The organism is Neisseria sp. P0018.S001 (genome assembly GCF_051957355.1).
Lineage (GTDB): Bacteria > Pseudomonadota > Gammaproteobacteria > Burkholderiales > Neisseriaceae > Neisseria > Neisseria subflava_A.
Genome location: NZ_JBQCWN010000001.1, coordinates 115,344 through 229,497 on the forward strand (window position 1 = coordinate 115,344; position 114,154 = coordinate 229,497).

Below are 114,154 nucleotides of genomic sequence, written 5' to 3' on the forward strand. Positions count from 1 at the left end.
GTTCAAAAACAAAATAATGCGGGAGGAAAAAACGCCGATACGGCTCAACAGCAAATCGGTTCGGGCAAAGAATCAGCCGAAGCGGTTTTGAAACAGGCGTTTGAAAACGAGCAAAGCGATATTCAGGTTGAGGGCGAGGGCACGGTATGGAAAACCCTGCCGGATGACAACAAAGGCACGCGCCACCAACGCTTTATCTTGAAGCTCTCCAGCGGCCAAACGCTTTTAGTGGCACACAATATCGACCTTGCCGACAAAATCAAAGGCTTGAAAAAAGGTGATAAAGTAGCGTTTTACGGCGAATATGAATGGTCGGAGCAGGGCGGTGTTATCCATTGGACGCATCATGATCCGGCAGGCCGTCATGAAGACGGTTGGCTGAAGCACGGCGGACAGGTTTATCAATAACCGTTCAGACGGCCTCCTGCTTGAAAGATGACAGGAATAAGCGCAAAATGTTAACAAATTAAACAGGCGTATTGTTTACTGCGCCCATCGCAACATACAGTAGATTGAAAAACAAATGAGCAAAAAACTTCATCCCCAAACGCTTGCCATCCGTAGTGGCAAAGAGCAAACCGAATATTATGAACACAATCAGGCTCTGTTTTTGACCAGCAGCTTCATGTGGGAAAACGCCCAACATGCTGCTGATTTGTTTTCTAAAAAAATCAAAGGTTTTACCTATACCCGTACGGCCAACCCTACCATTGCCGCCTTTGAGAAACGCATTGCTGCATTGGAAGGCGCAGAGCGCGCGGTAGCCACTTCGACCGGTATGTCCGCGATTCAGGCAGCGTTTTTCACCTTCTTGCAAGCCGGTGATCATGTGATTTCCAGCCGCAGCCTGTTTGGTACGACTGTCGGTTTTATCAATAACATCGTAACCAAGTTCGGCATCGAAGTCAGCCATGTGTCGCCGGTTGATGTAGATGAATGGAAAGCGGCCATCAAGCCCAATACTAAACTGTTTTTCTTGGAAACCCCATCCAACCCTTTGGGCGAAGTTGCCGATTTGGAAGCTTTAGCCGAACTGGCACACAGCATTGGCGCGCTTTTGGTGGTGGACAACAGCCTCTTGTCGCCAGCCGGTTCGCAGCCTTTGAAACACGGTGCGGATATTTCCGTGTCTTCCGCAACCAAAGCGATTGACGGTCACGGCCGCGTGATGGGCGGCGTGTTGGCCGGCTCGGAAGAATTGATGACGCAAGTAGCCATGTATTGCAACTCTTGCGGTTTGGCGATGTCTCCGTTTAACGCATGGCAGTTGTTGAGCGGCGTGGAAACCTTGTCGCTGCGTATGGAAAAACAATACGACAATGCGCTGAAAATCGCCCAATGGTTGAAAGAGCAGCCGCAAGTCCAAGCTGTGTACTACACCGGTTTGCCCGACCATCCGCAAGCCGAACTGATCCGCAAACAGCAAAATGGCGGCGGTATCGTCGTGGGTTTTGAAGTTGCAGACCAAGAAGAAGCATGGAAAATTGTGGACGGCGTAGAACTCTTTTCCCGTACTGCCAACCTCGGCGATGTGCGCTCGACCATCACCCATCCGTGGACAACCACGCACGGCCGGATGCAGCCTGAAGAAAAACTCGCCGCCAATATCCGCCCGGGCTTGATCCGCCTCTCTGTCGGTTTGGAATACATCGACGATTTGATTGATGATTTGCAACAAGTATTGAACAAATAATCTAAAAACAAATTTCAGACGGCCTTAAATTTTAATAGGCCGTCTGAAAGCAATTAAACACACATCTTAAGAATAAAAGGAAAAAAATAATGTCTGAAGCAGAATTCGCCTCATGGGCAATGAAAATCCTACTGAGCGGCCTGATTATCTTTTTGGGCTTTATTGTTTGGAACTTGGGTAAAGAATCCAAAGCCGGCAAATTCGGCATTGCCATGCTCTTCTTGGTTTTGGGCTTGGGTGTGTTTGGATTCGTATTTAAAGAATTGCTGATTAGCTTTTTGGTATTGCCGAAGTAGGCAGGAAGTTTATTGATAGAACAAGGCCGTCTGAAAAAATGTTCAGACGGCCTTTTGATTTAATGTTTTAAATTACGCCCAATTCTTGCAAGCCGCGCAATACGCCGTCTTCATCGACACTTGGGCAGACGAATTGTGCAGCAGCTTTAGCAGCTTCTTCGCCATTGCCCATGGCAACGCCAAAGCCGACGGTTGACAGCATTTCTAAGTCGTTGAAGCTGTCGCCGAATGCCATTACTTTGCTCATATCAATCCCCAGTTTTTCCACTGCGTGAGCAATGCCGCGTGCTTTTGAACCTTCTTTGCGTAGCAGGTCCACAGCATATTCATGCCAGCGGACGGATTTGAAGCCGTGTTGCTGGGTTAGCGGTTGCAGGATTTTTTCTTCTTCCTTATCCACAAAGACCAACATTTGATAAACAGGTTGTTTGCGGAAATATTCTTTGTCCGTCAGGAAGTTGGGCAGGATATGCGATAAGCCTTCGATAACGCGCGGCGAATGGGAGGAAACGGCAATTTCTTGATTGTTGACGAATGCGTAGTCTATTTTGTGTTGTTCAAGCAGGTTGATGGCGGTTTCTATGTCGGCAATGTCCAACGGGTAGCTTTGCAGGGGTTTGCCGCGAAAGGAAATATATTGGCCGTTGATGGTAACGAGCATGTCGATACCGCATTCTTGAATCAAGGCTTTGACTTTGGCGGGAATGGCGGCTTCCGGACGGCCGGTGGCAATGGCAGTCAAAATGCCTTTGGCTTTCAATGCGCGCATGGCTTGAGCAACCGAAGGACGCAGGGTATCCGTGTATTTTCGATAGAGGGTGTCGTCGATGTCAAAGAAGATGATTTCAGGATTATTCATGGTTTACTCGTTGGGCTGGGTATACACAGCTTTCATTGAAAATTGTGTGAACAGCTTGTGTATAAATTGGTTTAGTATTTGATTGCTATTATAAAAATAAGTTCTGATTAAAATTTAGGCAGATTTTTATTTTGAGAATAAAGCGGAAAATTATTCACAATAGGCCGTCTGAAAATTTGGTTTTCAGACGGCCTTGTTTTAAGCAATCAAACGGATATTTTCTTTGTCTTGCCTGAATTTGTTTTTAATCACGAGAGGCAGGCTGCTGTCGAAATACCAGCTTCCATCAGGCAATGCCAACGCGCCGCCGGCGCAGAGCAGGGTAATGCTGTTTCCGGTCAGGGGGTCGGTTTCGGTAATTTCAATTTCGTGCGCTTTGCCCCAATCGGTTACGGGGAGTAGGGCGGCAAGCTCGGTAATGCGTTGGTTTTGATGTTTGATGCCGTTTGGCTGGCGACAGTTGCCATTGCATTTTCCGACGGCCTCGACTGGGCAGGGTTCGCCCTTTGCGTAGCTGGTCGGCAAAATGTTGAGCGAATCTGGGCAGAGTCTGTGTTCTTGCGACCATTGCGTCAAAGCGCGTTTGGCTGCTTTTTTGTGGGCAAACAAACCGTAAGGGCGCCAGTTTCTTGTACCGCTGTTTAACAAGACAATGCGTGCTTGAAGGCTGCCGTGTTCGTCCGCGATAAAGCGGACGGTAGAAAACGATGTGGACTTTTCAGACGGCATCAGTTGGTATTCCTGCATGGTCTGGGCTTTGAGCCATAATGTATGGAGCTGCCCGACTGCCGGAATAAAACGGATGGAGGCTGCGGCTTTGATATGCGGCGGCAGTTTTTTGCTGTGCAGCAGAGTGGCGGTTTCGCTGTATGCGCGTTCATGTGCTTCAATGGCTTGGGCTTTGCCGAAATGGTCAAACCAAACCAATACGCCGTAACTGTCGGGCAGGGCATAGAGCTGTTGGGCGAGTGAATCAGGCAGCCAAGTGGGTAACATTTTCGGATTCATCAATACACGGACGTGTTCGTCCCATTGTTGATGATTTTTTTCTGCCAAACTTAATTCGAGATAATCACATAATGCGGCAACATCAGTCATGGCGCGGTGGCGGTTGGCCGTCTGAATGCCGGTGCGTTCGATAATGCTGTCGAGGCTATGTTTGTAAAACTCAGGATAGAGGCGGCGTGACAGTTGAACCGTACAGAGCGAGGGTGCGGCAAAGTCAGTATGGATACGCGCAAACTCGTGGCGCAGGAAGGTGTAGTCAAAGCGGCTGTTGTGGGCAACAACCACTGCACCTTGCAATAGCGGCAACAAATCGGCTGCAATATCGGCAAAGACAGGCGCGTTTTTCACTGTTTCATCATGAATCCCGGTCAGTCTGGCAACAAATTCGGGAATGCTGCGGCAAGGATTGACCAATTGCTCGTAATGTGTGGCGCGTCCTTGCTCAAAACGAACAAGGGCGACTTCCGTTATCCTGTCTTGATAGAAATTTCCACCGGTCGTCTCCAAATCCACCACGACCACAGGCCGTCCCAAACGGGAAAATGCTTCGGATAAGAGCGGCCAGTGTGCGAAATCTGACATTTTATTCTCTGTAAATTCAATAGCAAATGCGCATTTTACACGCTGTCTGCAAGTTTTCCAAATAAAACGCTTGACAGTAAATAGCCCTCTCTTTATAATTCAAATCTTTCTTGATGCACCCGTAGCTCAGTTGGATAGAGTATCTGGCTACGAACCAGAGGGTCGGGCGTTCGAATCGCTCCGGGTGCGCCACAAGATTTATCTGCGCCCATCGTCTAGCGGTTAGGACATCGCCCTTTCACGGCGGTAACCGGGGTTCGATTCCCCGTGGGCGTGCCAGTTTATAAAAAAGCGCAATCTGTTTCAGATTGCGCTTTTTTGCGTTTATCGGTTTTGAAATGATTTGAACCTCTTTTTTTATCTGCTAATGCTGGTTGGCATTTGTCATAATCTACTAAAAGCATTTATTATTATATATCTAATAATCATAATTTAAGGGAAAACGGTCATGGCGTGGCGGTTTGTGTTGCCTGCTTGGGTGGTGGGTGTAGTGCTTTCATTTGCGTTGCCGTTTTTGCCGCCATGGTGGGTTTGGTTGGCTGTAATTATTGGCGCGCTTGCGTTGTGTCGAAGATTTGCTGTGGCTTGGTTGGTGCTGGCCGTCTGTGTGGGCATGGCGTTTGGGGTGTGGCGGACCGGGCTGGTCTTGGCTGGTCAATGGCCTGTAGGGGAGGCATCGGCTAAAGTTTTGACGGTTGAAGTGGCGGATATGCCGCGTGATGATGGCCGGCGCGTGCAGTTTGCGGCAAGGGCTTGGGATGAACAGGGGCAGGCATTTGATTTGATGTTGTCTGATTATCAGCGGCGTGATTGGGCGGTAGGCAGTCGGTGGTCTGTATCGGCGCGGGTAAAGCCGGTGATCGGTGAAGTGAATGTGCGCGGTTTGAACCGTGAAACATGGGCTTTGGCCAATGGTATCGATGGCATGGGTACTTTGGGGCGCGACAGGAAACTCGTGCGGCAAGGCGGCGGTTTCGGTTTGGCTAATATGCGTGATGCGGTAAGCCGAAGTTGGCAGGGAACGGCGGACAAATATCCTGAGTTTTCAGACGGCATAGGGCTGATGCGTGCTTTGAGTATTGGCGAGCAATCGGCATTGCGACCGCCTTTGTGGCAGGCATTCCGTCCTTTGGGGCTGACACACTTGGTCAGTATTTCGGGCTTGCATGTGACGATGGTGGCGGTATTGTTTGCCTGGCTGATTAAGCGAATTTTCCGTTATTTGCCGTGGATTCCGGCAAAACCGCGTGTGTGGATATTGGCTGGCGGTGTTGCCGGTGCTTTGTTTTATGCGCTTTTGGCCGGTTTTTCTGTACCGACGCAACGCAGTGTGTTGATGTTGGCTGCGTTTGCGTGGGCATGGTGGCGCGGCAGTGGCGGCTCGGGCTGGACGGCGTGGTGGCAGGCCTTGGCCGTTGTTTTGCTGTTGGATCCGTTGTCTGTATTGGGCGTGGGAACATGGTTGTCATTCGGTTTGGTTGCTGCTTTGATTTGGGCTTCATCAGGCCGTCTGAAAGAGCTGGGTTGGCGTTTGGCTGTACGGGGGCAATGGGCGGCAACGGTGTTGTCGGTGGTATTGCTGGGCTATTTGTTTGCTTCGTTACCTTTGCTCAGTCCGTTGGTTAATGCGTTGGCTATTCCTTGGTTTTCTTGGGTGTTGACGCCGTTGGCTTTGCTGGGTTCGGTTTTCCCGTTTGAACTTGTCCAGTTGGTAGCGGCATTTTTGGCGGAATATACTTTACGCGGTTTGGTATGGCTGGCTACGGTATCGCCTGAATTTGCCGTCGCAGCGGCGCCTGTGCCTTTGCTGGTGTTGGCGATGATGGCGGCTTTGCTGTTATTGCTGCCTAAAGGAATGGGCTTGAAACCTTGGGCATGTTTGGTTTTATTGAGTTTTGTGTTTTACCGTCCTGCCAAGCTGGAGGAGGGGGTGGCAAGAGTTACGGTGATGGATGCGGGGCAAGGTTTGTCGGTGTTGATACAAACGCGCAACCGCAATCTTTTGTTTGATACGGGAACGGAGCAAGTGGCGCAAACAGGTATTGTGCCGAGTTTGAACGCGATGGGTGTGCGCCGTTTGGACAGCCTGATTTTGTCGCACCATGACATTGACCATGACGGCGGTTTTCACAGTGTGGCGGCTGTCGGTGCTGATAAATTGCTTGCCGGACAACCTGAGTTTTATCCGAATGCAGAGTTTTGCCAAGAAGACAAATGGCAATGGGACGGCGTAGATTTCGAGTTGCTCAGGCTGTCTGAAAATTCCGGCAAGGAAGATAACGATCAAAGCTGCGTATTGCGTGTCGTGGCAAACGGCAAAGCCTTGTTGATAACCGGTGATTTGGGCGTGAAGGGTGAGGCAGGTTTGATTGAGAAATACGGCAATGCGCTGTATAGCCAAGTGTTGGTATTGGGACATCACGGCAGCAGTACGGCTTCGTCAGGCAGCTTTCTGCATACGGTTTCGCCGCAATATGCCGTAGCATCCAGCGGCTATGCCAATGCCTACAAACATCCGACCGTTGCCGTACAAAATCGTGTCCGTGCGCACGGCATTACTTTGTTGAGAACGGATTTGTCAGGCGCGTTGGTATTTACTTTGGGACAGGGCGATGTGTTCCGAAGCCGCCTAAAAAAGGATAAGTTTTATTGGCAGAAGAAACCGTTTGAGTAAAAAGGCTAAAAGGCCGTCTGAAAGACTTTTTCAGACGGCCTTAATATTTTTTATTGACGGGCATTATCCAAATTTTGTGTGAATCCAATTGTGGATAGTTTGGTTTGATATTTGATAATAAAGAATAAATTAATCGTGATGAAAAAATAGGCAGTTTTAAGATAGGGTAATCATTACAAAGTTATTAGTAATTATCGGCTGATGGTTGTTTTAAAGTTCAAGGCCGTCTGAACTTGATATTTCATGTTCAGGCGGCCTTAAATTTTGTGTTTGTTAACTATATAATATCCGACCCATCTGTTTAAAAAGGCAATCCCCATGAACACCATACGCACCAAAATTTGCGGTATTACCCGACCTGAAGACGCGCTGGCAGCGGCCGAATTGGGTGCGGATGCCATCGGGCTGGTGTTTTACGCCAAGAGCAAACGGGCAGTGAGTATTGAGCAGGCGCAGGCGGTTGTGAAAAACCTGCCGCCGTTTGTATCGGTGGTGGCCTTGTTTGTGAATGAAAACGAGCAAACCATCCACGAGATTTTGCGTCAGGTGCCGATAGATGTGATTCAGTTTCACGGCGATGAAGACGATGATTTTTGTCGTCGGTTTGACCGTCCGTATTTGAAGGCCGTGCGTGTACAGTCCGCTGCCGATATTCAGACGGCCTGTGCCAAATTTCCGAATGCCCGCGCTTTGTTGTTTGATGCCTATCATCCGACTGAATACGGCGGTACGGGACAAAGTTTCGACTGGACCATGTTGCACGGCAATATCGGCAAACCGTGGATACTTGCCGGCGGATTGACTGCGGAAAACGTTGCCGAAGCGGTGAAAATCAGTGGCGCGGCGGCGGTGGATGTGTCCGGCGGCGTGGAAATCTCTGGTGGGGTTAAGAGCAGGGAGAAAATGGCGGCGTTTATTCAGGCAGTAAAGGCCGTCTGAAAATTTGTTTGAATGAAAAGCAACCGGAATACAGATATGCAAGAGCCAATCGTTGAGTCCCATCCCTTCGCAGCCTTGTTGCCACCGCAGGCAACGGTCATGATGATGGGGACGTTTCCGCCTAAAGAAGAAAAACACGCGATGCAGTTTCATTATCCGAATTTTCAAAACGATATGTGGCGTGTGTACGGGCTGGTGTTTTTCGGCAATGCGGCGCATTTTCAAAAGCAGGGCGAAAAGGCGTTTGATGCCGATAAAATCAAAGCGTTTTTAAGTGAGAAGGGGATTGCATCCTGTCCGACCGTATTGAAGGCAATACGCGAACATGGCAATGCTTCGGATAAGTTTTTAAAAGTGATAGAAACCGTCGATTTGGCAGCAGTATTGGAGCAAATGCCCGAGTGCCGCCACCTTTGTACCACCGGCGGCAAGGCAACTGAAATTTTGTTGGAGATTCAAGGCAGCGGCATGAAAATGCCGAAGACCGGCGAAACAGTGCCGTTTCCTTATGCTGGACGTGAGTTGACCCTGACGCGCCTGCCTTCGACTTCGCGTGCCTATCCTTTGAGTTTGGCGAAAAAAGCGGCGGCGTATCGGGCTTTTTTTGAAATGGCTGGATTGACTGTTTTTCAGGAGTAAGGCGATGGATCGTTATGAAATCTCTTTAATGACGTTTATGGCTTTGTGGTGGCTTTTTAATGTCGTCTCAGTGTGGCTGAAGGCCAAACAATGGCATATCAAGGTATTGTTGGGCGGAACGCTTTTGTATGTGATACAAATATCTGCAGTCATTATGTCTGTTAACGGCCTTAATTGGATATTTTTGAACATAAGCACTATAAATACCAATGAGTTGATTATTGCTTTGCTTGTGCTTAACTTTTTGGGTTGGTGGTTGCTGGCACTGTGGTTGGGGATGTTGGTATTAAAACTATGCCTGAGAAGTAAAAACGAAGAACAATATATCGCGCCTCCGTTGGGTACGGCATTAGTTGCAATATCGAGCTGTACGCTGTTATTCCTATTTTGTCTGCTGATATTATTATTCAATTAGTTGCCGACAAGATGAATGGAAAACGGCTATAATTGCTGACAATTTTACTTTCAGACGGCCTTGTACTGAATCAGGCCGTCTGAAACCATAAAACGAACAAGGAAAAATCCCATGAAAAATTATTACGCTCCCGACGAGAACGGCTTTTTCGGCGAACACGGCGGCCTGTACGTTTCCGAAACCCTGATTCCGGCTTTGCAAGAATTGGCAGAAGCCTATAAAGCAGCGAAAGAAGATCCTTCATTTTGGGAAGAGTTCCGCCATGATTTGAAACATTATGTCGGCCGTCCCAGCCCTGTTTACCATGCCGCGCGATTATCCGAGCATTTGGGCGGCGCACAAATCTGGCTGAAGCGTGAAGATTTGAACCACACCGGCGCACACAAAGTCAACAACACCATCGGTCAGGCATTGCTTGCCCGCCGCATGGGCAAAAAACGCGTGATTGCCGAAACCGGCGCGGGTCAGCACGGCGTGGCTTCTGCTACCGTCGCTGCACGCTTCGGCATGACTTGTGACGTGTACATGGGCGCGGACGATATCCAACGTCAAATGCCCAATGTTTTCCGCATGAAATTATTGGGTGCGAACGTGGTCAGCGTTGACAGCGGCAGCCGTACTTTGAAAGACGCAATGAACGAAGCCATGCGCGAATGGGTGGCGCGCGTGGACGACACGTTCTACATCATCGGCACTGCCGCAGGCCCTGCGCCGTATCCTGAAATGGTACGCGATTTCCAATGCGTGATCGGAAATGAAGCCAAAGAGCAAATGTTGGAAGCCATCGGCCGCCAACCTGATGTTGCCGTTGCCTGCGTAGGCGGCGGCTCGAACGCCATCGGTTTGTTCCATCCCTATATCGAAGAAGAAAACGTACGTCTGGTCGGCGTAGAAGCCGGCGGTTTGGGTGTAGATACGCCTGACCACGCCGCGCCGATTACCAGCAAAGCCCCCATCGGCGTATTGCACGGTTTCCGCAGCTATTTGATGCAGGACGAAAACGGTCAAGTCTTGGGTACACACTCCGTTTCAGCAGGCTTGGACTACCCAGGCATCGGCCCGGAACACAGCCATTTGAACGACATCAACCGCGTGGAATACACCGTTGCCAAAGATGACGAAGCACTCGAAGCCTTTGACTTGCTCTGCCGTTTCGAGGGTATTATTCCTGCGCTGGAATCCAGCCATGCCGTTGCTTGGGCGGTGAAAAATGCGCCGAAAATGGGCAAAGACCAAGTGATTTTGGTTAACCTCTCCGGCCGCGGCGATAAAGACATTAATACCGTGGCGAAACTCAAAGGCATTGAGTTGTAAGTCTTATTGATTGAGCAGTAAAGGCCGTCTGAAAAAGCTGGATTTCAGTCTTTCAGACGGCCTTTGTTTCCATAATGATTCAGCGTAGTATTTTATCCGCGCAAACTCTATCAAGTATCGGCGGCTAAGGAAATTTATCCTTCCAAACCGAGCTTGTACGCTTTCTAAACCAATTATTCAATTTATCCATCACCATGAAACATTTAGCAATCCATCTAAAACTATTGGGCATGGCGGCGTTTTGGGGCGCATCTTGGCCGATGGGGCGGATGCTGGGACAGGCGCTGCCGCCTTTAACGGGCGGTATGCTGCGCTTTTTGACGGCGGCAATCTTACTTTTGGGCTGGTTGTTTGCACGGTATCGGTTGCGTACTTTGGCGGTTTTGTCGCGAAAACAATGGCTTGGATTGGCACTGGCGGCGGCATTCGGCGTATTTGGTTTTACCGTATTGTCTATGCTGGGTTTGCAGCGGATTCCTGCTTCGAGGGCGACGGTGTTGGTTACGTTTAATCCTGTGTTGACGATGTTTTTTGCAGCTTTGCTGTTTGGTGAAAAACTCAATGGCAAGATTGTGTCGGGCATATTGTTGGCAGTGGCAGGCTCGATATGGGCGGTCACGCATGGCGAGATTGCGGCATTTTTGTCGGGCGGCGGCATAGGGTGGGGCGAAGTGCTGGTGTTTTGCAGCCTTTGCTGCTTGGTTACTTATACGATGATAGGCAGGGCGGTGTTGCAGGGGATTGATGCGCTGACGGTCACCGTGGCCACCGCTTGGCTGGGTGCAATGATGTTGCTGCCGCCTGCGCTGATTTCAGACGGCCTGCCGTTTGGTATGCTTGCCGAAATGGACGGCAGGGGTTGGTTTGCTTTGATTGGCCTGTCTGTCGGGGCAACGGTCTTGAGCTATGCGTGGTATTTTGAAGGCGTGAAGACTTTGGGCGCGGGCAGCGCTGCGGCGTACATCACTTTGGTGCCGGTATTCGGTATTCTGTGTTCCGCTTGGTTTTTGGGCGAGGCGTTGCATATTTCCTTGGTTGCCGGCTGTTTGGCGGCGGTGGGCGGATTGGCGTTGATGCAGTACGGAAGACGTGCCGTCTGAAAAGGTAAATATGTTATATAATAATGAAACTGATTAAACCATTGTTTTCAACATGTCTGAACATTCCTCCCTGCTCGATTTCGACCGCGCCCATCTGCTCCATCCCTATACGTCCATGACCGATCCGTTGCCTGTTTATCCGGTGCGCCGTGCGGAGGGCGTGCATATCGAATTGGCGGACGGCACGCGGCTGATTGACGGGATGTCGTCTTGGTGGTGTGCGATATACGGTTACAATCATCCTGTTTTGAATCAGGCAGTTGAGGCGCAGATTAAACAAATGTCGCATGTGATGTTTGGCGGTTTGACGCACGGGCCGGCGGTGGAGCTGGGTAAATTATTGGTCGGGATTTTGCCGCAGGGGCTGGATCGTATTTTTTATGCGGATTCGGGTTCGGTTTCGGTAGAAGTTGCGCTGAAGATGGCGGTGCAATACCAGCAGGCGCGGGGTTTGACCGCGAAGCAGAATATCGCGACGGTGCGGCGCGGGTATCACGGCGATACTTGGAACGCGATGTCCGTCTGCGATCCGGAAACGGGGATGCACCATATTTTCGGCAGCGCTCTGCCGCAGCGTTATTTTGTCGATAATCCGAAAAGCCGTTTCGACGATGAATGGGACGGGGCGGATTTGCAGCCTGTCCGCGCCTTGTTTGAAGCGCATCATGCGGATATTGCCGCCTTTATTTTGGAACCGGTCGTGCAGGGTGCGGGCGGCATGTATTTTTATCATCCGCAGTATCTTCGCGGTTTGCGCGATTTGTGTGATGAATTTGATATTGTGTTGATTTTTGACGAAATCGCCACCGGATTCGGGCGCACGGGCAAGATGTTTGCCTGCGAACATGCGGAGGTCGTGCCGGATATTATGTGTATCGGCAAGGGCTTGAGCGGCGGCTATATGACGCTGGCGGCGGCAATCACTTCGCAAAAAGTCACCGAAACGATTTCGCGCGGCGAAGCGGGCGTGTTTATGCACGGACCGACATTTATGGCGAACCCGCTGGCGTGTGCCGTTGCCTGCGCTTCGGTCAAGCTGCTTTTGTCCCAAGATTGGCAGGCAAATATCCGCCGCATCGAAAGCATCCTGAAAGGTCGTCTGAAAACCGCATGGGACATTCGCGGCGTGAAAGACGTGCGCATTTTGGGTGCCATCGGCGTGATCGAACTGGAAAAAGGCGTCGATATGGCGCGTTTTCAAGCAGACTGCGTGGCGCAGGGCATTTGGGTGCGCCCATTCGGCAGGCTGGTGTACCTCATGCCGCCTTACATCATTTCAGACGACCTCTTGACCGAACTTGCCGACAAAACCGTACAAATCTTGAAGGAACACAACACATGAAAGGCGTTTACTTCGTCAGCGGCATAGACACGGACATCGGCAAAACCGTTGCTACCGGCATGTTGGCAAAACAATTGTTGCAGCAGGGCAAAAGCGTGATCACGCAAAAGCCCGTGCAAACCGGTTGCCAAAACATCGCCGACGACATCGCCGTCCACCGCAAAATCATGGGCATACCCATGCAGGAAGCCGACAAACAAGGGCTGACCATGCCCGAAATCTTCAGCTATCCAGCCTCGCCCCATCTCGCCGCCCGTCTTGACGGCAGGGCTTTGGATTTGGACAAAATCCGTACCTCCACTCAAGAGTTGGCGACGCAATACGAAATCGTCTTGGTCGAAGGCGCGGGCGGATTGATGGTTCCGCTGACGGAAAATCTGTTGACCATTGATTATATCCGTCAGCAAGGCTATCCCGTCATCCTCGTTACCAGTGGACGGCTCGGTAGCATCAACCACACCCTGCTCAGCTTTTCCGCGCTCAAACAATACGGTATCAGCTTGTATAGCCTGATTTTCAACCATATTCACGACAGCAAAGATGAAACCATTGCAGGCGATACCTTGGAATATCTTAAAGGCCGTCTGAAAGATGAGTTTCCTGAAGCCAAATGGCAGGAGTTGGCCAAAACAGAGGTGGTAAATGGCGTTTGATATACCGCGTGGCACACTTTGTTCATATGCCGAAGCTTCAAGTCTTCTACCGTCTAAGGCCGAACCTTTGCTGACCGTTTCTTCGCTAACCGCTGCGTTGCGCGCTTCAGGTAAGGATTTTTCAGTCGAGCCAGTGTATTTGGGTTTGACGAAGGGAGCAGAAAACGGAGACGAAATCTTTGTGCGCGATGTTTTGCTCAAACTGGACGGCGAAACAGTGATACAAGCCAGAAGCGCGTGCCGGCCGGATAGCCGTCTATGGACAGAATTATTGGATTGCGGAACGCAGCCTTTGGGCGAGCGCCTGTTTGACGGTACATTGCCGTTGAAGCGTTCGGATTTTGAGTTTCTTCGTTTTGACGATTTAGACCATCCGTCTTTCAGACGGCCTATTACCGCGCGCCGTTCGTATTTCGATTGGAATGGCGAAACATTGGAATTAACAGAATATTTCTTATTGAAATTAATAGATTTATACCGCTAAGGCTGTCTGAAAATAAAACCAATTACCGATGTTTGTCATAATTCTGATATAATACAATAAATTAAATTGTTAAGATCTGTTTAATTTCAGACGGCAATACATTATAATAAGAGCTAAGGCTCTAAAAAACCGTTCCTTCCGAATCGACACATAAACAACGACACATTACATCAATGAACATAAGGCGATTTTTCCTACAATTTTTACCGCGTTACGCTGTCGGACGGATGGTGATATACGCCAAACTGATGCGTATCGACAAACCTATTGGCACACTGCTTTTGCTGTGGCCGACTTATTGGGCATTGTGGATTGCGTCTAAAGGTGTTCCCGACGCGGATATTTTTATTGCCTTTAGCGCAGGCACATTTTTGATGCGCAGCGCAGGTTGCGTGGTGAATGACTTTGCCGACCGCAATTTTGACGGTGCAGTAGAGCGCACCAAAAACCGCCCGTTTGCCAAAGGTTTGGTTTCTAAAATCGAAGCGCTGCTTTTGACCGTCATGCTGTGTCTGATGGCGGCTTTATGCTTGGTGCAGCTCAACCGCTTTACTTGGCTGATGAGCCTTCCAGCCTTGTTCCTTGCCATCACATATCCCTTTACCAAACGCTTTTTCCCGTTGCCGCAGTTTTATTTAGGACTGGCATTTTCGTTCGGCATTCCTATGGCCTTTGCCGCCGTGCAAGGCCGAGTGCCTCCCGAAGCGTGGCTGATGTTTACCGCCAATGCCTTATGGACGTTGGCTTACGACACAATTTATGCCATGGCGGACAAAGAAGACGATTTGAAAATCGGCATTAAAACTTCGGCAATCACATTTGGCCATCACGACATTACTGCCTCTATGCTTTGCCATTTTTGGTTTACGGTATTGATGGCGGTGTTGGGTATTAAAATCGGTGCAACTTGGCCGTATTGGTTGATATTGCCGATAACTGTTTATTGGCAGTATCAGCAATATGTTGTCATCCGTACGCGCAATCGCCAGTTGTGCTTCCAAACGTTTTTGGCCAACAACCGCATCGGTTTAGCGTGGTTTTGCGGATTGGTCTGCCATTATTTCTGGTTGTTTTTGGTTTCCAAATTGTTTTAAAAAACTAGGTTGAGGCCGTCTGAAAAGAAGGGAAAAGGGGTATGCCGGACATACCCCTTTTCATTTGAATCATAGTTTGGCTAATGATAGAATTTTTACTTTAAATCCAATATAAGCAAGCAGTTGGCTTATTTTTAGCTCGTTAAAAAATATCAAAAACAACATGGAAAATGTTAGCAGGGCGAGTGTAAATTACGCCTTCAGGATTGAGATTTGCACAGACAATCGGTACAATCCCATTGTTTTGCGACATTTAAAAGAGATACACATGAGCCTGATTGGCGAAATTTTACCTTTGTCCCATATCGTTTTGGATTTGGAAGTCAGCAGCAAAAAGCGTCTGTTTGAAGAGGCTGCACAGCTGCTGGAGAATGAAGCAGAATTACCGAATACCAACGTGTTCGACTGCCTGTTTGCCCGTGAAAAACTTGGTTCGACCGGTTTGGGGCAGGGGGTGGCGATTCCTCACGGCCGTCACGCATGCGTGAAAAAAGCTACCGGTGCGTTTATCCGCACCAAAGAGCCGGTTGCCTTTGATGCGCCTGACGGTAAACCCGTTTCCCTGATTTTTATCCTGCTTGTGCCTGAAAACGCTACCGGCGAACATTTGGAAGTCTTGTCCAAACTGGCCGGCAGATTCTCTCAAAAAGCCATCCGTGAAGCATTGATGGCCGCGACTTCTGCCGAAGAAGTACGCACACTCCTGACCGAAGAGTAATTCATGCCCAGCATATCCGTCCGCCGCCTGTTTTCCGACAATCAGCACAAACTCGAACTTGCTTGGGCTGCCGGCAATTCCGGCGCGGACAACCGTATCGGTGTCGAAGCCGATAAACCCGTCTTGGCCTTGGTCGGCCACTTAAACTTTATCCATCCCAACCAAATTCAAGTTGTCGGCGTAGCCGAAGCCGAATATTTGCGCCGCTTGGAATCGGGCGAGCTCAACTACGATTTCGGCGAGCTTTTCGACATCCCCATGTCTTTGGTCATTGTCGCCAACGGTTTGCCGGTTTCGCCCAAATTGCGCGATTATTGCCATACCAACAGTATCCCCTTGCTGACTTCCAAACAGGAAAGCCCGCACCTGATGGACGTTTTGCGGATTTATCTGCAACGTACATTGGCTACTTCCACCATCAAGCACGGCGTATTTTTGGATGTATTTGAAGTGGGCGTACTCATTACCGGACAATCCGGCTTGGGTAAGAGCGAATTGGCATTGGAGCTGATTTCGCGCGGTCACAGCCTGATCGCCGATGATGCGGTCGAACTTTTCCGTACCGGCCCGGAAATGCTGGAAGGCCGTTGCCCGCCTATGCTGCGTGATTTCCTCGAAGTACGCGGTTTGGGCATACTTAATATCCGCCATATTTTTGGTGAAACCTCTATCCGTCCGAAAAAAATCCTCCAGCTGATTATCAATTTGGTTCCGGCCGACGACGGATATATGAAACAACTTGATCGATTGAGCATCCGTACCGAAACAGAATCTATCCTCAACGTCAGCGTCCGTTCCGTTACCCTGCCTGTTGCAATCGGTCGAAACTTAGCAGTATTGGTTGAAGCTGCAGTACGCAATTACATCCTTCAATTGCGTGGTAAAGACAGCACCAAAGAATTTCTCGAACGTCACCAAACACAACTCAAAGAAAACGAACAAAATCATGAAAATCGTCCTGATTAGCGGCTTATCCGGCTCGGGAAAGTCCGTAGCTCTTAAGCAGCTCGAAGATTTGGGCTATTACTGTGTCGATAATCTTCCTTTGGAAATGCTTCCATCATTGGTTTCACTCCACATCGAACGGGCCGATGAAACCAAACTCGGTGTCAGCGTTGATATCCGTTCCCGTATTAATATCCAAGAAGCGCAAGAGCAAATCCAATATTTGCGTAATGAAGGGCATCAAGTCGAAGTCCTGTTTGTTGAAGCGGAAGAAGGCGTTTTGGTTCGCCGCTTCTCAGAAACCCGTCGTGGACATCCTTTGTCCGGCCAGAACCTGACTTTGTTGGAAAGCCTGCAAAAAGAACGCGAGTGGCTCTTCCCGCTTAGAGACATCGCATATTGCATCGATACGTCCAAAATGAACGCGCAGCAGCTTCGTTATGCCGTTCAACAATGGCTCAATATTGAACGTGTTGGCTTACTGGTTATTCTTGAATCCTTTGGTTTCAAATACGGCGCTCCCAATAATGCCGACTTTATGTTTGATATGCGCAGCCTGCCCAATCCGTATTATGATCCGGAATTGCGCCCCTTCACCGGTATGGACAAGCCTATTCAAGATTATTTGGGCCAGCAGCCGTTGGTTCAAGAAATGGTTGATGACATCGACCATTTTATTAGCCGTTGGCTGCCGCGCCTGCAACAAGAGAGCCGCAGTTATGTAACGATTGCCATCGGTTGTACCGGCGGTCAGCACCGCTCCGTTTATGTTGTGGAAAAACTGGCCGAGCGCCTCAAGGGCCGTTACGAACTCCTTGTCCGCCACCGTCAGGCTCAAAGCTTGGCAGGACGCTAACTTGCCGTTTCAGACGGCCTCAAAGGAAGAAACCATGAAAAAAATCAGTCTGACCGCACTATCCCTGCTTATCTTGACCGCCTGTGCAACAGAGCCTGTCACTGCTTACCGTTGGCACCGTACCGGTGCAAGCGAAGCCGAAGTTTCCCGCCAAATCAATACCTGCAAATCACAAGTTCAAAATGGAACCAAACGTGGCAATACATCCAAAACGTTTGAGCAATGTATGGATGAAGCAGGTTATTACAGCTACGAGCATGGCAATCTCTAAATCCTGATTAACCGATTATCCAAATACCGAGGCCGTCTGAAAAACAATGATTTTTCAGACGGCCTCAGATACGAATAGAAAGAATAAAAAGACATGGCTATCCAATGGTTTCCCGGCCACATGAACAAGGCAAAAAAAGCCATTGCCGAACGCATTAAAAGCGTTGATATGGTGATTGAGATGCTGGACGCGCGTATGCCTGCTTCCAGCGAAAACCCCTTGCTTGCCCAGTTGTCCAAAGGCAAGCCAAAACTCAAAATCTTAAACAAGCAAGACCTTGCCGATCCCGAGCGCACCAAAGTTTGGCTCGAACACTACAACAGCCGTCAAGATACCCGCGCCATTGCGCTTGATTCTTCCGAAACCGGCGCGCACGGCAAAATTACCCAAGCCTGCCGCGCTATGATTCCGCATCGCCAAGGTATTGAGAAGCCGCTGCGTGTCCTGATTTGCGGCATTCCCAACGTCGGTAAATCTACCTTGATTAACGGTATGATCGGCAAAAAATCTGCCAAAACCGGCAACGAACCCGGTATTACCAAAGCCGAACAACGCCTTTTCCTTGCTGACGATTTCTGGCTTTACGATACACCTGGTATGTTGTGGCCAAAAATTATCGTCGAAGAGGGTGGCTACAACCTTGCGGCCGGCGGTGCAGTCGGGCGTAACGCGCTGGACGAAGAAGAAGTGGCGCTTGAGCTTTTGGATTACCTCCGCCGCCATTATCTGGCTCTGTTGCAAGAGCGCTATCAAGCCGACAAAGATCCAAGCAGCCATTGGGACGATACTTCTTGGTTGGAGTGGATTGCCAAAAAACGCGGTGCGGTTTTGAGTGGCGGACGGGTCAACTACCAAAAGGCTGCTGAAAATATCCTGACCGATTTCCGCGAAGGCAAAATCGGCAGAATCACGCTGGAAACGCCAAACCAATGGGAGGCTTGGCTGAAAAAAGCCAGACAGAAAGAGGCCGAACTTAAAGCCATTCGCGAAGCCAGAAAGGCGGAAAGAAAAGGGCAGCAGCCTTCAGCCGATTAATCTAAAAGGCCGTCTGAAATCTATTTTCAGACGGCCTTTTGTTGGGATAGACAATTTAGAGGGCGGTACGGCTGAAGCTGTCTAGGGCTTTATCGGTTTGGATTTGGTTGAATTGCATGATGGTTTTGTCGCCTTGCTTTTCGTCCAATTCGATTTTACGTACCAGTGTATCGCCGTTGATTTCGATACGGTTGAAGATTTGACGGGTAATGGCGGTTTTCGGAGTTAAGGTCAACGTCCATTTTTTCTCGTTGCCGTTTAATTTCAAATCAAATTGTTTTTCCAAGCCTTGGGTATTGCCGCCCAAAAGGTCGAGGAAGAGTTTGATTTGGCGGCTTTGGCCGTTGAGTTTGCTGGCATTTGGGTTGACCCATTGGCTGCCGTTCCATTGCATGATGCCGTCTGAACGCACGCGCAGGGTGGTTTCAAATGGTTTTTGCATTTTCCAGAGCAGGCCTTTTTGTGGGACAAGGGTAAAGCTGCCGCTGGTGGTCATGGGTTTGCTGAGGGATTTAAGCTGGCGTTGTTGGACAAAATTGCCTTGCACGTTTTGCGGTTTTTGCAGGGTTTGTGCCAATTCGGCAGGGGAAAATGCCCACAAAGCCGGAGCGCTGATGAGGAGAGTAAGAGAAAGAATGTTTTTTTTCATTGTGCTTCCATAAGGTTTGAGGCCGTCTGAAAATTCAGACGGCCTTTTATTGCTTTAATTATAAGGCTGACAAGGCCTGATTAAAGGTTGCGCTTGGACGCATCGCTTGTGCCGCTTTTTCAGGATTGGCTGCGTAGTAGCCGCCGATGTCGACCGCTTTGCCTTGTACGGCAGAGAGTTCTTCAACGATTTTGGCTTCGTCGGCAGTCAAAGCGGCTGCCAATGGAGCAAATGCGGCTTTCAGTTCGGCATCTTTGTCTTGCGCCGCCAATTCTTGCGCCCAGTAGAGGGTGAGGTAGAAATGGCTGCCGCGGTTGTCGAGTTCGCCTGCTTTGCGTTTAGGCGATTTGTCGTTCAACAGCAGTTTTTCGGTGGCTGCATCCAAAGTGTCGGCGAGGACTTGGGCTTTGGCGTTGCCGGTTTTTTGCGCCAGATGTTCAAACGATACGGCGAGCGCGAGGAATTCGCCCAGCGAGTCCCAGCGTAGGTGGTTTTCTTCGAGGAACTGTTGAACGTGTTTCGGTGCGGAGCCGCCCGCGCCGGTTTCAAACATACCGCCGCCGTTCATGAGGGGAACGATAGACAGCATTTTCGCGCTGGTACCGAGTTCCAAAATCGGGAACAGGTCGGTCAGATAATCGCGCAAGACGTTGCCGGTTACGGAAATGGTGTCTTCGCCGTTTTTCAGACGACCCAGGCTGAACTTGGCGGCTTCTTCGGGCGCGAGGACGCGGATGTCGAGGCCGTTGGTATCCAGTTCGGCAAGGTAGGCTTTGACTTTGGCAAGCAGGCTCTTGTCGTGCGGACGGTTTTCGTCGAGCCAGAACACGGCAGGCGTGTTGCTCAGGCGGGCGCGGTTGACGGCGAGTTGTACCCAGTCTTTGACGGGCGCGTCTTTGGTTTGGCACATACGCCAGATGTCGCCTGCTTCAACGTCGTGCTGCATCAGGACTTTGCCCGCCGCATCAATGACTTGAACCTGACCGTCGGCTTCGATTTCGAAGGTTTTATTGTGCGAACCGTATTCTTCGGCTGCCTGCGCCATCAGACCGACGTTGGGCACGGTACCCATGGTCGTCGGATCGAACGCGCCGTGTTCGCGGCAGAAGTCGATGGTTGCTTGATAAACACCTGCGTAGCTACTGTCGGGAATCACGGCTTTGGTGTCTTGCGCTTTGCCGTCTTTGTCCCACATACGACCGGAGTTGCGAATCATCGCAGGCATGGAAGCATCAACGATGACATCGCTGGGGACGTGTAGGTTGGTGATGCCTTTGTCGGAATCGACCATCGCCAAATCAGGGTTGGCGGCGTAAACGGCGGCGATTTCGGCTTCGACGGCGGCGCGGGTGTCCGCATCCAGTTTGTCCAGATTGGCAAGCAGGTTGCCGAAGCCGTTGTTGACGTTGACGCCTGCGGTAGCCAGTTTGTCGCCGAATTTTTCAAAGACAGGCGCAAAGAATACTTTGACGGCGTGTCCGAAGATAATCGGGTCGGACACTTTCATCATGGTGGCTTTCATGTGCAGCGAGAACAAAACGCCTTTTGCTTTCGCGTCTTTTACTTGCTCGGCAAGGAAGGCGAGCAGGGCTTTTTTGCTCATCACGGTCGCGTCGATAATTTCGCCGGCTTTCAGGGCGACGGGCTCGCGCAACTCTTTCTTGTTGCCTTGTTTGTCGGTGAATACGATGGATACGGAAGTCGCTTCAGGTACGGTAACGGATTGTTCGTTATGGAAAAAGTCGCCGCTTTGCATGGTGGCAACATGGGTTTTGGAATCTTTGGTCCATGCGCCCATGCTGTGCGGATGTTTTTTGGCAAAGTTTTTCACTGCTTTAGGCGCACGACGGTCGGAGTTGCCTTCACGCAGGACAGGGTTTACCGCGCTGCCTTTGATGCGGTCGTAGCGTTCGCGTACGGCTTTTTCTTCATCGGTTTGAGGGTCGGCAGGATAGTCGGGAACGGCAAAGCCTTTAGACTGCAATTCTTTAATCGCGGCCGTCAGTTGAGGTACGGATGCGCTGATGTTCGGCAGTTTGATTACGTTTGCATCGGGTTGTTTCACCAGTTCGCCCAATTCGGCAAGCGCATCAGGTACGCGTTGCGCTTCGGTCAGGTATTCTGGAAAAGCCGCCAAAATACGGCCGGAGAGAGAAATGTCGCTGGTTTTGACATCAATATCGGCGTGGCGGGTAAACGCCTGCACGATTGGCAACAGGGATTGAGTGGCCAATGCAGGAGCTTCGTCGGTGTAGGTATAGATAATGGTGGATTTAGTCATGGGATTATTCTCTATGTAGGTTAAGTTTTTCTTTTCGGGCACATCGCGAGAAGAAACGTGCTGAGCCTATTATGGCATATTTCGGCGGATTTGGTTGTTGTTTTGATGTTATTGTTTTTTAAGTTGCGGAAAAGAAAAAGGCCGTCTGAAAAGACAGCCTAAATATAAGGACTTATCCGATAATCAAAACGGCATTGCTGCCGCCGAAGGCAAATGACGAGCTGGCGGCAATGCGTTTTTCAAACGGCCAGCGGCTGTTTTCGTCGGTCAAAGCGATGTTGGGCAGCTCGGAATCGGGTACGTTGTCCCATTGTTGGGGCGGCAGTTTACCTTCCGGATTGTATTGGCGGTTGGCCATCAACCAGGCAAACGCGGCTTCGATCGCACCGGCTGCACCCAAAGTATGACCGGTGGACGGCTTGGTTGACGTGCAAAGGGTGTGGCTGCCAAACACTTCGGCAACGGCTCGGCTTTCCATGCTGTCGTTGTGTTGCGTGCCGGTGCCGTGCAGATTGATCCAGCCGATGTCTTCCGCTTTCAAACCGACTTTATCTAAAGCGGCTTGAAAGGATTGGGCTGCACCCAAACCATCGGGGCGGGGAGAAGACATATGGTAGGCATCACTGCTTGCGCCGTAGCCGAGCAACTGCATTTCGCCGTCAAAATCTGCATCGCGCGTCATCACGAAAAATGCGGCCGCTTCGCCGATATTGATGCCGTTGCGGTTGGCAGAAAAAGGCTTGGCGATGCCGTCTGAAAGCACTTCCAAAGAGGCAAAACCATTAATCGTCAGCGGAGAAAGCGTATCCGCGCCGCCGCAAATCACGGCATCACACAATCCGGCACGAAGCAATCGGGCTGCGCTGATGAGGGCGCGTGCGCCGGAAGTGCAGGCGGTGGAGACGGTATAGCGCAAGCCGTCCAAACCGTAAACTTGGGCGATAAATTCGGAGGGCGAAGCCATGGTGTGTTGCAGCTGTTTGAATGGAACATCCGCCCATGCACCGCCTTCGACAACGTGTTGGAACAAAGGGATATTTTCGTCTGCGCCACTGGTGGACGTACCAGTCACGACAGCGACCCTTTCTTTGCCGTAACGGGCAATGGCCGTTTGAATCAGTCCGTCTATTTGCGAAAGCGCGTGCAGGATAAGCTGGTTGTTGCGGCTGCGATGCGCTTCGGGAATGCTGTCGGGCAGGGGCATCAGGGTTTCTTTGACCGCACCGAAAGCATGCGTTTTGCCTTTTACCCATTGGTCTGAAAAAGTTAGGGGCGTGTTTTCAGACGGCGTGAGTAAGGCATCGGCATGAACTTGCAAGCCGCTGCCCAATGCGCTGGTCAGTGCCGGACGGCTGAGATAAACAGGAGTATTCATGAATTAGTCTTCTGCAATCGGGCTGACCGTCCAGAAAGTTTGGTCGGGGAAGCCGATAAGGAATTGTTCGGAATGGTGGGCGACACACCACAAATCACGCTCGCGGTAGCTGAACACCGCGCCTTTTCCGTCAGGGCAGAAGCCTTGATGGGAGGCGTTTTGTTGGCGTGCTTCAGGGTAAAGCGTGGCGGCGTGTTCGGCGGCCAAAAGCGGCAACAGGGCGGCAAACAGTCGACGCGAATTGGCATTGGGCATCACAAAGCCGTCATTTTTCCAGCCTTTGGTGCTGACCGATTGACGCGATACCGGCGCACCCAGTGCATCGGTTTGGACAAAGCGGATGCCGTCTGAATGAGGCTCGACTGCCAAGAGATTGGTTTGAACGGTTTGCCCGGCCGCATTGGTCTGCTCAAGTTTGAACCATTGGCCTTCTTTGGAAAGCGGCGGCAGCGTTTGCGGATGGGGGAGCGAGGTCGCACATGCGGAAAGCAGCAGTGCGGCAAGCAAAGGGATAAATCGCATAAGGTTTTATCTATCGGTCAAAATATTTAATGGTGTGGATGAAGTTTCAGACGGCCTGTTCTGTTTTCAGGCTTGGCCGTCTGAAAGGCATTCGTCCTTATTCTACCTTCAAATCGCCCACCAATGCGGCAATAGGCTCTCGCTGATGACAAAGCGCGGGAAATGTTGTTTTTCCAATACGCAAACTTTAAAGCCTTGTTTGTTCAGCAAAGCGGAAGCAACCGAACCTGAAGGGCTGCGCCGATAACGGCAACGTCAAATTCTACGGGTATTTGAAAATACCTTTGATTTTAATGATAAAAAAATGTTTAAACTAGCGTCTGAAGTTTTTCAGACGGCCTCTTACAACGTGACGATAGAAGTTGAAACAAAATATCGCCTTAATTTCAATCGTCTTCATCTTTTGTCTAATTTTTCAACAATGTGCCTGCCAGCCAAATATTGAATGCCACGCCGATGGTAACCGTCATGCCGAACGCGGCAACGGCGGGCGTGCTGCTGATGGCGAGCAGGGCAAAGGAAATGGCTGTCGTCGCGGCGGCAAGCAGCATGCCGCCTAATTTTGCCGGCGCGCTGTGGTGTGCGGTGGCGGCATAGACGGCATAGTCCACGCCGATGGCGGACACTAAAAGCAGGCCGAACATGGCAAACAGGCTGACGGGAATGCCGGCCAAACCGAGTACGGCAACGGTGCAGATGGCGGCGGCCAGCGGCACGGCAAGGATTTTGCTGCCGCGTTTGAAACCGAACATTTTCCATAAAAGCAGCCATGCCAACGCATAGGAAGCCAGTTTTAACCATGCGGCCTGATTGCGCGTGTGGTGGAAAAGCTCGTTTAAGTGGGCGCGTTTGTCTGCCCAATGTATGCCGGAGACGTGTTGCACTGCGGCGTGTACGGCGGCTTCATCGGTCATGCCGTTCAAACGCACGACGGCAGCAAAACGGCCTGGTTCCACTTCACCCAAATACAAGGAACGCCAAGCTTCTGCCAAATCGGTATTCAGGCCGTCTGAAAGCGATAATGGTTGCGTATCGGCGGCTTGCAGCAGGGCATCGCGCACGGTTTTGCGCGGAATACCGATTTCTGTGAGCGGTTTCCAGCTATCAGGCAATTTGGTCAATTCGCGCAGGCGGTTTTGCAGTTTTTGCTGCTCCGTTGTCGGCAGGATGAATTGGTCGGGCGATTGGATGCCGGAAAGTTTGCCTTGCGCGATTAAGGGCTGCAGGGCGTGGCCGAGTTCGGCGGTTTTCTTCAACAGGGCATCTTCGCTTTGTGCTTCGGCCACCAAATATTTGCCGCCAAAATCCGTGCCACTCAACTGGCCGATTTGTTGTACTTCGGCCAACATCGCAGTCGGCATATTGACCCATTGACGGATGTCGTCACGCCAGTCGCTGCGCCACAGTCCGACTGCCAGCAAAATTCCGCCCACGATTAACCAGCCGCGTTTGTGCAGGCGGTTTTTCAGACGGCCTGACAAGGAATAGAGCTTTTCAGTTAATGCGGCAAAAGGCACGGTTTTGGCTCGATAGCGGCGAAACAGCGGTGGCAGCCATAAAACGGTGGCACCAAACGCACCAAATAAAGCAAATCCTGAAAATACCGCGGTTTGGCGCAATACAGGCAAAGGAGTGAACCACAGCAGCGCGTAGCCCAAGACGGTAATTGTCAGGCTAACGGCAAAGCTCGGCAAGACATGTTTCATTGCCGATTCGGCCTGCCAAACGGTCTTTTCAGACGGCCCGAATACCGACGGAGCAAGCCAGTGCAACGGGAAATCCACCAACATACCCACCAAGCTGGTGCCGATGACGATGGTCAGGATATGCACTTCGCCGAAGGTTAATAACGCAACCGCCAATCCGGTCAACATACCGGCTGCCAGTGGCAAGGAAAGCAAAAAGACGCGGCCGCTGCGGAAGACCCACAACAGCAGCGCAAAGGTCAGTCCAAGTCCGACCATACTCATCAGCCGACTTTCTTTTTCTGCGGCTGCTTTGGATACGGCGGCGAACAATGCGCCACCTGCGCTTAAGGTTTCCGCGCCGTTTTCCGAAGCGATTTGACGGCTTTGCGTCATCAGCGGCAAGAGGGCATCGTTGCCGGAAAATTGATCGCCGCCTGCGAGCCGTCCGCGCAAAAATACCCAAGTTTTGCCTTTGTCTTCGGCAAACAGCATGCCGTTGTCCATGTCCCACTGCAAACGGCTTTGCGGATTGGCTTTGTCGGCAACAAAGCGTCCAAAGCCCAGCCAGTCTTGTTCTAAAGACAAAGGCGAGGGGGCGGCAAACGGATTGGCTGCGGCTTCTGCACGCGCTTGAAAATAGGCTTGCGGCTGTTCAAACAGCAGGCGTATTTCATCTTGCGGCAAAACGGCCAAGCCCAGTTTCTGCATATCCGCCCGCACTTTGTTCAAATTCGGCGTCATGCTGCTGTCGACTTGTTCAAATACGCCGCTCTTGCGCCATGCGTCGGCCATTTGTGAGGCCGTCTGAAAAGCAGTTTCGGCATCGGTACTACCGGCAAGCAAAATAACTTGCGAATTGAGCTGCGCTTCTGCGGTTTTATCCGCGGCCGTCAGTAAGGCATCGGGTTGCTGCTCGCTTGGCAACAACGCGGTCAAATCGGTTTGGATGCGCGCTTGTGAAGCAAAGGCATAAACCAAAAACAGGGTAAGAAACAGGATAAGGGCAGTATAGAGGCGGTTTAGGAGGCGAAGATTCATCGTTCAGACGGCCTTTTGCAAATGCTGCTGTTGGTGTGTAGAATAAGTAAAGTGCAGTAAATTAAATCAGATTATTATTATTTTGTCAGTTGTTAGATAGTTTGCCGGTCGGTTAAATCATTGGGCTTGAGCGAACCGAAAAACTGCCATTGCAGAGCGACGGCTTTTCCCTTCCAAACGCAGGCAAGTGCCATCGTATCCGCCAAAATCGCGCTTGTGCCGTGCCAATCGGTTTGCTTTCCAGCGCGTAAACCGACGGGTTGCCCTGAATCGAAAACATAGCCGACCGATTTCATGTCTGACGGGAAATCCAAATTCGCCGCTTTAATCAATGCTTCTTTGAAACACCACAATCGGTAAAACGTTTCAGACGGCCAGTTTTCCGTTTCCAAAAAGTCTTGTTCTTCCTGAGTGCAGACCAAAGCCGACAACGCTTTGAAATCGCGCGGGCGGATAAATTCGATATCGACACCGGCTATTAAGGGATGAGGCGCACACAATAAAGCGGCAAAGCCTTTGCTGTGGCTCAGCGATACAGTCGGTAAATCGGTTTGCTGTTTTAATGCGCGGCTGACTTGCCAGTCTTGACGCTGCGCTAGTTGCGGCGTGGCAGCCAAACGTTGGGAATCGGCTGAGTTTAGAGACGCATGGTCGTAGCAGGCGGCAAAAGACGGATCGGCCAGCAGACAGTGAAGGGGTGTCGTATCCATAAAATAGAAAAATGCCAAACTTCATATAGAAGTCCGGCATTTTTGACATTGCTTAGTGGAAGCTGCCTTTCAAAACCACACGGCTGTTGAATGTAGCGATGTGGCATTCGTACTCGTTACCGCCTTTGGTTATTTTGTCAAAGTAGCTAACCAGATGAACGGATTTGGCTTTTTTGCGATGCGCAGTGCTTTGGAAGCGTTTAACCGCGCTCAGGAATGCGCGTTGGCAGGTTTCATCAGGGGTTTTGCCGACTGAGTTGGAGATTTGACGGGAAGTCAAAGTTGCGCCGGATGTGCTGCCGTAGTGAACGCGGATGCTAGGATCCAAAGCGGATTTGGCTTCGGCAGAGTTCAAAGCCACATCGACTTTACACATATAAATATCGTTTTGACCTTTGCCATTGACTTTATGGCCTTCACCCATGCTGCGGCAGGCAGAACCGGCGGCAGTTGTTTTTGGAGTAGAAGTTTGAGAGGAGGAAGTGGATGGTTGGGAATTGCCGGATTGTGAGCAAGCGGCAAGCATCAGGGAGGATACGGCAACCAAAGCAGAAAAACGTAACATACGAACTCCTTTGTAATAATGGGCGTAGAAAAAGTTTACAGAAAGCAGAATCATTTTAACATATATGAAAGAAGTATAAAAACAGAATGGTGCAAAAAATATTATATTTTTATTTAAATGATTTCATGGCGTTAAGAAAGTTTGAGGCGGTAATGCTTGACGAAGGAGGGCAGAAAGCGTATATTGCGGACTTCCTTAGGAGTAATGGCTGAGAGGCTGAAGGCACTTCCCTGCTAAGGAAGCATGTGGGGTCAACCTGCATCGAGGGTTCGAATCCCTCTTACTCCGCCAAATATGAAAGACACCGTTTATACGGTGTCTTTTTTATTATCCGGAATTGCTTGAAATCTGAGGCCGTCTGAAAGTGTGAAATGAACGATTTGATTATCCTAAACAAGCCTTATGGCGTGATTTGCCAGTTTTCTGCACATGAAAAACATCAGTGCCTTAAGGATTTTGTCGAGAAACCGGGATTTTATCCGGCCGGCCGTTTGGATACGGACAGCGAGGGTTTGCTGCTGCTGACCAATAATGGCCGTTTGCAGGCGCAGATTGCCGACCCGAAATTCAAGCAGGTCAAAACTTATTGGGCGCAGGTGGAGGGTTCTCCTGATGAAGCCAAATTGGATTTGTTGCGCCGTGGCGTAGATTTGGGCGATTTTGTCACCCGTCCGGCCGAGGTCAGGGTATTGGAAGAGGGTGAAGCGGATGTTTTATGGCCGCGCGTGCCGCCGATTCGCGTGCGCAAGTCCGTGCCTGATTTTTGGGTGGAAATCAAAATTTCGGAAGGGAAAAACCGCCAAGTGCGAAGGATGACGGCGAAAGCAGGCTTTCCGTGTTTACGCTTGGTTCGTGTGGCAATAGGCCGTCTGAATCTGTTTGATTTGAATTTGGAATTGGGACAATGGCAGTTTGCGCCGCATCGTCCTTAAATAGGATGAATAAAGGCCGTCTGAAATATTCAGACGGCCTTTTGTTATGGAAAAATCAATGATGTGAATGACCGATTTGGAAAGTCAAAGTAGTGTAGTTCGCCTGTTTTTGGCACACGCTTTGATCGGGGAAATCGGCTTTGTGTTCTACGCTGGCTTTCCAGAAGCCTTGGCGCAGGGGAATAATGCTGACTTCGCCTTTGTCGTCCGTTGTATCGGAGAAGGCTTGGGCTTCGGTTTTGTGGGTTTTGCTGCGGTCGCTGGTGTCGAAGCCGTCAAATGTGGCGGTAACGGTAGCGTTGGGCAGCGGCTCGCCATTGAAGAGGACGCGGACTTTGAAGCGTTCGCCGACGTGGACGTTGGCAGGGTTGTCCAAAGGAACGATTTCCAAATGTTGGCCGACTTGCTTGGTGATAATGGCGGTATCTGCGCTTTCGTGGCCGACATTGACGATGTTTTTACCGAACATACGGGTTTGTTCGCAATAGCTTGCATCAGGCATTTCTTTGATGCTTGCCTGCTTCCAGCCCGCGCTGTTTTTTGACCAGAAAGTCGGTTGGTATTCGGCGGTAACGAGGTAGCTACCGTCTTTGACCGGCAATTTGCTGCGGTATTGGTAATTGTATGTGCCTTTTTGAATCATGTTTTCTTTGCCTTTTTCTGTCACCAGTTGCATGGGTTTGCTGAAAATGTGCAGGCGGTCTTTGGCGATCGGCTCAAGCTCCGGGAATTCGCCATAGCCCAATTCGGCTTCAAGGTATTCGCCGCCATGTGTGTGGGCAGTTTCAACCCAAACGCGATGGGCGTGTGCGGCAGTGCTGAACAGGAAGGCGGATGCGATAAGCAAAGCAGTTTTTTTCATGATTTCTCTCCGATTTTTGATGTGTAGAAAAGATAGAATAAAATCGTTCGTTATAATATAACAAAATTATTTAAATTTAAAGAGAGGCCGTCTGAAAGTTTTCAGACGGCCTTTTAGCTGATTGTTTTTTGAGTCGGATTATCGAAACGGTTTAATCCCCATCACGACAAACGTCAATCGCTTCCTGCAAACTGCTGACGCCGTAGATTTTCAGGTTTGGAAACTCTTTGGCATTGCGTGGCATATTGGCTTTAGGAACGATGGCGCGTTTGAAACCGAGTTTTTCCGCTTCTTTGAGCCGCTCTTGCCCGCGTGCAACAGGGCGGACTTCGCCGCTTAAGCCGATTTCGCCGAATACGACGGTTTTTTCAGGCATGGGTCGGTTGCGGAAGCTGGAGAGCATGGCAAGGATGACAGCGAGGTCGGCAGCAGGTTCGCCGATTTTGACGCCGCCGACGGCGTTGAGGAACACGTCTTGGTCGAAGCAGGCAATGCCGCCGTGGCGGTTGAGGACGGCGAGCAGCATGGCGAGGCGGTTTTGTTCAAGGCCGACGGTGAGACGTTTGGGGGTGAAGCCGTGTGCGTCATCGACTAAAGCCTGAATTTCGACCAAAAGCGGGCGGCTGCCTTCCTGCGTGACTAAAACGCACGAGCCGGGTGTGTCGTCGCGGTAGCTGGCGAGGAAAATGGCGGACGGGTTGGATACGCCTTTCAAACCGTTTTCGGTCATGGCGAATACGCCCAGTTCGTTTGCTGCGCCGAAACGGTTTTTGATGGCGCGTATCATGCGGTAGTTGGAATGTTGGTCGCCCTCGAAATACAGTACGGTATCGACCATATGCTCCAGCACGCGCGGGCCGGCAATCGCGCCGTCTTTGGTAACGTGTCCGACCAGTATCATGGCGATGCCCATCTGTTTCGCCATGCGCGTCAGTTGGGCGGCACATTCGCGCACCTGCGACACGGAGCCGGGGGCGGAAGTGATTTGGTCGGAATACATGGTTTGGATGGAATCAATGACGACGACTTCGGGCTGATGCTGTTTTAAGGCCGTCTGAATCGCTTCCATGCGGATTTCGGCAAGCAGGTTTACGCCTTCGGTGGGCAGTTCCAAACGTTGCGCGCGCAGGGCGACTTGTTGGGCGGATTCTTCGCCGGAAACGTACAGCACTTTGCGGCTTTGCGCCATTTTGGCGATGGTTTGCAACAGTAATGTGGATTTGCCGATGCCGGGGTCGCCGCCGAGTAGGATGACTGCGCCATCTACCAAACCGCCGCCCAATACGCGGTCGAGTTCGCCCATGCCGGTCGGATTGCGCGGCACTTCGGTGGCGGTGACGGCGGAGAGGGATTGGACGGTCGAGGTATCCGCCGCCCAAGATTGGAAGCGGGCGTTTTTCGGTTCGGGCGCGGCAAGGCTTTCCTGAAGCGTGTTCCACTCGCCGCAATTCGGGCATTTGCCCTGCCATTTTGGGGAAGTGCCGCCACATTCGGAACATTGGTAGATGGTTTTTGGGGCTTTTGCCATGGTGTTTTCCCTGTGGAATATTTGATGTGTGAAAAGGTCGTCTGAAAACAATCATATCGTTTTCAGACGACCTTTTTTATTGAGAAATAACAGGTTTATTTTTTACTGTCTTTATCTGCATCTTTTTTCGGCGCAGGTTTTTTCGCTGCCAAGCCCAAAGATTTTTGCCATTCGGCTGGATTTTTCACCAAGTCCAAGGCTTTGCGAAGCTGATCATCTTTGGCCGGATTTGGAATGCGGCGGCTGGAGATGTCTTCGTCTTTGTCTTTTTTGGACTTGTCTTTATCGGCTTTGGTTTCTGTGTTGGCAGGTGTTTCAGTGCTGCTGTTGACGTCTTGGCCGCCCAACGGATTGCCGATATGGCCGACCAAATCGGCTTCGCGGCTTTCAAAGGTGCGGTCTTTGTCTTTGACTTCAACGTCAGGAACAATGCCTTGCGCCTGAATCGAGCGGTCGTTTGGCGTGTAGTAAAGGGCAGTGGTCAGTTTGACTGCGCTGCCGCCGGAAAGCGGAATCAGGGTTTGCACTGAGCCTTTGCCGAAACTTTGTGTGCCGACGACGACGGCGCGTTTGTGGTCTTGCAATGCGCCGGCAACGATTTCGGAAGCGGAGGCCGAGCCTGCGTTAATCAGGACGGTCATAGGAATGGTTTTCAGCTCGGCAGGCAATCCGGCCAATGGGTCTTTGCCGCTGGTGGTGATGTAGTCTTCGGCAGTTGCTTTGAGTACCATGCCTTCTTTTTTGTTGCGGCCTTTGGTGCTGACAACGGTGACGTCAGGCTGCAGGAAGGCTGCGGATACGCCGACTGCACCGTTGAGCAGGCCGCCCGGGTCGTCGCGCAAGTCGAGGATGATGCCTTTGAGCGGGCCTTTGTTTTCTTTGACGAGGGCTTGTGCGGCTTCGTTGAGTGCGGCAACGGTGCGCTCTTGGAATTGGGAGACGCGGATGTAGCCGTAGTCTTTTTCAAGCAGGTGATGGCGCACGCTTTTGACTTTGATGATGGCGCGGGTCAGGTTGACGACGATGGGTTTGTCGGCATTTTTGCGCGAAAGGGTTAGGGTGATTTTGGTACCCGGTTTGCCGCGCATTTTTTTGACGGCTTCGCTGACGGTCAGGCCGCGCGTAGAGGTATTGTCGATTTTGACGATGAAGTCGCCGCTTTTCACGCCGGCGCGTTCTGCCGGAGTGTCTTCAATCGGGGCAACGACTTTGACGAACCCGTCTTCTTGTCCGATTTCCATGCCCAAGCCGCCGAATTCGCCGCTGGTGGACTCTTTCATTTCGGCATAGCCTTTTTTGTCCATATACTCGGAATGCGGATCGAGATCGGACACCATGCCTTTCATTGCGCCTTCAAAGAGCTCGGCATCGGGTTTGTCTTGGTAATAGTTGGCTTTGATTTGGCCGTACACTTCTGCCATGGTGCGGATGGTTTGCACGGGAAGGGCCTCGTTGTCTTTTTTGTCTTTTTCGGCGGCAAAACTTTGTACACTCAGACTGAGGGCGATGCCGCTAAATGCGCCGAGAGTGTAGATTGCAACTTTTTTCAAAGTGGATTTTGTTGACATTCGTTTGACTTTCTTTTTGTGTACGGTAAGCAAAGTGGTTTTTGTTTTCTCTGAACCCGTTGACTTTATGTGATTTAAACGCTTGGAACAATAAGTTTAAGGTAAAAGTTTGTTGTTTAATGTGCTGAACAGGCGTGAAAATCGTGTTTTATTGTAGTTTATGATGAAAATTCAGACGGCCTGAAGGGGAAAATTCACTCAGGCCGTCTGAAACATCAGTTAATCCATGAAAGCGGATTCATGACTTGTCCGTTGTAGCGGACTTCAAGGTAAAGGCCGGTTTCGCCCGACGGCAAAGTGCCGCTGGTGCCAATCTTGCTGCCGGCATTGACGGCGTAGTTTTGGGCGATGTCGATTTCGTTCAGGCCGGAGTAAATGCTGACATAGCCGTCGCCGTGGTCGAGGACGACTACTTTGCCGTAGCCTTCAAGTTCGCCGGCAAAAGTAACCGTGCCTGAGGCAATGCTGCTGACCGGAGCAGGAACGGTATTGTAGAACACGCCTTTCCAAACTTCGCCATCGCCGCGGTCTTGACCAAACAGGCCTGCCAATGTGCCGTTGACCGGTTTTTTCAGACGGCCTTGCATACGGCTGAAGCTGTTGGCATTGCTGACGGTAAAGCCTTGGGTGTTGGGGGCTTGCAGTTTCATGTCTTCGTCAGTCAGCGTGGACATGGCGGCGCGTTCGGCTTCGGCTTTTTGTTGGGCGGCAGCCTGCTCTTTGCGTGCTTTTTCAGCGGCGGCCAAACGGGCTTCGGCGGCTTTTTTACGCGCTTCGGCTTCGGCTTTGCGTTGATCGGCTTTGCGTTTTTCCAAATCTTTCAAGAGATTGTTGAGGCGTTGCTCGTTTTCTTTGTGGTTGATTTTCTTTTGCGCTTCTTTGGCCATTTGCGCGTTTTGACGGCGGCTTTCGGCTTGTTCGGCGGTATTGGTTACGCCTTGTTGACGCAATGAAGCTTGAATATTGGCTTGCAGTTTTTTCAGGTAAGCCAATTCATTGTTGATTTTTTGCTCTTGCGCCGCCAGCTCTTTTTGTTGTTTTTCCAAGTCTCTCATAACTTGGTCGTTGGCGTTGTTGATATAACGTGTGTAACGCAGGAAGCGGGTTTTTTGACCGGCATCGGCGTTTTTCAGAAAGAGGGCGACCGCGTTGGGCTGACTGTTTTTATAGTTGCCGGACACAAAGCGCGAAATTTGGGCGCGCGTGTTGGAAACTTCGGCTTTTAACTGGTTGGCATCGGCATTGAGTTTTTGGAATTTTTCCCAAGCGTCGCGTTGTTTGCGGTTGATGCCGGAGAGGTTGTTGCGTGTTTGTTGCAGCTGTTTGAGCGTGGCATTAACATGGATAATGAAACCCTCGTTGCGTTTGGCAAAGGATTTCTTGCTTTCCATTTCGTTGGCAGCGGCAGCCACGGCTGCTTTGAAATCGTTGTCGGCTGAAGAGACGGCTTTAGGCTCAGCTTTAGTGTCGTCTTTTTTGTTTTGCTCTTTGGCTTTGGTGTCTTTTTTAGCGTCAACAGCTTTTTTGGCAGGCTCTTTGGCTTCTTTAGCGTCGGCCTTTTTGTCTTCGGCTGCTTTTTTTACTGGCTCTTTGGTTTTTTTGTCGTCTTTTTTATCCTCGGCTACTTTTTTAGCAGGCTCTTTGGCTTTGGTTTCCTTAGGGTCTGCTTTTTTTACGGGTTCTTTGGCTTTGCTGTCTTTTTTATCTTCAACAGGTTTCTTGTCTTGTTCTTTGGCCTTGCCGGATTTTGCGGCTGCGGCTTTTTTGTCTTTTGCCGTTTCTTTAGGCTCTTCGGCTTTGCGGCTGGACTTTTTATTGTCGGCAGCGGCTTCGGCGACTTTAGCCGTTTTGTTTTTGGCTGAAGCGCGTTCGTTTTTGTCGGCGGTTTCCTTCTCTTTGGCAGCTTTGGCTTTAACCGCTTTTTTGTCTTCCTCTTTTTCTTTTACCGCTTGTTTTTTTGAGGTTTCTTTTTTTACATCTGCCTTGGCGGCTTCTTTCTCTTTTTTCACGGGCGCAGCTTTTTTGACGGCGGTCGCTTTTTCTTTCGGCGCGTCTTTGGCAGCATAGGTTGGCAGGGAGAAACTGAGCAACAGGGCGAGAATGAGGGGTTTGTAACGCATGGTTCGATCTTGCTATCAAAGTAGGAACAATAGGACGGATTATACTGTCTGTCAGGCCGTCTGAAAATAATATCGGGTTGCAATATGGACGAACAGTCTTATATAGTAACGATAGAGTAGGCGGACGGGGTTTAGTCTGCCTGGAAACTGACAGTCTGCATCGACAGGATATTATGAAAAAATATTTATTAGTAGTGTTGGGTGCTATGGTTTTGGCGGCTTGCAGTGACAATACCGATAAAATCGGACGCGCCAGTACGGTGTTTCATATGCTGGGTAAAAACGACCGTATTGAAGTGGAAGGTTTTGACGATCCTGATGTGCAAGGGGTTGCCTGTTATATTTCGTACGCGAAAAAAGGCGGTTTGAAAGAAACGGTCAATCTGGAAGAAGATGCCAGCGACGCATCGGTTTCCTGCGTGCAAAGTGCGGAAGTCATCCGTTATAACGAGGCTGCGGTTTTGAAACCGCGACAAGTGTTCAAACGCAGTGCCAGCATAGCATTTAAGAGCCAGCAGATTATCCGCTACTACGATCCGAAACGTAAGTCTTTTGCTTATTTGGTATACAGCGATAAAATCGTTCAAGGTTCGCCGAAGAACTCTTTGAGCGCGGTATCGTGTTTTGCCCATGCGAAAACCGATACGCCGGTACCGGTAGGCGGCGCGGTTTACGGTGCGTGCGTGGTGGACGCGCCGGTTGCCGATGGACAAAAATAATAAAATCAGCTTAATAGATTAAAAGAATATGAATTTAGCCAACCATTTCCTGATTGCCATGCCTCATATGGATGATCCGTTTTTTACGGATACGGTCATTTATGTGTGCGAACACGATGAAGAAGGTGCGCTGGGCATCATCATCAACAAGCCTTCGCCGATTACCATGGACATGATTTTCGCTGCCGCCGATCGCAATATCCCGTTGCGCCTGCAACATGAAAACGTGATGATGGGCGGGCCGGTTCAGATTGAGCGCGGCTATGTCGTGCATACGCCGATCGGCCGTTGGCAAAACAGCATGGTGGTAACCGATAACGTCGCGCTGACTTCTTCGCGCGATGTGATTGAAAACCTGTCTAAAGAAGGTGCGGTGGATAAGGCTTTGATTAGTATCGGTTATTCGAAATGGGGCAAAGGGCAGTTGGAGCGCGAGCTGGCAGAAAATGTTTGGCTGACTGTCCCTGCGGACGAGCATATTCTGTTTGATGTGCCTTACGAACTCCGTTATGCCGCCGCTTTTGAAAAATTGGGCGTCAATCCGAACGCTTTGTTTTCAGGAGTCGGCCATGCCTGATGCACCAAAAGGCACGGTTTTGGCCTTTGATTTCGGCGAGGCGCGTATCGGCGTGGCGCAGGGGGATGCCGAGTTGGGCATGACCCATCCGCTGGCGACGGTAACCGGCAACAGCAATGATGAAAAATTTGAGGCTATTGCCAAGCTGGTCAAAGAATGGCAACCCAAATATTTTGTGGTCGGCCTGCCGACGTATACCGACGGAACGGAGCATGAGCTGACCCGTTTGAGCCGTAAGTTTGGCCGCCGTTTGCACGGACGTTTTAATTTGCCGGTTTATTGGGTGGACGAAAGGATGTCTTCCCTATACGCGGAAAGCCTGCTTGCTGAAGCCCAAGTATTTGGCCGAAAACAAAAATCCGTGCTTGACCAAGTAGCGGCGCAGGCGATTTTGCAAGGATTTTTTGAAGGTGGGGCGGCCGAGTATTTCAATGGCCGCGAAGAATAGCATTATTCATTATAAAGGCCGTCTGAAACTTGGTTTCAGACGGCCTTTGTTTTGTTACGGCTTTGGGATAAAAGAAGTTTAGTTTGGTTAAGCCTGATTTTTTTCAGTACAAATTTTGCTACACTCCGTTCTCTTTTTTAGACACAAATACAAGGAAAAAGTCATGGCACTCATGGACAATCTTTTGAATGCGGCTACCCAAATGTTGGGTGGCAACAGCGAAAACGGCGCACAAGGTTCTCTGACCGATATGGCGATGGATTTGGTGAAACAACAAGGCGGCGTGGGCAACCTGATCAACCAACTGCAACAAGGCGGTTTGGGCGATGCTCTGAGCAGCTGGGTTTCCAACCAATCCAGCAACCTGCCTGTGTCCGGCAGCGACCTGCAAAATGCTTTGGGCAGCGATACGGTAAACCAAATCGCGCAAAAATTCGGCGTGGATGCCGGTCAAGCAGGCGATTTGTTGGCAAAAGTGCTGCCTGACTTGGTCGATAAAGCGACGCCTAACGGCACGGCTCAAGATGCGGATGGCTTCGGCTTGGACGACATCGCTTCTATGCTGCTGAAAAACTTTATGAAATAATGAGTTGAATCATTTGATAAGGCCGTCTGAATCCGTTCAGATGGCCTTATAACTTTTGGTTCGCGGTAAATAACCAATAAGTCTTTTTCTGATGGAGGCGGATGGCTTATGATGGGCACTTCATTTCACCAGATAAGAAGGTTATACACATGTCCCGCTTGACCATACACACAGTTGAAACCGCTCCTGAAGCTGCTAAACCACGCATTGAAGCCGTACTGAAAAACAACGGCTTTATTCCTAACCTGATCGGCGTTTTGGCCAATGCGCCTGAAGCTTTGGCGTTTTATCAAGAAGTTGGCAAGCTGAATTCGGCCAACAGCCTGACTGACGGCGAAGTTGAAGTTGTTCAAATCATTGCCGCCCGTACCAACGAATGCGGTTTCTGTGTTGCCGGCCACACCAAACTGGCTACCTTGAAAAAACTGCTGTCCGAACAATCCATCAAAGCCGCACGCGCATTGGCTGCGGGTGAGTTTGACGATGCCAAACTGAGTGCTTTGGTGACATTCACCCAAGCCGTTATGGCGAAAAAAGGCGCGGTATCCGACGACGAGCTGAAAGCATTCTTCGATGCCGGTTACAACCAACAGCAAGCCGTTGAAGTAGTTATGGGCGTTGCTTTGGCAACCTTGTGCAACTACGTCAACAACCTTGCCAAAACCGAAATCAACCCTGAATTGCAGGCATTTGCCTAACCCCATCAAAGGCCGTCTGAAAATTCAGACGGCCTTTTAGTAACAAGCAAGGATATCCTTGTTGTCAAGAATAATTCATGAGTAGAACCATCTACGCTTCAAACCTTATTCAGAGGAAAAATCATGACACGCGAAGCTTTACTGAACAATGTTGCCGCACTCGTTAAAAGCAAGCTGAAACCATTGGTGGACGACATCGACCGCAAAGGCCTGTATCCGAAAGAATTTATGCTGGAATTGGGCAAAATCGGCGGCTTTGCCGCGACCGGTACGGTTGAAGAGGGCGGTAACGGTTTGGGTTTGGCAACGCAAATCGCCGTATTGCGCGAAATCGGTAAAGAATGCGGCGCGACTTCGTTCAGCGCATGGTGTCAGGCAGCTTGCGCGTGGTATCTGCATCAATCCCCCAACCAAGCGGTTAAAGACAAATATTTGGCCGATATTCTGCAGGGTAAAGTTTTGGCCGGTACGGGCATGTCCAATACCGTCAAACACCTTGCCGGTATCGAAAAACACAACCTGCAAGCCGAACGTGTCGAAGGCGGCTACAAAATCAACGGTGCTTTGCCTTGGGTATCCAATATCGGCGAAGACCACATTTGGGCAAATACCGCCCAAATCGGCGACAGCTATGTGATGTTTATCACCGGCGGTCAATGGGAAGGCGTTACCTTGCAAGATTGCCCTGAGTTCTGCGGTTTGGAAGGCACGCGCACTTACAGCCTGAATTTTAAAGACGTGTTTATTCCGGATGAAGATGTGATTGCTACGCCTGAGCAGTTCCAGTCTTATATCCCGACCATTAAAGCCGGTTTCATTCTGCTGCAAATGGGTATCGGCGCCGGTGTGATTGACGGTGCGCTCGGCATTATCCGCATGGCCAATGTGGTGAACGCAGAAGTGAACTCATATCTCGACCACAGCTACGATGAGTTGAAAGCCGCGTTGGACGGCGCATGGGCGGAAACCGAACGCCTTGCCGATGATGCGTGGAACAACAAACCTGATACGCTGGCAACCTTGAAACTGCGTGAAGCGGCTGCCGTATTGGCACTGAACGCCACTCAATCTGCCGCATTGCATGCAGGCGCGAAAGGCTATCTGATGCGCAGTCCGGCGCAACGCCGTGTCCGCGAGGCCATGTTCGTCGCCATCGTAACACCGGCGATCAAACACCTGCGTAAAGAAATCGCCGCTTTGGAAGCAGCTCAATAAATTCAAAATATCAACAATAAGACACACGAAAGGCCGTCTGAAAATACGGTTTCAGACGGCCTTTTAAAATAGAAGGAACACAAAATGGCTCAATATATGTGCGGCCCTTGCGGCTGGATTTACGACGAAGACCTCGGCGATCTCGAGCACGGCCTGCCTGCCGGAACTAAGTTTGAGGATATTCCCGACGACTGGAAATGCCCTGAGTGCGGCGTAGGCAAAGAAGATTTTTATCTGTTGGATTTTGTGATATAACTTGGTTGATTTAAAAAGGCCGTCTGAAATTTCAGACGGCCTTTGTTTTATCGGCGGTATAAAGCAACCATGGTTTCAGCCGCTTTGACGCAGCTTTCCACATCGGCAACCAAAGCGATGCGGACGTAGCCTTCGCCCGGATTGCCTTGTTCGGTATCGCGGGCGAGGAAGCGGCCGGGCAACACTTGGATAGCGGCTTTCTGCCACAGGTTGCGCGTAAATGCCAAGTCGTCGCCATCGGGAACTTTCAGCCAAATGTAGAACGACGCGTCAGGCAGTTTGACATCGAATGCCTGTTGCAAAATGGGGATAACGCGGTCGAATTTTTCTTGGTAGAGGCGGCGGTTGTCAATGACGTGTTCTTCATCGTTCCAAGCGGCAATGCTGGCGCGTTGGACGGGAATGCTCATCGCGCTACCGTGGTAGGTGCGGTAGAGTAGGAAGTTTTTGAGCAACTCGGCATCGCCTGCGACAAAGCCGGAACGCAAACCGGGGACATTGGAGCGTTTGGAAAGGCTGGTAAACATCACGATGTTGTGCGTGCCGCGACCTAATTGCGCCGCAGCCTGCAAGCCACCGATTGGTTTGTTGCCGTCAAAATAGATTTCGGAATAGCATTCGTCAGAGGCAATAACGAAGCCGTATTTGTCTTGCAAATCAAAAATTTCTTTCCAGTCTTCTAATTGCAGGACGCTGCCGCTCGGGTTGTTTGGCGAGCAGACAATCAGGACTTTGGTGCGCTGCCATACGTCTTCGGGCAGGCTGCTCCAATCGGGATTGAAGCTGGGTGCAGGACAGTTGGCAAAATGGATTTCGCCGCTGCCTAAAATAGTTGCGCCTTCGTAAATTTGATAGAAAGGATTGGGGCTGATAACGACCGGTTTGGGGCCGTCTGAAGCCGGATTTAAAACGGTTTGGATAAAAGAGAACAACGCTTCCCGGCTGCCCAATACAGGCAGGATTTCATTGTCGGGATTGAGGCTCAAACCATCATAACGGCGGGCCACCCATTCGGCGCAGGCTTGGCGCAGTTCGGGCAGGCCTGCGGTCAGCGGATATTTTTCCAGTTCGTGCAGGGAGGCGGTCAGCGCGTCGGTGATGACTTTTGGTGTCGGATGTTTCGGCTCGCCGATTTGTAGATGAATGGGCGTTACGCCTTCGGGTGCATCAATGCCTTGCATGGCTTCACGCAGGCGGGCGAAAGGATAGGGTTTGAGATGGTTCAATAATGGGTTCATGATATTTCTGCCGATAAATTAAGGCAATAATCTTAGCATTTTTTAGATGGATTGGGACAAAAAGGCCGTCTGAAAACAGGGTTTAAATGTTTTTCAGACGGCCTTTTGAGTGTTGATGCATTTATTTGGCAGGAACGACGGGCAGGGAACCGTTCAAGAGATAATGAATGGTTTCTTGAACCGTACGGATGGCGTTGCCAAACGGCAATGGGTCTTTACCGCGGAAAAACAGACCTTTATCGACTTCACCGCGGAATGCGGCTGAAAGTTGGATGTCGATACAGAATTGACCGGCTTTAGCCAAACCGTCACGCAAACCGCAGCTGGTCAGGCAGTTCAGGCCTTGTGTGCAACGGCGCGGATCGTTTTTGGCATTGGCTTGCAATTTGGCCTCGCGTTTGATGTAGTTGTCGAGGAATTTGGTGCGCACGCCGCGTGCAGGCAAACCGGCAACAGACATGAATTCAACCACTTTTTCGGTTTCCGCACCGGCCAGCGTTTTCTTGAAGTTGATGTGAGCATCGCCTTCTTCGGTCACGGCAAACGCGGTACCGATTTGAACGGCGGACGCGCCCCAGTTTTTCAAGGCTGTTTTGACTTTTTCAAAGTTTGCCATGCCGCCGGCGAGTACCAACGGGATTTTTTCGCTTTCCAAGCCCAAGTTTTTGAATACTTCAAACGTTTCTTCAATAACGCGTTTGAACTCGAATTTGGCATCATTTACGCCGTCAACGGTTGCCGCACCCAAGTGGCCGGCTGCGTGGGCTGGGTGTTCGATAACGATGGCATCGGGCAAGATGCCTTTTTTCATCCAACGTTTCAAAACGATATTGATACCGCGTGACTCGGACAAAATAGGGAAAAGGGCGACATCTTTGTGGTAACCCTCGGCCATTTCCGGCAGATCCAAAGGCAAACCTGCGCCCATTACAATCGCGTCTGCGCCGGATTCGCAGGCCTGACGGACGTAGGCGGCGTGGTCTTTTACGGCTTTCATGACGTTGACGGCAATCATGCCTTTGCCTTCTGAATCGGCTTTGGCTTTTTTGATTTCACGGTCAAGCGCGATGCAGTTGAGGCGGGTGTATTTTTCTTCGCTGGAATCGATTTTTGATTCGGCCAGCAAATCTTCGTGCAAGTGGCGCAAATCGACGCTGGCGATGGTACCTACGCCGTTTTCGCGCGCAACCGCGCTGGAGAGTTTTGATGCGGAAACGCCTACACCCATACCGCCTTGTACAACGGGAATCAGTGATTTGCCACGGATAATCAATGGGTCAAAGTTGTTTTGCATGGATGCTCCTTCATAGATTCTGGATGGTGCCGTCTGAAATCCTATGAAATGGATTGGATAACGGACTGATGTGTATATAAATAAGTGTGTTTTTCGCCGCCGTTTTTCAGACGGCATGAGGCGTGTTTTTAAAATTTTAGGAATTATACTCTAAGTTAATGTAAAAATTAGAGTATTAATACAGTTTTTTTGAAGGAAAAATTGAAAAGTCTTGTTAATAAAGGAATAAATTTTATGGTGGATTGGATTGAGGAGGAGAAATTGCAAACAAAATCTATAAAGAAAAAGGCCGTCTGAAATTTCAGACGGCCTTAAGTATGGGAATCAGACAGATGTCGGATTACATTTGTTTTTTAGCGGCATCAATGGCGCGTTGGTCAGGGTTGATCAAGATTTCAACGCGGCGGTTTTGTGCGCGGCCTTCAACAGTAGCGTTGGAGGCGATTGGTTGACGGGAGCCGTAACCGAAAGTGCTCAAACGGGTGCTGCTTACGCCACGGGATTGCAGGAAGGTGGCAACAGATTCGGCACGGTTGCGAGACAATGGCTCGTTGATGGCGTCGTTACCGGTGTTGTCGGTGTGGCCGTTGATGGTCAAAGTCGTGTCAGGATATTGAACCAAAGTTTGCGCGGCAGCAGACAAGGCGCTTTGAGCATGGCCGCTCAGGGCAGCGCTGCCGGTAGCGAAGGTTACGTTTTCAGGCATAACCAGTTTGATTTGGTTGCCTTGACGTTCAACTTCGATGTTGGTGTTGGCCAAGCTTTGACGCAGTTTTTTCTCTTGGTAGTCCATGTAACCGCCGATACCGGCACCTACTGCACCACAAGCCAATGCGGAGTTACGCGCACCTTTGCCGCCGTGGGTCAGCGCACCAACGATGCCGCAAACAGCCGCACCGCCCAAACCGTACATAGCGGTTTTGCTGGCAGATTGTTGGCCGGTAGCAGGATCGGTCACACAGCCGGTGAGCGCCAAAGGAATTACAGTAGCAATAACGGTCAGGGGTTTCAAGAATTTCATGTCGTATCCTCTTTTTAGATGACGGCCCGGGCCGTCTGAAAAAATGAATAAAAACCGCGTGGGTTATTACGGATTTATGATACCCAATATCTGAAACGCAAAAGAATGGGTTTAACCCGATATTACGAAAATATTTGCCAGTTAACATAATTCTGAAGCATTTCTGCATTTCTCCGACAGTTTGATCATTTTGCCGCGAAATAACAAGCAAAGTTTTTTACAGTTTCTTCCGTTTTTTCTGCTTGCGGCGATACCAGTTGACGAATGCCCATTTCAATCTGACCTTGACATCGTATCCCACTGAACCTGCACCCAGTATGAGCAAAACGGCGGAAACGGGCAGGGCGAAATGATGGCCGACCAGATGATAACCCCATGCGCCAACCACGCCACCCAGCAAAAACGACAGCATCAAGCCGCTTAAAAGCCACATTTTCGGTTTGTTGACGCGGATGTGCGGCAGGCGCGGATGATGCTGTTTGGAGTAATAAAGCGCGCGTGAAATTTCAATGCCCAAGTCGGTCGCCGTACCGGTCATGTGGGTGGAACGGATGGCGCCGCCGGAAAGAAGCGTGATAACCGTATTGTGCATGCCCATAATAAAACACAATAAAAACAATGCTAAAGACGGCATAATAAAATCAGAGCCGCCAAAATCCCATTCCATCGCGGCAATACCGAACCAACCGAATATCAACAGATAAACTGCTTCCAGCCACATGGAAAACCCAAAGCTGCCACGGAAACGCATTTGCTGCGTCCACAAAATCACCCAGCCCGAATGCGCGGCTCCGGCAACAAAACACAACACGCTGATTGTGGCAATAATGGCCACACTCCACTCTTGAAGATACAAAACATCTGCCAACAGCGACATTGAGCCGGTAACGTGGGAGGTATAACGTGAGAATGCGAAGAAGCCGCCGGCATTAATCGCGCCGGCAAGAAAGGCCATGATGTAACCAAGCCGTCTGAAACGGGCATCGGAAATATTGTGTTCGTGCAGGTACGGACGGTCTGCCTGCCAAAACGGCGGCGTGTGTTGCCTATGGTGGCGCGGTCGGTAAGAGTGGGGCCGTTTGTCGTCGTTCATTGATTTTGGGATAGGGGCGAGCATTTATACTGGGTGTATTTTATATGCAACTGCCTGCTGCCAAGAACAAATAATATAAAGTGTCCCCAAGTTGCCACACTTGCCCATTGCAGGATGAAGGCGTACATTAATAGCCATACATAAGTATAAGGAAACATCCGATGAATCCTATCCGCCTGACCTTATTGATTGGTGCTGCCGCATTGCTTGCCGCCTGCGCCACCACGCCTGAGCAAAAAGCCGCACGCGCCCAAGCGCAGAAACGCTATGAACAGGATCTTCAAGTATATCTTGCCGCCCAATGTGATCAGGAAACTGCCGCGCTGATCCGCCGCAAATTTGACGAAGAAGGCAAACCCGGTGCCGCAACTGCGGAACAAAAAGCCTTCCGCCTCAAATATATCGACAAAGTTTCCGATCCGATGTTCCAAGCCTGCTACAAAATGGCATGGCAAAACTATATTTCCCAAGAACAGCTGCGCGAAGCCCGCTACTATCGTTATTACGACGATTGGGGCTATCCGTTTGGTCGTTATCCTTGGTGGTGGTAAGGTATTAACAAACTTTAGGGCCGTCTGAAAGCATATATTTATTGGTTTCAGACGGCCTAAGGTTTATTGAAACGGCAATAACGTTTACAATAGCCGCCTATTCAAACACAATACCCACCACCCATGAACATCTGGCTTGGACAGCGACACGCGCCCAAATTTCCGCAAGGAGCCGCCGTGACCATCGGCAACTTCGACGGTGTACACCTCGGGCACAAACATATTCTACAAAAACTCAAACGAGAGGCAGGCCGGCGCGGTCTGCCTGTTGTCGTTGTTGTTTTTGAGCCTCAGCCCAAAGAATTTTTTGCGCGCAAAGCCGGGAAAAAGCTGCCTTACCGGATCAGCCCGCTGCGTACCAAATTGCGCCTTTTGCGTGAAACCGGCTGCGTGGATGCCGTTTGGGTCTTGCGTTTTAACCAAGCTTTCTCCGATATGAGCGCGCAAGCGTTTATCGACCAGCTCTTGCGCCAAACGCTCAACACGCGTTATTTGTTGATTGGCGACGATTTCCGTTTCGGTGCCGGCCGTGAAGGCTGCTTTGAACTCTTGGCTCAACAGCCCGATATGCAAACCGAGCGCACGCCGTCTGTTATCGTTGAAGACATCCGCACCAGCAGTACCGCCGTCCGCCAAGCCCTTTCAGACGGCAAGTTGGAATACGCCAAAAGATTGTTGGGCCATGATTACGTGTTAAGCGGAAAGGTCAAACACGGGCAAAAACTCGGCCGCACCATCAACGCGCCTACCGCCAATGTCCAGCTTCCTCCGTATCATTATGCTTTAAGCGGCGTATTTGTCGTTGAAGCAGACGGCACATTCGGCTCGCGCCGAGGCGTTGCCAGCTTTGGTTTTAATCCCACTGTCAGCAACAACCGCTCGCAAAAGCTGGAAGTCCATCTGTTCGATTTCAACGGCGATTTGTACGGACAACGCATCTTCGTCCGTTTCCTGCATAAACTGCGTGACGAGAAAAAATTTGAGAGTATCGAGGCATTGAAAACCCAAATTTTGCAAGATATGGAAGATGCAAAGGTTTGGAAGCCATAGAAACGCTTCTAGAAGCTTATAAAATCAAGACAATTGGGCTACAATAAGTCCTTTGAATTTTTTCAGACGGCCTGTTCCTTTTAAAATGAGCAATCAGGCCGTCTGAAACCGAAATACCGCAACAATAGAGATCAAAAAATGACCGATTACAGTAAAACCGTAAACCTGCTCGAGAGCCCGTTTCCAATGCGTGGCAATCTTGCCAAGCGCGAGCCTGCATGGCTGAAAAGCTGGTACGAGCAAAAACGCTACCAAAAACTGCACGAAATCGCCAAAGGCCGTCCGAAATTCATTCTGCACGACGGTCCTCCGTATGCCAACGGCGACATCCACATCGGTCATGCCGTCAATAAAATTCTCAAAGACATCATTATCCGCAGCAAAACCCAAGCCGGTTTTGATGCGCCTTATGTACCGGGTTGGGACTGCCACGGTTTGCCTATCGAAGTGATGGTAGAAAAACTGCACGGTAAAGACATGCCTAAAGCCCGTTTCCGCGAATTGTGCCGCGAATACGCTGCCGAACAGATTGCCCGTCAGAAAAAAGATTTTATCCGCTTGGGTGTGTTGGGCGACTGGGACAATCCTTACCTGACCATGGATTTCAAAACCGAAGCCGATACCGTGCGTATGCTCGGCGAAATCTACAAATCCGGCTATCTCTACCGCGGCGCGAAACCGGTTCAATTCTGCTTGGACTGCGGCTCTTCCTTGGCTGAAGCCGAAGTGGAATACAAAGACAAAGTATCGCCTGCGATTGACGTTGCCTATCCGTTTAAAGACACTGCCGCGCTTGCTGTCGCATTCGGTTTAGCAAGTATCGAAGGCAAAGCGTTTGCCGTCATCTGGACAACTACGCCTTGGACTTTGCCTGCGAGCCAAGCTGTTTCAGCTGGTGCAGACGTGGTGTATCAACTGATTGATACGCCTAAAGGCAAATTGGTATTGGCCAAAGATTTGGCAGAAGACGCGCTCAAACGTTACGGCTTTGCTTCAGACGACCTGAAAGTATTGGCAGAAACCACAGGCGACAAGCTGGAAAACCTGCATATGAATCATCCGTTCCTCGAACGCGATATTCCCATGCTCAACGGCGACCATGTGACCACCGATGCCGGTACCGGCTTGGTGCATACTGCGCCTGCCCATGGTCTGGAAGACTACGCCGTCTGCAACAAATACGGCATCGAGCTTTACAACCCTGTAAATGCCGAAGGTAAATACATCAGCGAAACGCCGCGTGTTGCCGGCATGAGCGTTTGGGAAGCGAATCCCGTTATCCTGCAATGGTTGGAAGAAACCGGCAACCTTTTGGCAAGCAGCAAAATCGAACACAGCTACGCACACTGCTGGCGCCACAAAACGCCGTTGATTTACCGTGCGACCGGCCAATGGTTTGTCGGTATGGACAAAGCTGGAAACGACGGTAAAACCTTGCGCGACAAAGCCATCAAAGCCGTTGATGACACCGAATTCTTCCCATCATGGGGTCGTGCGCGTTTGGAAGCCATGATAGAAGGCCGTCCTGACTGGGTGGTTTCACGCCAACGCTATTGGGGCACGCCGATGACTTTCTTTGTTCACAAAGAAACCGGTGAATTGCATCCAAACTCTGCCGAGTTGTTGGAAAAAGTTGCCCAAAAAATCGAAGAAAAAGGCATCGAAGCGTGGTTCTCTCTTGATAAGAGCGAACTCTTGAGCGCGGAAGATTGCGAAAATTACGACAAACTTTCCGATACCATGGACGTATGGTTCGACTCCGGCTCGACCCATTATTCCGTCTTGAAACAACGCGAAGAATTGGAATGGCCGGCTGACTTGTACCTCGAAGGCAGCGACCAACACCGCGGCTGGTTCCAATCGTCTATGTTGACCGGTTGCGCCTCATCCATGGGTCGTGCGCCATACAAACAGCTGCTGACCCACGGTTTTGTGGTTGACCAAAACGGCCGCAAAATGTCGAAATCCATCGGCAATGTCGTTGCACCACAAGAAGTTTACAACGAATTCGGCGCCGACATCCTGCGTTTGTGGGCAGCATCCACCGATTACAGCGGCGAATTGGCGATTTCCAAAGAAATCCTCAAACGCGTAACTGAAAGCTACCGCCGTATCCGCAATACCTTGAGCTTCCTGTTTGCCAACCTCAGCGACTTCAATCCTATTGAAGATGCTGTGCAACAGGCAGATATGGTGGAAATCGACCGCTACGCCGTGGTATTGGCACGCCAGCTGCAAGAGCGTCTGGCAGGCGATTACTATCCGCGTTATGCCTTCCACTTCGCCGTGAAAGACATTGTTTCTTTCTGCTCGGAAGACTTGGGCGCGTTCTACCTCGATATCCTGAAAGACCGCCTCTACACCACCAAAGCAGACAGCCATGCACGCCGCAGTGCGCAAACTGCCCTGTATCACATCACACGCAGTTTGGTTCTGCTGATTGCTCCGATTTTGTGCTTCACCGGCGAGGAAGCATGGGACATCATTGGTGGCGGCGAAGAAGACAGCGTCCTCTTCCACACATGGCATGAGTTCCCACCAATCAATGAAAAAGCCGAAGCCGAATTGGTGAAAAAATGGACGGCAATCCGAGAAGCCCGCGAAGCGGTAACTGCCGCCATCGAGCCTTTGCGTACGGATAAAACCGTCGGTTCTTCATTGCAAGCCGAAACCGAAATTACGGCTCCGGAAGAAATTGCCGACTATCTGAACACTTTGGGTGAAGAATTGCGTTTTGCTTTACTGGTGTCTAAAGCTGAAGTGAAAGTAGGTAATGAACTTGCTGTAACCGCTAAAGCCAGCGATGGTGAAAAATGCGAACGCTGCTGGCATTACACCCACGATGTGGGCGCAGTTGCAGGCCATGAAACCATCTGTAAACGTTGTGCCGACAACGTTGATGGCAAAGGTGAAGACAGATATTACGCTTAATTGTTTGTCTAAGATAAAGGCCGTCTGAAAACTTTGGAAATAGGTTTTCAGACGGCCTTTGTTTTCGTATAGCGAATAGATTTTGAAGGGTAATTGGGATTTGTAGTTTTGATAAATAGATATAGTCAGTATAGGTATAGTGGATTTGACGTATATTGAGAAATATATTCTCGTAGAAAGCACTTTTCAAAGGGCCTTACTTATCCGTGGGGTATGGATGTATTTTGAACCTTCAAATAGCCTCATATTTACATTTTCTCATTGAACGGAAACTATATTTCTCTTTCGTTTTATCCAATATAAAAGGCCGTCTGAAACAAGTTTTCAGACGGCCTTTAGTTATTCTATTGCTTAGTAGAAATTAGCGGGCAGAGCAAGAAGTTTCTACTTTGTTGCCGTATGGGTCAGTGAAGCCGAAGAATGCTTCGCTGCCTTTTTGATGCCATTCAGCGCCTTTGCCGAACAGGCCTTGGTTGGCAACATAGCGTTCGCCTGAACCTGCAACGGCAGAAGACAGGGTGGCAACTTTGTCATCCAGACGCAGTTCAACTTGGTTGGTGCTCAGGTTGCGGACTTGTACAGACAGGCCGTTTTCGCAGCTGAATGATTGAACACGGCCATGGCTGTGCATGTCATGATGTTGGTGACCATGTTCGTGTGCATGATTGTGCTCATGACGTTGACCATGGTCATGGCGATGGGCTTCAGGTGCGGCGCAGGCAGCGAGGCTCATGGCGGCGGCAATTGCAAGCAGGGCTTTTACTTTCATTTTTGACTCCTATGGTCAGTGTTTAAGGAAGAATGTAGCGGCATGTTATAAATATCTTTATGGCTTCACAATAGGGATAACCATTATTTACTTTTTCTTCCTGTTTTCGGGAGTATGGCAGGATTCTTTGTAGTTTTGATATGAATGATTAATGCCGTTTGAAAAAAAGCCACACTTGCGCTAGAGGTAAACGAAAGTGCGGAAAATTCAGAGAGTTACATTGAAAGAAGGATAGAACAGCTTAACGCTGGCGTGCTTTAAAACGGGGATTGCTCTTGCAAATGACGTACACTTTGCCTTTTCGGCGGACAATTTGGCAGTCACGGTGTCGTTTTTTTGCAGTTTTCAGGGATGAGAGGACTTGCATCATTTATCCTTTCTGAAAGAAGACATCATGGATTGGTAACGTTGGTTGAATTTGCTGGCGCGGCCTTCGACATTAACGTTGCGTTGTTTGCCTGTGTATACGGGGTGGGATGCGGAAGAGGTATCAAGAGAGAAGAGGGGATACTCTACTCCGTCTTTCCAAACCATGGTTTTTCCGTGGGTATTGGCACATGAACGGATGAGCCATCCTTGGTCTGCACCGCTGTCGTAAAACAGGACGGTACGATAGTTGTCTGGGTGGATATCGGGTTTCATTTCTTTCTCCAGTGAGAGTTATAGTATAACATTATACTCTTAGAAAAAGAGCAGGCAAGTGTTTTTTGGTTTTTCTTTATCACGGGGTTGCGGCATTTTGATAAAATATGCGGTTTCAGACGGCTTTTTTTTCATGAGGCCGTCTGAATATTTTGTTTTCTGATGATAGGGATATGATGTATTTGCATAAGGGTTTCAGATTGGGTGGTGCGGTAAGTAAGGTTGTGCCGATTATCCATGTATTGTCCAAGCTGGGGCTGTTGTTTTCACTGCTGTTGGCTGTGCCGACACTGATGTCGTATTTTTATCACGACAGCGCGTTTTTCGTGTTTGCCTACACGGCTTTAACGGTATTGCTGGTGTCGTGCGTTACTTGGATGCTGACTTTGCGTTTCAACCGTGAATTGCGGCCGCGTGACGGATTTACCCTGGTATTGATGCTATGGCTGGCTTTTGCCGTCGTGGCGGCGATGCCGATTTATTTCTATATGCCGTCCATGAGTTTCACCGATGCGTTTTTTGAAGCGATGTCGGGGCTGACGACAACGGGGGCAACAGTGATTTCCGGCTTGGATACGCTGGATCCATCGGTCAATTTTTGGCGGCACATGCTCAACTGGCTTGGCGGTATGGGTATTATCGTGCTGGCTGTGGCGATTTTGCCGATGTTGGGCGTGGGGGGGACGCAGCTCTTCAAAGCGGAAATTCCGGGTATGGATAAGGAAAGCAAGATGGCTCCCCGTATTTCGCAAGTGGCCAAACGGCTGTGGTTTGCCTATGCGCTGACAACTGCTGCGGCTTTTGTATCCTTGCATATTGCCGGTATGGGTTGGTTTGATGCCTTGTGCCATGCGATGTCGGCTGTGGCCTTGGGCGGTTTTTCGACACATGATGACAGCGTTGCATATTTCAATTCTGTAGCAGTCGAATGGACGTTGATGTTTTTTACTGTCTGGGGCGGTATCAATTTCGCCAGCCACTTTACTGCGTTGGGCAACCGCTCTTTGCAGGTGTATTGGAAAGATGAGGAATGCCGTTCCATGTTGCTGGTTTTGTCGGGCAGTATTTTGATTTCGGCATTGTATTTATGGCAGCAGGATGTTTATCAAAGCCTTGGCGAAGCTTTACGCTTTGTCAGCTTCAACTTTGTGTCCATCGGATTGGCCAGCGGTTTCTCCAATGCTGACTTTGCCCAATGGCCGCTGATTGTGTCGTTGTGGATGTTTTTCCTGTCGAACGTATTGGCAAGTTCAGGCTCTATGGGGGGCGGTATTAAAAACGTGCGTGCGTTGGTATTGTTCAAATTCAGCTTGCGCGAAATGCTGATTTTGTTGCACCCACGCGCGGTTCGTACGGTAAAGGTCAACAACCGTTCTATTCCGGATCGCATGGCGCTGACTGTCATGTCGTTCATCTTTATTTATTTTATGACGGTCATTGTATTCAGCTTTTTACTGATGGCGGCAGGCTTGGACTTTTTATCCGCCTTTACGGCAGTCATTGCCTGTATTACTAATGCAGGTCCGGGTTTGGGGGCAGTCGGTCCGTCGCATAATTACGCCGCGCTGAGCGATGTGCAGAAGTGGCTGTGTACGGCGGTGATGTTGTTGGGACGTTTGGAGATTTTTACCGTTTTAATTTTGTTTACTCCGGCATATTGGAAGAAATAAGTGTGAGAAAAAGGCCGTCTGAAATTTCAGACGGCCTTTTTTATAATGGTTGGGCTTAAGCGTATTGTTTGAGCAATTCTTTGAATTGTTCACCGGTTTCAGGGTGTTTCAAACCGTAAGCCACGGTTGCTTCAAGGTAACCCAATTTGCTGCCGCAGTCGTAGCGTTTGCCATCAAATGCATGAGCCAACACAAACTCATGGTCGAGCAGGCGCGCAATACCGTCTGTCAGTTGGATTTCGTTACCGGCACCGCGAGGCAGGTTGGTCAACAAGTCAAAAATACGCGGAGTCAGGATGTAGCGGCCGACAACAGCAAGGTTGGAAGGCGCTTCTTCCGGTTTGGGTTTTTCAACTATGTTGGTGATACGCTGATAGCTTTTCAGCTTTTCAACTTCAACGATACCGTAAGAGCCTGTTTGAGAAGGATCAACGGTTTCAACGCCTAAAATGCTGTTACCGCTTTGGTTGTACACATCAACCATCTGTTTCAACGCGCCTTTAGGCGTGTCAATCAAATCGTCTGCCAAAATAACGGCAAAAGGCTCGTTACCAACGGCAGCCTGCGCGCACAATACGGCATGACCCAAACCCAATGCTTCAGTTTGACGGATGTACATGCAGGTAATGTTGGGAGGCAGGATATCGCGAACGTGCTCCAACAGCTTGTCTTTTTGACGCAATTCCAATTCGGTTTCCAACTCGTATGCTTTGTCGAAGTGGTCTTCGATACTGCGTTTGTTACGGCCGGTGATGAACACCATTTCAGTACAGCCGGCTTCAACCGCTTCTTCAACTGCATATTGAATCAGAGGTTTGTCTACGATAGGCAGCATTTCTTTGGGACTGGCTTTGGTCGCAGGCAAGAAACGGGTGCCCATACCGGCAACGGGGAAGACGCATTTTTTAATGGGTTTCATATTATTATCCTATTTTAACTGTGGGTTTATACCCCAAAAAGTGTAAAGATGTAGTCGTATGTAATGATAATACCACATGATAAAGTATCAGACGGTCTGAAAAGGAGGATTGGTCATAGATACTGTCTTATCCCAGCAACGTCAGTAATTCTTCTTCGCTCAATACGGCCACGCCCAACGTTTGGGCTTTTTCCAATTTACTGCCTGCGGCTTCTCCGGCGACAACGTAGTCGGTTTTTTTGGATACGCTACCAGAAACTTTACCGCCGGCAGCCTCAATCATGGCTTGGGCTTGGTCGCGTTTGAGCGTGGGTAAAGTTCCTGTTAATACAAAGGTTTTTCCTGCTATGGTCTCATTGATGCCGTCTGAAATCGTTTCATCTTGAAGCTCAGGCAGCTTTTGATCAAAGAAAGTTTTCATATTTTCAAGCAGGGCTGAGTTTTGCGGTTTACTGCGCCATGTTTGCCAATCGGCAGGCAACGCTTTGTCAGTTTGCAAACCTTCTATGCTTTGTCCGGCAAGCTCCCATAAGGCCAGTGCTTTGGTTTCGCTGATTTTAAAATCAGGCAGGCGGGCAATCCAGCGTTGCGGCTCGGCATGGCGCAACGGCGGGATAGTGACAGCCTGGCTTTGCGGGGCAACACCTACAGCCAGTAGCTCGTCGATCATCGCCTGTTGCGCTTCTTGGGCAAAAAAGTGGGCGATGGAGTGGGCAACCACCGTGCCGATATCGGGCAGGCAGGCGAGGATGGGTTCGGGTGCATGGCGGACATGTTCGAGTGTGCCGAATGCCTGTGCCAGCGTTTTGGCTGTGCGTTCGCCAACGTGACGGATGCCGAGGGCAAAAAGGAAGCGCGCAAGTCCGGGCGTTTTGCTGGCTTCTATGCCTGCGAGGATGTTTTCTGCCCATTTGGTCGGCTGTTTTTTAATGGTTTTGCTAAGCAAGGCATTACTAGTTTCACTTTCAAAGTCTTCAATCTCACTGTTTGATGGTTCTTCTTCATTAGCTGACGCTTTATCCGCCGTTTCCTTCATTTTTTGCAGGGTTGGGATATCGAGGCGGTAGAGGTCGGCGAAATGACGAACCAAATCTTGTGCTACCAGTTGCTCGATTTGTTTTTGTCCAAGTCCGTCGATGTCCATGGCTTTGCGTGAGGCGAAGTGGATTAAACCTTGCGCACGTTGTGCTTGGCAAAGCATGCCACCGCTGCATCGGGCAACCGCTTCGCCTTCTTCGCGTTCGATTTCGCTGTGACAGATAGGGCAATGGGTGGGCAGGCGGTAAGGTTTGTGAAGCGGTTCGGAGCGGGTTTCAGAAGGTGTTTCTGCAAACAAATCGTCTTGCAGGCCGTCTGAAACAGCAATGTTGGTCTCCTGCATTGGGCGGCGTTCAAAAATCACGCGCACTACCTCGGGAATCACGTCTCCGGCGCGGCGTACGACAACTGTGTCGCCAACGCGTACGTCTTTTCGAGATACTTCGTCCTGATTGTGCAGGGTGGCGTTGGTAACGGTAACGCCACCGACGAATACAGGTTGTAGGCGGGCGACGGGGGTTACTGCGCCGGTGCGCCCGATTTGTACATCAATGGCTTCGACAATGGTCAATGCTTCTTCGGCAGGGAATTTGTGGGCAATGGCCCAGCGCGGCGCGCGTGAGATGAAACCGAGTTCGCGCTGTTGCGCCAAGCTGTTGACTTTGACGACCATACCGTCGATTTCATAAGGTAAAGTAGGGCGTTTTTGCTGCATTTGCTCGTAAAACGCCAATACTTCGTCGATATTTTTGAAACAGCAGAAATTACCGTCAGGCAGGCTGAAGCCGAGTTCTTTACAGTAGCTCAGCTCTTGCAGGTGTTCTTCCGCGACAAAACCGCCTTGTTGTCGGGCGATGGAATAGGGGAAGAAATGCAGTTTGCGCTGTGCCGTAATGCGCGAATCGAGTTGACGCAGACTGCCGGCGGCGGCATTGCGCGGATTGGCGAAAGGTTTTTGTCCGTTTTCAGCCTGTCGTTCGTTTAAAGCGGCAAAATCGGCTTTGAGCATCAGTACTTCGCCGCGTATTTCGATAAGCTCTGGGATATTTTCTCCATGCAGGCGCAGGGGGATGTTGGATACGGTTTTGACGTTTTGGGTAACGTCTTCGCCTGTTGTGCCGTCGCCACGGGTTGCCGCTTGAGTCAATACGCCGTCGCGGTACAGCAGGCTGATGGCCAGACCGTCAAATTTAGGCTCGATAACGTATTCCGGTTTTTCTCCGTTTAATCCGCCATGAACGCGCTCATCAAAAGCATACATTTCGGCATGGTCAAACACGCCGTTTTCATCTTGTGGCGAGAAGGCGTTGGTCAGTGACAGCATCGGTACTTCGTGGCGCACTTCGGCAAAGCCTGCCAAAGGCTCGCCACCGACACGCTGGGTCGGGCTGTCAGGCAGTTTGAACTCGGGGTAGTTCCGCTCCAATGCTTCAAGCTCGCGGAACAATTTGTCGTATTCGGCGTCGGGTATGCTGGGCGCGTCTAGGGTGTAGTATTCGTAGGCATAGCGGTTGAGGAGGTCGGTCAGGTATTTGATACGTTGTGCGGTCGGATTCATGAGCAATCGAAATAGAGTTTTCAGACGGCCTGATGATAGAGAGGCCGTCTGAAAATCGATGAATATTGAAGATGAAGGGATTTTACCTGAAAAAAGCGGATATGCCGTCATTGCATATCCGCTTTTTGATTGGGGAAGTTTAAGAGAACAGGCGCAGGGCTTGTTTGCTGCCGGGTTTGATGCCGACTTTAAGCATTTCTTCCTGACGGGCCAAAACGTAGTTGCGTACGTCTTTGAGCCATTGGGTGGAAACTTCTTCCATTTGGTCGTTAACCAAATCCAAGCTGAGTTGGCCGGAAAGTTTGACTGCCAAGTCCATGAATTTGTCGAAAGTTTTTTCGCCGGCAGGAACATGCGGAATATCCAGAAGCATGCTGAAACCGCGGTAGGCTTGGTTGTCCAACAGTGGATTGGTAAATGGTTTGTTGTCCAAAGTATGGATAGAGAACAGTTGAGGGTTGTTGTTGTCACCGAAATGGAACGCGCCGTCTTCGCCCAGTTTGAAGCCTGTATCTTCCACGGCGGCACGCAATTCTACGCCGCTGATATTGGAATGGGAAACCAAGTGAATGGCGATGGTTTGGTCAACACGCGCACAGAATTGGTCGAGGGCTTGCGCGACTTCGGTGAAAGCATCCAAGTCGGTATGCAAAACTTTGCCGTCCATCAGTTGGGCAAAAGCATCAACCTGTTGGTCGAAGTGTTGCAGCTCTTCACGCGCTGCCAAACCGTTACGGCTGACAGCTTGCAGGCCCATAACGAAGCCTTGGTAGTAAACGCCCGGAATCGGCTCGGCAACGCGGAAATGGTCGTCCATGGTGCAACCGATGATTTGGAAGCGGTGTGTGCTGGAAAGGCGCGGCAGTGCGTGCAATTCTTGGGCTTGTTTCAGGGAGATGTAGGCCATGTAGTCGAAGCGCGGGTCAAACCAAGGCAACTCGACTTGAGACAATTCGTCCAAGCTGATCAATGGTACTTGTGCCACAGGTTCGGCTTCGGTTTCAACCGGAGCAGAAGTGGTTTCGGAAGGATTTATGGTAATTTCGTTGTTCAAACCGATAACGGTGTGTTGGACTTTTTCTTCTGCGGAGAAATCGTCTTCCATGGTCAGCTCGACATCAGTTTTAAGTTGGGCAGGGTGTGCCAGTTTGGCTTTTGCCGCGTAGATTTCATCTTGCTCTTGCAGATTACGCAAAGCCTCTTCGGTTTTTTTGTTTTTCTTGATAAACAAACCTTGGCCGCCGGTTTCTTTGCTGTCGCGGACGTGTTTGGTTTTGCTGGTCAAAAGTGCATCCTTATCGGAATGGCCGAATTGTTCACGCACTTGTTTGCGGTATTGGTTTTCCTGGTACATGTTGTAACCGATAACCGCCAAAAGAGCGGCGAGGGCTAAGACGATGAAAATCATGGAGTAATCACTTTTTAAAAAGGCAGCATTCCGTCTTTTTACAGGGTGCGGAATCTTGCTGCGTGGGAAGTTAGTTGGAGCCGGACTTTATGCATCCGAATGAATAGCTGAATTATAACGAAAATAAACGGTTGTGACAGCATTATGTCTGCCAATCATTGTTCAGGCCGTCTGAAAGTTATCCGTGCCGGATGGGGAAACCTGCTTTTTGAAGGCGTGGCCAATCGAAGAAATGTCCGGGATCGGTTTTCCTGTCCGGCGCGATGTCCTGATGACCGGTAACGGCCTGAATCGGATAATGTTCGGAAATAGCGGTCAGCAAGGCTTGCAGGCTGGTGTATTGTGCTTCGGTAAAAGGCTCGAAATCGCAGCCTTCCAATTCGATACCGATGGAGAAGGCATTGCATTTTTCTCTGCCTTGAAACGACGATACACCGGCATGATAGGCCATGTCGTCGCAGGAAACGAATTGGACGGTTTCGCCTTTACGGTTGATGAAAAAATGGCTGGAGACGCGCAGGGTGTGGATGATGCTGAAAAAAGGATGCTCGTCAGGGTTGATTTGGTTGGTAAACAATTTTTCCACCGCCCCCGTGTTGTACTCAAAAGGAGGAAGGGAAATATTATGGAGGACAACCAAAGAGATGTCTTCATCCGGTTCTCGCGGGCTGAAATTGGGCGAATGAGTTTGGCGTGCATTCAGCCAACGGCCGTTTTGCCAAGTGTTTTTTGAAGGGGAATTCATGGTTTCAGACGGCCTTTCGGGATAGGAAAACATACGTTTGGGACGGTGGCAGGCTTAATATGCTTGTTTTCGGTTATACTGTCGCCCGACACGTTCACAAACCAAGAATCCTACCATGTTGAAAAAATTGTTGAAATGGCTGGCCGTATTTTTGACGGCATTTGCCGCCGTGGTTGCCGCATTGTTGTTTGTTCCGAAAGACAACGGCAAACCATATCGTATTACCATTACCAAAAATCAGGGTATTTCTTCCGTCAGCCGCAAACTGGCTCAAGACGGCATCGTTTATAACCGTTATGTGCTGGTAGCCGCCGCATATGTGATGGGCGTACACAACCAACTTAATGCCGGCTCTTACCGCCTATCTGCCAAAGTATCGGCTTGGGACATTTTAAAACGCATTAAAAAAGGCCGTCCTGACTCGGTCAGCGTGCAAATTTTGGAAGGCGCGCGTTTTGCACAAATGCGCCGTATTATCGATAACACTGCCGACATTGCCCACGATACGCGCGGTTGGAGTGATGAAAAACTGATGGCCGAAGTGGCACCCGATGCCTTGAGCAGCAATCCCGAAGGACAGTTTTTCCCGGATAGTTACGAAATTGATGCCGGCGGCAGCGATCTTCAAATTTACAAAATCGCCTACCGTAAGATGCGGGAAAACCTGCAAGAAGCATGGGATGACCGTCAAAGCGGCCTGCCTTATAAAAATCCGTACGAAATGCTGATTATGGCGAGTCTGATTGAAAAAGAAACCGCGCACGAAGACGACCGCGCCCATGTAGCCGCCGTATTCGTCAACCGCCTGAATATCGGCATGCGCCTGCAAACCGACCCGACCGTCATCTATGGCATGGGTGATGCGTATAAAGGCAGAATCCGCAAAGCCGACCTGCAACGCGATACGCCTTACAATACCTATACGCGCAGCGGTTTGACGCCGACGCCGATTGCGCTTCCCGGCAAGGCCGCGCTTGAAGCGGCGGGTCATCCGTCTGATGAAAAATATCTGTATTTCGTCTCAAAAATGGATGGTACGGGCTTGAGCGAGTTCAGCCACAACCTTTCTGAACACAACGCTGCCGTACGCAAATATATTTTGAAGAAATAAACCGAATAGGCCGTCTGAAACATTTATAATCCCAGTTTCAGACGGCCTTTAAATTGACGATATCCATATGAAACCCAGATTTATTACCCTTGACGGCATAGACGGCGCAGGCAAATCTACCAACCTTGCTGTAATGAAAGCATGGTTTGAGAAACACAAACTGCCCGTATTGTTTACGCGAGAACCGGGAGGTACTCCGGCCGGAGAAGCATTGCGTGAAATCCTGCTCAACCCTGCCACCCAAGTCAGCCTGCGTACCGAAACCCTGCTGATGTTTGCAGCCAGACAGCAACACTTGGAAACAGTCATTCTGCCTGCCCTGAAAAACGGCACGCATGTCGTTTCCGACCGCTTTACCGATGCAACGTTTGCCTATCAAGGAGGCGGACGAGGCGTTCCCTTGCAAGATATTGACACGCTTGAGCATTGGGTGCAGGGCGATTTCCGCCCAGATTTAACCTTGCTGTTGGATGTGCCTTTGGAAGTGTCAATGGCGCGTATCAACCAAACGCGTGAGAAAGACCGCTTTGAACAAGAAGAAGCCGAGTTTTTCAATCGGGTGCGCGAAGTATATCTGCAACGTGCTAACGAACAGCCGGAACGCTATGCCGTCATCGACAGCAGCCAAAGTCTGGACTCAGTAAAAAATCAGATTGAAACCGCGCTAGACAGTCATTTTAGATTGAATGTTTAAGTTTAAATAAAATGCCGTCTGAAAGAAGGGTAGTGTGGCGAAGAAATATTATTACAGAAGTTTTTAGGTATAAAACCAAATAAAACGAAACATCAAAACAAATGTAATAAATATCGGTATGCGCCACCAAAAGAACATGATAAAATTACGGCCTCTTACAAAGCCGGTCTGTTAACAACCCGACTTTAGAAATTTTAAACGTCTGAAGCAGCCTGTTTCAGACTTGTTCGCTGTAAAATCTCTCTCGCAAACAGGATCGATAAATGGAAAATTCATTAAAAGAAGCCGCCCTGCAGTTCCACGAATTCCCCGTGCCGGGCAAAATCTCCGTTACCCCAACCAAATCTTTGGCTACTTCTAAAGACTTGGCGTTGGCGTACTCTCCGGGCGTAGCCGCTCCTTGTATGGAAATCCATGCCGATCCGCAAACTGCCTACAAATACACTGCCAAAGGCAACTTGGTTGCCGTGATTTCCAACGGTACAGCAGTGTTGGGTTTGGGCAATATCGGCGCATTGGCCGGTAAACCTGTAATGGAAGGCAAAGGCGTATTGTTCAAAAAATTCGCCGGTGTTGACGTATTCGATATCGAAATCGATGAAAAAGACCCGCAAAAACTGGTAGACATCATCGCTTCTTTGGAACCGACTTTCGGCGGTATCAACCTCGAAGACATCAAAGCGCCTGAGTGCTTCTACATCGAACGCGAATTGCGCAAACGTTGCAAAATCCCTGTATTCCACGACGACCAACACGGTACCGCCATCATTACCGCTGCCGCTGTACTGAACGCTTTGCGTTATACCGGCCGCAAAATTGAAGAAGCGACTTTGGTGTGCTCCGGCGCAGGTGCTGCAGCGATTGCCTGCTTGAACCAATTGCTGGATTTGGGTCTGAAACGTGAAAACGTAACTGTCTGCGACTCCAAAGGCGTGATTTACAAAACACGCGAAGACAAAGACCGTATGGACGAGTCCAAACAGTTCTACGCCATCGAAGACAACGGCCAACGCGTATTGGCTGATGCCGTTAAAGGTAAAGACATCTTCTTGGGTCTGTCCGGTGCAAACCTGCTGACTCCTGAAATGCTGAATACCATGAACGAAAAACCAATCGTGTTCGCTATGGCAAACCCAAATCCGGAAATTCTGCCTCCATTGGCAAAAGAAACCCGTCCGGATGTGGTCATCGGTACCGGCCGCTCAGACTTCCCGAACCAAGTAAACAACGTATTGTGCTTCCCATTCATCTTCCGTGGCGCATTGGATGTCGGCGCGACCACCATCAACGAAGAAATGAAACGCGCTTGCGTATACGCTTTGGCTGACTTGGCAATGGAAGAAGTAACTGAAGAAGTGGTTGCCGCTTATGGTAAGAAATTTGAATTCGGCGCGGAATACCTAATTCCTACTCCATTCGACTCCCGCCTGTTACCTCGCGTTGCTTCTGCTACCGCTAAAGCAGCTATGGAAAGCGGCGTGGCTACCCGTCCAATCGCTGACTTGGATGCGTACGCTGCTAAATTGGCTGCATGGGAACTGTAATTCAGTAAATAGTGCTTGATTGAAAAGGCCGTCTGAAAGTTGTATTTCAGACGGCCCTTTTGTTTATTGGGTATTTTAGAAATGGCTTAATGCAGTAATTGTAATAAAGAATACGATAATCTGCTGGTTCAAAATCGACGTGGGAATATGGATTGTTTTCTAAGATAGGTTTCTTATTTTTGAGCGGCTTTGACTTTGCAGGGTTTGTACGGGATTAAATACAATATTTTTGCCAGCTTTTTTAAACAACTTATCGGCGACCCACGCTACGCTCGCTATGGTTTATACCTATTTAAAGCTGGTACCATTTCTTCGAAATCACAAGAAATAATTGTGATAATATTTGCATGGTTTAAATATTCTAAAAAATTATTAATTTTATTGATACATTCATCAATATCATATTGATTTAACATAATTATCTCTATGATAAATGGAAAATATAAAAAATTATCTTTAAAGTTAAAATTACGTTTTTCATCAAATTCATCATTATTAAAAAAATAAATATCTAACATTTCAGTTTCTATATATTTACCATTTATTAATGGTGATTTAAATAAATTTTCAATCGCTGCAGAGATTAGATTTTTATCTTGACTACTAATAAATAATTTACAAAAATCAGAAATCATAAATTTTCCTTACTGAACTTTAATATAAGGTGGATTGTCAAATTTTCCACCTTATCAGGCCGTCTGAAAACGGTTTCAGACGGCCTGAGTTAATGAAACGGTTTATTTTTGCCAATAGGTTTTGACGTTGACGAACTCGTACAGCCCGAATTCTGATAGCTCGCGTCCATAGCCGGAAGCTTTGACGCCGCCAAAGGGGAGGCGCAGGTCGCTGCTGGTATGACGGTTGATAAAGACAGAGCCTGCTTGGATTTTTTCGGCGTATTGCCATGCATTTGCTGTGTCCGCTGTGTAGATACAGGCGCCGAGGCCGAAAGGTGTGTCATTGGCAAGTGCGACGGCGTGATCCGGATTGTCGGCGCGTAAAATCATGGCAACTGGGCCGAAGACTTCTTCGTGCCAAACGCGGCAGTTTGGATTGACTTGATCCAATACCGTGGCAGGGTAAAACCAGCTTTCTCCCTCAGGAATATAGCCGCCGCTCAAGCATTGCGCACCGTGTGCAACCGCATCTTGAACCTGCTCGTGCACGTTTTGACGCAGGTCTTGGCGGTGAAGCGGGGCAAGGGTGGTATTCGGATCTTTGGGGTTGCCGGTTTGCAGTTTGGCGCACTCGGCAAGGAAAAGCGGGATAAACTGTTCGGCAATATCTTGGGTAACAATGATGCGTTTGGCGGCATTGCAGGATTGTCCGGCATCGCGGAAACGCGAATAGCAGGCATCGATGGCTGCACGTTGCAGATCGGCATCAGGCAGGATAATGAACGGATTGCTGCCGCCCAGTTCAAGGACGGTTTTTTTCAGATGTCTGCCCGCATGGGCGGCCAGCAAGCGACCGGTATGGGTCGAACCGGTAAATGCCATGGCATCGGTATCTTCAATGGCTTGAAGCGTGTCTTCATGGCTTAACCATGCGCCGATAAGCGGCAAACCTTCGGGGACAAGGCTGAATAGGGTTTCGCTGACGCGGGCGACACTGGGCGCAGGTTTGACCGCGCAGGCATTGCCTGCACAAAGGGCAGGGATGGCAAATCGTAAAATCTGCCAAATAGGATAATTCCACGGCATGACTGCCAAAACAACGCCCAAAGGCTCGAAGCGGACTTGGCTGAGGCTGGCTTGGGTGGCGATGGTTTTATGGGCAAGCAGTTCGGGGGCAAGGCGGACGTAGTAGCGGATAAGCTCGATGGATTTGCTGATTTCGGCACGACATTCGTGCAGGCAGCGTCCGACTTCTTCGCAAACCATTTCGGCAAGGCGTTCTTGGTTTTGGGTAAGGCTGTCGGCAAATTGCTGTAAGAGGGCGGTGCGCTCGGTAATGCTTGATTGGGCGAAGGTTTGCTGAAGGGTTTGGAGGCGGTTTAATTTGTCGGTAAATTCAGTGTAGCTTTGTGCTGGTCGGCGGCAAATGGTTTCACCGGTAAAGACATGGGTGCTGTGAAACATGGTTGGCTCCTTTGTTTTTATGTTTTTATGAGGCCGTCTGAAAACGTTTCAGACGGCCTTTTATTGTGATAATTGTACTTCAAGCGACCAGTTGGGGAAAAATAGATTTTAAGCCGGCAACAATAATCTCTACGGAAATGGCGGCAAGCATCATGCCCATGATGCGGTTGAGGATGGTCAGGCCGGTAGTGCCCAAGCGTTTGCTGATGCGTCCGGCCACGACCAGAATGAAATAGCAAATCAGGCTGACCAAAAAGCCGGAGATGATAATCAGGGCAATATCGCTGTAATTTTTGGCGGCAGAGGAATAAATGATGACAGTGGAGATACCGCCGGGACCGATGGTAATCGGAATGGCAATGGGTACGACGGCAATCGCTTTTTCATTGCGGCGGACTTGTTGCGCACTTTGATGTTCTCCTGAATGGGGATCAATTTTGGGTTTGGCAGGATTATCGTTGCCGTTCATTAAGGAGATGGCAATCAGTAAAACCAGAATACCGCCGCCGACTTGGAAAGAGCCGACGCTGATGCCTAGTACTTTCAATAAGATACCGCCGCTCAGTGCAAAGACGATGATTACGATGAAAACAGCCAATGCGGCAGTACGCGCGATTCTGCGCTTTTCTTTGGTGCTGTGGTTTTGTGTCAGATCAAGATAAATTGAGAGTGCGCTGAAAGGATTAATCAGCACGAGAAATGCCACAAGCAGCTTGCCGATTTCTACACCCAGTTCCATATTATTCCTCGCTTTCAGTTAGGTTATCGTTATCCGCATTACGGCGGCGGAGGTTTTTGTGTTCATTGGCAATACCCATCAACAGGGCGATCACCACCATGATGGAAAGCGTAGCCGTACCGCCGTAGCTGACCAAGGGGAGGGGGACGCCGACAACGGGCAAAATACCGCTGACCATGCCCATGTTTACAAAGGCATAGCAGAAAAAAGTCATGGTCAACGCGCCTGCCAAAGTACGACTGTAAAGGGATTGCGCTTGCGCGGCAATCCACAATCCGCGTGCCAAAATAATAAGGTAAACCAGCAGCAAAAGGATATTGCCGATCAGGCCGAACTCTTCGCCGAATACCGCAAAAATAAAGTCAGTCGTTGATTCGGGAATATAGTCCAAATGGGTTTGCGTGCCGTTGAGCCAGCCCTTACCCCATACGCCGCCCGAGCCGATGGCAATCATGGATTGGATAATGTGGTAGCCTGCACCTAACGGATCTTTGGTTGGGTCAAGCAGGGTGAGGACGCGGGTTTTCTGGTAGTCGTGCATGCCGTAATTCCACAAGAGCGGCAAAGCGGCCACAAAGGCAATAATGGCGGCAAAAATAGCCTTCCAAGGCAATCCGGCAAAGAAGATGACAAAAATACCCGAAGCCATAATCAGCGCGGCTGTACCGAGGTCGGGCTGTTTCAAAATCAGGGCGACAGGAACAAGAATCAGCACGAGGGCGACAATATAATGTATCCATTTCAGACGGCCTTCATAGCGTTGGAAATACCACGCGACAGTCATGGGAATGCCGATTTTCATGATTTCGGAAGGCTGGATACGGGTAAAGCCGAGACTCAGCCAACGGGTTGAGCCGTTGACGGTAACGCCGGCGACTTCGACGCCAATCAACAGTAATACGCCGACAATGTAAACAGGTAGGGCAACTTTGGCAGCCGTTTGCGGCTTGAATACGGCGATAATCCATAACAGGGCAAAGCCCAAAACGGTATGGATGGTTTTGTTTTCCAATTGGCCGAACTCTTGCCCGTCTGCAGAATAGAGCAGGAACAGGCTCATGATGTAGATGGCGAGCATGGCAAAAAACAGCCAAGGGTCAATCGGGGCTGCAATGGTGGATTTGAAATTTTTCCACGCTGATGTGTTATTCATGATGAACCTCCGGCTGTGAGGCAGGGCTTGTCGGCGTCAGTCCGTAGGCAGATTGGAAAATGCTGGTAATAGGCTGATGCTTGTTCGTTGTTTCAGTTTTGGCTAAATCTGACTCAAGGCCGTCTGAAAACTGTTGCGGCTTGACGTGAAACATATAAAAATCAGTTATTTCACGGGCCAATGGCGCGGCATACGCACCCCAGCCGCCGTTTTCCAAAATAACGGCAATGGCGATTTCAGGTTTTTCCAATGGCGCAAACGAGATAAACCATGCGTGGTCGCGGTGTTGTTCGCGCAGGGCTGCGGCGTTGTAGCGTCCGCCTTGTTTGATTTGTACGACCTGGGCCGTACCGGTTTTACCGCCCATCGTATAAGCGAGTCCGCCACCGATACGGTGTGCCGTGCCGCCCGGTTTCAATACCTTTTCCATTGCGCGTTTGACGTATTCGAAGTTGTCGGCTTTGAACGGAATTTGACGCTCGGGATTAGGGTTGATTCGGGTAATTTTGCGTGCGCCAAAATCTAATACTTCTTTGACCAAATGCGGCTGATAAACGACACCGTTATTGGCCAGAGATGCTGTTGCATGAGCCATTTGCAAAGGTGTGTAGGCGTTGTAGCCTTGTCCGATGCTGACAGAAACCATTTCGCCGGCGCGCCATTCTTTGGCGGTAGGGTCGGAAGATTTGGCAAAACGTTTGGCTTTCCATTCGCGGCTAGGCAAAACGCCTGTGTATTCGCTGGGCAGGTCAATGCCGGTTTTTTGTCCGAAACCGAATTGTGCCAGATACGGAGAGGCTTTATCGATACCCATTTCGTAACCCAAGCGGTAGAAGAAGGTATCTGAAGATACTTGGATGGCTTTACTCAAGTTGGCCGAGCCGTGGCCGCTGCGGACAGAGTCGCGGAAAATATGGCGGCTGCCGGGTATGCTCCATGCTCCGGGGGCGGGGATGATGGTGTTTTGAGTGATTTTGCCGCTTTCCAATAAGGCCATGCCCATAAAGGGTTTGAATGTAGAACCCGGCGGGTAAAGGCCTTGGGGAACGCGGTTGATCAAAGGCTTTTTCCAATCGTCATTCAGCATTTTCCAAGTATCACTGTCGATGCCGTCAATAAAGAGGTTGGGATCAAAAGAAGGTTTGGAAACAAATGCCAAAACAGTGCCGTCTTGCGGATTGATGGCCACCAATGCGCCACGGCGGTCGCCTAAAATGCGGTCGGCTTCCTGCTGCATACGAATATCCATGCCCAGGCGCAAGGTTTGCCCCATTTTGGACGGAACATTTTTCAATACGCGGACGATATTGCCGTAAGCGTCTTTTTCGACTTCCTGATAGCCTGGAATGCCATGAAGCTGGTGTTCGTAATATTTTTCCAAGCCGGATTTGCCGATATGCGTACTGCCGCGGTAGAGGACGGTCAGGCCTTCTTCTTCCAGCATTTCTTTGTCTTTATCACTAATACGGCCGATATAGCCTAAGAAGTGGGAAGTCAGTTTGCCGTAAGGATATTCGCGGAATGTGCGTGAGTTGACCTCTACGCCTTTAAATTCACGCAGATGTACGGACAAACGGGCGGCCTCTTCATCGGTCAGCCTGAGCTTGAGCGGGATATTTTCAAATTTTCGATAGCTTTCGCGGTATTTTTTGAAGCGTTTTAAATCTGTCGGCGTAATATCAACATATTTTTTCAATGCTTCAATGACATCTTCCATCTTACCTTCAATGCGGCTGGGAATAACTTCGAGCGAAAAGACTGGATAGTTTTTGGCCAAAGGAACGCCGTTGATATCGACGATTTCGCCGCGTACGGGCGGTGTTGGAATCAGGGTAATGCGGTTGTTCGATGCCTGACCGGAAAACTCGTTGTGTTGAGTCACTTGCAGGTAGAAGAACCGCGCCAGCAAGATGGAAAAGAAGATGATAATCAGGATAAAAGCAACAAGCAGGCGCAACAAAGCGTCGGCTTGTGCTGCCTGAGCAGAAGGTTTTTTGGTATGTTGACCACCGGAAAGACGGCGTGGAAGAATCGGTTTCATCTTTTCAGTGGGAGCGGTAAATACGGGTCACAATCAGCATCAGTTGGCTGAGTATCGGCCAAAGCAATGCGCCGACAAATGGGGCAACAAAGCCTTGCAAAGTGATGACCTGATGATTGAGGAACAAACGGACAACAGTTAAGGCGGTCTGATTGAGAAGCAGCGCAGCCAATACAGCGGCCAATTGCATAATGTGGCCGTAAAGCATGATTTGGCGGCGGCGGTTTAAAATGAAATAAGTCATCACGACGTAAGACAGGGCGTGCAAGCCCAAAGTTGCGGCGGTTGCGGCATCGACAATCAGGCCGATGGCAAAAGCCAGTCCCATGCCTGCGCGTTGCGGTTGGTGCAATGTCCAATACAGCAACATCAGTGCTGTCATTTCAGGCAGCCAAAAGAATCCGTCAAAGGAAAACGGCATAAAGTCCAGTATCATCATCACGATGAGACTGGCCGCCATGATGTGCAGCGGTACTGCACGGTAAGAATCGTCAAAATCGTTCATGAAATCAGCGTGGGGAAGAAGGTGCGGAAGAAAGTACCAAGACAAAACGGCTGCTGCGTAAAGCGGCCAAAGGCGTCAGTTGTGTATCGTAATAAGGCGTTCCCGATGCGCGGACAACTTTGCTGACGGTTGCAACCGGAATCCCCGCCGGATAAGTACCGTCCAAGCCGGAAGTCAGTAGAATATCGCCGGGTTTCAAGTCTGAACCGGTTGGGAAATAGCGCAAATCCAAACCGTTGCCATTGCCGTATACCAAATTGCGTTCGCCGGTGCGACTGACGGCTATGGGGACAATGCTTTGTCCGCCTGAAATCAGCCCAATTTCCGCACTTTGTGTGTGAACTTGTGTCAACAGGCCGATCAAACCGCTTTGATCGATGACCGCATCACCAACTTTCAAACCATCTTGGCCGCCCTTGCCGATAATCAGTCTTTCGGAAAGCGGATCTTTGCCATTGGAAATGACTTCCGCACCGATAACGTTGTGAATGCCTTTTTGTTGCAAACCGTACAGTTTTTTTAATTCGCGCAATTCATCAGTATTGACTTTATCTCGCTGCAAATCAATTTTCAGACGGCCATTTTCTTCCAGAAGTTGGCGGTTTTGTTCCAAGAGCTCAGATTTGGACTGGGAGAGGTCGGCAAAATATTGATAAAGTTGAACAGGTTGATTTGCCAGCCATTGAACAGGATAGAGCATGGGCATTACTGCAGCACGTACAGGCTGCATCAATGAAAAGCGGTAATCTGCCACCATCAGGCCGGCAGCCAGAGCGATATAAACGACAAAACGAGGCAACAGCTTAGAGCCTTTTGCCTCGTCAAAGCGCAAAGAAGAGCGTTCCATAACCATCTACCTTATGGGTTTTCCGTGAATACGGTATCCCATTTGCCGATATAGTCCAAAGCCTTACCGGCACCATAGGCAACGCAGTTCAGAGGTTGGTCGGCAATACCGACGGGCAGGCCGGTTGCGTCGGCCAAGACAGTATCGATACCGTGCAGAAGCGCACCGCCGCCGGTCAGCATAATACCGCGGTCGGCGATGTCGCCGGCCAATTCAGGCGGAGCCTGTTCCAAAGCTAGACGAACGGCACGGATGATTTGATTTACCGTTTCACTCAATGCTTCACGGATTTCATCTGAAGTAACTGCCAAGGATTTAGGCGTACCTTCGGCCAGATCGCGGCCTTTAATGCGCATGGCTGTTTCGGTTTCAAAGCCCGAGGCAGAGCCGATTTGTTTCTTCAATTCTTCGGCTGTAGCTTCGCCAATCAAGACACCGCGATGGCGGCGCAGGTAATGGATGATACTTTTATCGAATTCATCGCCGGCTGCGCGGACAGAAGCAGAATAGGCCATGCCGCCCAGTGAAAGAATACCGATTTCAGTCGTACCGCCGCCAATATCGACAATCATCGAACCTGCCGCATCTTCAATCGGCAAGCCCGCGCCCAAAGCGGCGGCCATCGGTTCTTCAATCAAATGCACGCTTGCCGCGCCGGCGGCAAACGCCGAATCCAAAATTGCTTTACGTTCCACTTGGGTAGAGCCGCCCGGAACACAGATAACCACACGAGGCGGAACCAAAGACCGTCCTTCGGTGGCTTTTTTAATCAACATCCCCAGCATACGCTCGGTGATCACAAAGTCTGCAATCACACCGTCCCTCATCGGGCGGACAATTTCGATATTGCGCGGCGCACGACCCTGCATCTTTTTGGCTTCCGTGCCCACTGCCATAATTTTACTTTTATTGCCTGCGCCGGATTGAATCGCAACCATGGACGGCTCATCCAAAACAATCCCTTTGCCGCGTACAAAAATCAGCGTGTTGGCCGTGCCCAAATCGATGGCAATATCATTGGAGAGGAAACGAGATAAAAGACGAAACATTAGGATTCCTGAAATTCCGGCCCAGTCCGGATGCTTTAAGCAGTATTTAAAATAAGAAAAACAGGTACACGGTTTTAGACGGATAAATGCGCCCTTAAAAGGCCGTCTGAATCAAAACACCATGCCAACCTGTTTGGTTTTCGGTTATAATTCTTCGCTTCATAGAAGACGAAATGCAATGATACCCCAAACCCAAGAGGCATTGCTATCAGACAAGGATTTTTTATGGCTTTAAGCTTAAATGATGTGGAAAAAATCGCAAAACTCTCGCGCCTCACTTTAACGGACGAAGAAAAAAACAAAACGCTTGCCGAGTTGAACGACATTTTCGCCATGGTTGAAAACATGCAAAGCGTCAATACCGACGGCATCGAACCTATGGCGCATCCGCACGAAGCCGCTTTGCGTCTGCGCGAAGATAAAGTGACTGAAACCGACCACGCTGCAGAATATCAGGCTGTTGCCCCAGAAGTGCGCAATCGCCTGTATATCGTTCCTCAAGTGATTGAAGAATAAGGTTTCAGACGGCCTTTGCTTATCGGCAAGCCCCTATTGCAAGGCCGTCTGAAAGGATACTTTGTTCAGACGGCCCGATTTATTGATTTAAACGGATGTTTTCAATATCTGTTTTGAAAGCAAAAACTGTTTTATAGAAAGTACGGCACAATGACCGCTTACACGCTCAAACAAGCCAGCAGCCTGCTGCAATCCAAACAAATCTCCGCAGTCGAATTGGCGACCGAATATTTGGCCGCTATTGCTGCGAAAAACCCTGACATCAATGGCTATGTGACCATCGATCAAGATAAAACCCTTGCTGAGGCCAAAGCAGCCGATGTGCGTATCGCGGCCGGTAATGCAACGGCTTTGACCGGTGTGCCGGTTGCTTACAAAGATATTTTCTGCCAAACAGGTTGGCGCAGTGCATGTAGCTCCAAAATGTTGGATAACTTTGTTTCTCCTTATACTGCCACTGTGGTGCAAAACCTGTTGGATGCCGGCATGGTTACTCTCGGCCGTACCAATATGGACGAATTCGCCATGGGTTCGACCAATGAGACTTCGTTCTACGGCGCAACCAAAAACCCGTGGAATCTTGAACATGTTCCCGGCGGTTCGTCAGGCGGTTCGGCTGCCGTGATTGCGGCGCGTTTGGCGCCTGCTTCCTTGGGTTCGGATACCGGCGGTTCTATCCGTCAGCCTGCATCGCATTGCGGCATTACCGGCATCAAGCCGACTTACGGTACGGTTTCACGCTTCGGTATGGTTGCCTATGCTTCCAGCTTCGACCAAGCTGGTCCTATGGCGCAAACGGCTGAAGACTGTGCGATTTTGTTGAACGCCATGGCCAGCTTTGACGAGCGTGATTCCACCAGCTTGGAACGCGACAAAGAAGACTACACACGTGATTTATACAAGCCGCTCAAAGGTTTGAGAATTGGTTTGCCTAAAGAGTATTTCGGTGAAGGCGCGGATGCCGATGTTCAGACGGCCTTGCAAAGCGTTATCGATTTGCTTAAAGCACAAGGCGCGGAGACTGTTGAAGTTTCCCTGCCGCAAACATCATTGTCGATTCCCGCTTATTACGTTCTCGCCTCTGCGGAAGCAAGTACCAACTTGTCCCGTTTCGACGGCGTACGTTATGGCCATCGTGCAGCACAATTCGGCGATTTAGAAGAAATGTACAGCAACACCCGTGCCGAAGGTTTCGGCAGTGAGGTCAAACGCCGTATCATGATCGGTACTTATGTATTGAGCCATGGTTACTACGATGCTTATTACCTGAAAGCGCAAAAACTACGCCGTCTGGTTGCCAATGATTTTCAGACGGCCTTTGGTCAATGTGATTTCATTTTGGCGCCGACTGCGCCGACTGCCGCGCCTAAACTCGGCAGCGACATTCACGACCCTGTGCAAATGTACTTATCCGATATTTACACCATCGCCGTGAACCTTGCCGGTTTGCCTGCACTGACTCTGCCTGCCGGTTTCAGCGCAAACGGTCTGCCGATTGGTGTGCAATTTATCGGCAACTATTTCTCCGAAGCCAAAATTTTGGGTGCCGCACATCAGGTTCAGCTGAGCAGCGATTGGCACACCAAAGCGCCGGAATAATGTTTTAGGGCCTTGATGATTCAAGGCCGTCTGAAAATAAACCATATAAAAGCGCCTGAATGTATTGAGGTGCTGCATATTGTAGATATTTAAAAACATGACAGCTACCGACTTCATTCAAATCATTGGGACAGCCGCGTTTGCCATTTCCGGCTATTTGGTCGGCTACAACAAGCGGTTGGATGTGCTCGGTGTCGTCATTACTGCGTTACTGACGGCTGTCGGCGGCGGCATGATACGCGATGGCTTGGTCGGCCGGATTCCGCAAGTGTTTTTGCAAACCGATGCGCTGATTGTTGTGTTTGCCACGCTTGCCATCGCATGGTTGATAAGGGTGCAACGTTATCGCAGCACCTATTTGGCTGCTGCTTTTATTATTGCCGATGCCATCGGTTTGGCAGCATTCAGCATTACCGGCGCACAAATCGGTATGACCTTGCAGCTCAATTTGTTCGGCGTTATTTCTTTGGCTTTTGTGACTGCCGTTGGTGGCGGTATTGCGCGCGATATTTTGGTCAATGATGTGCCGATGATTTTGCGCACCGACCTTTACGGCAGTGTAGCCATTTTGATTGGCGGGCTGATTTATCTGTTCGGGCATTTGGGCTGGATTAATATTTTTACGTTAAACCTGCTCTTTGCCGGCGGATTGTTGTTTCGCCTGACTGCATACCGTTTCCATTGGCAACTGCCCGGTTTCCAACGCCGCAGGAAATAAACTTATCTTATCAGACGGCCTATTATGTTTTTTATTCAGGCCGTCTGAAAAACGAATCACTCATTTAACCGATTAACTTTTTTTCGACAGAAAGACCCTTATGACTTGGGAAACCGTAATCGGACTGGAAATCCACGTCCAACTCAACACCCAATCCAAAATCTTCAGCGGCGCATCCACTGCATTCGGTGCCGAGCCTAATGCCCACGCCAGCGTGGTTGAGTGTGCGTTGCCGGGCGTATTGCCGGTAATGAACCGCGAAGTCGTCGAAAAAGCCATCAAACTCGGTTTGGCTTTGGATGCGAAAATCAATCAGAAAAACGTGTTCGACCGTAAAAACTATTTTTATCCTGATTTGCCAAAAGGCTATCAAATCAGCCAGTTGAATTTGCCGATTGTAGAACACGGCAAACTGGAAATCGTAGTGGGCGATGAGGTTAAAACCATCAATGTTACCCGTGCGCACATGGAAGAAGATGCGGGTAAATCCGTGCACGAGGGTTTAAACGGTGCCACCGGTATTGACTTGAACCGTGCCGGTACGCCTTTATTGGAAGTTGTCTCCGAGCCTGAAATGCGTTCCGCAGCCGAAGCCGTGGCATACGCTAAAGCGTTACACGGTTTGGTAACTTGGCTGGATATTTGCGATGGCAATATGGCGGAAGGCTCGTTCCGCGTTGATGCCAACGTATCTGTCCGTCCGAAAGGTCAGGCAGAGTTCGGTACACGCCGTGAAATCAAAAACCTCAACTCTTTCCGCTTCTTGGAACAAGCCATCAATTATGAAGTGGAAGCGCAAATTGAAATCTTGGAAGACGGCGGTAAAGTACAGCAGGCAACCATGCTGTTTGACCCTGAAAAAGGCGAAACCCGTGTGATGCGTTTGAAAGAAGATGCACATGATTACCGCTATTTCCCAGATCCGGATTTGCTTCCGGTCATTATTTCAGACGGCCAATTGCAAAAAGCCAAAGAGCAAATGCCAGAGTTGCCGCATGAAATGGCGGCGCGTTTTGTTGTCGATTACGGCGTGTCTGACTATGATGCGCGCCTGTTAACTGCCAGCCGCGCTCAAGCCGCCTATTTTGAAGAAGCAGCCAAAGCCTGCGGCCAAGGTAAATTAACGGCGAACTGGATGAACGGCGAGCTTGCTGCTACTTTGAACAAAGAAGGTTTGGAATTAGCTGGAAGCCCGATTACGGCTCCACGCCTTGCCGAGTTGGTTGCTAAAGTTGCAGACGGAACATTAAGTAGCAAATTGGCGAAAAAAGCTTTTGAAGCAATGTGGGCCGAGCCTGAAGCAGGTATTGCCGAAATCATCGAAAAACATGGCTTGCAACAAATTACCGACACTGGAGCAATTGAAGCGATGGTGGATGAAGTGTTGGCAAATAATGCGAAAGCCATTGAGCAATTCCGTTCCGGCAATGAAAAAGCCTTGAATGCGATTGTCGGCCAAGTGATGAAAGCAAGTAAAGGCAAGGCCAATCCTGCTCAAGTTCAAGAGTTGATTAAAGCCAAATTAGCTTGATAGATAGGACAGGCCGTCTGAAAAATAGGTCTTATTTTTCAGACGGCCTTTATTTTTGATTCTAAAATTATTCTAAATACCATGACACATACTATTACCTTATCAGATCAAATAACATTTACGGCAAACGATGATGAAACCGTTCTTGCTGCTGCGACCCGTCAGAATTTAAATCTGCCCCATTCTTGTAAAAGTGGCGCCTGCGGACAATGTAAGGCCGAGTTGATGAGTGGTGAATTTGAAATGGGCGATCATATTGATAAAGCCATCAGCGAAGAAGAAAAAGCGCAGGGCAAAGTGCTATTGTGCTGTACTACTGCGAAGAGCGACCTGAAAATCAATGTGCAGGGGTTTAATCCGAATGCTTTGCCAGTGCGCACTTTGCCTGTACGTATCGAAACGATTGAAATCAAACATGATGTTGCTTTGTTGAGATTGGCTTTGCCTAAAGCCCCATCGTTTGCATTTTATGCAGGGCAGTATATTGACTTGTTGCTTCCGGGTAATATTAGTCGCAGTTATTCAATCGCCAATTCACCTGACCAAGAAGGCGTTTTGGAGTTGCATATTCGGAAACGAGAAAATGGCGTATGTTCGGAAATGATTTTTGGTGCAGAGCCTAAAATCAAAGAAAAAGGCATTGTCCGCATTAAAGGCCCATTGGGTACGTTTACTTTGCAAAAGGACAGCGATAGACCGATTGTTTTGTTGGCAACGGGTACAGGTTACGCACCTATCCACAGCATCTTGCTTGATTTGATTCATCAGAATAGCGAACGTCAGGTTCATTTTTACTGGGGAGCACGTCAGCAGGAGGATTTGTACGCATTGGAAGAAGCAGAAGCATTAATAGGCCGTCTGAAAAATGCGAAATTCTTGCCTGTTCTTTCTAAGCCTGATTCTGAATGGAAAGGGGAGAGTGGATATGTGCAAAACGTTGCAGCACAAAATTATCCTGATTTGAGCCAATATGAAGTTTATGCTTGCGGGTCACCAGCCATGACGGAGAATGCGCAAAGTTTGCTGACTCAAAATTGCGCTTTACCGGAAGATGCCTTCTTCTGTGATGCTTTTTCACCGGCATAGTGATGTGTATACAGGATTTATATGTTTGAATGCAGCTGTTAAGAGTAAAATTTGACGGCAATCTATTTGAAGAGGAGAGTGTGTTTTTACACACTCTTTTTTCTATGTGGAAGTTATTGCATGGATGTTTATGTCTTGAAGAGATAACTATTTTGTTATCAAAAATTGAATTTATAATTTATCATAAAGAAAAAGGCCGTCTGAATATTTTAGACGGCCTTTGTTTTGAAGCAAGTATTAGCTACCAATCAGTTTCAAACGTTGACCAGGGGTCACCGTACGTGTATTGCGGTTCCAACGGCGGATATCATTAATATCAACATTGAAACGGTTGGCGATGGTGTTCAAAGTATCGCCTTTGCGTACAGTGTAGGAAACGTTTTGAATCGGGTTGCTGCGGACTTTTGCCGGAGCAGCTGTAACGCGGAGGATTTGGCCTTTTTTGATATTGTTACCTTTGATGTTGTTGGCAATAATCAAATCGGCTACGCTCAAGTTGTAACGTTTGGAGATGTTAAACAACGTATCGCCATCTTCCACGCGGTGTATACCTGCTGCAAGTGCTGCAGTTTGTGTGTTTTGTTGGCCATTTACACGGGCAAGACGCGCATTGATGCGTTGTTGTTGTTTAGCGGTATTGGCTGCGATACGTTCTGTACGAGCGTTTTCAGCGGTGACAATAGTTTGAACTTGTTTGGTTTCAGGAGTCGCTTCAGCAACAGTCGCTGCAGGTTCCTCTGCAGGTCGGCTTTGTACCAAAGCCATCAGGTCATCATGCTCTTCTTGAACCGGCGCAGCAGCAACAGATTCAACTGCTGGAGAAGGGGCTACATCGTTTGCGACAACAGTCGGTGCAGTCAAGTCGGCAGGGATAGCCGCTTTGGGTGCTTCTGCAACATTTGTGGTAGCAGGCTCAATAGCAGTATGGACCATGGCTACAACTGGGGCGGTCATTTCTATACTTGCAACTTGAGGCTGCTCTTTGGTTTCTGTTACCGCTACGGAAGTAACGTTTTCAGTTTTGCTGTGTGCAATAAAGTCAACCGGTTTAGTGGACTGAGGAACAACAGGTGCAACAATATTGGTCACGGTAGTTTGAGCGACTTTAACCGGTTCTGCTACGTTGGAAGCAATAATCGGAGACATGGCCGGCATATTGGATTGGTAAGTATCCGGCGTATTGTCTTTGTCAATAAAGTTAATAATGTCTTGGCTTTGGATAGCTGAGTTTTTAGCCACTAAAATGCTGCGGCCTTCAGAAATGGCGCTACCGCTCAGGCCATTGAGGCGCTTGAGTTCGGCTACGCTCATGCCGGTATCGTTGGCGATGGCATTAAGTTTTTTGTTGCCCAAAGAAGTATAAATATCCCAAGACATCAGGGTATCTGGATTGGCATTGCGGTAGTTCTTCTCAAATGCGGAAACCGCAGAAACCGGTAATAACAGACGACGATTATTTTTAGGGATAAATACCGGGGCATTGAAACCTGGGTTGAGTGCCAACAGTTCGCTTTCGCTGATGTTTGCAAAGCGAGCGATTGTGCTGTTATCGATAGGTTTGTCGATGCTGACAGATTTGAAATACGGCTGATTGCTGATTTCGCTGATATTCATGCCGAAAGTTTGCGGATTGGCGACGATATTGCGGACGGCCAAAAGTTTGGGAACGTAGTTGCGTGTTTCGTTCGGCATACGCAGGTTTTCGTATGTTGGTTCCAAACCTTGCGCACGGGCACGGTTTACGGCACGGCCGACGTTACCTTCGCCCCAGTTGTAAGCGGCAAGGGCCAAAGACCAGTCGCCGAACATACTGTGCAGGTATTGCAGGTAGTTTAATGCGGCATCGGTAGCAGCGTAAACGTCGTGGCGGCCGTCATACAAAGGCGTTTTTTCCAAGCCGAAGTGGCGGCCGGTAGCCGGCATAAATTGCCACAGGCCGGATGCGCCGACGTGTGATTTGGCTTTGGTTACAAATGCGCTTTCAATGAAAGGCAGCAAAGCGATTTCAGCAGGCATATTGCGTTTTTTAACTTCATTGGCAATATGGTACATATAAGGTTTGCTGCGGGAGATGGTGCGGTCGAAATATGCGCTGTTTGCAGCAAATTTGTTTTCATGGCGGCGAACCAGTTCTGTGTTGACTTCGTTAATGCGGAAGTCTTTACGTAATGATGCCCACAAGCTACCAGAGCCGAAGGTTTGTGCTTTGGCTTGGTCGAGCAGGGAAGAGTTGAGGCGCATCATTGCCATGCCGACTTGGTTGGGCGTAGCGTTTTGCGCGTAGGCTGTGGCGGAAACTGCCGACAGGCTTGAAACGGTCAGAACGATGGTTTTTAGTTTTGCCATAGTAAATAGAGTTATCAAATATATAATAAAATTTTGTCCCTTCGATGGTATCGTTTCAGCATTCAAACGTCAAGTCGGGCAGGGAATTTGCGTGTATGATGTGGTCGTGGTGTTAAAATTCTGTCACACAAGTCGGGATGCATAGGGGAGCATTTAATGGAAACTTTTTTTATGCAAACGCCAATGGGGCAATATCTTGCTCAAAAAGAGGAGGATTTTTTCAGACGGCATTTGCAATATTTGAATGGCCAAGTGGTGGTTCAATTGGGCGGCATATGGCAGAGGCCGTCTGAAAATATGATTGTGGTGCCGCGCGATGTGCGGATGGATGCTGAAATGTTGGCATTTGAAACGCATTCCGTGGATGTGTTATTGATGCCCCATCTTTTGGAAATTTCAACTGCCGATTTGGTGTTGCAAGAAGCATTTAGGATATTAAAACCCGAGGGTAGGTTGATTTTGACGGGGTTTAACCCTAAATCTTTGTGGGGGTTGAGCTCGTGGTTTGATGGCAAAAGACTGCCTATGAAATCTCAATGCTTGGCTCTGGCTGAGTTGAAACGAAAAACTGCCGCTATTGGTTTTGAAATGGAATATGGGCAGTTTATGGATTATCTGCCTGCTGTGAATTCATCATCTGCTTTGAAATTTTGGCAGTTTATGGAAAAGGCAGGGGATAGGTGGTGGCCGCAGTGTGCGGCGGTGTATGGTGTGGTTTTAACAAAACATTTGATTGGTGTCCATCCTTTGCCTGAATTGGAATCTGCATTTGATGGCAATACGGTTGCTTTAAGTACGGCACGTTTGGCCGAATAGTTTTCAGACGACCTATATATAATGATGGATAATGATGAATTTGGAGAATAATGATGCCTGAATTACCTGAGGTGGAAACGACTTTACGCGGAATCGCGCCGCATATTGATGGCAAAAAGATAGAAAAAGTCATTATTCGCCAGTTTAAATTGAGATGGCCTATCCATCCGAACTTGGCGCAAATTTTGGCCGGGCGCAAAGTTTTGGCATGCAACCGGCGTGCGAAGTATTTGATTGTTACTTTTGAAACGGGTATTTTACTTATGCATTTGGGTATGTCCGGCAGTTTGCGGATTTTTACCGCCGATGATGAGCGCATCGCCACGCCGGATAAACATGATCATTTAGATTTTGCATTTGATGACGGTACCGTATTGCGTTATCACGATCCGCGTAAATTTGGTGCGGTGTTGTGGTATGAGGGTATTGCCGAGCATCATCCGCTGTTGGAAAAACTGGGGCCGGAGCCGCTCTCGGATGATTTTAATGCAAATTACCTGTATCAGAAATTGAAAAACCAAAAGCGTGCAGTCAAATTAGCGCTGATGGATAATGCAGTGGTGGTTGGTGTCGGTAATATTTATGCGAATGAAAGTCTGTTTAAGGCAGGTATTTCGCCATTGCGTCCGGCGAATAAGCTGACCAAGAAAGAATGCGTATTATTGGTGGAAACCGTTAAAGCGGTTCTGCAAAGGGCGATTGCAACGGGCGGCAGTACGCTGCGGGACTTTGTCAATAGCGATGGCAAAAGCGGCTACTTTCAGCAGGAATATACGGTCTATGGCCGCCACAATGAGCCTTGTGTCCAATGTGGCGGGTTGATTTTTAAAGAAACTTTGGGGCAGCGTGGAACATTTTATTGTCCAAATTGCCAGAAATAGTTTCAGACGGCCTTAAATGTCAGAGGCTGTCTGAACATAATGAACACAATACAGAAGAAATTTTATGTCTAAACAAAAAGCTCCTTTTTTTAAACGTCTGAGCCGACTTTGCCGTTTGGCGGCTTGGTTGTTCCGAACCGGTCGGAATTTGCGTGCCATCGATGGCAATAATGCAGAGGAACGCAATCATGCGGTGGTTGTTTTGGGAAAAGGCGCATTGGATGCTTTGGATATCGAATTGGAAATCGGCGTACCGCCTCAAGGAAATGTGAGTGGTACTTTGGTGGTAGCCAATCATGTGTCTTGGTTGGATATTTTTGCCATGAGCGCCGTTTATCCGAGCAGTTTTATTGCCAAGCAGGAAATCAGCGGTTGGCCGGTTTTGGGAAAAATGGGTAAAAATGCCGGCACGGTGTTTATCAACCGCAATTCCCGCCGAGATATCGAGCCGATTAATCAGGCGATTTGTGCAGCATTGAAAGCAGGGCAGAATGTCAGCTTCTTCCCTGAGGCGCGTACTTCTTCCGGCTTGGGTATTTTGCCGTTTAAAGCTGCCCTGTTCCAATCGGCTATTGATGCGAAAGCGCCGATTCAGGCGGTAACTTTGCGATATTATGATGACGAAGGACAACGGACGGTTCTGCCATCCTATGCGGAGGTAAACCTGCTTCAATCTTTATGGCGCATTGTTTCTATGAAGAAAATCTGTATCCGCTTGGATTTCTCGCCTCAGTACAAATCGACAGATATGCCTGATAAAGACCGCTATGCTTTGAAGGATATTGCGGAAACAGCCATCGGTGAAATTGTGGCTTCGGATTCTCCCGTTCAGCCCTTACCTAAAAAATAATTTCAGTCAGGCACTTGTTTTATTTCAGATAGCCTTCATTTAGAGGAATAGCTGTTTTCGGTTTAATTGAATTGATAGTTTGATGTAATTAATATTATTTGAACTATAAATTATACAAATCGATGGGCCTGCATTAGAATGCAAGCATTGATTCATTTCTCAAACCCGAATTTTTAAGGAGCTTAAAAATGGCTTTGCAAGATCGTACCGGTCAAAAAGTACCTTCCGTAGTATTCCGCACTCGCGTTGGCGACACTTGGAAAGATGTTTCTACTGATGATTTGTTCAAAGGCAAAAAAGTAGTCGTGTTTTCTCTGCCTGGCGCATTTACTCCAACTTGCTCTTCTTCTCACCTGCCACGCTACAACGAATTGTTTGGTGCGTTCAAAGAAAACGGTGTTGACGCAATCTACTGCGTATCTGTAAACGACACTTTCGTAATGAACGCTTGGGCTGCTGAAGAAGAAGCCGACAACATTTACATGATCCCTGATGGCAACGGTGAATTCACTGAAGGCATGGGCATGTTGGTTGGCAAAGAAGACTTGGGCTTCGGCAAACGCTCTTGGCGTTACTCCATGCTGGTTAACGACGGCGTGGTTGAAAAAATGTTTATCGAACCTGAAGAACCAGGCGATCCTTTCAAAGTGTCTGACGCTGACACTATGTTGAAATACATTGCTCCTGACTGGAAAGCTCAAGAGTCTGTTGCCATCTTCACCAAACCTGGCTGCCAATTCTGCGCTAAAGCTAAAAAAGCGCTGCAAGACAAAGGCTTGTCTTACGAAGAAATCGTATTGGGCAAAGATGCAACTGTTACTTCCGTACGCGCTATTACCGGCAAGATGACTGCTCCTCAAGTATTCATCGGCGGTAAATACATCGGCGGCAGCGAAGACTTGGAAGCTTACTTGGCTAAAAACTAATTGCCTGTATGCTTAAGACGGCTTGAAAAAGCCGTCTGAAAGACCCAAATATAGAGTTATTCAGACGACGTTTGCAAATCGGCGTTCTGAATAACTCTATATTTACAAATAGAATTTGAGATTATTGTTTTAAATCGATATTTAGGTATTGACTATTAATTTTTAAATTTTGATAGTTTATGAAGTTTAGGCCGTCTGAAAACGGATAACCTGATGGCAATATCGGTTTGGATATAGACAGTAAGGATAAAATATGAAAAAGATTCAAGCAGATGTGGTAGTGCTGGGTGGCGGTACAGCCGGTATGGGCGCATTTCGCAATGCCCGACTTCAAACAGACAATGTTTACCTGATTGAAAACAATGTATTCGGAACAACTTGTGCGCGTGTCGGCTGTATGCCGTCCAAATTGCTGATTGCGGCTGCGGAAGCGCGCCATCATGCTCTGCATACTGATCCGTTTGGCGTGCATTTGGATAAAGACAGCGTAACGGTAAACGGCGAAGAAGTCATGCATCGAGTGAAGTCCGAACGCGACCGTTTTGTCGGTTTTGTAGTCAGCGATGTAGAAGAGTGGCCTGCCGACAAGCGTATTATGGGTACGGCAAAATTTGTTGACGAACACACCGTCCAAATCGATGACCACACTCAAATTACTGCAAAAAGTTTTGTGATTGCCACAGGTTCGCGCCCTGTGATTTTCCCTCAGTGGGAAGTTTTGGGCGATCGCTTGATTGTGAACGATGATGTTTTCTCTTGGGATACCCTGCCTAAGAGTGTGGCCGTATTCGGTCCTGGCGTAATCGGCTTAGAGTTGGGTCAGGCTTTGCACCGTTTGGGCGTAAAAGTTGAAATTTTTGGCGTGGCTGGTGCCATTGGCGGTATTTCCGATCCTGTTGTCGCTGAAGAAGCCAAAACCGTTTTTGGTGAAGAGTTGACTTTGCATTTGGATGCCAAAACCGAAGTCAAACTGGATGCTGAAGGTAATGTTGAAGTTCATTGGGAACAAGATGGCGAAAAAGGTGTGTTCCATGCCGAATATGCTTTGGCTGCCGCCGGTCGCCGTCCGAACGTAGACAATATCGGTTTGGAAAACCTGAATATCGAAAAAGATGCGCGTGGTGTGCCTGTTGCCGATCCGTTGACCATGCAAACCAGCATTCCGCACATCTTCATCGCAGGCGATGCGTCCAATCAATTGCCTCTGTTGCATGAAGCTTCCGACCAAGGCAAAATTGCCGGTCACAATGCCGCTATTTTCCCGAATGTTGAGGGCGGTTTGCGCCGTAGCGTAATCGGCGTGGTATTCACCAGTCCGCAAATTGCCACTATCGGTTTGAAATATGCGCAAGTTGCGGCAAAATATCAACCTGATGAGTTTGTCATCGGAGAAGTTTCCTTCCGAAACCAAGGCCGCAGCCGCGTTATGTTGGTAAACAAAGGCCATATGCGTTTGTATGCTGAGAAAGCGACCGGCCGTTTCATTGGTGCGGAAGTTGTCGGCCCTGCTGCCGAACATTTGGCACACTTGATGGCTTGGGCGCATCAAATGAAGATGACGATTCCGCAAATGCTGGATATGCCGTTCTACCATCCGGTTATCGAGGAAGGTCTGCGTACTGCATTGCGTGATGCCGATGCAAAATTGAAACAGGCTTGATTATTTGATGGAATAAAGGCCGTCTGAAACTCGTAGTGAGGTTTCAGACGGCCTTTTTTTATGCTTGGAAGCTGTTAAATCAATTCTAAATCCGGACCGGCATTTTGTGCACGACGGCTTCGTAATTGAATATCTAAGCGTAAATCATGGGCGGAGTCGGCATTTTTAATAGCGTCTTGATAGCTGATATCGCCGTTTTCATATAAATCATACAAAGCTTGGTCAAAAGTGATCATGCCCATGCCGGTTGATTTTTTCATCATTTCTTTGATGTTGTGGACTTCGCCTTTTTGAATCAAGTCGGCAATAATTGGCGAATTGAGCAAAACTTCAACCGCCGCCACACGACCCCGTCCGCTTTCACGGGGAATCAGTCGTTGTGAAATAAAGGCTTGCAGGTTGAGTGATAAGTCGGTCAGCAACTGGGTACGGCGCTCTTCGGGGAAGAAGTTGATGATGCGGTCGAGTGCTTGGTTGGTGCTGTTGGCGTGCAGTGTCGCCATACACAAATGGCCGGTTTCCGCGAAGGCAATCGCGTAGTCCATGGTTTCGCGGTCGCGGATTTCGCCAATCAAGATAACATCCGGCGCTTGGCGCAGGGTGTTTTTCAGCGCAATCGGCCAATTTTCGGTATCTACGCCGATTTCACGTTGGGTGATGATGCAGTTTTTGTGTTGGTGGATAAACTCAATCGGGTCTTCAATGGTAATGATGTGGTCGAAGCTGTTTTCGTTTCGATAGTCGATAAGGGAGGCGAGGGAAGTGGACTTGCCCGAACCTGTACCGCCGACAAAAATAATCAGGCCGCGTTTTCTGAGGGCAATGTCTTTCAGAATAGGGGGCAGATTGAGCGTTTCAAATTTCGGTATATTGCTGGTAATGGAGCGGAACACCAAAGCAGTTGCACCGCGTTGAACCATGGCATTGACACGGAAGCGGCTGGTATCGGGCAGGCTGATGGCGAAGTTGCATTCGTTGGTGGAAGAAAATTCTTCGATTTGTTTGGAAGACATAACCGAAAAAGCGATTTCCATACATTTTTCAGCACTTAGCGGCTCATCGCTCAGTCGCATAATTTTGCCGTCCACTTTCATGGCCGGCGGGAAATTGGTGGTAATGAAAAGGTCGGAGCCTTTGTATTTGTTCATATGGCGTAGCCAAGCGAATAATTCTTCTTTTGCGTCCGGAGTATTTTCGTTAAACATAAGAATTTAGGTATTTAAAATAGAGTTATTTTATTGAGAATAATTATAACAGAAGCAATTATTATTTGCTGTTTTGCCCGCTAGAGCGGCTATCTGTTTTAAATTGAGTGTCGTGCTGGGAATATAGCAGATTTTTTAGCATCCCTGTGATTTTAAATTCTACTGTTATAATGTTGCCCGATTAGTGAATGGAAAGGTAACAAGATGTCAGTACAAACAATTGCCGTGGTCGGCGCAATGGAACAGGAAATTGAGCTTTTGCGTGAAAGCATGGCAAATGTCAAACATGTGTCCTTCGGTAAATTCTCGGCATATGAAGGCGAATTGGCCGGAAAATGCATGGTATTGGTTTTGAGTGGTATCGGTAAGGTCAATGCGGCGGTTTCGACTTCTTGGGTCATTCATCAGTTTGCACCGGATTGCGTCATTAATACCGGCAGTGCAGGCGGTTTGGGTAAGGGGCTGAAAGTCGGCGATGTGGTCATCGGCGAAACTGTGGCGCATCACGATGTTGACGTAACGGCTTTTGGTTATGTTTGGGGGCAAGTACCGCAACTTCCTGCTGTGTTTGCATCGGATGAAAACCTGATTCGCCAAGCAGAAAAGGCGGCGCAAGTGTTTGAAGGTGCGGCCGTAACGCAAGGCCTGATTGTCAGTGGCGACCGTTTTGTGCACAGCAGCGAAGGTGTTGCGGAAATCCGCAGTCATTTCCCTGACGTTAAAGCAGTAGAAATGGAAGCTGCGGCGATTGCGCAGACCTGTCACCAGTTGGAAGTGCCGTTTGTGATTATTCGGGCTGTATCCGATTCGGCAGATGAGAAAGCGGATATCAGCTTTGAAGAGTTTTTGAAAACGGCTGCCGTCAGCTCGGCGAAGATGGTGACCGAGATTGTTAAATCGCTATAAAATCATGCAAAAGCGTTGAATTTCCGTTAGAATACGGAACGATTCAACCTTATTCTAAGGCCGTCTGAAAACCGAATCCCTGTTTTTTCAGACGGCCTTTCCGACTTTAATTGCATTTATCTTAATAACAATATGAAAAACATACGGAATTTCTCCATTATTGCCCACATCGACCACGGTAAATCAACGCTTGCCGACCGTTTTATCCAATACTGCGGCGGTTTGGATTTGCGCGAAATGAGTACGCAGGTGCTCGACTCCATGGACATCGAAAAAGAGCGCGGTATTACCATTAAAGCGCAAACCGCAGCGCTCAACTATAAAGCACGCGACGGGCAGGTGTATCAGCTCAACCTGATTGATACTCCGGGACACGTCGACTTCTCTTACGAAGTATCCCGTTCGCTGTCAGCTTGCGAAGGCGCGCTTTTGGTCGTTGACGCATCGCAAGGCGTGGAAGCGCAAACCGTGGCGAACTGCTATACCGCGATTGATTTAGGCGTGGAAGTTGTTCCTGTTTTAAACAAAATCGACCTGCCTGCCGCAGAACCCGAGCGCGTGGAGCAGGAAATTGAAGACATTATCGGCATTGATGCCGTTGGTGCGGTTCAATGTTCTGCCAAAAGCGGCATTGGTGTGGAAGATGTTTTGGAAGAAATCATTGCCAAAATCCCTGCGCCGACCGGCGATGAAAATGCGCCGTTGCAAGCGGTTATTGTCGATTCATGGTTTGACAACTATGTCGGCGTGGTTATGTTGATTCGTGTGAAAAACGGCACCATCAAGCTGAAAGACAAAGTGCGCTTTATGAGCACTAAGGCGGAAACTCAGGTTGAGCAGCTGGGCGTTTTTACGCCGAAATCAGTTCAAAAACAAGAACTCAAAGCCGGTGAAGTAGGCTTTTTAATTACCGGCGTGAAAGAATTGGGTCAGGCGAAGGTCGGCGATACGGTGACTTTGGTTGCCAACCCTGCCTCTGAACCGCTGCCTGGCTTCCAAGAAGTACAAAGCCAAGTATTCGCGGGTCTCTACCCCGTGGAGAGCCATGACTATGAAGCCTTGCGTGACGCTTTGGAAAAATTGCAGCTGAACGATGCTTCGTTGAAATTTGAGCCTGAGGTTTCCCAAGCATTGGGCTTCGGCTTCCGTTGCGGCTTCTTGGGCCTGTTGCACTTGGAAATCGTGCAGGAACGCTTGGAGCGCGAGTTCGACATGGACTTGATTACCACTGCGCCAACGGTGGTTTATGAAGTCGTGTTGAAAAACGGTGAGAAAATCGAAGTTGAAAATCCGTCCAAACTGCCTGAAATCAGCACCATCGAAACCATTCTTGAGCCGATTATCACTGCGACCATCCTCGTGCCGCAGGAATATGTCGGCAACGTCATGACTTTGTGTAACCAAAAGCGTGGTGTTCAGGTCAATATGCAATACATGGGCCGTCAAGTCATGCTGACTTATGATTTGCCAATGAACGAAGTCGTAATGGATTTCTTTGACAAACTTAAATCGACTTCGCGCGGTTATGCTTCGTTGGACTACCATTTCAAAGAGTTCCAACCGTCTGATTTGATTAAGCTCGATATTATGGTCAACGGCGAAAAAGTCGATGCCCTGAGTCTGATTGTGCACCGTCAAAGCGCCATTCATCGCGGTCGAGAGCTGGCATCAAAAATGCGCGAACTGATTCCGCGTCAAATGTTCGACATCGCCGTCCAAGCCGCCATCGGCAGCCAGATTATCGCCCGCGAAAACGTCAAAGCCCTGCGTAAAAACGTTTTGGCGAAATGTTACGGCGGCGATATTACGCGTAAGAAAAAACTTCTCGAAAAACAAAAAGCAGGTAAGCGCCGCATGAAACAAGTGGGCAATGTGGAAATCCCGCAAAGCGCATTCTTGGCAATTCTGCAAGTGAGTGATAAATAATGAGTATAAATCTGACTTTAGGCGCAATCGTTGTACTGCTGGCCGGCTTGGTCCTCAACTTCAAAAGTAGTAAAGAGCGTCAGGAAAACGGCGAATGGAGCTCCGGCCTGCAATGGAGTTATCTCCTGTGTATGGTCGGCGTATTCGGCATTTTGTCCGAATTTATGAGCTTTACCGCCGTATTGCTGGTGTTTGTCGTGTTTACCGGTATTGTTTGGGCAATCCATAAAGGCCATCTGAAAAAAAGCGAGACCGGCGAAGACAATGCGCATTTTACCGACTACATGGGCGGCTTTTTTCCCATCATCTTGGTTATCTTTGTGTTGCGCAGCTTTATTGCCGAGCCGTTCCAAATTCCGTCCAGCTCCATGCGTCCGGGCTTGGTCAAAGGCGATTTTATCTTGGTGAACAAATTCTCTTACGGTATCCGCCTGCCGATTTTGAATAAGGTCATTATCCCTGTCGGCAACATTGCACGAGGCGATGTTGTGGTGTTCAATTACCCACTTCAGCCAGAGATGAATTACATCAAACGTATCGTCGGTATTCCGGGCGACGTTGTGGAATACCGTGATAAGGTTTTGACTGTTAACGGAGAAATTATTTCCGAAAAACCAAACGGTAATTATCAATACGCAGATGATACCGATCCGTCTATGATTCATACGCTTGAGCGTTTTCAGACGGCCTTGAACGGCAAAAACTTTGATGTGGTCAAGGAGGCCGGTCAGCCTTCCGTATCTATTGCTGTATTGAACAAATATACTTCCGAAGTGATGCCTGAAAGCAATTACTCGCTTGAAACAAGCGGTTTGGAAAATTGCGAATACGCAGAAGACGGCAATGGCTTTATCTGTAAAGTCCCAGAAGGCCGTTATTTCGCAATGGGCGACAACCGCGACAACAGCGCCGATTCCCGTTACTGGGGATTTGTCGATGATAAACTGATTGTCGGTAAAGCCTTCTTTGTTTGGATGAACTTTGGCGAACTCAGCCGTATCGGTACCAGTATCCAATAAGCAATAAACAGATTAAAAGGCCGTCTGAAATTTTTCAGACGGCCTTTTTTGTATCTATTTTTTGTCTTTTAACGAACCCAAATAAATTGCCAATAAAGTCAAAGTGGCGCCACACCATTGGACGGTATTAATCGGTTTATCCAGCCAGAAATAATCGATCAACATGGCGGCGACTGGTTCGGAGAGCAGTAGTAGGCCGGTCAATGATAAGGATAAAAGCGGGATGGCGTAAGCAATCAATGCCCAAGCAAAGCATTGCATGACGATGCCGTAGATGGAGACTAGAATCACATCGTTTAAAGTTTTGGGGTAAAGACGGGCAGCATCGAATAACAGCGATGGGATGACCAGCGCCATTGCGCCGCCGAAGCTTAAAATCATCATCAGCGGAAACAAACCGACTTTTTCCTGCTCATGGGTTTTGCGTACGAAAACCATAGACAGGGCCAGCATGGCACCGGACACTACGCCGCTGACAAATCCCCATGCGGCATTGTCGTTATGACCGAACTCTGGGCTGCCGATTAAGGCTACGCCTATGGTGGCCAATATCAAACTTAAAATTTGCAGGGTGCTTAAACGTTCCGAATAAAAGAAGAAGCCGATGGCGGCTAAAAAGAAAATCTGCAGGCTGTTGAGCAAGGTGGAAATGCCGGGGCCTACGGCGTGAATACTTTCGTGCCAAAGGGCGAGGTCGAATGCGAGGAAAACGCCGGATAAGATTGCGTAGCCAACTGTTTTTCTTTTTGTGGGCATTTTTTGTCTGAAAAAACGCCCGAGCAGGAAGAATATAGGGGCGGCGATCAGCAAGCGCCAGAATGCGATGGCGTAAGAGCCGACATCGACAAATTTGACAATCAAACTGCCCAAGCCGAAGACGACGCAGCCGACGACCAATAGGGGCGCTGCATAATTTCCCGAACGTGTGTTCATCGGCCTCTCCAAGAATCAAATGAAGGCGATTATTCCATAAAAGATAGATGAGGCGCTAATGATAAATAGTCGTCAGCCAAGATAAAGGGTTTATGATGAAAGGCCGTCTGAAAATTGTTTCAGACGGCCTTTTGATGATTTTCTGGCTTGATTTCGTATTGTTGTAGTATAAAATCGTTTTACGCCGTGTTTTCAGACGGCCTGATCAGTTTTGGTTTTGAGAAAAGGATTATTGGAAATGGCAAGCCCTATTCGTGCGTTTTTGGATTATGTGCCGTCGGTTGATGAGTCTTGTTTTGTAGATGAGACTTCGGTAGTGATTGGCGAAGTGTCGCTGGCGGAAGATGTATCCGTTTGGCCTTATGCCGTATTGCGCGGCGATGTGAACAGTATTTCTATCGGCAAGCGCAGCAATGTGCAGGACGGCAGCGTTTTGCATGTGTCGCATAAGAATGCGGCGAAGCCTGACGGTTCGCCTTTGATTATCGGCGATGATGTGACGATTGGACATAAGGTTATGCTGCATGGCTGCCGAATTGGAAATCGTGTGTTGGTGGGCATGGGCTCGATTATTTTGGACGATACGGTTGTCGAAGATGATGTGATGATAGGCGCGGGCAGTTTGGTGCCTCCTCGCAAGCGTTTGGAAAGCGGTTTTTTATACGTCGGTTCGCCTGTGAAACAAGTGCGTCCGCTGACTGATGAGGAAAAGGAATTTTTGACGTATTCCTCTGCGCATTATGTCCGCTTGTCCGGCCAGCATAAAATTTCAAAATAAGGAAGCCCAATACAATGAACGCAATTTATCTGGCTTCGGGCAGTCCGCGCCGTCGTGAGATTTTGGAGAATTTGGGTTTCACGGTACACCGCCTTCCTGCGGATATTGATGAGACCCCTAAAGAAGGCGAAGCTGCAGTAGAGTATGTGCGCCGTATGGCCTGTGAGAAAAATCAGGCGGCGGTGGCGCAATGGTTTGCTGCTCATAATCAAGAACCTGAGTTTGCTGTATTGACGGCGGATACGACGGTGGCGGATGGTGCGGTTATTTTAGGTAAACCGGAATCCGAGGCGGATGCGGTCGATATGCTGGAACGTTTATCCGGACGGACGCATCAAGTGCTGACGGCTGTATGCGTTTATTGGCAAGGTGTGCGCCATGATGTGGTGCAGACGAGCGAAGTGCGCTTTAAAACGTTGACGGCTGAGGAGATTGCAGCCTATGTTGCCAGCGGCGAGCCGATGGACAAAGCCGGTGCATATGGGATTCAGGGTTTGGGCGGCGTATTTGTCGAGCATTTGCAGGGCAGTTTTACCGGCGTGATGGGTTTGCCGGTTTATGAGACCGCGCAACTACTGAAATCTTTGGGTTTGGAAGCGCCTCCGTTTGCTTAAAATTAGGCAAATGCCGTCTGAAAGCGTGCCGACAAAAACGCCTGTTTCAGTTACAATACTGCCTTAAACAGCTTGCTTGAAGAAAGATATGAAAGAACATAAGGCCCGGAAACGCTTCGGGCAGAATTTTTTGCAGGATACGCGGATTATTAGCGATATTGTCAACGCGGTCAGACCGCAGCCTGATGATATCGTGATTGAAATCGGCCCGGGCTTGGCCGCCATTACCGAGCCTTTGGCGAAAAAACTCAACTGCCTGCATGTTTGCGAAATTGACCGCGACATCGTACGCCGTCTGAAAACCCTACCGTTTGCAGACAAATTGGTGATACACGAAGGCGATGTATTGCAGTTTGATTTCAACAGCATTGAAGGCAAGAAAAAAATTGTCGGCAACCTGCCGTACAATATTTCCACGCCGCTTTTGTTCCGATTGAGCGAAGTGGCAGACGATGTGATCGATATGCACTTTATGCTGCAAAAAGAAGTGGTCGAACGCATGGTGGCGCAGCCGAAAACCAACGACTATGGCCGTCTGGGCGTGATGCTGCAATATTTCTTCGATATGGAAATGTTGATTGAAGTACCGCCTGAATCCTTTGATCCTGCGCCAAAAGTAGATTCGGCCGTCGTTCGCATGATTCCGGTGAAACACCGCATCGGTAAAGCGGAAGATTTTGAACATTTTGCCAAACTGGTGAAACTGGCTTTCCATCAACGCCGCAAAACCATACGCAATAATTTGAAGGAACTTGCCGGCGATGATGATTTGCAGGCAGTCGGCATCAATCCGCAGGACAGGGCAGAACACATCGCCGCTGAGAAGTATGTGGAATTGAGCAATTATCTGGTTCAAAAGGCCGTCTGAAACAGTGATGGTAATTTTTAAGCAACCTCCTATTCAATGGGAGGTTCTGGGTGATTCATATTTGTGGTGCGAATTAGCGCAGTATTTTTCCGGTAAGGACATGCCGCCTGAGCGGCACCGTTTTGAAGCAGCAATTATCGGCGCAGTTTGGGTATTGACCGGGCATCGTCTCGATAGGGAAGAGCAATTTAAAGTCAATCGGTACAATAAAGGCGGAATCTCAGGCGACATAGTCAGTTGCCGCTTTTGGCTGGAAACTGCCATTCCTTTGCTTTGGCAGCGGCAAACGCAACTTAGGCCCCGAAAATTTTGGCAGTTTGGAAAGAAATAATGATTAAATTCAAAAATGTACACAAACATTTTAAAGATTTGCACGTTATCAACGGCGTGAATCTGGAAGTCAAACAAGGCGAAGTGGTCGTTGTATGCGGCCCTTCGGGTAGTGGCAAATCTACGCTGATTCGTACGGTAAACCAACTCGAGCGCATTGAAAGCGGCGAGATTTGGGTGGATGGCATCAATGTTGCCGATCCAAAAACCGATTTGAACAAAGTGCGCGAAGAAGTGGGTTTTGTGTTCCAAGGGTTCAATCTGTATCCGCATTTGACTGTCTTGAAAAATATAATTCTTTCTCCGATGAAAGTGAAAAACCAAAGCCGTGAAGAGGCGGAAAAGAAAGCGATGGAGCTTTTGGAACGTGTCGGCTTGGCGCATAAAAAAGACGCGCTGCCCGGCCAGCTTTCCGGCGGTCAGCAGCAGCGTGTGGCGATTGCACGCGGTTTGGCGATGGAGCCGCGCGTGATGTTGTTTGACGAGCCGACTTCTGCGCTTGACCCTGAAATGGTCGGTGAAGTATTGAAAGTGATGAAAGACTTGGCTGAAAGCGGCATGACCATGATGTGTGTGACCCATGAGATGGGTTTTGCGCGCGAAGTTGCCGACCGTGTGATTTTTGTCGATAAAGGCCAGATTCTGGAAGATGAAACGCCGGAAGAATTTTTTACTAATCCGAAACACGAGCGTGCCAAACAATTCCTGCAACAGGTGATGACACATTAAACTCGGGCCGTCTGAAATTTCAGACGGCATGATCGGTTTGAATGATTTTGAAAGTTGAAAATAATGTATTTTGTTGACCGTACTGCTGTCGTGCTGAAGCCGACCGCCCGTTTTTTGGAATGGCTGAAATCCGCCGATGAAAATATGCCTGACCTGACCGTCGAGCAACTGCGCACCAACTGCTCTGTATTCCTTGTACCGCAATTTGACGAACCCGAATCCGTCATTTCTTATTTTGACGAACGCTACCAGCAGATTTTTGAAGCCGAATTGGCCGGCTGGGACATCGATAAAAGCAAATGGCCGCAAGACATGAGCTTGAAGGCTTTTTGGGAATTTTTCGATACCGAAATCCACGATATGGTTTTGGATATGGAAGAGGCGGAATTGAACATTACGCCTGTTTTCGACAATATGATGTAAAGCCGTGCGAAGTTTTCAGACGGCCTTAAAGCCCTCGCGTTTTTTGAAAATTCTGATTGTCTTCTTACACCTTTCGGCATTGGCCTTATGCCTTGCCGAGTTTTACGGCTGGATGATGTGGCTGGGTTTGGCGGCATTGGCCGGCAGTTTTGCCTATGCTTGGCGCAGCGTTAATTTTCATGCTCAAAATGCGGTCGGAAAAATCATCATCGACCGCCAATACCGTGCGACGATTTACTTGAATGACGAGAAAGAAGGAAGAAGCGCGGTTTTGCAAGACGGCAGTATGTTGACGGTTTATGCTTTGTTTTTGCAATGGAATGTTGACGGGAAAATAGTCAAACACTGCATCTTGCCCGATATGGCCGATCGCGATGCCTACCGCCGTCTGAAAGTGTGGGCGCGCTGGTGCCGTGAAAAAGAAGACAAAGCAGAACTTGCGGCAGATATGGATTAAACGGCTGTTTCAGACGGCCTTTTGAAGCGATAGATACAATGAAAACATTACAAGACTGGCTTTCTCATTTGGAGACTGCCCATAGTTCCGGCCTTATTGATATGGGTTTGGAACGCGTGGGAGAGGTGAAAAAACGCATGAATTTGGTGCCGCAATGTCCTGTCGTGGTGGTGGCGGGTACCAATGGCAAAGGCTCTGTATGCGCCTATTTGTCGCATATTTATAAAGAAGCCGGTTTTAAAGTCGGTACGCTGACCAGTCCGCATCTTCTGCGTTACAACGAACGAATCGCCATCAACACTCAGCCGGTTTCAGATGAACTGATTGTTTCCTCATTTGAGCGCATCGAAGCGGCGCGCGGCGAAATTTCTCTGACGTATTTTGAGTTTAATGCTTTGGCTGCCGTCGATATTTTCATGCATGAAAATGTGGACGTAATGATTTTGGAAATCGGTTTGGGCGGAAGATTAGATGCTGTGAATGTATTCGATGGCGACTGTTCAGTCGTTACCAGTGTGGATTTGGATCATCAGGCCTTTTTGGGCGATACCGTCGAGCAGGTTGGTTTTGAGAAAGCCGGGGTGTTCCGTAGCGGCAAACCAGCCGTGTGCGGCCAGAATCCTGCGCCTGAATCATTGGTCAAACACGCAGAAGAAATTGGCGCGAAACTGTTGATGGTTCAGCGAGATTTTGATTTTGCATCAATGGAAAGCGTACAGTGGAACTACCGCTTCCATCCGCAATCTTCAGACGGCCAAAGCCGTAACCGCAATTCCTTGCCGTTTCCTGCTTTGCGCGGTGCCTATCAGTTGTCCAATGCCGCATGTGCATTGACGGTGTTGGAGTGTTTGAATAATCAGCTGCCCGTTGACATCGGCGCGATTAAACGCGGTTTGCTGTTGGTTGAGAATCCTGGACGTTTCCAAGTTTTGCCCGGCCGTCCGCTGGTGGTTTTGGATGTCGGCCACAATCCGCACGCAGCCCGTGCTTTGCGCCGCAGTCTGATTAACCTTGCCTTTGCCCAAAAACGTACTGCTGTATTCAGTATGTTGTCCGACAAAGATATTGATGGCGTGCTGGAAATCGTTAAAGATCAGTTTGACGAGTGGAACATCGCGCCTTTAGATGTACCGCGCGGCATGACGATAGAGGCTTTGCAGGCCAAACTGGCCGAACACGGCATCGACAATGTAAATGTTTTTGAAACTGTCGCTGCTGCCTACCGCGCTGCTTTGGCTAAAGCAACCGAAAATGATAGAATCGTTGTTTTCGGCTCATTCCATACTGTTGCCGATGTAATGGCTGTTTTGAAAGAACACTAACGAGGAAATTATCATGTCCGACAATAAACAAAAAGAAACTCCAAACGGATACGATTTAGACGGTTACGAACAACTCAAACGTCGCAACCGCCGTCGCTTGGTCTTAGCCTCCGGCTTGGTGGTGGCATCGGGTATGCTGTTCGGTCTGGCACTGACTTCCGGCGACGATAAAAATTCACCGTTTAAAGAAGCGCCTGTCGGTCAGAGCCAAGTCAAAACGGCTGATGAGCCGAGCAAGGCCGTTGTTTTAGAGCCGAATAAAGAGGATGTTGCGATGGCTGAAGAAGCAGCCCGCCATGCGGATGCTGAAGCGCAAAGCAAACCTCAAAATGCCGGCGACGAAGAAGACAATGCGCCGGTTGAAGTATTGAAGCCAAACCGTGAGTCTGCTCCCGAAGATGTTGGCGAGCCGTTGGTTTTGATCAACGATACTTTGGATGACGGCAATATTAAAGGCTTGGAAGAGTCCGAACGTATTCAACGCGCCGAGGCTGCCAAACGTGAAGCTGCGGAGCGCCGAGCCGAAGAACGCCGCCAACGTCAGGCTGAACAACGTGCTGCTGCGGCCCGTAAAACACAAGCCCAACAGGAAGCTGCTGAGAAAGAAAACGCATTGGTAGCTAAAAAACGTGCACTTCAAGCGCGTGCTGAAAAAGCAGAGCGTGAAGCCGCTGCCGAACGCAATAAATTGGCACAATTGGAAAAAGCAGAGAAAGCCATTGCCGAGCGTAAATCTGCCAAAAACAGCAAAGACAGCGTAAAAGACAAGGCCGAACCTGCCAAGAAAGCAGAAGCCAAAGTTGAAAAACCAAAAAATGAAAAGGCTAAACCGGAAACGGCCAAAGCAGAAAAAGCCGATAAGGTAAAAACTGCCGAGAAGCCGTCTGAAAAAGCCAAGCCTAAAGCTGAAAAAGAAACAGTAGAAGCCAAGCCTGCGAAAAAAGCCGCTATTCAGGCTGGTTATGCTGAAAAAGAACGCGCACAAAGCCTGCAACGTAAAATGAAAGCCGCAGGTATCGATTCGACCATTACTGAAGTGATGACCGATAAAGGTAAGGTGTATCGCGTGAAATCAGCCAGTTATAAAAATGCACGCGATGCAGAGCGCGATTTGAACAAATTGCGTGTACATGGCATTGCCGGTCAGGTGACCAGTGAGTAATTTGCCTGTTGCCGATTTGTTGGCTGTCGCCGTCATCGTCATCTGCATCATTATCTCGTTGACACGGGGGATTATTGCCGAAGCAGGAGCGATGGTGGCCTGGGTGGTATCGTTTATTGCAGCCAGAACGCTCGCCGTGCCGTTTGCCGATGTGGTCTTTAAATCGGTTGAGCCGCATTCTTTGGCGGTTGCAATGGGTTTTGCCGCTGTGTTTTTTCTGGCATGGCTGTTGCAGAAACTGGCACGATCGCTGTTGAGCAGTTTGATGTCTGCCTTTGGTTTGGGAAGCATCAACCGTTTGCTTGGCGGCGTATTCGGTGCAGTGAAAGGTGTGATTTTGGTGACACTGGCAGTGATGGTTTTTTCACACACTGATTTGCCGAAAACGGAAGAGTGGCAAAGTTCGCACACAATTCCGTATTTTGAATCACTTGCAGATGCTGCGATGCCTTATCTGCCTGGAAAAGATAAGGCAATGCCCCATCTTTCTAGTAAAGCGGCTGAAGTAGAAGAATTGGATGATTGAGTTTGACGGATTCAGACGGCCTATAGGCCGTCTGAATCCGTTTTTATTTGCGTAAATTTAGCATCATATTGTCAACAATTTGAGCAAACTCATCTAAATTATTTTATAATGACAGTTTACCCATTTAATCTTCAAACTCGGAGAAGCACGATATGTGTGGTGTATTAGGTTTGGTTAGTCATGAGCCGGTCAATCAGATGTTGTATGATGGTTTGCAGATGTTGCAACACCGTGGTCAGGACGCAGCAGGTATTGTTACTGCCGAAGGCAATATATTTCATATGCACAAGGGCAAAGGCATGGTGCGCGAAGTGTTCCGTACCCGCAATATGCGCGACTTGGTCGGTAATGCAGGCATTGCACATGTCCGCTATCCGACTGCAGGCAATGCGGGCAGCAGCGCAGAGGCTCAGCCGTTTTATGTCAGCTCCCCATTCGGCATTGTTTTGGCACACAATGGTAATCTGACTAATACCGAAGAGCTCTATGAAAACGTATGCAACAAACACCTGCGCCACGTTAATACCAGCTCCGATTCTGAAGTCCTACTCAATGTATTCGCACACGAATTACGCCGCGAAGTCTCTAAAAATACAGCCCCTTATCAACTTACCATCGACAATATTTTCAACGCCGTTTCCGAAGTACACCGCTTGGTGCGCGGCGCATACGGCGTAGTAGCCATGATTGCAGGATACGGCATGCTGGCTTTCCGGGATCCTTTCGGTATCCGTCCATTGGTTTTGGGTTCGCAAATTGACGAATCCGGCAAAAAATCTTATGCTGTTGCCTCCGAATCCGTTGCCTTTAATGCACTTGCCTATGATTTGGAACGCGATATCCAGCCGGGCGAAGCCGTATTTATTGGTTTTGACGGCACGATTATTTCCCGTCAATGCAGCGATAAAGCCAAATTAAGCCCTTGTCTTTTTGAATATGTTTATTTTGCCCGCCCGGACTCCGTCATCGATGGCGTTTCCGTTTATCAGTCCCGTATGGATATGGGCGTATCTTTGGCAGAAAAAATCAAACGCGAGCTGCCTGTCGATGATATCGATGTCGTGATGCCGATTCCCGATACCAGCCGACCCAGCGCGATGGAGCTTGCCGTTCATCTCGAAAAACCTTACCGCGAAGGTCTGATTAAAAACCGCTACATTGGCCGCACCTTTATTATGCCTGGCCAAGCAACACGCAAAAAATCAGTACGCCAAAAACTCAGCCCGATGGAAACCGAGTTTAACGGCAAAAGCGTTTTATTGGTGGATGATTCCATTGTACGCGGTACGACCAGCCGTGAAATCGTCGAAATGGTACGCGCGGCAGGTGCACGCAAAGTCTACATTGCTTCTGCCGCTCCTGAAGTACGCTATCCGAATGTGTACGGTATCGATATGCCGACCCGTGAAGAACTGATTGCAAACGGCCGCAGCGCAGCAGAAATCGCAACCGAGATTGGCGCAGACGGCATCGTCTTCCAAAACTTAGAAGATTTGGAAGCAGTAGTCAAAGCACTCAATCCAAAAATCGAATCCTTTGATTCTTCATGCTTTAACGGTGTTTATCAAACCGGCGATATCGATGAAGCATATCTGAACCGTCTCTCTACCGAAAAATCAGGTTGTGGCGGCTTGAAAGTTCATCCAAGCAAAATGGAACACAGCATCAGTATCAGCGATAGCGATGATGAAGAATAAAGTAAATTGACTTACAATAAAGGCCGTCTGAAAATTAACGTTCAGACGGCCTTTAATTATGTTTTAGACACATCATGAGTACCGAAACCAAAAATTACATCACACCTACCGGTTGGCAGGCATTGAAAGACGAACTGTATCATCTGGTCAACAAAGAACGCCCGGAAATCGTCCAAATCGTTAACTGGGCGGCAAGCAATGGCGACCGCAGCGAAAATGGCGACTATCTTTACGGTAAACGCCGTATGCGCGAAATCGACCGCCGTATCCGCTTCTTAACCAAACGCTTGGAAGCAGCCGTTGTCGTCGACCCTGAAGCGCGCGAAGCCACGGACCAGGTTTTTTTCGGCGCCACCGTTGGCTTATTGCGCGGAGACGGTCGTGAACAAACCGTCAAAATCGTCGGCGTAGATGAAATCGATACTGCTAAAAACAAAATCTCATGGATTTCGCCTTTGGCACGCAGCCTGATTAAAGCACGCGAAGGTGATGAAGTTGTCTTGGATACACCGGAAGGGCGTGAGGTTATAGAGATTCTGTCGGTGGAATATATTAAGATTGACTGATTATGCGTGAATAAAGCAAGTGAAGCTATAAAAGGCCGTCTGAAAAATATACTTTCAGACGGCCTTTTATTGATTGTATCTACGTTTTTAAGATTTTCCGGCTTTATCTCCGATTTTGCTTTCTTTGCCTTGAATCAGATTTTGAATATTGCTTTTATGGCGGTACAACACCAATGCGGCAATGAATACAGTTGCCCATGCCCAAGAGGCGTGTGGCATCATGAAGAAGGCGAAGATGGGTGCGCAGATGGTGGCAACCAGTGCGGCGAGTGAGGATACTTTGAAACCGAATGCCATGACTAGCCAAACCAATGTGCAGAGTAGGGCGGTTGCGGGGGAGAGGGCAAGTAAGACGCCTAATGCGGTGGCTACGCCTTTGCCGCCTTTAAAATTGAAAAATATTGGCCACATATGACCGACCAATGCGGCGATGGCAATCAGGGCTATCGTTGCATCTGACAAATTTAAAGCATCTTGCAGACAGCGTGCCAAGATGACGGCAACCAAGCCTTTTACTGCATCGCCGAGCAGGGTCAGTGCGGCCGCTTTTTTCTTACCGCTGCGCAAGACGTTGGTGGCGCCGGGGTTGCCGGAGCCGTAAGTGCGCGGATCGTCCATGCCGTAATATTTTGATACGATGACGGCAAAAGACAGGGAGCCGATAAGATAGGCGGCAATAATGGCGAGTACATTGAACATTTTGGGTGCTTTACTTAAAATGGGAATGGTTATTCTATCAAAAAAACGGACAGGCAAATGGATAAAATCTTTTTGTACGGCATGAAGGCCGATACTTTAATCGGCGTATATGATTGGGAACGCGAGCGTAAACAGACTTTGATTTTGGATTTGGAAATCAGTGTCCCCGAGCGTACCGGCACGAGCGACGATATCGGAGACACCATCCATTATGGTGAAGTATGCGAAGTTGTACGCCGCAGCCTTGCCGAACAGGATTTTTTACTGCTGGAAACTTTGGCGGAACATATCGCCCAATTGATTTTAAATGATTTTGGTGCGGCCAAAGTGCGCGTCCGTATTGTGAAACCGGGTATCTTGCTCGATGTGGCGCAGGTCGGTATTGAGATTGAACGTACTCGGGAATAGGGCTTATCTATGCCGTCTGAAAAAGGATTTCAGACGGCCTTTAATATTTAATAATTTGGAAATGAGGTAAAAAATGGATTTGAAAGAAACTAAATTAAGCAGCGAGCCAATCTACGAAGGTTCTTTTGTTACCATCAGCCGCGATCGGGTTCGCCTACCCAACGGCAATGAAAGCCAACGAGTTGTGATCCGCCATCCGGGTGCTGCGTGTGTGTTGGCGGAAACGGAAGACGGCAAAGTTGTTTTGGTGCGCCAATGGCGTTATGCCGCCGATCAGGCGACGTTGGAATTGCCGGCGGGTAAATTGGATATGGCGGACGAAGATCCTGCCGAATGCGCTTTGCGTGAGTTGGCAGAAGAAACGCCATATGTCGCCGACAGTGTCAAACTGTTGTACTCCTTTTATACTGCAGTTGGTTTTTGTGATGAGAAAATGTATCTCTACCAAGCGCAAGGCGTGCGTTTGGGTAGCGAATTGAGCAATGATGAAGATGAAATTACTGAAACCGTCCTGATGAGCAAGGACGAGGTGCGCAATGCATTGGTAAACGATGAAATCAAAGATGGTAAGACTTTGATTGGTTTGCAGTATTGGTTGACTCAGAATTGATATGTTAAGTAGAAAATCCTTGATGGATTTCTGAATACTTGAGCCTGATATTTAGATAATAAAGGTTTCATACAAACAAGGCCGTCTGAAAAAGCTTTCAGACGGCCTTGTTTTATTGTGTAGCCGGATTTTAGCCTAATAAAGCCGGTGCAAACCGTGTGATCGTATCGCGTAAAACGATGAGTTTGCCGTGGAAGAAGTGGGACGAACCGGCAATGGTTACAACCGGCAGGCCTTGTGGTTCTGCCCATGTCAGGGCTTTGTTGATTTCGACGACTTCGTCTTCCGCGCCATGGATCATCAATGTTTTGGCGACATCAGGAACATCGGATGGTTCCGGGCGGTCGGTGTAGTGATGGACGGCGGCGCCCATCAGCAACAGCAAATCAGGCGTGCGTGCTTGTGCGGCAAAGGTGGAAACGTAGCCGCCGAATGAGAAACCTGCCAGGACGAATTGCGGCGCGTCAGGATGTTGCACGCGGGCGTAGTCGATAACGGCAATGCAGTCTTGCGTTTCGCCGCGGCCGTAGTCGTGTTCGCCTTCACTATTGCCTACGCCGCGCAAATTGGGCAGGTAGCAATGGAAGCCGAGTTGGCTGAGGGCTTTGGCAGCGGTTTGGATGACTTTGTTGGTGTTGGTGCCGCCTTGCAGGGGATTGGGGTGGTTGATGACGGCAACGCCGCGGGCGGAGTCTTGTGCGCTTGGCAGGTAGATGGTTTCCAGCAAACCGGCCGGGCCGGGAATTTGAATGATATCGGGTTTGAGCATGGGTGTGTCCTTGTTTGTTTTTTCAGACGGTCTGAAGCGGTTTACAGATAAAAATTCTTGCCGTTGTTTTGATTATTGGCTTTCAAATCAGCAAGCATCCGTTTGAAGTCCAAGCCGTATTTTTCGCTTAATTTTTCGGCGCGTTTTTTTAAGTTGTCGAGATTTTGTTCTTTAGGGCTGCTTTGGAATGCCATGACCGCTACGTTGCCGTGGCTTTCTGCAGGCAGCTCGAGTACGCGGCCGTCAAAGACGTTGAGCAGGCGTTCGACAAAGCGTTGGTAACGCTGATCGCCGCTCCACCAGTTGGTCACAAATACACCGTCGGGGGAGAGGGCGTTGCGGCAGTCTTGGAAGAAGGGTTCTTCCACCAAAGCATCGATAATCTGTTCGCCGTCAAAACCATCTACCAAAATTACATCGGTATTGTGGCGGAACACTTTAATATATTCCGCGCCATCCGCCTCGATAATTTCAAAATGTTCGCCTTCGTGCGGCAATTCAAACAGGCTGCGCGCTACGGCGATGACTTGCGGATTGATGTCAATGGCGGTTTGCTTGGTATCGGGCAGGTAGCTGTCTATCCAACGGGCAAACGAGCCGCCGCCCAAGCCAATTTGGGTGATGTGTTTGGGCGGGGTTTCTGCAAACAGCAGCCAACCCATCATGGCGCGGCTGTACGACAACACAAGCTCGGACGGATGATCGACATTCATGGAGCTTTGAATGGTGTCGCTGCCCAAGTGCAGGGAACGGATATTGCCTTCTTCAGAAATACCGACTTCGGGCAGATGGGATTTGGCTGGGCGCAGGCGGCGGTAAGGATGGCGGGGTGGCATGTGTGCAGACGAAAGATGTGAAAGGCGTTATTTTAACAGAAACCATGATGTTTTGCGCTGGGGCGGTTTTCAGACGGCCTTTGAGCGTGTTGGATGGCAAGATAAGGCATGTATTTAATTTTCTTTAAAATCATTGGTTTTTATAATTTCGTGAGTAACTTTGTTTTAAAATGCTTGCCAAGATGGGAACTTATCGGCATAATGCCGACTTCCTTGCCGGTATAGCTCAGTTGGTAGAGCACCTGACTTGTAATCAGGGGGTCCCGAGTTCGACTCTTGGTGCCGGCACCAGTTAAAGACTGATGGTGCCGCAAGGCATTTCAGTAAGCCGGTATAGCTCAGTTGGTAGAGCACCTGACTTGTAATCAGGGGGTCCCGAGTTCGACTCTTGGTGCCGGCACCAATTAAAAGCCCGATTGTGAAAGCAGTCGGGCTTTTTGCTTATGCTTTGATATTTTAAAAGCAGACCTTATAATACCGCGTTTCCATTACAACAAAGGGCTGCCCGTCGGGTAGAACACACAAAACACCATGATTACCGTAAACACTTTGCAAAAAATGAAAGCAGAGGGCGAAAAAATCGCCATGCTGACCGCTTATGAATCCAGCTTTGCCGCGCTGATGGACAATGCCGGCGTGGATGTATTGCTAGTCGGCGATTCTTTGGGTATGGCGGTGCAAGGTCGTCAGTCCACTTTGCCGGTGAGCTTGCAGGATATGTGCTACCACACTGAATGTGTGGCTCGCGGTACTAAAAATGCCATGATTGTCAGCGACTTGCCGTTTGGCGCGTATCAGCAGAGCAAAGAGCAGGCATTTGCGGCGGCGGCTGAGTTGATGGCGGCCGGCGCGCATATGGTCAAGCTCGAAGGCGGTGTTTGGATGGCTGAGACCACTGAATTTCTGCAAATGCGCGGTATCCCTGTTTGCGCCCACATCGGCCTGACCCCGCAATCCGTGTTTGCATTCGGTGGCTATAAAGTACAAGGCCGAGGCGATAAGGCGGAAGCGTTGCTCAACGACGCCAAAGCGCATGATGCGGCAGGTGCGGCAATCGTATTGATGGAATGCGTTCCTGCAGAGTTGGCGAAAAAAGTAACCGAAACCGTTTCTTGCCCGACCATCGGTATTGGCGCAGGCGTGGATTGCGACGGTCAGGTTTTGGTGATGCACGATATGCTCGGCATTTTCCCCGGTAAAACTGCCAAATTCGTGAAAAACTTTATGCAGGGCAAAGACAGTGTTCAAGCTGCGGTCAAAGCCTATGTGGACGAAGTTAAAGCAAAAACGTTCCCATCTGTCGAACATACGTTTGCCGGATAAAATAAAAACCAGGCCGTCTGAAACTTATTTCAGACGGCCTTTTTAATGAATAAAAGCGTATAATCGGCGCGTGATTTCCGTTGATGAAACAGCGGAAAAGATAAAGGATTTTTCAAACCATGCAAATTATTCATACGATTAAAGAATTGCGCGAGTGGCGCAAAACTGCCGGAAAAGTGGCATTTGTACCAACCATGGGCAATCTGCACGAAGGCCATCTTGCGCTGGTGCGCGAAGCAAAAAAACGTGCCGATAACGTTGTGGTCAGTATTTTTGTCAACCGCCTGCAATTCGGACAAGGCGAAGATTTTGATAAATATCCGCGCACTTTGCAGCAAGATGCCGACAAATTGGCAGGCGAGGGCGTTGCCGTCGTATTTGCGCCTGATGAAAAAGAGCTGTATCCGAATGTGGAACAGCGTTTCAATGTCGAGCCTCCGCAACTGCAAAACGAATTGTGCGGCAAATTCCGTCCGGGCCATTTCCGTGGCGTGGCGACCGTTGTGACTAAGTTGTTCAACATTGTTCAACCCGATACTGCCTGCTTCGGCAAAAAAGACTATCAGCAGTTGGCGATTATCAAAGGCTTTGTCGAAGACTTGAATTTCAATATCGAAATCGTACCCGTCGACACCGGCCGCGCTTCAGACGGCCTGGCACTTTCCAGTCGCAACCAATATTTGAGCGAAGCAGAGCGCACAGAAGCGCCCCGCCTCTATCAAGAGTTGCAAAACATTGCCGCAGCCCTGAAAAACGGCAATCTGGATTACGCCCAGCTTGAGGCCGAATGTATCCGCCGTTTGACCGATGCCGGCTGGGTGGTTGATTACGTTGAAATCCGCCATGCACACAGCCTGGCAGTGGCTCATGTCGGTGATAAAGAATTGGTGGTGCTTGCCGCCGCCCGTTTGGGTACCACGCGCCTGATTGATAATTTGGAAGTGGCTTTGGCTTAAAACCAAGCTGCTGTTAAAGGCCGTCTGAAACCTGTTTTTCAGACGGCCTTTTGTTACAATAAGGCTTTTGCGTTTCTAAGGCTTTTCCATGTCCAAACCCACCGTTTCCCCGATGATGCAGCAGTATCTCGCCATCAAATCGCAACACGCCGACAAGCTGGTGTTTTACCGTATGGGCGACTTTTACGAGTTGTTTTTGGATGACGCGGTGGAAGCGGCAAAGCTGTTGGACATTACCCTGACCACGCGCGGGCAGATGGACGGCGTGCCAATTAAGATGGCGGGCGTGCCGTTTCATGCGGCGGAGCAGTATCTGGCGCGGCTGGTGAAAATGGGCAAAAGCGTAGCGGTGTGCGAGCAGGTGGGCGAAGTCGGCGCGGGCAAAGGGCCGGTGGAGCGCAAAGTCGTGCGCATCGTAACGCCCGGCACGCTGACCGACGCGGCGTTTTTGGAAGACAAGGAAACCAACCGCATCGCGGCGGTGAACGCGGATAAAAAACACATCGCCATCGCGTGGGCATCTTTGCAAAGCGGCGAATTCAAAACCAAGCTGACGACGGTGGACAAACTTGCCGACGAGCTTGCGCGTTTGCAGGCGGCGGAAATCCTGTTGCCCGAAGGCAAAAGCCTGCCTAATGGGTTTCAGACGACCTCTGCCAACATCACGCGCCTGAACTCGTGGCAGTTTGCCGCCGACGCCGGCGCGAAATTGTTGACCGAATACTTCGGCTGCCAAGACCTGCACGGCTTCGGTTTGGACGGCAAGGAACACGAAGCCGCCGTCGGCGCGGCGGGCGCGCTGTTGAACTACATCCGCCTGACGCAAAACCTGATGCCGCAACACTTAGACGGCATTTCGCTCGAAACTGACAGCCAATATATCGGCATGGACGCCCCCACGCGCCGCAATCTCGAAATCACACACACCCTCTCCGGCAAAAAATCGCCGACCCTGTTTTCCATACTCGACGGCTGCGCTACCCACATGGGCAGCCGCCTCCTGGCACTCTGGCTGCACCACCCCTTACGTAGCCGCGCCCACATCCGCGCCCGCCAAGAAGCCGTTGCCGCTCTGGGTTCGCAATACGAAACTTTGCAAGGCCGTCTGAAAAACATTGCGGACATCGAACGCATCGCCGCCCGCATCGCCGTCGGCAACGCCCGTCCGCGCGACCTCGCCGCCCTGCGCGACAGCCTGTTTGCCCTGTCCGAAATCGAATTGTCCTCCGAGGGCAGCAGTCTCTTAGAAACCCTCAAAGCCGTTTTCCCCGAAACCCTGCCCGTCGCCGAAACCCTCAAAGCCGCCGTGATGCCCGAACCTGCTGTCTGGCTTAAAGACGGAGGCGTCATCAACCAAGGCTATTGCGCAGAACTCGACGAGTTGCGCCACATCCAAAACCACGGCGACGAATTCCTGCTCGACCTCGAAGCGCGCGAACGCGAACGCACCGGCCTTTCCACCCTCAAAGTCGAGTTCAACCGCGTCCACGGCTTCTACATCGAGCTATCCAAAATTCAAGCCGAACAAGCCCCCGCCGACTACCAACGCCGCCAGACCCTGAAAAACGCCGAACGCTTCATCACTCCTGAACTCAAAACCTTCGAAGACAAAGTCCTGACCGCGCAAGAGCAGGCATTGGCACTGGAAAAACGCCTGTTTGAAGCCCTGCTGAAAGAAGTTCAGACGGCCTTGCCGCAGCTTCAAAAAGCAGCCAAAGCCGCCGCCGCCCTCGACGTACTTTCTACGTTTGCCGCGATTGCGGCAGAACGCGGCTTCGTCTGCCCCGAGTTTGTCGACTACCCCGCCATCCATATCGAAAACGGCCGCCATCCCGTCGTCGAGCAGCAAGTGCGCCACTTCACCGCCAACCACACCCGCCTTGACCACAAACACCGCCTCATGCTCCTGACCGGCCCCAACATGGGCGGCAAATCCACTTATATGCGCCAAGTCGCTCACATCGTCCTCATGGCGCACACCGGCAGCTTCGTGCCTGCCGACGCCGCCCAAATCGGCCCCATCGACCAAATCTTTACCCGTATCGGCGCATCGGACGATTTAGCTTCCAATCGCTCCACCTTCATGGTCGAAATGAGCGAAACTGCCTACATCCTCCACCACGCCACCGAGCAATCCCTCGTCCTTATGGACGAAGTCGGTCGCGGCACTTCGACTTTTGACGGCCTCGCCCTTGCCCAAGCCATTGCCGAACATTTGCTGCAAAAAAACAAATCCTTCAGCCTCTTTGCCACCCACTATTTCGAGCTGACCAAACTGCCCGAAGCCCACGCAACAGCAGTCAATATGCACCTCTCCGCGCTTGAGCAAGGACAAGACATCGTTTTCCTCCACCACATCGAGCCAGGCCCCGCCAGTAAAAGCTACGGCATCGCCGTCGCCAAACTCGCAGGCCTGCCCAACCGCGCTTTGAAAGCGGCTCAAAAGCATTTAAACGATTTGGAAAACCAAGCTGCCGCCAACCGTCCACAGTTGGATATTTTCAGCACCATGCCGTCTGAAAATGGGACAGATGAGGAAGGGAAAGAACAAGAAGTTGAGCCTATTGATAATTTGCAGACCAATGAATTGGCTGAAGCTTTGGCGCAAATTCAGCCCGACAACCTCACGCCGCGCGAAGCCTTGGATGCCTTGTATCGTTTGAAAGATATCTGCAATAAGGTGTCGTAAATAACGTAAAGGCCGTCTGAAACAGGGGAAATATATAATGAGTTTTACTGATATTACCGTGGTGGGTATTACCGGCGCAGATTCTTATACCGAGGGCACGATGTATGCCATTATCCGCAGCTGTGCCGAATTGCCCGGTAGCCGTGGATTGCTGATCAGCCCGAGCTGTCCGCAAGGTTTGCCGGAAAATATCCGACATCAGCCTTGCCGGCCATTCGGTTATCTAGAATACAATCTGTTTGTTTTGTACCAACTGATGTATTACATCGAAACCGATTATTGTTTGATTGTTCAGAATGACGGCTGGGTGTTGAACGGTCAAAATTGGCAGGATGCCTATCGGGAATATGATTATATCGGCGCACCTTTGCCGATTTTGTTGGAAACCGAAGCAGACGGGCAGTTTTTCCTGAAGGGAACCGACCAATATTTGGCCAAACAACATCTGATTCAGACTTCTCCGAATTTGGACGAGCCGCAGAACGGCGGTTTCAGCCTGCGCAGCAAGCGGCTTTTAACCATGCCGCGACAACTGGGTTTAAATGTAGAAATCCGACCGCCTTTGCCGCCGAAAGACGAGAAAATTGCCGATATGGAATGGCTGGTACGGTTGCACCACGAAGATATGTTTTTGACGGCGCAACACCGTTATAGATTGCAGGACTTGGGTTTGAAATTCGCGCCTCCGAATATTGCTACACAATTTTCTTCAGAAGTACCGTTTATCAATCGAATGAGGAATGTCCCTTTAGAGCGCGTCTTTGGGGCGCACTGGATGGGAAGTGTGGTCTTGACCGGCTGCAACCGTGTCCGTTTTACCCAATTAAATGGTGATGAGTTGGAAACATACTCCCGTTTTTTTAGAAATTTGGGTTATGAATTAGAATAAAAAAAGGCCGTCTGAAAGTTCAGACGGCCTTTTTTAATGGCTGTTAATGTTGATGATGGTGGGCATGGCGTGCAGCCGCGCGTTTGGTACCGACAGGCACAATCAGCGTTGCGTAAGTATTGTCTTTCTGACATACGCTTTTATCGCCGTAATCGGTCTCGTTCACCACTTTGATTTTCCACAAACCGTCAATCAGCGTAATCACATTGACCACGCCGTTTTTATCGGTTTTGCCGGAGAAGCCTTGGGGTTCGCGGTGGTCATGGGTCGATTCCAAGTCCATTTCGGCCAAAGTGTCCGAGCTGGCGGTAACGGTGGCTTTAACCAAAGGCTCGCCTTTGTACAGGACTTTGACCGGCAAAATACCGCCGGCTTTGACTGCGTTCGGATTTTTCAGCGGAACCAGTTCCAGCTCTTGGCCGATAGGGCGGGTCAATACCGCTTCATCGACTGCGCCGTTGCCCACGTGGACGAAACTCTTGCCGAACATTTGCGATTGTTCGCAATAGGTGGCACCGGCCAGCTGTTTCAAGGTTTGCTGTTTCCAGCCGTCTTGGTTTTTCGACCAGAAAGTCGGTTGGTAGGTCGCGCTGACCCAGTAGGAGCCTGCGGGCAGGGCGGCTTTGGAAACGTATTGATAGTTTTCGCCCTTATTCACCAAATCAACGGTTTTCTTTGAGCTGTCGGTCAATTGCAGCGGTTTGAAAATATGCACGCGGTCGTCGGCGATTTTTTCGATATTGGGGAAGTCGTGGCTGTAACCCAAATCCGCATGCAGGATTTTGCCGGCAGGCTGATGTGCCGGTGCGGCCACCCAAACATCGTGCGCCTGTGCCGCTGCGCCCAATCCCAGCAATCCTAAAAGCATCCACTGTTTCATCGTTTCTACACTCCATTTTGTTGTTGAATGAAAGGCCTTGTATTTTGGCGAGTAGAAACATTACTCTTATTTGCATTTTTTGTAAATAATAAGAACTATATTTTTTAATTATAAATAATTATTTATATTGAATTTTTAGACGGCCTGACGTATTGGTAATGCTTTTTGCAACGTATGTTTATCTTGTATAAATAGCTGCTTTAATCTTTATCTGATTGATGTATATATAATTTATTGTAATTTTTGTCTGAGTGGGCATTTTTTCCCGACTTCCGCCCGGATTGTATATAACCAAAACTGATAAACGCGAAAGCAAACATTATTTCCAGTTTGCATCCAATCCCGATAAAGTGCTCCCATATTTTCAACAGGAGCCGACCATGAATATCCGTACCCTTTCTTTTGCCGCATTGACCGCCGCGCTGGCGTTGAGTGCCTGCTCTCCCAAAAACGAACAGTCTGCCGACAATGCAGCTTCCGCAGGCAAGGGCGGTAATGTGAAGCTGTTGAACGTCTCTTATGATGTCGCACGAGATTTTTATAAAGAATACAATCCTTTGTTTGTCAAAGAATATGCTGTGAAAAACGGCGGTGCAACGGTTGAAATCCAACAGTCGCACGGCGGCTCCAGCAAGCAGGCTTTGGCCGTGGCCAACGGTTTGGCCGCCGATGTGGTCACCATGAACCAGACTTCCGATATCGAGCTTTTGGTGAAAAAAGGCTTGATTAAAGACGATTGGAACACGCGCCTGCCGGATAATGCCGTGCCTTATACCAGCAACGTCGTTTTCTTGGTGCGCAAAGGCAATCCGAAACACATTCAAGACTGGGGCGATTTGGCCAAAGACGGCGTGCAAATTGTTTTGGCCAACCCGAAAACCACCGGCAACGGCCGCTACGCCTTTTTGGGCGCGTACGGCTACGGCTTGAAAGTCAACAACGGCGATGAAGGCAAAACCCAAGATTTTGTGGCCGCATTGCTGAAAAATACGCCTGTATTTGAAAACGGCGGCCGCGCGGCAACGACGACATTCAGCCAACGCAATATCGGCGATGTATTGGTTACCTTTGAAAACGAGGCCAACTACGTCAGCAAAAAACTGACTCAAGATCAATTTGAAATCGTCTATCCGAGCTACACCATTATTTCAGAAGCACCGGTTGCCGTCGTGGACAGCGTGGTCGATAAAAAAGGCACGCGCGCCGCTGCCGAAGCTTACCTGAAAAACCTCTGGAGCGAACCGGCTCAAGAGTTGGCCGCCAATCTTTATCTGCGTCCGCGCAATGCCGAAGTGTTAGCCAAACACAAAGCCGACTTCCCCGATATTGAAACCTTCAATCCGAATGAGAAGTTCGGCGCTTGGTCGGACATCATGAAAAAATTCTTTGCCGACGGCGGATTGTTTGATCAGCTTTCCGGTAAAAAATAAGATTTGAACATAGAGGCCGTCTGAAATTTCAGACGGCCTTTTGTTACAATAAGCCTTTCCCTTATCCACCTTTTCCCATGTCCCAACGCAAAATCATCCATATCGATATGGACGCATTCTACGCTTCGGTAGAACTGCGCGATCAGCCGCATTTGAAAGGGCTGCCCGTCGTTGTGGCGTGGGACGGTGCGCGCTCGGTCATTTGTGCCGCGTCTTATGAAGCGCGCAAATTCGGTTTGCACTCGGCCATGTCGGTGGCGACGGCAAAAAGGCTGTGTCCGCAGGCGGTGTTTGTGCCGCTGCATTTTGATTTGTACCGCCAAGTGTCGGCGCAGATTCATGCCGTGTTTCGGCGTTATACCGATTTGATCGAGCCTTTGTCTTTGGACGAAGCCTATTTGGATGTTACCCGAAATTTTAAAAATATTCCGTACGCCAGCGAGGTGGCCAAACGCATTCGCGCCGAAATTTTTGAAGAAACCGGTTTGACGGCCTCCGCAGGCATCGCGCCCAATAAGTTTTTGGCCAAAATCGCGTCCGACTGGCGCAAGCCAAACGGACAGTTTGTATTGCCGCCGCCCAAAATCATGGCGTTTTTGGAGAGCTTGCCGTTGGGTAAGATTCCCGGTGTCGGCAAAGTTACGCTGAAAAAAATGAATGCCCTCGGTATGCAGACTGCCGGCGATTTGCGCCGTTTTGAGCGCGGCGAACTTTTAAACCATTTCGGCCGCTACGGCTACCGCCTTTACGATTTGGCACGCGGTATCGACGAGCGGCCGGTCAAAGCCGAACGCGAACGCCTGCAAATCTCAACCGAAATCACTTTGCCCGAAGATTTGTCTTTGGAACAGGCTTCAAGCCATTTGCCGCACCTTGCCGAAGACCTTTGGCGGCAGATTGAGCGCAAAAACGTTGAAGCCAAAGGCGTTACCCTCAAACTCAAAACCCATGATTTCCGCATTATCACGCGTTCGCTGACGTATTCTTCCGTCCTTCCCGACAGTGCCTCGCTGCTTCAGGCGGCGCATACTTTGCTGCAACGCATACCGCCGCAACGCGAAGACGCCTTCCGCCTGATCGGCATCGGTGTGAGTCATTTGCTGCCGAAAAACCAGCAGCAGACGCTTTGGTTATAAAGAAATAGAAAAGCATTCTTTCCGTTTGAAGATAGGGCGCAGGACAATATCGTTCCATAACCATATCGACAGCCGTTTCAACAGGCCGTCTGAAAATTATTAGGAACAACCAGCCATGTCTTTATTCCGTCCTCAATTTTGGAAAATCCCCGAAACCAATGATGCCGAACGCCGCCGCCTGCCTGAGTTGGCGGCTGCTTTGGAGCGCCGTTTGCAAGACATTGTCGCGCGCTATCCGCAAGCCGTGTTCGCATCCAGCCTTGCGGTTGAAGATATGGTCATTACCGATGCCGTTTGCCGTCTAAAACTGCCCATCCGCATCATTACGCTCAATACGGGCAAACTCAATCCCGAAACCGCCGCACTGATTGCCGAAACCAATGCGCGTTATCAAACCGAATTGGAAGTGTTTTATCCCAACCGGCAAACCGCCGATGAATTTGAAGCGGAATTCGGCACGACCGCCATGTACGACAGCGTCGAGTTGCGCCGCCGTTGCTGCCATATCCGCAAAATCGAACCGCTCAACCGCGCTTTGCACAACGCGCCTGCCTGGCTGACCGGACAACGCCGCAGCCAGTCCGAAACGCGCAGCGAATTGAATTTTGAAGAGCTGGATACGGGTCGCAACATCGCCAAATTTAATCCTATTTTCGATTGGGAAGAGCAGGATGTTTGGGCATATGCACACGAGCACCAAGTTCCGCTCAATGCGCTTTATCATCAGGGCTATCCCAGCATTGGGTGCGAACCCTGCACGCGTCCGGTCAAGCTGGGCGAAAATATCCGCGCCGGACGATGGTGGTGGGAAAGCAAAGACAGTAAGGAATGCGGTTTGCATAAATAATCAAAGGCCGTCTGAAAACGTTTCAGACGGCCTTTTTGACGGCTTAACAATTGATTTATCAAGAATTTGTTTTCCGATCAACGAAAGTGGAAAGCAGGGCGGTATCGATGTCCCATTTCCAAATACCTTGATCCGAGCCGTCCATGCCGCGCAGGAAGAGGTAGCGGATGGCGATTTTGGGCAAGGGCTTGCCGCGCAGGGCGTAGTAGCGCGCGATGGCAACGGCGTAGATCAGGGCTTGCAGGTAGTAGTGATGATGCGCCACGGCTTCGTTCATCGCCTGTTGCGTATACGCGCTTGCATCGTTGCCCAAATGGTTGGATTTGTAGTCGATTAAAACGACATGGCCGTCTGAATCTTGGCAAACCATATCAATAAAGCCGTTTAAATAGCCTTGCAAATCATGGAAATCAAGCAGTTGCGCGGCTTGGACGCATTCGGGCGGCAGGTTTGCTTCGCTTGAGGCAAACCAACGGCGCAAGTCGTCCAGTTTGAAATCGTCCATGTACAGGGTGAACCCCATTTCGGGCAGGCGTCGGGTCGGCGGAATCTGCGATAGGTTCTCGTTGATTAAAGGCGTCAGGCGGCAGGTGTCAAGCATGGCGCTTACCGTTGGCAGCCATTTGTCTTCAAAGCTGTGGCGTTGCAAAACTTCGGCAATCATTTCGGATTGGCTTTCGGCAGAGGTGGCGAAGTCGAGTTTTTCCAACATTTCATGCAAACATACGCCGGCATTGGTGCCGCGGGGAAAATGGTGGATATCGAGGCCGTCTGAAAGCGAGGACGGCAGGTTTTCAGACGGCATGGCACGGTCTGCGCTTTCTGCAGGATCAATGGCAGGTTGCAAAGGCTCGTGTTGTTCGTCGGTTGACTTGGTGTGCCTGCTCAAACCGGTAAAGCTGGTGTGGCGGATAAAGTCAAAATCGCGGCGTTTAATGCTATGTGCACTCAAGGCTTGGTCTTGCTGGCGACTGTATTGGTAGACGGTTTCTGGCGGGGCTTCTTCCGTGAAGGCAAACTCCGTATTTTCGGGCGCGTTTGTGATAAAGCGTTGCCAGTTGGTTTTGAGCATTTCCACAACGTCTGTCGCGCTTTTATAGCTTTGGCTGACGCTTTCACGGCCAGCATCCGGCAAACCTTCGAGCAGATAGGCAAAAGGATTATTTGGCGTACAGTTTTTGTTGGCGGCAACGTAGATGTTGAGCTGTTCTTCGGCGCGGGTAAGGGCGACATAGAGCAGACGCAAATCTTCAGCCGTCTTTTCGTCGGCAAGATGGCTTAGTTCTGCTTCCGAGGTTTGCGATTTTGCCAGCAGCTCGGTTTCGTGGTTTTCAGTATGCAGGATTTTCCAGTTTTCTTTGGAATTGTCTTTGGTATCCCACGCGAAGGGGCAGTACACTAAAGGATATTGCAAACCTTTCGATGCGTGCATTGTAACGATTTTGACCAATTTTTCGTCGCTTTCAAGACGGATGGTTTGCGCATCTGACGGGAAATGGCCGCTGCGTGCACGGCTGATTTGTTCGTTTAACCATTTATGCAGGGCGGCAGGGTTGCGGCTTTGACTGTCTTCTTCGGCCAAAAGCTCCAGAATTTGGTAGTAGTTGGTCAGGCTGCGCTCGTTGCCGCCCTTGAGTAGGCGTGTTTCGATATCATGTAGGGCGGCAAACTGCTGCACGGCGGCAAAAATGCCGCCTTTCCGCCATTTTTCCATGGCCTCGGCAGATGACTCCAGCCATTTCAGCAGCTGGTGTTCGTTGTGGTTGAGTTCGTAAATCTCTTTGGCGGTATAGCCGAACAAAACGCCGGTCAAGACAAAGCGCAGCCAGTCGGTTTGCCTTGGGTTGAGCCAAAAGCCGATCAGCGCGGACAGAGAGTCTGCCTCGGCAGAATCGAAAACGGACTGGCGCGACAGCAACACGCTTTGGATACGGCGCTGTTTCAGTTTCCTTGCAATCATCGCCGCTTCGTTGTTGGTGCGCACCAAGACGGCAATATCGCCGGATTCCAACGCGCGGCCTTTGAAGTTCAGACGGCCTTCGGCTGCTTCATTGAGCGCAAAGGCAATTTCATCGGCGCAATATTCGGCGGCACGGACGCGCAAAATCTCTTTGCCGGTTTGGTCGTCCGTATTGAGCCAGCGCACTTGGATGGCAGGGCGGTGTGGCGACAGCCGGCTTTCGGCGCGGCTGGCGGAGACATCGCTGTAATCGATGTTTTCCAATACGAATGGATGTTTTTTTTGTTTGAACAAGGCGCTGATGCCGTTAATCAGCTTGGCATGGCTGCGGTAGTTGACGGCGAGGGTGTAATGCCTGTCCGCATCTTGTGCGGCTTGCAGATAGGCGTAAATGTCCGCACCGCGAAAGCTGTAAATCGCCTGCTTGGGGTCTCCAACGAGAAACAGCGGGCAGCCTTGTTCGATAAAAATTTGGCGGAAAATTTCGTATTGCAACGGGTCGGTATCTTGGAATTCGTCAATCAGCGCGATTTCCCAGTTTGCCGCCGCCGCTTTTGCCAACGCGTTGCCGTGTTCATTGGTGGTCAATGCCTGATGGACATCCAGCAGCAAATCGTCAAACACGCGCTCGCGGCGTGATTTTTTTTGTTCGGCAATGGATTGGTTGATGTAGGAAAGGAGGTCGAGTTGCAGGCAGATGAAGACTGCTTCTTCTGCACTTTCCATTGCCTGCAAATCACGACCGAGATTAGCCAAGGCTTGCAGCTGAATAATTTCCGGCGCATCGGCATCGGCTTTATATTCTTTTTTCAGTTTACTGTTGAGCGTGTCGATATTGAAGAGGCTTAATTTTTTTAGTGTTTCTTTGCTCAGGCGGGGCAGACGGTTGGATTCAGTGTTTGTTTTTAAATCGGTAAAAACATTTTCAAAGGTTTTTCTTTTGTAGGTTTGGCCGTTAAGTTTGGGCAAGATTGTCCAAAACGCTTTTTCCAAGTCTTCCAACTGGTTGCAAATTTTTTCCCATGTTTCTTGAAGGTTGGCTTGGGCTTCTTTCAAATCGCCTTCAGGCCGTCTGAATTTCAGATAGGGGCGGCCGGTATAGCTTTTGATTTCGGCAAGCATTTCTTCGGGCGTGCATTTCCGGTCAAAAACCAATTGTGCCAATGTGGCATCGGTTGCCACTCTCTGCCGCCAAAAGTCTTGCGCAGGAATCAGCAGCCTCTCGCGCGAGTCGTCCGACAGTTCGACATCCAAAGGCGCGCCGCACAAAAACGCGTAATCGCGCAAGACGCGCTGACAGAAGCCGTGGATGGTGTAAATCGATGCGTTGTCAAACTGGCTCAGGGCGGCTTTGAGGCGGAGAATCAGGCGATGGCAGCTTTCCTGTC

107 protein-coding genes, 5 tRNA genes and 1 pseudogene (2 of these 113 only partly in view) are annotated in these 114,154 nt (G+C 49.5%); 72 read left to right on the plus strand and 41 right to left on the minus strand.

The window, feature by feature from the left end:
- The 3 genes from ACTHTJ_RS00535 to ACTHTJ_RS00545 form a co-directional block, all read left to right on the plus strand.
- A protein-coding gene (locus tag ACTHTJ_RS00535; protein WP_070584033.1) for a DUF3465 domain-containing protein crosses the window boundary here: on the plus strand, positions 1-408 show its 3' portion. 153 nt of this gene lie to the left of the window's left edge; 408 of the gene's 561 nt are visible here — the last part of the coding sequence; the start codon falls outside the window, past its left edge; it ends in the stop codon at positions 406-408.
- Positions 409-523: 115 nt separating this feature from the next.
- Positions 524-1,693, plus strand: coding sequence for an O-succinylhomoserine sulfhydrylase (metZ, locus tag ACTHTJ_RS00540; protein WP_070584035.1), 1,170 nt, complete (start codon positions 524-526; stop codon positions 1,691-1,693).
- An 89-nt stretch (positions 1,694-1,782) separates the two neighbouring features.
- Positions 1,783-1,989: a DUF2788 domain-containing protein gene (locus tag ACTHTJ_RS00545; protein ID WP_004521104.1), complete on the plus strand. Its 207-nt coding sequence runs from the start codon at positions 1,783-1,785 to the stop codon at positions 1,987-1,989.
- Positions 1,990-2,056: 67 nt separating this feature from the next.
- Here ACTHTJ_RS00545 and ACTHTJ_RS00550 read toward each other — a convergent pair whose 3' ends face one another.
- Positions 2,057-2,848, minus strand: a complete 792-nt coding sequence (locus ACTHTJ_RS00550; RefSeq protein ID WP_070584037.1) for a Cof-type HAD-IIB family hydrolase — start codon at positions 2,846-2,848, stop codon at positions 2,057-2,059.
- Between the two features lie 198 nt (positions 2,849-3,046).
- Positions 3,047-4,438, minus strand: a complete 1,392-nt coding sequence (locus tag ACTHTJ_RS00555; RefSeq protein ID WP_070712003.1) for a 3'-5' exonuclease family protein — start codon at positions 4,436-4,438, stop codon at positions 3,047-3,049.
- Between the two features lie 115 nt (positions 4,439-4,553).
- On the opposite strand from ACTHTJ_RS00555, the gene ACTHTJ_RS00560 reads away from it, so the two are divergent.
- The 17 genes from ACTHTJ_RS00560 (at position 4,554) to ylqF (ending at position 18,917) form a co-directional block, all read left to right on the plus strand.
- Positions 4,554-4,630: transfer RNA gene (locus ACTHTJ_RS00560), tRNA-Arg, on the plus strand.
- Between the two features lie 12 nt (positions 4,631-4,642).
- Positions 4,643-4,717, plus strand: a tRNA-Glu gene (locus tag ACTHTJ_RS00565).
- 169 nt (positions 4,718-4,886) lie between these two features.
- Positions 4,887-7,112, plus strand: coding sequence for a DNA internalization-related competence protein ComEC/Rec2 (locus tag ACTHTJ_RS00570; RefSeq protein ID WP_070584041.1), 2,226 nt, complete (start codon positions 4,887-4,889; stop codon positions 7,110-7,112).
- Between the two features lie 318 nt (positions 7,113-7,430).
- Positions 7,431-8,051: a phosphoribosylanthranilate isomerase gene (locus tag ACTHTJ_RS00575; RefSeq protein WP_070584043.1), complete on the plus strand. Its 621-nt coding sequence runs from the start codon at positions 7,431-7,433 to the stop codon at positions 8,049-8,051.
- Between the two features lie 36 nt (positions 8,052-8,087).
- Complete coding sequence (locus ACTHTJ_RS00580; RefSeq protein WP_070584223.1) at positions 8,088-8,690, plus strand: DNA glycosylase; 603 nt, start codon at positions 8,088-8,090, stop codon at positions 8,688-8,690.
- A 4-nt stretch (positions 8,691-8,694) separates the two neighbouring features.
- Positions 8,695-9,105: a hypothetical protein gene (locus ACTHTJ_RS00585; RefSeq protein WP_440360745.1), complete on the plus strand. Its 411-nt coding sequence runs from the start codon at positions 8,695-8,697 to the stop codon at positions 9,103-9,105.
- Between the two features lie 111 nt (positions 9,106-9,216).
- Entirely contained in the window at positions 9,217-10,419 is a 1,203-nt protein-coding gene (gene trpB / locus ACTHTJ_RS00590) for a tryptophan synthase subunit beta (protein WP_070584045.1), read from the plus strand.
- Between the two features lie 194 nt (positions 10,420-10,613).
- Complete coding sequence (locus ACTHTJ_RS00595; RefSeq protein WP_070584047.1) at positions 10,614-11,519, plus strand: DMT family transporter; 906 nt, start codon at positions 10,614-10,616, stop codon at positions 11,517-11,519.
- Positions 11,520-11,571: 52 nt separating this feature from the next.
- On the plus strand, positions 11,572-12,861 hold the full coding sequence (gene bioA / locus ACTHTJ_RS00600) for an adenosylmethionine--8-amino-7-oxononanoate transaminase (protein WP_440360744.1): 1,290 nt from the start codon (positions 11,572-11,574) through the stop codon (positions 12,859-12,861).
- Complete coding sequence (gene bioD / locus ACTHTJ_RS00605) at positions 12,858-13,514, plus strand: dethiobiotin synthase (RefSeq protein ID WP_070584051.1); 657 nt, start codon at positions 12,858-12,860, stop codon at positions 13,512-13,514. The genes bioA and bioD overlap by 4 nt, the downstream gene beginning before the upstream one ends.
- Positions 13,504-13,998, plus strand: a complete 495-nt coding sequence (locus tag ACTHTJ_RS00610) for a chorismate--pyruvate lyase family protein (RefSeq protein WP_070584052.1) — start codon at positions 13,504-13,506, stop codon at positions 13,996-13,998. Before bioD ends, ACTHTJ_RS00610 begins: the two co-directional genes overlap by 11 nt.
- Positions 13,999-14,225: 227 nt before the next feature.
- Complete coding sequence (ubiA, locus tag ACTHTJ_RS00615) at positions 14,226-15,092, plus strand: 4-hydroxybenzoate octaprenyltransferase (RefSeq protein ID WP_377073153.1); 867 nt, start codon at positions 14,226-14,228, stop codon at positions 15,090-15,092.
- 268 nt (positions 15,093-15,360) lie between these two features.
- Positions 15,361-15,810, plus strand: a complete 450-nt coding sequence (gene ptsN / locus ACTHTJ_RS00620) for a PTS IIA-like nitrogen regulatory protein PtsN (protein ID WP_039862228.1) — start codon at positions 15,361-15,363, stop codon at positions 15,808-15,810.
- A gap of 3 nt (positions 15,811-15,813) precedes the next feature.
- Positions 15,814-16,776, plus strand: coding sequence for an HPr(Ser) kinase/phosphatase (gene hprK / locus ACTHTJ_RS00625; protein WP_003747372.1), 963 nt, complete (start codon positions 15,814-15,816; stop codon positions 16,774-16,776).
- On the plus strand, positions 16,757-17,611 hold the full coding sequence (rapZ, locus tag ACTHTJ_RS00630) for an RNase adapter RapZ (RefSeq protein WP_070584057.1): 855 nt from the start codon (positions 16,757-16,759) through the stop codon (positions 17,609-17,611). Before hprK ends, rapZ begins: the two co-directional genes overlap by 20 nt.
- A gap of 34 nt (positions 17,612-17,645) precedes the next feature.
- Positions 17,646-17,882 (plus strand): lipoprotein, encoded by a 237-nt coding sequence (locus ACTHTJ_RS00635; RefSeq protein WP_003684875.1) that lies wholly within the window; start codon positions 17,646-17,648, stop codon positions 17,880-17,882.
- 93 nt (positions 17,883-17,975) lie between these two features.
- On the plus strand, positions 17,976-18,917 hold the full coding sequence (gene ylqF, locus ACTHTJ_RS00640) for a ribosome biogenesis GTPase YlqF (RefSeq protein ID WP_070461623.1): 942 nt from the start codon (positions 17,976-17,978) through the stop codon (positions 18,915-18,917).
- Positions 18,918-18,972: 55 nt separating this feature from the next.
- On the opposite strand, the gene ACTHTJ_RS00645 is transcribed toward ylqF, so the two are convergent.
- The 8 genes and pseudogenes from ACTHTJ_RS00645 to ACTHTJ_RS00680 all read right to left on the minus strand — a co-directional run bounded on the left by ACTHTJ_RS00645 (position 18,973) and on the right by ACTHTJ_RS00680 (position 27,745).
- Positions 18,973-19,566, minus strand: a complete 594-nt coding sequence (locus ACTHTJ_RS00645) for a LolA family protein (RefSeq protein ID WP_070461622.1) — start codon at positions 19,564-19,566, stop codon at positions 18,973-18,975.
- Positions 19,567-19,624: 58 nt separating this feature from the next.
- Positions 19,625-21,847, minus strand: a complete 2,223-nt coding sequence (locus ACTHTJ_RS00650) for an NADP-dependent isocitrate dehydrogenase (protein WP_070584060.1) — start codon at positions 21,845-21,847, stop codon at positions 19,625-19,627.
- Positions 21,848-22,019: 172 nt separating this feature from the next.
- Positions 22,020-23,222 (minus strand): beta-ketoacyl-ACP synthase, encoded by a 1,203-nt coding sequence (locus ACTHTJ_RS00655; protein WP_070584062.1) that lies wholly within the window; start codon positions 23,220-23,222, stop codon positions 22,020-22,022.
- Positions 23,223-23,225: 3 nt separating this feature from the next.
- Positions 23,226-23,744: a hypothetical protein gene (locus ACTHTJ_RS00660; RefSeq protein WP_070584064.1), complete on the minus strand. Its 519-nt coding sequence runs from the start codon at positions 23,742-23,744 to the stop codon at positions 23,226-23,228.
- 123 nt (positions 23,745-23,867) lie between these two features.
- A pseudogene (locus tag ACTHTJ_RS00665) lies at positions 23,868-24,016 on the minus strand (NAD(P)/FAD-dependent oxidoreductase); the annotation flags it as partial.
- A 135-nt stretch (positions 24,017-24,151) separates the two neighbouring features.
- On the minus strand, positions 24,152-26,470 hold the full coding sequence (locus ACTHTJ_RS00670; RefSeq protein ID WP_070584066.1) for an MMPL family transporter: 2,319 nt from the start codon (positions 26,468-26,470) through the stop codon (positions 24,152-24,154).
- A gap of 92 nt (positions 26,471-26,562) precedes the next feature.
- The gene (locus ACTHTJ_RS00675) at positions 26,563-27,180 is read right to left on the minus strand and encodes a 4'-phosphopantetheinyl transferase family protein (RefSeq protein WP_070584068.1); all 618 of its coding nucleotides are present in this window, start codon (positions 27,178-27,180) and stop codon (positions 26,563-26,565) included.
- A 52-nt stretch (positions 27,181-27,232) separates the two neighbouring features.
- A complete protein-coding gene (locus ACTHTJ_RS00680) occupies positions 27,233-27,745 on the minus strand; it encodes a hypothetical protein (RefSeq protein ID WP_283120571.1) in 513 nt (170 codons plus the stop codon).
- Between the two features lie 198 nt (positions 27,746-27,943).
- Here ACTHTJ_RS00680 and ACTHTJ_RS00685 point away from each other — a divergent pair.
- Both ACTHTJ_RS00685 and ACTHTJ_RS00690 read left to right on the plus strand, forming a co-directional pair.
- Positions 27,944-28,036: transfer RNA gene (locus ACTHTJ_RS00685), tRNA-Ser, on the plus strand.
- 80 nt (positions 28,037-28,116) lie between these two features.
- Positions 28,117-28,677, plus strand: a complete 561-nt coding sequence (locus ACTHTJ_RS00690; protein ID WP_049332414.1) for a pseudouridine synthase — start codon at positions 28,117-28,119, stop codon at positions 28,675-28,677.
- Between the two features lie 55 nt (positions 28,678-28,732).
- Here the strand turns inward: ACTHTJ_RS00690 and ACTHTJ_RS00695 are convergent, their stop codons facing one another.
- The 4 genes from ACTHTJ_RS00695 to ACTHTJ_RS00710 all read right to left on the minus strand — a co-directional run bounded on the left by ACTHTJ_RS00695 (position 28,733) and on the right by ACTHTJ_RS00710 (position 34,755).
- Positions 28,733-29,539, minus strand: coding sequence for a DUF4198 domain-containing protein (locus ACTHTJ_RS00695; RefSeq protein WP_003685136.1), 807 nt, complete (start codon positions 29,537-29,539; stop codon positions 28,733-28,735).
- Between the two features lie 151 nt (positions 29,540-29,690).
- Positions 29,691-31,067, minus strand: a complete 1,377-nt coding sequence (radA, locus tag ACTHTJ_RS00700; protein WP_070584070.1) for a DNA repair protein RadA — start codon at positions 31,065-31,067, stop codon at positions 29,691-29,693.
- A 95-nt stretch (positions 31,068-31,162) separates the two neighbouring features.
- Positions 31,163-32,635, minus strand: a complete 1,473-nt coding sequence (locus tag ACTHTJ_RS00705; protein WP_049328634.1) for a S41 family peptidase — start codon at positions 32,633-32,635, stop codon at positions 31,163-31,165.
- A 215-nt stretch (positions 32,636-32,850) separates the two neighbouring features.
- On the minus strand, positions 32,851-34,755 hold the full coding sequence (locus tag ACTHTJ_RS00710) for a peptidoglycan DD-metalloendopeptidase family protein (RefSeq protein WP_440360743.1): 1,905 nt from the start codon (positions 34,753-34,755) through the stop codon (positions 32,851-32,853).
- A 173-nt stretch (positions 34,756-34,928) separates the two neighbouring features.
- Between ACTHTJ_RS00710 and ACTHTJ_RS00715 the strand changes: the two genes are divergently transcribed.
- From ACTHTJ_RS00715 to ACTHTJ_RS00745, 7 genes are all read left to right on the plus strand, one after another.
- Positions 34,929-35,474, plus strand: coding sequence for a CreA family protein (locus ACTHTJ_RS00715; RefSeq protein ID WP_440360742.1), 546 nt, complete (start codon positions 34,929-34,931; stop codon positions 35,472-35,474).
- A gap of 28 nt (positions 35,475-35,502) precedes the next feature.
- A complete protein-coding gene (locus tag ACTHTJ_RS00720; protein ID WP_036490388.1) occupies positions 35,503-36,051 on the plus strand; it encodes a YqgE/AlgH family protein in 549 nt (182 codons plus the stop codon).
- The gene (gene ruvX, locus ACTHTJ_RS00725; protein ID WP_070584073.1) at positions 36,044-36,499 is read left to right on the plus strand and encodes a Holliday junction resolvase RuvX; all 456 of its coding nucleotides are present in this window, start codon (positions 36,044-36,046) and stop codon (positions 36,497-36,499) included. Before ACTHTJ_RS00720 ends, ruvX begins: the two co-directional genes overlap by 8 nt.
- 163 nt (positions 36,500-36,662) lie before the next feature.
- Positions 36,663-37,085, plus strand: a complete 423-nt coding sequence (locus ACTHTJ_RS00730; RefSeq protein WP_003684921.1) for a YidB family protein — start codon at positions 36,663-36,665, stop codon at positions 37,083-37,085.
- 149 nt (positions 37,086-37,234) lie between these two features.
- Entirely contained in the window at positions 37,235-37,783 is a 549-nt protein-coding gene (locus ACTHTJ_RS00735; RefSeq protein WP_440360741.1) for a carboxymuconolactone decarboxylase family protein, read from the plus strand.
- A gap of 123 nt (positions 37,784-37,906) precedes the next feature.
- The gene (locus tag ACTHTJ_RS00740) at positions 37,907-38,998 is read left to right on the plus strand and encodes an acyl-CoA dehydrogenase family protein (protein ID WP_070584077.1); all 1,092 of its coding nucleotides are present in this window, start codon (positions 37,907-37,909) and stop codon (positions 38,996-38,998) included.
- 84 nt (positions 38,999-39,082) lie between these two features.
- The gene (locus tag ACTHTJ_RS00745; RefSeq protein ID WP_070584079.1) at positions 39,083-39,253 is read left to right on the plus strand and encodes a rubredoxin; all 171 of its coding nucleotides are present in this window, start codon (positions 39,083-39,085) and stop codon (positions 39,251-39,253) included.
- A gap of 47 nt (positions 39,254-39,300) precedes the next feature.
- On the opposite strand, the gene dapC is transcribed toward ACTHTJ_RS00745, so the two are convergent.
- The 4 genes from dapC to ACTHTJ_RS00765 all read right to left on the minus strand — a co-directional run bounded on the left by dapC (position 39,301) and on the right by ACTHTJ_RS00765 (position 43,899).
- The gene (gene dapC / locus ACTHTJ_RS00750; RefSeq protein WP_070584080.1) at positions 39,301-40,491 is read right to left on the minus strand and encodes a succinyldiaminopimelate transaminase; all 1,191 of its coding nucleotides are present in this window, start codon (positions 40,489-40,491) and stop codon (positions 39,301-39,303) included.
- Positions 40,492-40,612: 121 nt separating this feature from the next.
- Positions 40,613-41,785: an NAD(P)H-dependent flavin oxidoreductase gene (locus tag ACTHTJ_RS00755; protein ID WP_004520097.1), complete on the minus strand. Its 1,173-nt coding sequence runs from the start codon at positions 41,783-41,785 to the stop codon at positions 40,613-40,615.
- Positions 41,786-42,125: 340 nt separating this feature from the next.
- Positions 42,126-42,806 (minus strand): OmpA family protein, encoded by a 681-nt coding sequence (locus tag ACTHTJ_RS00760; RefSeq protein WP_070584081.1) that lies wholly within the window; start codon positions 42,804-42,806, stop codon positions 42,126-42,128.
- Between the two features lie 217 nt (positions 42,807-43,023).
- Positions 43,024-43,899, minus strand: coding sequence for a YoaK family protein (locus ACTHTJ_RS00765; protein ID WP_070584083.1), 876 nt, complete (start codon positions 43,897-43,899; stop codon positions 43,024-43,026).
- A gap of 161 nt (positions 43,900-44,060) precedes the next feature.
- On the opposite strand from ACTHTJ_RS00765, the gene ACTHTJ_RS00770 reads away from it, so the two are divergent.
- The 3 genes from ACTHTJ_RS00770 to ileS all read left to right on the plus strand — a co-directional run bounded on the left by ACTHTJ_RS00770 (position 44,061) and on the right by ileS (position 48,431).
- The gene (locus ACTHTJ_RS00770) at positions 44,061-44,450 is read left to right on the plus strand and encodes a hypothetical protein (RefSeq protein ID WP_070584085.1); all 390 of its coding nucleotides are present in this window, start codon (positions 44,061-44,063) and stop codon (positions 44,448-44,450) included.
- Between the two features lie 123 nt (positions 44,451-44,573).
- Positions 44,574-45,500 (plus strand): bifunctional riboflavin kinase/FAD synthetase, encoded by a 927-nt coding sequence (gene ribF / locus ACTHTJ_RS00775; RefSeq protein ID WP_070584086.1) that lies wholly within the window; start codon positions 44,574-44,576, stop codon positions 45,498-45,500.
- A gap of 138 nt (positions 45,501-45,638) precedes the next feature.
- Entirely contained in the window at positions 45,639-48,431 is a 2,793-nt protein-coding gene (gene ileS / locus ACTHTJ_RS00780; protein WP_070584088.1) for an isoleucine--tRNA ligase, read from the plus strand.
- 361 nt (positions 48,432-48,792) lie between these two features.
- Here the strand turns inward: ileS and ACTHTJ_RS00785 are convergent, their stop codons facing one another.
- The 3 genes from ACTHTJ_RS00785 to ACTHTJ_RS00795 all read right to left on the minus strand — a co-directional run bounded on the left by ACTHTJ_RS00785 (position 48,793) and on the right by ACTHTJ_RS00795 (position 49,842).
- A complete protein-coding gene (locus ACTHTJ_RS00785) occupies positions 48,793-49,200 on the minus strand; it encodes an MliC family protein (protein ID WP_063075394.1) in 408 nt (135 codons plus the stop codon).
- A gap of 241 nt (positions 49,201-49,441) precedes the next feature.
- Positions 49,442-49,567, minus strand: a complete 126-nt coding sequence (gene ykgO / locus ACTHTJ_RS00790; protein WP_003685279.1) for a type B 50S ribosomal protein L36 — start codon at positions 49,565-49,567, stop codon at positions 49,442-49,444.
- Entirely contained in the window at positions 49,567-49,842 is a 276-nt protein-coding gene (locus ACTHTJ_RS00795; RefSeq protein ID WP_004464264.1) for a type B 50S ribosomal protein L31, read from the minus strand. The genes ykgO and ACTHTJ_RS00795 overlap by 1 nt, the downstream gene beginning before the upstream one ends.
- A gap of 173 nt (positions 49,843-50,015) precedes the next feature.
- On the opposite strand from ACTHTJ_RS00795, the gene ACTHTJ_RS00800 reads away from it, so the two are divergent.
- Complete coding sequence (locus tag ACTHTJ_RS00800; protein ID WP_070584090.1) at positions 50,016-51,512, plus strand: TrkH family potassium uptake protein; 1,497 nt, start codon at positions 50,016-50,018, stop codon at positions 51,510-51,512.
- 55 nt (positions 51,513-51,567) lie between these two features.
- On the opposite strand, the gene galU is transcribed toward ACTHTJ_RS00800, so the two are convergent.
- The 4 genes from galU to ampD all read right to left on the minus strand — a co-directional run bounded on the left by galU (position 51,568) and on the right by ampD (position 57,180).
- Positions 51,568-52,431, minus strand: coding sequence for a UTP--glucose-1-phosphate uridylyltransferase GalU (galU, locus tag ACTHTJ_RS00805; protein ID WP_070584091.1), 864 nt, complete (start codon positions 52,429-52,431; stop codon positions 51,568-51,570).
- A gap of 127 nt (positions 52,432-52,558) precedes the next feature.
- Positions 52,559-55,027: an NAD-dependent DNA ligase LigA gene (gene ligA / locus ACTHTJ_RS00810; RefSeq protein ID WP_440360740.1), complete on the minus strand. Its 2,469-nt coding sequence runs from the start codon at positions 55,025-55,027 to the stop codon at positions 52,559-52,561.
- A gap of 139 nt (positions 55,028-55,166) precedes the next feature.
- Entirely contained in the window at positions 55,167-56,435 is a 1,269-nt protein-coding gene (locus tag ACTHTJ_RS00815; protein ID WP_070584095.1) for a cell division protein ZipA C-terminal FtsZ-binding domain-containing protein, read from the minus strand.
- 178 nt (positions 56,436-56,613) lie between these two features.
- Entirely contained in the window at positions 56,614-57,180 is a 567-nt protein-coding gene (gene ampD, locus ACTHTJ_RS00820; RefSeq protein ID WP_070584097.1) for a 1,6-anhydro-N-acetylmuramyl-L-alanine amidase AmpD, read from the minus strand.
- 115 nt (positions 57,181-57,295) lie between these two features.
- Between ampD and mltG the strand changes: the two genes are divergently transcribed.
- The 3 genes from mltG to ACTHTJ_RS00835 all read left to right on the plus strand — a co-directional run bounded on the left by mltG (position 57,296) and on the right by ACTHTJ_RS00835 (position 60,529).
- Entirely contained in the window at positions 57,296-58,291 is a 996-nt protein-coding gene (gene mltG, locus ACTHTJ_RS00825) for an endolytic transglycosylase MltG (protein ID WP_049331460.1), read from the plus strand.
- Between the two features lie 67 nt (positions 58,292-58,358).
- Entirely contained in the window at positions 58,359-58,985 is a 627-nt protein-coding gene (gene tmk, locus ACTHTJ_RS00830; RefSeq protein WP_070584099.1) for a dTMP kinase, read from the plus strand.
- Positions 58,986-59,248: 263 nt separating this feature from the next.
- Complete coding sequence (locus tag ACTHTJ_RS00835; protein WP_080974648.1) at positions 59,249-60,529, plus strand: malic enzyme-like NAD(P)-binding protein; 1,281 nt, start codon at positions 59,249-59,251, stop codon at positions 60,527-60,529.
- Positions 60,530-60,804: 275 nt separating this feature from the next.
- On the opposite strand, the gene ACTHTJ_RS00840 is transcribed toward ACTHTJ_RS00835, so the two are convergent.
- From ACTHTJ_RS00840 to ACTHTJ_RS00875, 8 genes are all read right to left on the minus strand, one after another.
- Positions 60,805-61,164, minus strand: a complete 360-nt coding sequence (locus ACTHTJ_RS00840; protein WP_440360739.1) for a hypothetical protein — start codon at positions 61,162-61,164, stop codon at positions 60,805-60,807.
- Positions 61,165-61,266: 102 nt separating this feature from the next.
- The gene (locus ACTHTJ_RS00845; RefSeq protein WP_070584103.1) at positions 61,267-62,610 is read right to left on the minus strand and encodes an aldehyde dehydrogenase family protein; all 1,344 of its coding nucleotides are present in this window, start codon (positions 62,608-62,610) and stop codon (positions 61,267-61,269) included.
- 79 nt (positions 62,611-62,689) lie between these two features.
- Entirely contained in the window at positions 62,690-63,349 is a 660-nt protein-coding gene (locus ACTHTJ_RS00850) for a MarC family protein (protein ID WP_070584105.1), read from the minus strand.
- Position 63,350: 1 nt separating this feature from the next.
- The gene (gene rodA, locus ACTHTJ_RS00855; RefSeq protein ID WP_070584107.1) at positions 63,351-64,502 is read right to left on the minus strand and encodes a rod shape-determining protein RodA; all 1,152 of its coding nucleotides are present in this window, start codon (positions 64,500-64,502) and stop codon (positions 63,351-63,353) included.
- Positions 64,495-66,543 carry a penicillin-binding protein 2 gene (gene mrdA, locus ACTHTJ_RS00860; protein WP_070584108.1) on the minus strand — a complete coding sequence of 683 codons (2,049 nt, stop codon included), beginning with the start codon at positions 66,541-66,543 and terminating at the stop codon, positions 64,495-64,497. The genes rodA and mrdA overlap by 8 nt, the downstream gene beginning before the upstream one ends.
- Before the next feature lie 4 nt (positions 66,544-66,547).
- Positions 66,548-67,048, minus strand: coding sequence for a rod shape-determining protein MreD (gene mreD / locus ACTHTJ_RS00865; protein ID WP_070584110.1), 501 nt, complete (start codon positions 67,046-67,048; stop codon positions 66,548-66,550).
- 4 nt (positions 67,049-67,052) lie between these two features.
- On the minus strand, positions 67,053-67,895 hold the full coding sequence (mreC, locus tag ACTHTJ_RS00870; RefSeq protein WP_070584112.1) for a rod shape-determining protein MreC: 843 nt from the start codon (positions 67,893-67,895) through the stop codon (positions 67,053-67,055).
- Positions 67,896-67,906: 11 nt separating this feature from the next.
- Entirely contained in the window at positions 67,907-68,944 is a 1,038-nt protein-coding gene (locus ACTHTJ_RS00875; RefSeq protein ID WP_070459838.1) for a rod shape-determining protein, read from the minus strand.
- 225 nt (positions 68,945-69,169) lie between these two features.
- Here ACTHTJ_RS00875 and gatC point away from each other — a divergent pair, with 225 nt between their 5' ends.
- The 5 genes from gatC to ACTHTJ_RS00900 all read left to right on the plus strand — a co-directional run bounded on the left by gatC (position 69,170) and on the right by ACTHTJ_RS00900 (position 74,394).
- A complete protein-coding gene (gatC, locus tag ACTHTJ_RS00880; RefSeq protein ID WP_003685110.1) occupies positions 69,170-69,460 on the plus strand; it encodes an Asp-tRNA(Asn)/Glu-tRNA(Gln) amidotransferase subunit GatC in 291 nt (96 codons plus the stop codon).
- Positions 69,461-69,610: 150 nt separating this feature from the next.
- Positions 69,611-71,059 carry an Asp-tRNA(Asn)/Glu-tRNA(Gln) amidotransferase subunit GatA gene (gene gatA, locus ACTHTJ_RS00885; protein WP_070584114.1) on the plus strand — a complete coding sequence of 483 codons (1,449 nt, stop codon included), beginning with the start codon at positions 69,611-69,613 and terminating at the stop codon, positions 71,057-71,059.
- 97 nt (positions 71,060-71,156) lie between these two features.
- Positions 71,157-71,777: a trimeric intracellular cation channel family protein gene (locus ACTHTJ_RS00890; RefSeq protein ID WP_004520129.1), complete on the plus strand. Its 621-nt coding sequence runs from the start codon at positions 71,157-71,159 to the stop codon at positions 71,775-71,777.
- Positions 71,778-71,877: 100 nt separating this feature from the next.
- A complete protein-coding gene (gatB, locus tag ACTHTJ_RS00895; RefSeq protein ID WP_070459844.1) occupies positions 71,878-73,308 on the plus strand; it encodes an Asp-tRNA(Asn)/Glu-tRNA(Gln) amidotransferase subunit GatB in 1,431 nt (476 codons plus the stop codon).
- An 81-nt stretch (positions 73,309-73,389) separates the two neighbouring features.
- Positions 73,390-74,394 carry an FAD-binding oxidoreductase gene (locus ACTHTJ_RS00900; protein ID WP_070459847.1) on the plus strand — a complete coding sequence of 335 codons (1,005 nt, stop codon included), beginning with the start codon at positions 73,390-73,392 and terminating at the stop codon, positions 74,392-74,394.
- A gap of 237 nt (positions 74,395-74,631) precedes the next feature.
- On the opposite strand, the gene ACTHTJ_RS00905 is transcribed toward ACTHTJ_RS00900, so the two are convergent.
- Positions 74,632-76,740 carry a LysM peptidoglycan-binding domain-containing protein gene (locus tag ACTHTJ_RS00905; RefSeq protein ID WP_440360738.1) on the minus strand — a complete coding sequence of 703 codons (2,109 nt, stop codon included), beginning with the start codon at positions 76,738-76,740 and terminating at the stop codon, positions 74,632-74,634.
- Between the two features lie 156 nt (positions 76,741-76,896).
- Between ACTHTJ_RS00905 and ACTHTJ_RS00910 the strand changes: the two genes are divergently transcribed.
- The 5 genes from ACTHTJ_RS00910 to ACTHTJ_RS00930 all read left to right on the plus strand — a co-directional run bounded on the left by ACTHTJ_RS00910 (position 76,897) and on the right by ACTHTJ_RS00930 (position 81,873).
- Positions 76,897-77,556 carry a class I SAM-dependent methyltransferase gene (locus ACTHTJ_RS00910; RefSeq protein WP_070712522.1) on the plus strand — a complete coding sequence of 220 codons (660 nt, stop codon included), beginning with the start codon at positions 76,897-76,899 and terminating at the stop codon, positions 77,554-77,556.
- 53 nt (positions 77,557-77,609) lie between these two features.
- On the plus strand, positions 77,610-78,437 hold the full coding sequence (gene mutM, locus ACTHTJ_RS00915) for a bifunctional DNA-formamidopyrimidine glycosylase/DNA-(apurinic or apyrimidinic site) lyase (protein ID WP_070712751.1): 828 nt from the start codon (positions 77,610-77,612) through the stop codon (positions 78,435-78,437).
- A 64-nt stretch (positions 78,438-78,501) separates the two neighbouring features.
- On the plus strand, positions 78,502-79,287 hold the full coding sequence (locus ACTHTJ_RS00920) for a 1-acylglycerol-3-phosphate O-acyltransferase (protein WP_070712523.1): 786 nt from the start codon (positions 78,502-78,504) through the stop codon (positions 79,285-79,287).
- Positions 79,288-79,475: 188 nt separating this feature from the next.
- Entirely contained in the window at positions 79,476-80,213 is a 738-nt protein-coding gene (locus ACTHTJ_RS00925) for a redoxin family protein (RefSeq protein WP_003747251.1), read from the plus strand.
- 253 nt (positions 80,214-80,466) lie between these two features.
- A complete protein-coding gene (locus ACTHTJ_RS00930) occupies positions 80,467-81,873 on the plus strand; it encodes a dihydrolipoyl dehydrogenase (protein WP_070584122.1) in 1,407 nt (468 codons plus the stop codon).
- A 74-nt stretch (positions 81,874-81,947) separates the two neighbouring features.
- On the opposite strand, the gene ACTHTJ_RS00935 is transcribed toward ACTHTJ_RS00930, so the two are convergent.
- On the minus strand, positions 81,948-83,078 hold the full coding sequence (locus ACTHTJ_RS00935; RefSeq protein WP_070584124.1) for a PilT/PilU family type 4a pilus ATPase: 1,131 nt from the start codon (positions 83,076-83,078) through the stop codon (positions 81,948-81,950).
- A gap of 204 nt (positions 83,079-83,282) precedes the next feature.
- Here ACTHTJ_RS00935 and ACTHTJ_RS00940 point away from each other — a divergent pair, with 204 nt between their 5' ends.
- From ACTHTJ_RS00940 to lepB, 3 genes are all read left to right on the plus strand, one after another.
- Entirely contained in the window at positions 83,283-83,984 is a 702-nt protein-coding gene (locus tag ACTHTJ_RS00940; RefSeq protein ID WP_070584126.1) for a 5'-methylthioadenosine/adenosylhomocysteine nucleosidase, read from the plus strand.
- Positions 83,985-84,116: 132 nt separating this feature from the next.
- Entirely contained in the window at positions 84,117-85,910 is a 1,794-nt protein-coding gene (lepA, locus tag ACTHTJ_RS00945; RefSeq protein WP_070584128.1) for a translation elongation factor 4, read from the plus strand.
- The gene (gene lepB, locus ACTHTJ_RS00950) at positions 85,910-86,929 is read left to right on the plus strand and encodes a signal peptidase I (protein WP_070584130.1); all 1,020 of its coding nucleotides are present in this window, start codon (positions 85,910-85,912) and stop codon (positions 86,927-86,929) included. Before lepA ends, lepB begins: the two co-directional genes overlap by 1 nt.
- Before the next feature lie 54 nt (positions 86,930-86,983).
- Here lepB and ACTHTJ_RS00955 read toward each other — a convergent pair whose 3' ends face one another.
- Positions 86,984-87,862 (minus strand): DMT family transporter, encoded by an 879-nt coding sequence (locus ACTHTJ_RS00955; RefSeq protein WP_070584131.1) that lies wholly within the window; start codon positions 87,860-87,862, stop codon positions 86,984-86,986.
- A 238-nt stretch (positions 87,863-88,100) separates the two neighbouring features.
- On the opposite strand from ACTHTJ_RS00955, the gene ACTHTJ_RS00960 reads away from it, so the two are divergent.
- The 12 genes from ACTHTJ_RS00960 (at position 88,101) to greB (ending at position 97,334) form a co-directional block, all read left to right on the plus strand.
- On the plus strand, positions 88,101-88,640 hold the full coding sequence (locus tag ACTHTJ_RS00960) for a gamma carbonic anhydrase family protein (protein WP_070584133.1): 540 nt from the start codon (positions 88,101-88,103) through the stop codon (positions 88,638-88,640).
- Positions 88,641-88,654: 14 nt separating this feature from the next.
- Positions 88,655-89,254: a Maf family protein gene (locus tag ACTHTJ_RS00965; protein WP_070584135.1), complete on the plus strand. Its 600-nt coding sequence runs from the start codon at positions 88,655-88,657 to the stop codon at positions 89,252-89,254.
- Positions 89,255-89,342: 88 nt separating this feature from the next.
- Positions 89,343-90,122 (plus strand): 16S rRNA (adenine(1518)-N(6)/adenine(1519)-N(6))-dimethyltransferase RsmA, encoded by a 780-nt coding sequence (gene rsmA / locus ACTHTJ_RS00970; RefSeq protein WP_049329405.1) that lies wholly within the window; start codon positions 89,343-89,345, stop codon positions 90,120-90,122.
- Positions 90,123-90,129: 7 nt separating this feature from the next.
- Positions 90,130-90,453 carry a hypothetical protein gene (locus tag ACTHTJ_RS00975; protein ID WP_070584139.1) on the plus strand — a complete coding sequence of 108 codons (324 nt, stop codon included), beginning with the start codon at positions 90,130-90,132 and terminating at the stop codon, positions 90,451-90,453.
- Entirely contained in the window at positions 90,453-91,181 is a 729-nt protein-coding gene (locus ACTHTJ_RS00980; protein ID WP_070584141.1) for an amino acid ABC transporter ATP-binding protein, read from the plus strand. The genes ACTHTJ_RS00975 and ACTHTJ_RS00980 overlap by 1 nt, the downstream gene beginning before the upstream one ends.
- 63 nt (positions 91,182-91,244) lie before the next feature.
- Complete coding sequence (locus ACTHTJ_RS00985; protein WP_003747228.1) at positions 91,245-91,604, plus strand: hypothetical protein; 360 nt, start codon at positions 91,245-91,247, stop codon at positions 91,602-91,604.
- Positions 91,605-91,608: 4 nt separating this feature from the next.
- Positions 91,609-92,061: a protein YgfX gene (locus tag ACTHTJ_RS00990; RefSeq protein WP_070584142.1), complete on the plus strand. Its 453-nt coding sequence runs from the start codon at positions 91,609-91,611 to the stop codon at positions 92,059-92,061.
- Between the two features lie 38 nt (positions 92,062-92,099).
- Entirely contained in the window at positions 92,100-93,383 is a 1,284-nt protein-coding gene (gene folC / locus ACTHTJ_RS00995) for a bifunctional tetrahydrofolate synthase/dihydrofolate synthase (protein WP_070584144.1), read from the plus strand.
- A 13-nt stretch (positions 93,384-93,396) separates the two neighbouring features.
- Entirely contained in the window at positions 93,397-94,545 is a 1,149-nt protein-coding gene (gene ftsN, locus ACTHTJ_RS01000; protein WP_070584146.1) for a cell division protein FtsN, read from the plus strand.
- The gene (locus ACTHTJ_RS01005; RefSeq protein ID WP_070584148.1) at positions 94,538-95,071 is read left to right on the plus strand and encodes a CvpA family protein; all 534 of its coding nucleotides are present in this window, start codon (positions 94,538-94,540) and stop codon (positions 95,069-95,071) included. Before ftsN ends, ACTHTJ_RS01005 begins: the two co-directional genes overlap by 8 nt.
- A gap of 152 nt (positions 95,072-95,223) precedes the next feature.
- Complete coding sequence (purF, locus tag ACTHTJ_RS01010) at positions 95,224-96,768, plus strand: amidophosphoribosyltransferase (protein ID WP_070584150.1); 1,545 nt, start codon at positions 95,224-95,226, stop codon at positions 96,766-96,768.
- A gap of 74 nt (positions 96,769-96,842) precedes the next feature.
- Positions 96,843-97,334, plus strand: a complete 492-nt coding sequence (gene greB, locus ACTHTJ_RS01015; RefSeq protein WP_070584151.1) for a transcription elongation factor GreB — start codon at positions 96,843-96,845, stop codon at positions 97,332-97,334.
- 87 nt (positions 97,335-97,421) lie between these two features.
- Here greB and plsY read toward each other — a convergent pair whose 3' ends face one another.
- Positions 97,422-98,033 carry a glycerol-3-phosphate 1-O-acyltransferase PlsY gene (gene plsY / locus ACTHTJ_RS01020; RefSeq protein WP_070584153.1) on the minus strand — a complete coding sequence of 204 codons (612 nt, stop codon included), beginning with the start codon at positions 98,031-98,033 and terminating at the stop codon, positions 97,422-97,424.
- A gap of 57 nt (positions 98,034-98,090) precedes the next feature.
- Between plsY and folB the strand changes: the two genes are divergently transcribed.
- Positions 98,091-98,441 (plus strand): dihydroneopterin aldolase, encoded by a 351-nt coding sequence (gene folB / locus ACTHTJ_RS01025; RefSeq protein WP_070459906.1) that lies wholly within the window; start codon positions 98,091-98,093, stop codon positions 98,439-98,441.
- Between the two features lie 73 nt (positions 98,442-98,514).
- Positions 98,515-99,051: an NUDIX hydrolase gene (locus tag ACTHTJ_RS01030; protein ID WP_440360737.1), complete on the plus strand. Its 537-nt coding sequence runs from the start codon at positions 98,515-98,517 to the stop codon at positions 99,049-99,051.
- A 130-nt stretch (positions 99,052-99,181) separates the two neighbouring features.
- Here the strand turns inward: ACTHTJ_RS01030 and ACTHTJ_RS01035 are convergent, their stop codons facing one another.
- Both ACTHTJ_RS01035 and ACTHTJ_RS01040 read right to left on the minus strand, forming a co-directional pair.
- Positions 99,182-99,820, minus strand: coding sequence for an alpha/beta hydrolase (locus ACTHTJ_RS01035; protein ID WP_070584156.1), 639 nt, complete (start codon positions 99,818-99,820; stop codon positions 99,182-99,184).
- A 41-nt stretch (positions 99,821-99,861) separates the two neighbouring features.
- A complete protein-coding gene (locus tag ACTHTJ_RS01040) occupies positions 99,862-100,656 on the minus strand; it encodes a polyamine aminopropyltransferase (RefSeq protein ID WP_039862255.1) in 795 nt (264 codons plus the stop codon).
- A 215-nt stretch (positions 100,657-100,871) separates the two neighbouring features.
- Between ACTHTJ_RS01040 and ACTHTJ_RS01045 the strand changes: the two genes are divergently transcribed.
- The 6 genes from ACTHTJ_RS01045 to ACTHTJ_RS01070 all read left to right on the plus strand — a co-directional run bounded on the left by ACTHTJ_RS01045 (position 100,872) and on the right by ACTHTJ_RS01070 (position 106,513).
- Positions 100,872-100,947 (plus strand) — tRNA-Thr (locus ACTHTJ_RS01045).
- 36 nt (positions 100,948-100,983) lie between these two features.
- Positions 100,984-101,059: transfer RNA gene (locus ACTHTJ_RS01050), tRNA-Thr, on the plus strand.
- A gap of 128 nt (positions 101,060-101,187) precedes the next feature.
- On the plus strand, positions 101,188-101,979 hold the full coding sequence (panB, locus tag ACTHTJ_RS01055) for a 3-methyl-2-oxobutanoate hydroxymethyltransferase (protein ID WP_049333454.1): 792 nt from the start codon (positions 101,188-101,190) through the stop codon (positions 101,977-101,979).
- Positions 101,980-102,098: 119 nt separating this feature from the next.
- Positions 102,099-102,935 (plus strand): pantoate--beta-alanine ligase, encoded by an 837-nt coding sequence (gene panC, locus ACTHTJ_RS01060; RefSeq protein WP_070584157.1) that lies wholly within the window; start codon positions 102,099-102,101, stop codon positions 102,933-102,935.
- Between the two features lie 88 nt (positions 102,936-103,023).
- Complete coding sequence (gene mutS, locus ACTHTJ_RS01065; RefSeq protein WP_070584159.1) at positions 103,024-105,624, plus strand: DNA mismatch repair protein MutS; 2,601 nt, start codon at positions 103,024-103,026, stop codon at positions 105,622-105,624.
- Between the two features lie 37 nt (positions 105,625-105,661).
- A complete protein-coding gene (locus tag ACTHTJ_RS01070; protein WP_070584161.1) occupies positions 105,662-106,513 on the plus strand; it encodes a DUF5672 family protein in 852 nt (283 codons plus the stop codon).
- A 43-nt stretch (positions 106,514-106,556) separates the two neighbouring features.
- Here ACTHTJ_RS01070 and ACTHTJ_RS01075 read toward each other — a convergent pair whose 3' ends face one another.
- Complete coding sequence (locus ACTHTJ_RS01075; protein WP_070584163.1) at positions 106,557-107,393, minus strand: DUF4198 domain-containing protein; 837 nt, start codon at positions 107,391-107,393, stop codon at positions 106,557-106,559.
- A gap of 386 nt (positions 107,394-107,779) precedes the next feature.
- Here ACTHTJ_RS01075 and ACTHTJ_RS01080 point away from each other — a divergent pair, with 386 nt between their 5' ends.
- The 3 genes from ACTHTJ_RS01080 to ACTHTJ_RS01090 all read left to right on the plus strand — a co-directional run bounded on the left by ACTHTJ_RS01080 (position 107,780) and on the right by ACTHTJ_RS01090 (position 110,806).
- Complete coding sequence (locus ACTHTJ_RS01080) at positions 107,780-108,823, plus strand: sulfate ABC transporter substrate-binding protein (RefSeq protein WP_210389038.1); 1,044 nt, start codon at positions 107,780-107,782, stop codon at positions 108,821-108,823.
- Between the two features lie 77 nt (positions 108,824-108,900).
- Positions 108,901-109,959, plus strand: a complete 1,059-nt coding sequence (gene dinB / locus ACTHTJ_RS01085) for a DNA polymerase IV (RefSeq protein ID WP_070584166.1) — start codon at positions 108,901-108,903, stop codon at positions 109,957-109,959.
- Between the two features lie 115 nt (positions 109,960-110,074).
- Positions 110,075-110,806 carry a phosphoadenylyl-sulfate reductase gene (locus ACTHTJ_RS01090; protein WP_070584167.1) on the plus strand — a complete coding sequence of 244 codons (732 nt, stop codon included), beginning with the start codon at positions 110,075-110,077 and terminating at the stop codon, positions 110,804-110,806.
- Between the two features lie 58 nt (positions 110,807-110,864).
- Here ACTHTJ_RS01090 and recB read toward each other — a convergent pair whose 3' ends face one another.
- Positions 110,865-114,154: the 3' portion of an exodeoxyribonuclease V subunit beta gene (recB, locus tag ACTHTJ_RS01095; RefSeq protein ID WP_070584169.1), read on the minus strand. Its footprint extends 367 nt past the window's final position; the window shows 3,290 of its 3,657 coding nt (coding positions 368-3,657); its start codon lies off the right edge, out of view — the gene reads right to left on this strand; its stop codon occupies positions 110,865-110,867.

Bases quoted from the DNA above. Each gene is read 5' to 3' on its own strand.
- ACTHTJ_RS01075 (WP_070584163.1), bottom strand. From the start codon at position 107,393: ATGAAACAGTGGATGCTTTTAGGATTGCTGGGATTGGGCGCAGCGGCA.
- ACTHTJ_RS01030 (WP_440360737.1), top strand. From the start codon at position 98,515: ATGGATTTGAAAGAAACTAAATTAAGCAGCGAGCCAATCTACGAAGGT.
- ACTHTJ_RS00940 (WP_070584126.1), top strand. From the start codon at position 83,283: ATGTCAGTACAAACAATTGCCGTGGTCGGCGCAATGGAACAGGAAATT.
- ACTHTJ_RS00635 (WP_003684875.1), top strand. From the start codon at position 17,646: ATGAAAAAAATCAGTCTGACCGCACTATCCCTGCTTATCTTGACCGCC.
- lepA (WP_070584128.1), top strand. From the start codon at position 84,117: ATGAAAAACATACGGAATTTCTCCATTATTGCCCACATCGACCACGGT.
- ACTHTJ_RS00935 (WP_070584124.1), bottom strand. From the start codon at position 83,078: ATGTTTAACGAAAATACTCCGGACGCAAAAGAAGAATTATTCGCTTGG.
- radA (WP_070584070.1), bottom strand. From the start codon at position 31,067: ATGGCAAAAGCCCCAAAAACCATCTACCAATGTTCCGAATGTGGCGGC.
- gatA (WP_070584114.1), top strand. From the start codon at position 69,611: ATGACCGCTTACACGCTCAAACAAGCCAGCAGCCTGCTGCAATCCAAA.
- ACTHTJ_RS00765 (WP_070584083.1), bottom strand. From the start codon at position 43,899: ATGAACGACGACAAACGGCCCCACTCTTACCGACCGCGCCACCATAGG.
- ACTHTJ_RS00545 (WP_004521104.1), top strand. From the start codon at position 1,783: ATGTCTGAAGCAGAATTCGCCTCATGGGCAATGAAAATCCTACTGAGC.
- ACTHTJ_RS00740 (WP_070584077.1), top strand. From the start codon at position 37,907: ATGACACGCGAAGCTTTACTGAACAATGTTGCCGCACTCGTTAAAAGC.
- ACTHTJ_RS00985 (WP_003747228.1), top strand. From the start codon at position 91,245: ATGTATTTTGTTGACCGTACTGCTGTCGTGCTGAAGCCGACCGCCCGT.
- ACTHTJ_RS00680 (WP_283120571.1), bottom strand. From the start codon at position 27,745: ATGTTACGTTTTTCTGCTTTGGTTGCCGTATCCTCCCTGATGCTTGCC.
- ACTHTJ_RS00720 (WP_036490388.1), top strand. From the start codon at position 35,503: ATGAATTTAGCCAACCATTTCCTGATTGCCATGCCTCATATGGATGAT.
- ACTHTJ_RS00610 (WP_070584052.1), top strand. From the start codon at position 13,504: ATGGCGTTTGATATACCGCGTGGCACACTTTGTTCATATGCCGAAGCT.
- folB (WP_070459906.1), top strand. From the start codon at position 98,091: ATGGATAAAATCTTTTTGTACGGCATGAAGGCCGATACTTTAATCGGC.
- ACTHTJ_RS00705 (WP_049328634.1), bottom strand. From the start codon at position 32,635: ATGTCAACAAAATCCACTTTGAAAAAAGTTGCAATCTACACTCTCGGC.
- ACTHTJ_RS00695 (WP_003685136.1), bottom strand. From the start codon at position 29,539: ATGAAAAAAACTGCTTTGCTTATCGCATCCGCCTTCCTGTTCAGCACT.
- ACTHTJ_RS00785 (WP_063075394.1), bottom strand. From the start codon at position 49,200: ATGAAAGTAAAAGCCCTGCTTGCAATTGCCGCCGCCATGAGCCTCGCT.
- ACTHTJ_RS00580 (WP_070584223.1), top strand. From the start codon at position 8,088: ATGCAAGAGCCAATCGTTGAGTCCCATCCCTTCGCAGCCTTGTTGCCA.
- ACTHTJ_RS00875 (WP_070459838.1), bottom strand. From the start codon at position 68,944: ATGTTTCGTCTTTTATCTCGTTTCCTCTCCAATGATATTGCCATCGAT.
- panC (WP_070584157.1), top strand. From the start codon at position 102,099: ATGCAAATTATTCATACGATTAAAGAATTGCGCGAGTGGCGCAAAACT.
- rsmA (WP_049329405.1), top strand. From the start codon at position 89,343: ATGAAAGAACATAAGGCCCGGAAACGCTTCGGGCAGAATTTTTTGCAG.
- ACTHTJ_RS00735 (WP_440360741.1), top strand. From the start codon at position 37,235: ATGTCCCGCTTGACCATACACACAGTTGAAACCGCTCCTGAAGCTGCT.
- ACTHTJ_RS00655 (WP_070584062.1), bottom strand. From the start codon at position 23,222: ATGAATACTCCTGTTTATCTCAGCCGTCCGGCACTGACCAGCGCATTG.
- ACTHTJ_RS00795 (WP_004464264.1), bottom strand. From the start codon at position 49,842: ATGAAACCCGATATCCACCCAGACAACTATCGTACCGTCCTGTTTTAC.
- hprK (WP_003747372.1), top strand. From the start codon at position 15,814: ATGCCCAGCATATCCGTCCGCCGCCTGTTTTCCGACAATCAGCACAAA.
- ACTHTJ_RS00955 (WP_070584131.1), bottom strand. From the start codon at position 87,862: ATGAACACACGTTCGGGAAATTATGCAGCGCCCCTATTGGTCGTCGGC.
- trpB (WP_070584045.1), top strand. From the start codon at position 9,217: ATGAAAAATTATTACGCTCCCGACGAGAACGGCTTTTTCGGCGAACAC.
- ACTHTJ_RS00980 (WP_070584141.1), top strand. From the start codon at position 90,453: ATGATTAAATTCAAAAATGTACACAAACATTTTAAAGATTTGCACGTT.
- ACTHTJ_RS00745 (WP_070584079.1), top strand. From the start codon at position 39,083: ATGGCTCAATATATGTGCGGCCCTTGCGGCTGGATTTACGACGAAGAC.
- metZ (WP_070584035.1), top strand. From the start codon at position 524: ATGAGCAAAAAACTTCATCCCCAAACGCTTGCCATCCGTAGTGGCAAA.
- mltG (WP_049331460.1), top strand. From the start codon at position 57,296: ATGTTGAAAAAATTGTTGAAATGGCTGGCCGTATTTTTGACGGCATTT.
- mutM (WP_070712751.1), top strand. From the start codon at position 77,610: ATGCCTGAATTACCTGAGGTGGAAACGACTTTACGCGGAATCGCGCCG.
- greB (WP_070584151.1), top strand. From the start codon at position 96,843: ATGAGTACCGAAACCAAAAATTACATCACACCTACCGGTTGGCAGGCA.
- ACTHTJ_RS00890 (WP_004520129.1), top strand. From the start codon at position 71,157: ATGACAGCTACCGACTTCATTCAAATCATTGGGACAGCCGCGTTTGCC.
- ACTHTJ_RS00965 (WP_070584135.1), top strand. From the start codon at position 88,655: ATGAACGCAATTTATCTGGCTTCGGGCAGTCCGCGCCGTCGTGAGATT.
- ACTHTJ_RS00550 (WP_070584037.1), bottom strand. From the start codon at position 2,848: ATGAATAATCCTGAAATCATCTTCTTTGACATCGACGACACCCTCTAT.
- ACTHTJ_RS00650 (WP_070584060.1), bottom strand. From the start codon at position 21,847: ATGACTAAATCCACCATTATCTATACCTACACCGACGAAGCTCCTGCA.
- ACTHTJ_RS01070 (WP_070584161.1), top strand. From the start codon at position 105,662: ATGAGTTTTACTGATATTACCGTGGTGGGTATTACCGGCGCAGATTCT.
- gatB (WP_070459844.1), top strand. From the start codon at position 71,878: ATGACTTGGGAAACCGTAATCGGACTGGAAATCCACGTCCAACTCAAC.
- ACTHTJ_RS00715 (WP_440360742.1), top strand. From the start codon at position 34,929: ATGAAAAAATATTTATTAGTAGTGTTGGGTGCTATGGTTTTGGCGGCT.
- folC (WP_070584144.1), top strand. From the start codon at position 92,100: ATGAAAACATTACAAGACTGGCTTTCTCATTTGGAGACTGCCCATAGT.
- mrdA (WP_070584108.1), bottom strand. From the start codon at position 66,543: ATGAAACCGATTCTTCCACGCCGTCTTTCCGGTGGTCAACATACCAAA.
- ACTHTJ_RS00815 (WP_070584095.1), bottom strand. From the start codon at position 56,435: ATGATTTTCATCGTCTTAGCCCTCGCCGCTCTTTTGGCGGTTATCGGT.
- ruvX (WP_070584073.1), top strand. From the start codon at position 36,044: ATGCCTGATGCACCAAAAGGCACGGTTTTGGCCTTTGATTTCGGCGAG.
- ACTHTJ_RS00910 (WP_070712522.1), top strand. From the start codon at position 76,897: ATGGAAACTTTTTTTATGCAAACGCCAATGGGGCAATATCTTGCTCAA.
- ileS (WP_070584088.1), top strand. From the start codon at position 45,639: ATGACCGATTACAGTAAAACCGTAAACCTGCTCGAGAGCCCGTTTCCA.
- ubiA (WP_377073153.1), top strand. From the start codon at position 14,226: ATGGTGATATACGCCAAACTGATGCGTATCGACAAACCTATTGGCACA.
- ACTHTJ_RS00850 (WP_070584105.1), bottom strand. From the start codon at position 63,349: ATGGAACTGGGTGTAGAAATCGGCAAGCTGCTTGTGGCATTTCTCGTG.
- mreC (WP_070584112.1), bottom strand. From the start codon at position 67,895: ATGGAACGCTCTTCTTTGCGCTTTGACGAGGCAAAAGGCTCTAAGCTG.
- ribF (WP_070584086.1), top strand. From the start codon at position 44,574: ATGAACATCTGGCTTGGACAGCGACACGCGCCCAAATTTCCGCAAGGA.
- ampD (WP_070584097.1), bottom strand. From the start codon at position 57,180: ATGAATTCCCCTTCAAAAAACACTTGGCAAAACGGCCGTTGGCTGAAT.
- ACTHTJ_RS00835 (WP_080974648.1), top strand. From the start codon at position 59,249: ATGGAAAATTCATTAAAAGAAGCCGCCCTGCAGTTCCACGAATTCCCC.
- ACTHTJ_RS00675 (WP_070584068.1), bottom strand. From the start codon at position 27,180: ATGGATACGACACCCCTTCACTGTCTGCTGGCCGATCCGTCTTTTGCC.
- gatC (WP_003685110.1), top strand. From the start codon at position 69,170: ATGGCTTTAAGCTTAAATGATGTGGAAAAAATCGCAAAACTCTCGCGC.
- ACTHTJ_RS00690 (WP_049332414.1), top strand. From the start codon at position 28,117: ATGAACGATTTGATTATCCTAAACAAGCCTTATGGCGTGATTTGCCAG.
- ACTHTJ_RS01035 (WP_070584156.1), bottom strand. From the start codon at position 99,820: ATGCTCAAACCCGATATCATTCAAATTCCCGGCCCGGCCGGTTTGCTG.
- ACTHTJ_RS00920 (WP_070712523.1), top strand. From the start codon at position 78,502: ATGTCTAAACAAAAAGCTCCTTTTTTTAAACGTCTGAGCCGACTTTGC.
- plsY (WP_070584153.1), bottom strand. From the start codon at position 98,033: ATGTTCAATGTACTCGCCATTATTGCCGCCTATCTTATCGGCTCCCTG.
- ACTHTJ_RS00975 (WP_070584139.1), top strand. From the start codon at position 90,130: ATGGTAATTTTTAAGCAACCTCCTATTCAATGGGAGGTTCTGGGTGAT.
- ACTHTJ_RS01090 (WP_070584167.1), top strand. From the start codon at position 110,075: ATGTCTTTATTCCGTCCTCAATTTTGGAAAATCCCCGAAACCAATGAT.
- ACTHTJ_RS00660 (WP_070584064.1), bottom strand. From the start codon at position 23,744: ATGCGATTTATCCCTTTGCTTGCCGCACTGCTGCTTTCCGCATGTGCG.
- tmk (WP_070584099.1), top strand. From the start codon at position 58,359: ATGAAACCCAGATTTATTACCCTTGACGGCATAGACGGCGCAGGCAAA.
- ykgO (WP_003685279.1), bottom strand. From the start codon at position 49,567: ATGCAAGTCCTCTCATCCCTGAAAACTGCAAAAAAACGACACCGTGAC.
- ACTHTJ_RS00800 (WP_070584090.1), top strand. From the start codon at position 50,016: ATGATGTATTTGCATAAGGGTTTCAGATTGGGTGGTGCGGTAAGTAAG.
- ACTHTJ_RS00770 (WP_070584085.1), top strand. From the start codon at position 44,061: ATGAATCCTATCCGCCTGACCTTATTGATTGGTGCTGCCGCATTGCTT.
- ACTHTJ_RS00905 (WP_440360738.1), bottom strand. From the start codon at position 76,740: ATGGCAAAACTAAAAACCATCGTTCTGACCGTTTCAAGCCTGTCGGCA.
- ACTHTJ_RS00930 (WP_070584122.1), top strand. From the start codon at position 80,467: ATGAAAAAGATTCAAGCAGATGTGGTAGTGCTGGGTGGCGGTACAGCC.
- ACTHTJ_RS00710 (WP_440360743.1), bottom strand. From the start codon at position 34,755: ATGCGTTACAAACCCCTCATTCTCGCCCTGTTGCTCAGTTTCTCCCTG.
- bioA (WP_440360744.1), top strand. From the start codon at position 11,572: ATGTCTGAACATTCCTCCCTGCTCGATTTCGACCGCGCCCATCTGCTC.
- ACTHTJ_RS00555 (WP_070712003.1), bottom strand. From the start codon at position 4,438: ATGTCAGATTTCGCACACTGGCCGCTCTTATCCGAAGCATTTTCCCGT.
- ACTHTJ_RS00925 (WP_003747251.1), top strand. From the start codon at position 79,476: ATGGCTTTGCAAGATCGTACCGGTCAAAAAGTACCTTCCGTAGTATTC.
- lepB (WP_070584130.1), top strand. From the start codon at position 85,910: ATGAGTATAAATCTGACTTTAGGCGCAATCGTTGTACTGCTGGCCGGC.
- ACTHTJ_RS00755 (WP_004520097.1), bottom strand. From the start codon at position 41,785: ATGCAAAACAACTTTGACCCATTGATTATCCGTGGCAAATCACTGATT.
- dinB (WP_070584166.1), top strand. From the start codon at position 108,901: ATGTCCCAACGCAAAATCATCCATATCGATATGGACGCATTCTACGCT.
- ftsN (WP_070584146.1), top strand. From the start codon at position 93,397: ATGTCCGACAATAAACAAAAAGAAACTCCAAACGGATACGATTTAGAC.
- ACTHTJ_RS01040 (WP_039862255.1), bottom strand. From the start codon at position 100,656: ATGCCACCCCGCCATCCTTACCGCCGCCTGCGCCCAGCCAAATCCCAT.
- ACTHTJ_RS00845 (WP_070584103.1), bottom strand. From the start codon at position 62,610: ATGTTTCACAGCACCCATGTCTTTACCGGTGAAACCATTTGCCGCCGA.
- ptsN (WP_039862228.1), top strand. From the start codon at position 15,361: ATGAGCCTGATTGGCGAAATTTTACCTTTGTCCCATATCGTTTTGGAT.
- dapC (WP_070584080.1), bottom strand. From the start codon at position 40,491: ATGAACCCATTATTGAACCATCTCAAACCCTATCCTTTCGCCCGCCTG.
- mreD (WP_070584110.1), bottom strand. From the start codon at position 67,048: ATGAACGATTTTGACGATTCTTACCGTGCAGTACCGCTGCACATCATG.
- mutS (WP_070584159.1), top strand. From the start codon at position 103,024: ATGTCCAAACCCACCGTTTCCCCGATGATGCAGCAGTATCTCGCCATC.
- ylqF (WP_070461623.1), top strand. From the start codon at position 17,976: ATGGCTATCCAATGGTTTCCCGGCCACATGAACAAGGCAAAAAAAGCC.
- ACTHTJ_RS00960 (WP_070584133.1), top strand. From the start codon at position 88,101: ATGGCAAGCCCTATTCGTGCGTTTTTGGATTATGTGCCGTCGGTTGAT.
- ACTHTJ_RS00760 (WP_070584081.1), bottom strand. From the start codon at position 42,806: ATGAAATTCTTGAAACCCCTGACCGTTATTGCTACTGTAATTCCTTTG.
- ACTHTJ_RS00840 (WP_440360739.1), bottom strand. From the start codon at position 61,164: ATGATTTCTGATTTTTGTAAATTATTTATTAGTAGTCAAGATAAAAAT.
- purF (WP_070584150.1), top strand. From the start codon at position 95,224: ATGTGTGGTGTATTAGGTTTGGTTAGTCATGAGCCGGTCAATCAGATG.
- ACTHTJ_RS00585 (WP_440360745.1), top strand. From the start codon at position 8,695: ATGGATCGTTATGAAATCTCTTTAATGACGTTTATGGCTTTGTGGTGG.
- rodA (WP_070584107.1), bottom strand. From the start codon at position 64,502: ATGAATAACACATCAGCGTGGAAAAATTTCAAATCCACCATTGCAGCC.
- ACTHTJ_RS00670 (WP_070584066.1), bottom strand. From the start codon at position 26,470: ATGAATCTTCGCCTCCTAAACCGCCTCTATACTGCCCTTATCCTGTTT.
- bioD (WP_070584051.1), top strand. From the start codon at position 12,858: ATGAAAGGCGTTTACTTCGTCAGCGGCATAGACACGGACATCGGCAAA.
- panB (WP_049333454.1), top strand. From the start codon at position 101,188: ATGATTACCGTAAACACTTTGCAAAAAATGAAAGCAGAGGGCGAAAAA.
- ACTHTJ_RS00595 (WP_070584047.1), top strand. From the start codon at position 10,614: ATGAAACATTTAGCAATCCATCTAAAACTATTGGGCATGGCGGCGTTT.
- galU (WP_070584091.1), bottom strand. From the start codon at position 52,431: ATGAAACCCATTAAAAAATGCGTCTTCCCCGTTGCCGGTATGGGCACC.
- rapZ (WP_070584057.1), top strand. From the start codon at position 16,757: ATGAAAATCGTCCTGATTAGCGGCTTATCCGGCTCGGGAAAGTCCGTA.
- ACTHTJ_RS00730 (WP_003684921.1), top strand. From the start codon at position 36,663: ATGGCACTCATGGACAATCTTTTGAATGCGGCTACCCAAATGTTGGGT.
- ACTHTJ_RS00575 (WP_070584043.1), top strand. From the start codon at position 7,431: ATGAACACCATACGCACCAAAATTTGCGGTATTACCCGACCTGAAGAC.
- ACTHTJ_RS00900 (WP_070459847.1), top strand. From the start codon at position 73,390: ATGACACATACTATTACCTTATCAGATCAAATAACATTTACGGCAAAC.
- ACTHTJ_RS00645 (WP_070461622.1), bottom strand. From the start codon at position 19,566: ATGAAAAAAAACATTCTTTCTCTTACTCTCCTCATCAGCGCTCCGGCT.
- ACTHTJ_RS00570 (WP_070584041.1), top strand. From the start codon at position 4,887: ATGGCGTGGCGGTTTGTGTTGCCTGCTTGGGTGGTGGGTGTAGTGCTT.
- ligA (WP_440360740.1), bottom strand. From the start codon at position 55,027: ATGAATCCGACCGCACAACGTATCAAATACCTGACCGACCTCCTCAAC.